The sequence below is a fragment of the Acinetobacter sp. 231_lipA genome, assembly GCF_058243005.1.
The window spans coordinates 519,044-634,386 of sequence record NZ_JBZAYU010000001.1 but is presented as its reverse complement, the minus strand read 5'-3'; the positions used below and the strand labels follow the sequence as shown (position 1 = coordinate 634,386).

Here is a 115,343-nt window from a genome sequence, read left to right as displayed (position 1 = left end):
CACTCACTTGGTGAATACAGTGCGTTGGTTGCAGCTGGAAGCCTAAGCTTAGGCGATGCAGTCAAGCTGGTAAACTTGCGTGGCAAGTTAATGCAAAGTGCTGTACCTCAAGGTAAAGGCGCAATGGCAGCCATCTTAGGTTTAGATGATGCGCAAGTTGTTGCTTTATGCCAACAAGTTTCGAGTCAAGCTGAAGGTTCAGTTGAAGCAGCTAACTACAATGCTCAAGGTCAAGTGGTGATTGCTGGTGAAAAAGCAGCAGTTGAAGCAGTCATGGCTTTAGCCAAAGAAAACAGCGGCAAAGCGATTGCACTCCCAGTTTCTGTTCCATCGCATTGTTCATTGATGAAGCCTGCTGCAGAACAGTTTGCAGAAGCTTTGGAACAAACTGCCATTGAGCTGCCTAGCATACCTGTAATACAAAATGTGGGCGCGGAAATTGCTACAGATGTAGCACAAGTCCGCCAAGCACTTACCGCTCAGTTATATGAGTCTGTACAGTGGACCAAAACAATGCAGTTTATTCAGGATCAAGGGATCCAATATGTTGCAGAGTGTGGTCCAGGCAATGTTTTGGCAAACTTGGCAAAACGTCTACCTAATATTGAAAAAGCATTTCCACTCGATAGTAAATCGCGCTTGGAAGATGCACTAAATGCCATTTTAGTGGCTGAAGGAAAAATTGCATGACACAGGAACGCAAAATTGCACTCGTGACAGGTGCAAGTCGAGGGATTGGTGCTGCCATCGCTCAGCAACTTATTCAAGACGGTTATTTTGTTGTGGGTACTGCGACATCTGAGTCGGGTGCAGAAAAATTGGCTGCAAGCTTCGGTGAGCACGGTGCAGGTAAAGTGCTCGATGTTCGCGATGGCGCTGCCATTGATGCGCTTGTCACTGACATTGAACAAAACTATGGCCCTGTGTTGGTTTTGGTGAACAATGCTGGGATTACCAAAGATAATTTGTTACTACGTATGTCAGAAGATGACTGGGATGACATTTTAAATATCCATTTAAAAGCAGTTTACCGTTTGTCGAAACGCGTTTTAAAAGGTATGACCAAAGCGCGTTTTGGGCGAATTATTAATATTAGTTCTGTGGTTGCACATTTTGCTAACCCAGGTCAGGCCAACTATTCAGCAGCGAAAGCTGGTATTGAAGCATTTAGCCGTAGCCTTGCAAAAGAAATGGGTAGCCGTCAAATCACTGTAAACTCAGTGGCGCCTGGTTTTATTGCAACAGAAATGACTGAGCAATTAAGCGAAGATATCCGTAAAAAAATGAGCGATCAAGTGGCCTTGAACCGTTTAGGTGATCCACAAGATATTGCAAATGCGGTGAGCTTCTTGGCATCAGACAAAGCAAATTACATTACTGGTACGGTAATGCATGTAAATGGTGGTCTATACATGAGCTAATTGGCTGATGGATAAACTTTCAAAATTTTAAAGATTCAATTAAACTAACGGCATTAAAAACGCCACAAGCAATGAGGAGAATTCCTGTGAGCGATATCGAACAACGCATCAAGCAAGCAGTTGCAGAACAACTTGGTCTTAAGGCTGAAGAAATCAAAAACGAAGCATCTTTCATGGATGACTTAGGTGCTGACTCTTTAGACCTTGTTGAGCTTGTTATGTCTTTCGAAAACGACTTTGACATCACAATCCCAGATGAAGATTCTAACGAAATCACAACTGTACAATCTGCGATTGACTACGTTTCTAAGAAACTAGGTTAATACATATTGTTTCAGCTTTGCTGAATGGAAAAGCCACCCACTTGGGTGGCTTTTTTATGCCTTTCAAAAAACGCAAAGCGCCTAACTCACCTTTAAAATCTGCTATTTACTGGGGTAACTTACAAAGCTTTACCTTAAGAGGACTATTCGCTACCAAATCTGTTGTCTTTTTTGGGTATAAAAAAGGGTGTCTCATTTTTGAGCATTCAATATAACAACACTGATATAACAAGATGGAGCATACACATGGGTCTTTTTGATTTTGTTAAAGGCATTGGTAAGAAAAATACAGCAGCAGCCGAGCCTCAAGCTGCACCAAGCACACCAGCAGAGCCATCTGCTCAAGAAATTGCCAACAAGTTATTGGGTCATATCAAAGCATTGGGCTTACCTGTGACGGGACTTTCAGTTAGCTATAACTCCACCACGGATTTGGCGACAGTGAAAGGGCAAGTTCAGACTCAAGCCGATAAAGAAAAGATTGTTTTAGCCGTCGGTAATATTGACCATGTGGCACAAGTCGATGATCAACTCACTGTGGCTAGCCCTGAACCTGAAAGTAAGTTCTACACAGTTAAATCGGGCGATAATCTATCAAAAATTTCCAAAGCATTTTATGGTGATGCCAACCAGTACAATAAAATTTTTGAGGCCAACCGTCCGCTATTGAAAGATGCAGATGATATTTTCCCAGGCCAGGTCCTGCGTATTCCTGCTTAAATTAAAAGGCTAAAAAAGGCGCATGAAGCGCCTTTTTTATTTGAGAGTGGAATGTTGATCGAGTGCTTAGCGACTTGCTTTCACAACAGCATGCTGACTGAGCATACCTAAGGTAATTTTTTTTACCTCATCTCGACTTTGTTGAATGTGAGCGCTGATCTTTTCAACGGCAAGCTCCGTCTGTTGCTGTGCTATATAATTCAAAATGGCTTGATGCTCCGCATAGGTGGCTTCAATCCGATCTGTTTTTGAAAAATCGAGGCGACGAATAATGCGAATTTTTTCACTGACTTCTTGGTGAATTTTGATCATTTCTTGATTGCCAATGGCGCGAACCAATGCGCAGTGAAAATCTTCATCAATTTTCGCCATGGCTTTTAAACTTGACAGATACTGCTCAGGTGCAACCATCCAAATTTTGTGTAGGTGTTTCATTTCCTTCGAGGGCTGAGATGCACTGCTGCATAACTTTCGAATTGCATACTGCTCAATCATGATGCGTAGCTCATACAGCTCATCGTAGTATTGCAAGTTCAACGGACGGACAGTCCAGCCACTACGAAATGCTACCTCTACATAGCCTTCTTGTTGCAGTCGATATAGTGCTTGCCGTGCAGGCGTGCGGCTGACCTGATAGCTCAAGGCGATTTCGGATTCGGTAAAACGTTCACCAGGCATCAATTTGAAATCAAAAATATCGTTTTTTATTTGCTGGTAAACAAGTTCAGACAAATTGTCTGAACTTGAACCTGCACGTGTCATATTCGGCATGCGTTATTCCATATAAACCAAAGGCTCTCCGCTATGAACGGTTTGTCCAGCCCGACAAATAATGGCTTTGACAGTACCATCATCCGCAGCGTACACCGGTAATTCCATTTTCATGGCTTCAATAATAGCAATGGTTTCCCCTTTTTTCACAATCTGACCTTGTTCCACTAATATTTTCCAAATATTACCGGTCATCGAAGCATGTAGCGCTGCATAGGCACTGTAGTCGGTCTCATCAGGTGCTTCTGCAACCAGATGTTCTTGATGATCAACGCTTTCTTTCCATAAGCCCACTTCAGCACTAAAAGCGTGTTGTTGCTGTGCTTTAAACTCGGCAATGCTGTCTTTTTCATCTTCAAGCAGTTGTAAATACGCGGCATAGTCAAATTCAGTGTCTTCAATTTGAATTTGTGCTTGACCATTTTCAAAGTCGGCACGCCATTGCTCTAACTCTGACTCAGATACGGGGAAGTATTTGATTTGATCAAAGAATTTTAGAAACCATTGTTTGTCGCCAAACTGTTTGTTCTTTTTAAACTTATTCCAGATGGGTAGGGTGCGTCCGACCAGTTGGTAGCCACCTGGAGAGTCCATGCCGTAGATACACATATACATGCCGCCAATGCCTACGGTACCTTCAGCGGTAAAAGTACGTGCAGGGTTGTATTTCGAGCTTAATAGGCGATGGCGTGGGTCAATCGGTACTGCACAGGGCGCGGTGAGATAAACATCACCAAGGCCTAAAATGAGGTAATGGGCATTGAAAATAATTTCTTTGACTTGCTCTCGGCTGTTTAAACCATTAATCCGTTGAATAAAATCGATATTGTTCGGTAGCCAAGGCGCTTTGGCACAGACACTTTCTTGATAGCGTTCAACAGCACCTAAAGTTGCACTGTCTTCGAATGCCATTGGGAGATGAATGATCCGTGACGGAATCTTGATTTGGCTTAAATCACCCATTTGCTGTTCAAGCTTGAGTAGAAATTCGATCAATTGATGCTGTGGAAGCTTGAGTCCATCGTATTTGATTTGCAGCGAGCGTACACCGGGAGACAGCTCCAATATGCCTTTAATATTGGCTGCGCGAATGAGTTGCATGAGCTGATGAACGCGTAAGCGTAGCGCCAAGTCTAAAACGTTGTCACCGTACTCCAGTAGAATATAGCTGTCACCCGCTTGGCGGTATACCGTGCGTGGAGACACATCAGTTGCCTCTAAGCTGGCAAGAATTGCGGATGGTGGAATGTCACTGCTTGGTGGCTCAGAATTAAGGGCTGCATGAGCAAAATTTTCGATCCGTTCAATTTGTTGTTGTTCTAAGGTATTGGCTTGTTCAACGGTTAAAGGATAAAAGCTGATTTTATCATCGGCTTTAAGTTGACCCACTTTCCAAAGTTCAGCTTTGGCAATAGTTACAGGGCAAACGAAGCCCCCCAGACTTGGCCCATCTTTGGCTAAAATGACAGGGAAGTCACCTGTGAAGTTAATTGCACCAATGGCATATTCACAGTCATGGACATTGGATGGGTGGAGTCCTGCTTCACCTCCATTTTCACGTGCCCAACTTGGTGTTGGCCCTGACAGTCGGATGCCTAAACGATTGGAGTTGAAGTGTACGGTCCATTCGGAAGCAAAAAACTCTTCAATATATTCGGGTTTAAAGAAGTCAGGTGCACCATGTGGTCCATACAGAACGCCAATTTTCCACTCTTTGCCGTAGCTTGGAATGAGTGCAGGAGATAGAGCTTGTGGTTCTTGCGTGGCTAAAGGGGTGTCGCTATTTGGATGAGCTGTGTTGACGAGTTTGATCATGTCGCCTGCACGAAGCACACGTCCTGCATGACCGCCAAAGTTACCTAAAGCAAAAGTCGAACGACTGCCCAAATATAGGGGGATATCGAGTCCATGACGAACGGCTAAATAGCTACGACAACCAGACTCGACCTGTCCTAAGCTAAGTACTTGACCTGCGCGAATGTGAATCGGCTGCCAAAAGTTCACGGGCTTATCATCCAGTTGCACAGGGCATGGCGCACCTGTCAGTGCAATCACAGAGTCTTGGTGAAACTTGAGACTTGGGCCTTGTAGGGTGAACTCGAAACCTGCTGCGCTAGCATCATTCCCTACAATTTGATTGGCCAATTGAAAAGCATAGTCATCCATAGGACCCGATGGTGGTACACCAATATCCCAATAGCCAACACGTCCCGGAAAGTCCTGAATTGAGCTTTGCGTGCCAGCTTGGAGTACTTCAATCACATTTGGTACGTAGTCAAAGTCATCTAGCAAGCGTGTCCAGATTTGCATTTGTGCAAAGCGTTCATCAGAGATCACGCTATGTGCATAGTCTAAATTGGTGCTGATGCCATTTAAACGAGTTTGAGAGAGCACACTTTTTAGTTGCTCAATGGCTTGTTCACGGGTATCCGCATGTACGATGATTTTGGCAATCATCGGGTCAAAATATTGCGAAATTTCTGTCCCTGTTGAAACCCATGTATCAACACGACAATTGTCTGGAAATGCAACTTCGGTCAGTACACCCGGGCTGGGTTGGAAGTTTTTAACTGGATCTTCTGCATAAATACGCACTTCAATCGCCGCACCTTGCGGTTGGATGTTGCTAAGTGCCGTCCAATCCAGTGCATCGCCCGCAGCAACTTTAAGCATGCATTCAATCAGGTCTAAACCCGTCACCATCTCAGTGACAGGATGTTCCACTTGTAGTCGGGTATTGACCTCAAGGAAGTAAAATTCATCGCGTGCAGCATCATAAATAAATTCGACCGTACCTGCGCTGCGGTAATTGACAGATTTGCCGAGTTCAACTGCTGCTTGGTGTAGTTTTTGACGTGTGGCTTCGGGCAGATGAGCAGCAGGGGTTTCTTCCACAACCTTTTGGTTACGACGTTGCAATGAACAGTCGCGTTCGCCTAATGCAACCACTTGACCTTGACCATCACCAAAAATCTGAACTTCGACATGACGCGCACGGTCAATAAAACGTTCTAAAAATACGCCCGAATCTTTAAAAAATTGTGCACCTAAACGTTTGACGCTTTCATAAGCTTCAACTAAGGCTTGTTCATTATCACAGCGGGTAAGACCAATGCCACCGCCGCCTGCGGTGCTTTTCAGCATGATGGGGTAACCAATCTCTGTAGCCGCAGAAATTGCCTCATCTAAGCTTTCAAGTAAGCCTGTACCCGGTGTCATAGGCACCTGTGCAGCGGCAGCTAGTTCACGTGCACGGTGTTTTAAACCAAACTCTAAAATTTGTGTCGCGGTTGGCCCCATAAAGGCAATATTATTTTTCTCACAAGCCTCTGCAAATTCAGCACTTTCTGATAAAAAGCCATAGCCGGGGAAAATAGCTTCAGCCCCCGTTTTTTGAGCGGCTTGAATCAATTTTTCAATGCTTAAATAAGTGTCGGATGGTTTTAAGCCGTCTAGAGCAATGGCAATGTCCGCGTCTTTGACATGTTGTGCGTAACGATCACTGTCTGAATATACCGCTACACTGGTCATCCCCAGTTTTTTTAAAGTGCGAATTGCACGTACGGCAATTTCGCCACGGTTTGCAATCAATACAGTTTTAAACATTTTATAATTCCTAAATTTGACTAAGCTTGTTCTACTTTTGAATTGTTACGGTGCTGGATATAGGTGCGCCAACCGCCAAAGTGACTGATGTTTTCGGCATCGTTTAAGCCATAAGGTTCACAAATGAAACCTTTCACCCATCGACCGTCTGCCAGTTCGACATTGCCCATGCCCAGTGGTGTCGGAATCTCTGCGACAAATTCGCCAAAGCGAGCGGTCGGTACATCCCACAGTTCAACAATGATCTGCTGACCGTGTTCATCGACTCGGGCTAGACCGGGTTTAGGCGGGATCGCGCCATTCAGGGCAAACAGGGCATAGTGCTCAGCGGTATGCGTGGTTTCCACAAGCACAGCATCACGGGTGAGCAATTGGAAGTTCAGCGGCATTCCAGTCAGGTGTGCCCCAACCACTGCAACACGGATATGATGTGGAGAGACTGAGTTCTGTAGCCTTGGAATGGGTGCATAGCGGTCTAAAGCCCCCAGCTTTAAGTTCAAATGCGTCTGCCAAATTTTTCCAAATTCAATCAGAGCTTGGTCATACCATGCAGGTGCAATTAGGCTGATGCCGAAAGGTAAACCGTCGGTGCGGAAACCCGCGGGCAGGGCGAGGGCACTTAAATCGGCGAGGTTGGTAAAATTGGTATAAGTCCCAAACTCAGAGTTCAGACTAATCGGTGACTGTTCCATTTCCGCAAGGGTATGAATGGTTGGGGAGGTGGGAACAATCAATGCATCAAATTGGGCCCAAGTGTCTTGAATTTTTCGGCTTAAGTCTTGCTTTAAGTACTCCGCGTTATAGGCATCAACTGCACTAAAATCATGACCTTTTTGAATGATTGCACGTACTGTCGGATCGAAAACCTCAGGCTGCTGCGCCAACAACTCAGCAACCGCGGCTGTACGTTCTGCCACCCATGAGCCTTGATAGAGTTGGGCTGCCAACTGTTCAAACGCTGAAAAATCAATTTCAGTAATTTCAGCCCCGAGAACTTTTAACTGTTCTACAGCCAGTTGGAAGGCATACTTAGCTTGGTCATCACCAAAGAATTCCAGTTTTTGGGGAATAGCAAAATGTGGTTTAGCCGAGAGTTTCGCAGGTGTAGTTTTGGGGTGCTGGCGTGAATAGCTATCTAACGCATCGTAATGTTCTACCGTTTGGGCAATGGTGTCGGCGTCTGTTACCGTTAATGCAAAAATTGAAATACAGTCCAAGCTTTTACAAGCTGGTAATAAACCACGATTTGAAAAACGACCTTTAGTCGGTTTTAGCCCAATAATATTGTTAAATGCAGCAGGAACACGGCCAGAGCCTGCGGTATCTGTTCCGAGTGCAAAGGGTACCAAGCCACGAGCCACAACACTGGCTGAACCAGAGCTAGAGCCACCACTGACATAGTCAGCATTAAACGTGTTACTGACTGCACCAAAGGGAGAGCGTGTCCCGACAAGCCCCGTTGCGAATTGGTCTAAATTGGTTTTTCCTACAACAATTGCCCCTGCATTTTTAAGCAGGCGAATGGTTTCTGCATCTTGTGTAGCAACAGTTGTCAGGGCTTTGCATGCGGCCGTGGTGACAAAACCAGCAACGTCGATGTTATCTTTCACTGCAAACGGAATACCGTATAAAGGTAATTCTTTGCTGAGGTCTGTAGCTTGCTCTGCTTTTTGCTTTAAGGCTTCAATTTGTTGGGAAAGTATTTCTGTCGTAGCAATTGAAATCCATGCATGATCAGGTTGGGGTAGTTGCGCTACATAGTCGATTAAATCTTCAAGATGAATATCTTGGTTGAGATAAGCGGTTTGCCATTCTTGAAGTGTCCAGCCAATGCATTTGTTCTGACTCATTTTTTGCATTCCAACTTGTATACATGATGGAATACAAAAATGCAGAATCTATGCCAATCTAATCAATTTTATTTATCTTTAGTTATAATTTTTATAAATCAATTGGTTGAGAGTAAAGCTTTGGATTAATTGAGTGAGTCTAAGTGTTTTTAGAGTTGCACCAAAACAAGCGCATAGGGGAGCTAATGGTGCTTTTTATGATCAAGCTTTGGGTAGTTTGACATTAAACTATTTAAAAATAGGGTTTAAATCATATTCGTTGTTTATGTGAATTGAGGGAATTAAAGCCAAAATAATTGAGGATAAAACATATTATAAAATAGGATGATTCAAAGAAACGGCTTTGTTGCACAAAGATTTGAAATGCAAAGCGCCCCTAATTGAGCCAAATTTAAGGCGTAACTTGGGTAAGTGGTCGACCTAATTCCGTAAATCTGTTAAGGACTGCTACACGTGCATGGATCTCATTCACTTGGCTATCAAAACTCCTTGCACTGAGTTTATCTCCTAATAATTTGATGCAATGCATCTTAGTTTCAACCAAACTTCGCCGATGATAGCCTGACCATTTTTTCCATAGTGTCCTGCCTAAACGTTTAATTGTTCGAAGTAATTCATTTCGCTCTAGCGAGCTACTCTTTGTATCTTTCCATGGTTTCGCATTTTTTCTAGGTGGAATCACCGCATGCGCTTGCCGATCTGCAATGACCTGACGGCATTGCTTGGTGTCATAAGCTCCATCGGTATAAACAGAGTTAATCTGCTCATCTTGTGGAATCTGATTAAGTAAATCACCAAGCACCTGTGAATCACTGACATTATTGGTTGTAAGCTGAACTGCTCGTATTTGTAGGGTTTTAGCATCTATACCAATATGAAGTTTACGCCATTGGCGACGATATTCAGGTCCATGTTTCTTGCGTTTCCATTCGCCCTCACCTAGAAACTTCATGCCTGTAGAGTCCATGAGTAGATGCAGCCCATCGCTACTTTTTTGGTAGCTGATTACAATATCAATATGCTTTTGTCTTCTACAAAGCGTGGTGTAATCTGGAGCTATCCAATTTAATCCGCAAAGTTTAATCAGACTTTGCACAAAGCCAGTGACCATACGTAAAGACAGACGGAATAAGGATTTAATCATTAAGCAGCATTGGATGGCTGCGTCGGAGTAGGTTTGATTTCGCCCTTGTTTGCCTTTTGATGGCGCATACCATTGCGTAGCAGGATCAAACCAAATGGCAATATTTCCGCGACTCATGAGTGCTCGGTTATATGCGGGCCAATTGGTTGTGCGGTAGATTTTGTGTGTAGGCTTCTTCATTTGAAAATTATATCGCTGAAAAACCCTTTACAGATAGGTTTGTGCAACAAAGCCCCTATACGTTGAAACAAGGGATTCAAGATGGTTTCCTTGCACCTTATAAAGTTGTGCGTATCGATCTAGATAAAGACCTACAAGGATGGCGACCAGAGAAAGGCAAAAAGGATCAGCATGGCAATGAAATTACTGATCGCATCTATAATCTTAAAGATATGGATAAAGGGCTTGTTTTAAAGAGTCGTACAGAAATTGTTGCTCAAAAAATTACAGAGTTTTTAGTTAATACAGATCTGAACCGTACCGGGTTTGTCGGAGATTTTTTTATTTAAGTTAGGCCACCTGACCTAACGGGTTAATCTTATCATAGTACATTGCTTCAAACTCAAAAGGCGATACATAACCCAGTGCACTGTGTACACGCTTTTTATTGAACCAATCTACCCAGTTTAGTGTCGCAAGTTGTACATCTGCTAAACCTTGCCAATCTGCTTTTAAATATTCAATCACCTCTGTTTTGTATAAGCCATTCACCGTTTCAGCCAGAGCATTATCGTATGAATCACCAGTCGTACCGACTGATGCTCGTAAATTTGCAGCTTCTAAACGATTGGTATAGCGAATAGAAAGATATTGAACACCTCTATCGGAATGATGAATCACATTCTTTGGCATGCCTCGATCGTGCAATGCTTGCTCAAGTGCATCGAGCACCATATCTGTATTCATCCGTGTAGATACTTTCCATCCAACAATTGCTCGTGAGAACACATCAATAATAAAGGCGGTATAGACCCAGCCTGAATTTGTTTGAATATAGGTAAAGTCAGCAACCCACAAGTGATTAGGCTGATCAGCTCTAAAATTCCGTTTCACCAAGTCAGGTGCTCGTTTTTGGTCATCTCGGCTACGGGTGGTTTGTTTGTTCTTACCTCGCCAAACACCTTGTATACCTAGTTTTTTCATTAATCGAGCAACAGTACAGCGTGCAATAATATAGCCTTCACGTTTTAATTTTTGCCAGACTTTACGTACACCATATCGACCTGAACTTTCCTTCCAAATTCGTTTAATCTCCTCAGCATGATGCAAGTCATGTAAATCTCGCTTTGCTCGATGTTCCCTTGCGAAGCAATGCTTCTCATCGCAGAGATCTAGAGTCCGGTAATAGGTTGAAGGTGCGATCGGTAAAATTCTACAAATCGCATCAACACCATATAAGTCTTTATTGTTATGGATGAAATCCACCATTATTTGTGTGGGCGGTCGAGCTTCGCCTGGGCGAAAAAAGCGGCTGCTTTACGTAGAATTTCATTGGCACGCTTTAATTCTTTAATTTCACGTTCCATTTGCTTCATTTTTTCTTGATCAGATATCTGTTGTACTTTAATAGGATTTTGCTGATCTAAATGCTTTTGATGCCAGGCACGAAGTGTTTCAGGAGTACAACCAATCTTAGGCGCAATTGCTGTGATTGCAGCCCAAGTAGAAGGATAATCTTTTTCAGATTCAATCAATAATTGAACCGCTCTTTCTCTGATTTCAGGGGTATATTTTAATTTTGTCATCGGGGTAGTCTCTCAGAATATTGACTCTCCGACAAATCCGGTACGGTTCATACTAAAACCAGATGATAAGGACCCTAAAAAATGGTTGATTAATCAACCTAACTCTAAGAAGGACTCAACCTTAATACAATTGCAATCTGATAAACAAAAGCTATTTCTTTTAGAAGGGCGAACAGGATTAGATTTATTAGATAGTATTGAAAAAGATATTTATGAGCTTTCGAGTGAACATCGTTTGATGCCTTCACCTGATCAATTAGATCAGTCAACAGCTGCGAAGGTTCTCTCAGCAGCTGGAAGTGTGGGTGAAAATGCTGATACTTTACGAAGAGCTGATGGATTAACGATAAGAAGATTAAGTTGGGCATTGCAATTACGGCATGTTGAGACACTTGCTCGTGATCTACCTTCTAAGGTGTGGAAAAAACAAAGAGATGAGTTTTACCAATTTGCTCATAATCATATTTTAAGACCTGATAGTATATTTGAGCATTTTTCATATTTACCTCGTTTACTTGGATTTGCCATCAGTTTGAATGAATGGCATCAAGCAGAATTAATTGTATTAAGGGCATATCAATCATTAGATCTTCTTAAAGCAGCAATTTTTGATCAAGATAGATCAAAATTTTATGGAGAAGTTAATGGTGCAAAATGTGATCTTCATGAAGATATTTGGCAAGAAATCAAACATTCGTTAACAATACTTTTTATTGATGCTGCAACTAAATACTATGATCCGAATGATCTTTTTGAGGATAAAGAGCCAAAGCAAAAAAGTTTAGAAGATATATTTTTCCGAGGTTTGTTTGAAAGTATTGATTCAATTAGTAATTTATTTAATACTGATTTGAGTATAACCAATTTTAAAGAAAAAGCACTATTAGTCTTAAACTCCGACTTAGGTAAAACACCTTATAAACAAATTTTAGCTTTAGATATAAGTAATAAGCTATTAGATAAAGAAAATAAAAGACGAAACGAAAGGCTTATTAAACGTTTCTTAGAAACAGAGCTAATTTCTACTGATTCCTTGAGATCTTTCTTAAAATCGTCATTCCCAAAAAGATTCATTAAGGAAAACTATTCTAATAAATATAGTTTTGAAATATTTTTACCCTACTTATTTCCTACGAGACCATATTCAACAGCAGAGATCTCTGAATTGGCACCTGAATGTGTGGGGCTACCTCAGAATAATAAAAAGTTTTGTGAAATTACGCCTACTAAGATATGGGCTAGGTATTGCCAAGCAGTACGTGGTGTATGGATAAAACCTACTTTGTTAGCTATTGCTAATGATAATAATACTACGCTCAATTGTTCAAGGTCTTTAAGAGTAGGAACTGATAGCAAGGATAAAATTATAGTTGCCTTAACTAATCTAGAAACTTCTCAAAAAGATTGGGCTCATACGGCAGCGAATAAACCAAATTTAAGTTTGGAAAGATACCAGAGAATTTCTGATTTAGTGAATGATATTTTGAGGCTAAAATCTAGACCTGATTATGTGTTTTTTCCAGAATTATCTATTCCTTTAGCGTGGGTTGATAGTATCTCATCTAGGCTGTGTACTGCGGGAATAAGTATTATTGCTGGAACAGAATATAGGCACACTGCAAGCGATAAGTTAATTAGTGAGGCTTTATTAATATTATCTGATAACCGTTTGGGGCATTATGCATTTGCTAAAATTTGGCAACCTAAATTAGAAACTGCTGTAGGTGAAGATAAAGAGTTGATTAGTGTATACGGAAAAGCATGGGATTTTGCTAGAACGAAGTATAAGACTGAAAATGGTCAATTTAAAGTTCTAAAAAAGCCAATATACATACATAATAATTTTCATTTTGGAGTTATGGTTTGTTCTGAATTGCAAAATAGCAAATCAAGAATAAGTTTCCAAGGAAAGGTTGATGCTCTTTCAGTACTTAGTTGGAATCAAGACTTAGAGACATTCTCTACATTAATAGAGTCAGCAGCTCTTGATGTTCATGCTTATACAATTCTTGTAAATAATAGATCATATGGTGATAGTCGAATTCGTGTGCCAGCTAAACAATCCTTTAATCGAGATTTAGCAAGAGTAAGAGGAGGTGAAAATGATTTTGTTGTTGCCGCTACAGTTGATATTAAAGAACTAAGAGCTTTTCAAAGTAGGTCAACACGCTGGACCCAAGAAAGCGATAAATTTAAACCATTACCTGAAGGCTTTAAGATATCGAAATTCCGAAAGTTATCGCCTCCAATCAAGTAATAAAAAATAGAGCCTAATGGCTCTATTTTTTATGCTTTAGCATAGCTGATTAAATTTGTAACAATCTCGAAATATGTGTCAAAAATCTCGCATTATCTGTCATTCAGCGCGTGACGTTTTACCTTACCAGCTCAACGCACCACCAGTCTGATAATCTGTCACACGTGTTTCGAAGAAGTTCTTCTCTTTACGCAAGTCCATCATTTCAGACATCCACTGGAACGGGTTGTTCACACCAGCAAACTGCTCAGGCAAGCCCAACTGTGCTAAGCGACGGTTACAGATGAATTTCAAGTATTCTTCCATCATCGCAGCATTCATACCCAATACACCACGTGGCATAGTGTCACGTGCATATTCGATTTCAAGCATTGTGCCTTCAAGAATCATTTGAATGATTTCTTCTTGGAATTCAGCAGTCCATAAGCTTGGGTTTTCGATCTTGATTTGGTTAATCATGTCGATACCAAAGTTCAAGTGCATCGACTCATCACGTAAGATGTATTGGAATTGCTCAGCAACACCATTCATTTTATTACGACGGCCCATCGACAAGATTTGGCTGAAACCGCAGTAGAAGAAGATCCCTTCAAGGACACAGTAGAACGCGATCAAGTTGCGAAGCAAAATTTGGTCGTTTTCAGGTGTGCCAGTTTGGAAAGTAGGATCACTTAAAGACTGCGTATATTTCAAGCCCCAAGCGGCCTTACGTGCAACAGATGGAACTTCGCGGTACATGTTGAAGACTTCGCCTTCGTCCATACCTAAAGATTCGATACAGTATTGGTAAGCGTGAGTATGAATAGCTTCTTCAAATGCTTGGCGCAAAATGTACTGACGGCATTCAGGGTTGGTAATGTGACGGTAAATCGCCAATACCAAGTTGTTTGCAACCAATGAGTCTGCTGTAGAGAAGAAACCAAGTGAGCGCATAACAATGGTACGTTCGTCTTCAGTTAAGCCATTTTCAGACTTCCAAAGGGCGATGTCATGGTTCATGTTTACTTCTTGTGGCATCCAGTGGTTTGCACAACCGTCTAGATATTTTTGCCAAGCCCATTCGTATTTGAACGGTACAAGTTGGTTTAAGTCCGCACGACAGTTAATCATGGCTTTGTCGTCAACTTGTACACGTTGTGCACCCATTTCTAGTTCTTCTAGACCTGGAGCAACATCTAAACTTTCTAAGGCGTTAGATGCTCTTGCCAACGGATCGGCTGGATTTGTTGATCGGCTTCGAGCGGTTGAAGCGGGTTGTGCAGTTGCCACATTCTTCTGTGGTTGCTCTGCAGCAGATACCATCTGCGGATTAGCCGCTTTTTGCGGTTCGACGGGCGCAGACTTGTGTTCAGGTGCAGCCGGTTTTTGCGAATCATCTTCGAAATCGTCCCAACTTAGGATAGACATATCAATTCTCTCTACGTTGCTTTATATCTTTTATCGACATCCAGCTACGCTGAGATGTCTTACTATACGCTTAATTTGTGAAAGCAAAATTAAGTTTTGCCAATCATTGTTCTAAAACTGTGCATAGAACGTGATTCTCACGACTTATTTTGCTTTCGCTTTTTGCTTTGGTTTGCTTTTACCCAAAAGTAGGCAATCGGCATATAAAACAAAACCACAAAGGAAATCACCAAGGTCGCAAGACCTAACATATAGTTATGTGTCATATGGAGCATGGTGATTTCCTAGGTTGTCTTTAATTTTTTAATCTCCCTAAATCCTTCTTTTAAAAGAGGGACTTTCACACCTCAATAAGTTTGGTGTAATTCCCCTCCTTTTAGGAGGGGTTAGGGGAGGTTATTACTGACAAGCCTCACAGTCTGGATTGTCAATTGAACACGCCATTGGCACTGGCGCTGCTTGACCGAAGCCTTCATCTTCAGCAACCACTTCTGGTTTAACTTCCTGAGCAACTGCTGCAACAGGCGCTGCCGTTACAGTTGCAGGTTTTACTGCATTCAATGCACCAGTGTTAATGGTTGATTTCTCAGCAGAAGTTGCACCTAAAGCTCGGAGGTAATACGTCGTTTTCAGACCACGTAACCAAGCCATTTTATAGGTCAAGTCCAGTTTCTTACCGTTTGCACCAGAGATGTAAAGGTTTAAAGACTGCGCTTGATCGATCCATTTTTGACGACGTGATGCAGCATCCACAATCCAGCGTGGCTCAACTTCAAATGCCGTCGCGAAGATTGCTTTAAGCTCTTCAGGAATACGAGAAATCTTCTGAACTGAACCTTCGAAGTGTTTCAGATCATTCACCATCACAGAGTCCCATAGACCACGGTCTTTCAACGCACGTACTAAGTACGGGTTGATCACTGTGAACTCGCCTGACAGGTTCGATTTTACATATAAGTTTTGGAATGTAGGCTCAATCGACTGAGACACACCACAAATGTTCGAGATGGTTGCAGTCGGTGCAATGGCCATCACGTTCGAGTTACGCATACCGTCTTTTTGAACTTTGGCACGTAAAGTGTCCCAGTCCAAACGTTGAGTGCGGTCAACTTCAAACATACGCTCAGGACGTGTTTTTGCAACAAGGTCTAGCGAGTCAATTGGCAGGATACCTTGATCCCATAGTGAACCTTTGAATGTCTCATAAGTACCACGTTCAACAGCCAAATCACTTGATGTTGAAATTGCGTAGTAGCTGATCACTTCCATCGATTCATCAGCAAAGTCTACTGCTGCATCAGAGCCATAAGCGAGTTGCATTTCATAAAGCGCATCTTGGAAGCCCATGATGCCCATACCCACTGGGCGGTGTTTCAAGTTCGAGTTTTTCGCTTGTGGCACAGCATAGTAGTTAATGTCGATCACGTTATCGAGCATACGAACCGCTGTTTTTACTGTACGTGCAAGCTTTTCACGGTCTAACACACCACCTTGAACGTGTTGTACAAGGTTGATCGAACCTAAGTTACATACCGCAATTTCATCTTTGCTTGTGTTTAATGTGATTTCTGTACACAAGTTAGAAGAGTGAACTACGCCAACGTGTTGTTGTGGTGAACGTAAGTTACATACGTCTTTGAATGTGATCCACGGGTGACCAGTTTCAAACAACATCGACAGCATTTTGCGCCACAAATCTTTTGCACGAATTTTCTTGTGCAACATGTTTGTTTCTTTCGCAATCGCTTCGTAGTGTGCATAACGCTCAGCGAATTCTGCACCCATTAAGTCGTGTAGGTCTGGTGTTTCAGAAGGCGTGAACAGGGTCCATTCAGCATCTTCAAAAACACGTTGCATAAATAAGTCAGGAACCCAGTTCGCGGTGTTCATGTCATGCGTACGGCGACGGTCATCACCCGTGTTTTTACGTAGCTCTAGGAACTCTTCGATGTCCAAGTGCCAAGTTTCAAGGTATGCACAGACTGCACCTTTACGCTTACCACCTTGGTTTACTGCAACAGCAGTATCGTTCGCCACTTTAAGGAATGGAACAACACCTTGTGACTTACCGTTTGTACCTTTGATATATGAGTTCAAGGCACGAACTGGCGTCCAGTCATTACCTAAACCGCCTGCCCATTTAGATAGCATTGCGTTATCACGCATAGCGCCATAAATGTCATATAGGTCATCATCAATGGTCGTTAAATAACAGCTAGACAACTGCGGACGTAGCGTACCTGAGTTAAACAGGGTAGGTGTAGATGCCATGTAATCGAAGCTTGACAATAAGTTGTAGAACTCGATTGCACGTTCTTCACGGTTTGCTTCGTTGAGTGAAAGACCCATCGAAACACGCATAAAGAATAATTGTGGCAATTCGAAACGCACGCCATCTGAGTGGATGAAGTAACGGTCAAATAATGTTTGTAGACCTAAGTACGTAAATTGGTTTGAGCGTTCTGGTTGAATCGCTGCGGCCAATTTCACAAGGTCAAAGTTAAGAAGTTCTGGTGAAAGTAGGTCTAGCTCAATACCTTTCTTCAGGAAAGTTTCTAAAGCATCGCCTTCAGCTGTGTCTTCAGACAAGCCAAGGAAAGTTAAACCTGTTGCGACCAATTCATCACGAAGTAGGCGAGCCGTCACGTAGGTATAGTTTGGTTCTTGTTCGATACGGGTACGTGTTGCCATCATCATCGTGGTTGCGATGTCAGACGATTTTACACCGTTGTAAAGGTTTTTAATGGTTTCATCGATGATTGCTTGAACATTGATGCCTTCTAAACCTTCAGCCGCTTTTGTTACAGTCGCTTCAAGCTTACGCATGTCAAGCGGTTGAAGCTGACCATTGGCGTCAGTGATTTGTAAGGTTGGGTGATGGTTTTCACCTGCTTGTTTACGTGCATCAGCACGTTGATCGCGGTAGATGACATACGCACGAGCAACTTTCTGTTCACCTGTACGCATCAGCGCAAGTTCAACTTGGTCTTGGATTTCTTCGATGTGAATTGTACCGCCAGAAGGTAGGCGGCGACTGAACGTATTTAATACCATCTCGGTAAGTTGAGAAATACGATCGTGGATGCGGCTTGAGTCAGCACTTTGTTGGCCTTCAACAGCCAAAAATGCCTTACCAATGGCAACAGAGATTTTTTCTGCGTCAAAGCTGGCAACATCTCCAGTGCGTTTAATCACCTGAATTTGACCAGGGGTTGAATTCGATACGCTCATGCTAGCATAGCTCCATTTTGTCATCTATTTTTATGTCTATGGACCGTTTGAACTGGGCAATTTTTATGCCACAGTGTTTGAGGTTTAAACACAAGACCTAGTGGTTTAAAAATTAATTGAACACAAGATACGGGAAAATTCAGGGTAGATCAATATTGACATTTTATTAAATATTTTGATCGATCTGGTCTCGAAAAGATCTCAAAAAGATCCCTTTTTTATGATTCTTGTATTAAGCCTTATTAGACAAGGCGATAGCATAACAAAGCTCGGTTTAAGTGCTTATAGATAACATTGTGGATAAGTTCAAAACAGACGAATGAGTGAGTTATAAACTGTTCAAACAGTGACTTGGTATGAAAAATCGCCATTTTGTAAAGAAACGTTTCTTTTGCTTTGGTTGGATATACAGCAAACGCGAGAAAGAGCTCATTTCGGGGCTGAAAAAATGTATAACAAAATGCTACTTTGATGTATCAGTTTGGTGAACAAGATCTTGTTTACAATGTAAACGTGTGTATATTGCAAAATATATCAGAGCGTATCCCTTGGATTTTAAAGGATACGTTAAGTCGTCAAAATAAAGGGGCACTCCATGAGCCAAGAAGAAAAGTTACCAAAAATTTTAATCGTAGAAGACGATGAGCGCCTAGCTCGCTTAACTCAAGAATACCTAATCCGTAATGGTCTTGAGGTTGGGGTAGAACCCGATGGTAACCGTGCCATTCGCCGTATTATTGCAGAACAACCCGATATGGTGGTGTTGGATGTGATGCTTCCAGGTGCAGATGGTTTAACCATTTGCCGTGAAGTTCGTCCACATTATCACCAACCGATTTTGATGTTGACTGCACGTACCGAAGATATGGATCAAGTGCTTGGTCTAGAAATGGGTGCAGATGACTATGTGGCAAAACCAGTTCAGCCACGTGTTTTACTTGCACGTATTCGTGCCTTATTACGTCGTACTGACAAAGCACCTGAAGATGAAGTTGCACAGCGTATCGAATTTGATGATCTGGTGATCGATAACGGTGGTCGTTCAGTGACTTTAAATGGTGAGTTGGTTGACTTTACCAGCGCTGAATATGATTTATTGTGGTTGTTGGCTTCAAATGCAGGCCGCATTCTTTCTCGCGAAGACATTTTCGAACGCTTACGTGGTATCGAATATGATGGTCAAGACCGTTCAATTGATGTGCGTATTTCGCGTATTCGTCCAAAAATTGGTGATGATCCTGAAAATCCAAAACGTATTAAAACGGTACGTAGTAAAGGCTACTTATTTGTAAAAGAAACCAATGGTCTTTAAGCCGTTTATTTGATTCGTTAAAACGGGACATTTTTAGTGTTCAAACACAGTATATTCTTGCGTATCTATGCTGGGCTGGTAGTGCTGGTCGCTATTGTTGCCCTCATGGGATATTTGCTTGTACAAATTATTAACTATCAGCGAGTGCAAGAATATCGCGAGTCTTTGACGGACGGGATTTCCTTTATTATTAGTGAAGGTGTATCCCGTCAGACCAATGCACAGCAAAAAGCAGACTGGATTTCAGATGCTTCAGATTTGCTTGAACTGCCGATTAATATGATCCCAGCCGATAAGGTGGATTTGAGTCGTGCAGAGTTAAAGCGGATCAGTGAGCGTAAAGCGGCTGTGCGTTATGATGCGCAAACGCAAGTGGCGTACCTGATCATTGGTCTAAAAGATGATCCGAATCATTTACTGTATATTAAAGTAGATAAAATTGGTGAGCTGCAAATGAAAGCACTCCCGATTTTTATCCTAGATTATCTGGTGTATTACCCAGGCCAAGAAGAAGAGTACTTGGAAAAAGTACAGAAACATTTCTCTTATCCTGTACAAATTGAAGAAGTACAAAATCTGGCTTTAGAGTCGGAGCAGATTGGTCGTTTGCGTTTAGATCATAGCGTGATCTTATATCGTGATAGTGCTTCTGTGCGTGGCACCACCATTTCTATTGTGTCTCCACCTTTACCAAGTTCACCGAGCAAGGTTTTGGTATTGGGGCCTGTGCCTATTTTCAACTGGATGCCGTTTCAGCTCGCAGCGGGGATTACCTTGTTGAGCCTGTTTGTACTCAGTTTGGGGGTGTATGGCTTGCTTGTACCGATGCAGCGTAAACTGCGTGAGGTCAATTACGGTTTAAACCGTATGAAAGCAGGTGATATGACCCTACGTTTGCCTGTCGATGGCACCGATGAAATGGCCAGTCTAGCCAATAGCTATAACAGCATGTCAGATCATATTCAGCGACTCATCGAGGCACAGCGTGAGCTGATGCGTGCGGTATCGCACGAGCTTCGTACGCCCGTTGCTCGGATTCGTTTTGGTATGGAAATGTTGGCTGAAGAAGACGATTATGAATATCGTCTTCAACAAGTCGATATGATTGATAAAGACATTGAGGCTTTAAATACCTTAATTGATGAAATCATGACCTATGCCAAGTTAGAGCAGGGCACACCATCACTCGATATTGAAAACATTGTATTGTTTGAAGTCTTAGATCAGGTGGTGGTGGAGACTGAAGCACTAAAAACCCAGAAAGAAATTCATTTAAATGCCCCGCCATTAACCTTAACGGTTGAGGCTGAGCGTCGTTATTTACACCGTGTGGTACAGAACTTGGTTGGTAATGCGGTTCGTTATGGCGACCATCAGGTGCTGGTTAGTGGTGGCATTAATGACAGCGGTATGGCCTATGTTTGTGTTGAAGATGACGGGCCAGGTATTCCAGAAGACGAGCGAGAGCGCGTTTTTGAAGCCTTTGCACGTTTGGATGATAGTCGGACTCGAGCATCGGGTGGCTATGGTTTAGGTTTGTCGATTGTGAGCCGAATTGCTTACTGGTTTGGTGGTAGCGTTAAAGTGGATCAAAGCCCAAGTCTCGGTGGTGCACGTTTTACTATGACATGGCCGGCACACCGCTTTAGTAAGTCTAAAAAGAAATATAGTGTCAAAGATAATACAGACTCAAAAAGCTAAGCATTAAAAAAGCACCGAATTTCGGTGCTTTTTTATTTTCTATGCTGACTTATTCTTGGATGCTGGCATCGGGAGAAATAATCTGTTTGCCTTGTTTTAGGCTTTCAAGCGCATCTGCATTAAAGTCAATCAATAATGAGTTGTTTTGCATATCTATGCCATAACGGCTAATGAGCTTTTGATCACCATTAATCGTTTCAATTTTATATTCATCCACAATATTCATAATGCCATCAAGGTTGGTGGTGGCTGAAGCTTTGTCTTGGCGAAAAAGTTCATAAATGTCGCGTAAATCAAAGATGGCATTGTTGGCATCGGGGTGTTTACGAACATAAGTTTCAACATGGCGAATAAGCAACTGGGCAAATAAAAAATAGTTAGGTTTATGGGTGAATTCCAGACTCATGTGGTGCTCCTTATTCTTTGTTGTTGGTTGTCTATATCAATAGCACAAGAAAAAGCCAAGTGCATTAATTGATTGGGGCGATTTGCAAAAAAATACAAAAAATATGAGTGACTTAATCTACTTTTGTACTTTTTGAATCAGCAAAATGCAGCGGTTGTTGAGCTGAGTTTTTTAAACTGCTGATTGTGTGATTGTTATCGGAATGAGGCTGAAAAATGCTTTATAGGCTTTGTTTGAATATCAAAATTTGGAAAAATAATAGAATAGTAGTGTTTTATTAGATAAAGCGATTGGTTTCGAAATAAAAGGGCTTTCATCGAAAAAATCTCAAAAAACGAAGAGAAATCATCCTAAAGACGAAGGTCTATAAGCTAGCAACTTACGTCAGCAATCGGGTACAATTGGCGGGATTAATTTTGTGTTTGGTGTATTTGAAGGCCAATACATGCATTCTTTGTTAATAAATTAGGCCTGCCAGGAGTTATCCCCGCATGAGTGCCATTACTCCATACGATTGGGCAATTATTGCCTTCGTGATCGGCGTTACATTTCTTTGTGTCTTTATGCTCACAGTTCCTTTACTCCTTGGGGGTAAGTCATGGGGCCGTGCGAAGCAAGAGCAATTTGAGTCAGGTGTGGTAGGTGCTGGTGGAGCACGCATCCGCTTGTCTGCTAAATTCTATTTAGTTGCAATTTTCTTTGTAGTCTTCGACCTAGAAGCACTTTATCTTTACGCATGGGCAACATCGGTTCGTGAAGTCGGTTGGTTTGGTTTTACCACTGTGGTGATTTTTGTTGTCGACTTATTGATTGCTTTGATTTACGCAATTTCTGTCGGTGCTTTAAATTGGGCACCTGTAGATCGTCGCAAATCAGCCGGTATACCATTGAAAATTGGTTCGCCAAATATGAATCTTGCAGACATTACTCGCTTTAATTCAATTGAAGAGTTGGTTATGGACCCTACAGGTCAAATCCCAGCTCAATCATCTGGTCGTGTGAAAGATAAGTCACCGGCTAAATCGTCTGATAAGGAGTAACTCGGGATGAAATATACATTAACCCGTGCGAATCCGGATGCTGATCAATATCCACTTCAAGAGCGTCAAATCGTAACGGATCCGCTTGAAGAAGAAGTGAATAAAAATGTGTTCATGACTCGTTTAGAGGACGTGGCACATACAGCAGTGAACTGGGGTCGTAAGAACTCAGTTTGGCCGTTTAACTTTGGTACATCTTGCTGCTACGTAGAGTATGCAACGACTTTAACTGGCGTGCATGACTTGTCGCGTTTCGGTGCCGAAGTAATCCGTGCTTCACCTCGTCAGGCTGACTTGATGATTGTTGCAGGTACATGTTTCGTCAAAATGGCTCCAGTTATTCAACGTTTATATGAACAAATGTTGGAACCGAAGTGGGTTATTTCAATGGGCGCATGTGCAAACTCTGGCGGTATGTACGATATTTATTCAGTTGTACAAGGTGTGGATAAAATCATCCCGGTCGATGTTTATATTCCAGGTTGCCCACCCCGTCCAGAAGCATTAATCCAAGCATTAATGTTGTTACAAGACCAAATTCAATTAGAGCGCCGTCCACTTTCTGCCGTGATTGGTGATGATCTTAAGCCAGTGTATAAGCCAAAGATGATGCCAGAACGTGACCGTAAGAATGCTGAACGTATTGCAGTGAAAAACTTACGCTCTATGGATGAAATTAAATAATTTAAACGACAGTTGTTTTGATGCACCCGGTCTGGGTGTCGTTGTCGTTTAGGTTGAATGAATTTGTATTAAATAGGAAGCCAAGCCAATGGCTGAAACTGAAAACGCTATGCCAGAGTCAGCGCAAGTTGATTCACGCCCAGCATTTGCAATTGTAGAAGAGCTCAAAACCAAATTTGGCGAGAACTTCTATGTGCAAACGACTTTTGAAGACTTTCCAACAGTCTGGGTTGAGCGCGCGCGCGTACAAGAAGTTTTAATGTTCTTGCGTACAGTGTCACGTCCATACGTGATGTTGTTTGACTTGTCTGCGGTAGATGAACGTTTACGTACACACCGCGACGGTTTGCCTGCGTCTGACTTTACTGTGTTCTATCACTTATTATCGCTTGAACGTAATAGTGATATTCGTATCAAAGTTGCATTGAGTGAAAATGATGTAAATCTTCCAACTGCAACCAATATTTGGCCAAATGCCAACTGGTACGAACGTGAAGCTTACGATATGTTTGGGATCAATTTCGAAGGGCATCCAATGCTCCGTCGTATTTTGTTGCCAACCTATTGGGAAGGTCACCCACTTCGTAAAGAGTACTCTGCACGTGCCACTGAATATACACCGTATATGCAGAACCAAGCGAAGCAGGATTACGAACAGGAACACCTTCGTTTCGTACCTGAAGATTGGGGTATGAAGCGTGGTAATGACGACGAAGACTTCATGTTCTTGAACTTAGGTCCGAACCACCCATCTGCTCACGGTGCTTTCCGTGTCATCTTGCAGCTGGATGGTGAAGAAGTAAAAGACTGTGTGCCTGATATCGGCTATCACCACCGTGGTGTGGAAAAGATGGCTGAACGTCAAACGTGGCATTCATTCATTCCTTATACCGACCGTGTCGACTACTTAGGCGGTTGTGCGCAAAACATGCCTTATGTGATGGGTGTGGAGCAAATGGCAGGTATTACTGTACCTGACCGCGCGCAATGTATCCGTGTCATGATGTCTGAATTGTTCCGTATCAATAACCACTTATTGTATATTGGTACTGCGATTCAAGATGCCGGCGGTATGACCCCTGTATTCTATATGTTCGCTGACCGTCAAAAAATCTATGACGCGATTGAAGCGATCACGGGTTACCGTATGCACCCAGCATGGTTCCGTATCGGTGGTACAGCGCATGACTTGCCAAACAACTGGCAACATCTGATTCGTGAAATCCTAGATTGGATGCCGAAGCGTATGAACGAATACTACACAGCAGCGCTTAAAAACTCTGTATTTGTAGGTCGTACGCGTAATGTTGCGCAATATGACGCGAAATCTGCGTTGGCTTGGGGTGTAACTGGTACAGGTCTACGTGCAACAGGTATTGACTTCGACGTTCGTAAATATCGCCCGTACAGTGGCTATGAAAACTACGACTTCGACATCCCACTTGAGTACGAAGGCGATGCTTATGCACGTGTGATGGTTCACTTCCGTGAAATTGAAGAATCACTCAAAATCGTAAAGCAATGTTTAGACAACATGCCTTCAGGTGCGTACAAAGCAGATCACCCATTGGCTGTTCCACCACCAAAAGACAAGACTTTACAAGACATTGAAACCTTGATTACGCACTTTTTAAGCGTATCTTGGGGTCCAGTCATGCCTGCAGGTGAAGCATCTGTGATGGCGGAAGTGGTCAAAGGTGCGTCGAACTACTACTTGACTTCAGACAAGTCAACCATGAGTTATCGTACCCGTATTCGTACACCGACCTTCACGCATTTACAGCAAATGCCTTCTGTGATTAACGGTAGCTTAATGTCTGACTTGATCATTTATTTAGCGACTATTGATGTCGTTATGGCTGACGTGGATCGCTAAGGGGTAAACGCATTATGATGATTTTGACTGATAAAAAGCCACGCGTGAATGTTGAAGGGATTTTGACTGCGGACGAAATCCACGAAATTGAACATCACATTGGTCACTATCCGTACCCACGTGCAGCATCTTTGGATGCTTTGAAGTGTGTACAACGCCGTAATGGCTGGGTAGATGACGCGCAGCTAAACGCCATTGCTCAGTTATTGACAATCAGTGTTGCTGATTTGGAAGGTGTTGCAACTTTCTATAACCGTATTTACCGTCAACCCGTGGGTCGTAACGTCATTTTACTTTGTGACTCGATCGCATGCTTCTTGATGGGTGCGGAAACTTTAGCAGAAGCTTTTCAGCGCGAGTTAGGCATTCAGTTTGGTCAAACGACTGCTGATGGTCGTTTTACTTTGCTGCCGATTTGCTGCTTAGGTAACTGTGACAAAGGCCCAACCTTAATGGTGAATGAAGACACTCACGGTTTGGTTGAAGTTTCTTCAGTGAAACAGTTATTGGAGAAGTATGTATGAATACCGAACCAAAACCAATTTATGGCGAAGGTAACCCAGAAACGCATCCATTAACTTGGCGTTTGAGTAAGCAAGAGCACGTTCGTAATGCAGATGATTACGAAGCGCTTGAAGGTTACGCGGGTCTGAAAAAAGCAATCACCATGCCGCCGAAAGATGTGCTTGAAGTGATTAAAGCTGCGACCGTAAAAGGTCGTGGTGGTGCAGGCTTCCCAGCAGGGATCAAATGGTCTTTGATGGCGCCAAATGACAATTCAGGGCCACGTTACCTGATTTGTAATGCCGATGAGATGGAACCAGGGACCTTTAAAGACCGTTTGTTGATGGAAAAACTTCCTCACCAATTGATCGAAGGGATGTTGATTGCAGCGTATACGCTAGAAGCAACCCATGGTTATATCTTCATTCGTGGTGAGTACATTGAAGCAGCTGCGTACTTAAATGAAGCGCTTGAGCAAGTTCGTGCCAAAGGTTACTTGGGTGAGAACATCCTTGGAACTGGCTGGAACTTCGAGTTGCATGTGCATACGGGTGCGGGTCGTTATATCTGTGGTGAAGAAACTGCATTGATCAACTCGCTTGAAGGTCGCCGTGCAAACCCACGTACGAAACCACCATTCCCGCAAGTTGCAGGTGCTTGGGGTCGTCCTACCATTGTTAACAACGTAGAGACCTACAATAACTTACCGGCAATCATGTTGCGTGGTCCTGAATGGTATATCGGCTTATCTGCGGGTAAGTCGAAAGATCCAGGCACAAAAATTTATGGTGCATCTGGCAAGGTGAAATTCCCTGGTCTTTGGGAGCTTCCATTTGGTACAACTGCGCGTGAAGTCATTGAAGACTATGCGGGCGGTATGCGTGATGGCTTAAAGCTTAAAGCATGGTTACCGGGTGGTGCGTCTACAGACTTCTTGGCTGCTGAACACATTGATCTACCGATGGATGCTGAGAGCATCATGAAAGCAGGTTCACGTTTAGGTACGTGTTTGCTGATGGTGGTTGATGAAACGCAATGTATGGTTTCAGCGACACGTAACTTAGAAGAATTCTTTGCACGTGAGTCATGTGGTTTCTGTACGCCTTGTCGTGATGGTTTACCGTGGGCGGTGAAAGCACTGAAAGCATTGGAAGATGGTACAGGTAAGAAAGAAGATATCGATCACTTACAAGAACTTACTCGTAAGCTTTGGATTGGTAAGACTTTCTGTGCGCATGCTCCAGGTGCAATGGAACCGTTGATGGGTGCACTCAAATATTTCCGTGGCGAGTTTGAAGCAAAAGTAGTAAATGCTGCTGCGCAAACTAGCAACGTAGAACAAGCTTAAGGAATTCGACTATGGCTACAATTCATGTCGATGGCAAATCGTACGAAGTCAATGGCTCAGAGAACTTGCTGCAAGCATGTTTGTCTTTGGGTATTGATATCCCGTACTTTTGTTGGCATCCATCCTTAGGTTCTGTCGGTTCTTGCCGTCAATGTGCTGTGACTCAATACGCGAATCCTGAAGATACGCGTGGTCGTTTAGTCATGTCATGTATGACGCCTGCATCTGACAATACCTACATCTCGATTGAAGACAAAGAAGCGAAAGACTTCCGTGCGTCAATTGTTGAGTTCTTGATGACCAACCACCCACACGACTGCCCAGTCTGTGAAGAAGGTGGTCACTGTCATTTACAAGATATGACCGTAATGACTCAACACGACCGTCGTCGTTACCGTTTCACTAAGCGTACGCACTATAACCAAGAGCTAGGCTCATTCATTTCACACGAAATGAACCGTTGTATCGCATGTTACCGTTGTGTTCGTTACTACAACGACTATGCCGGTGGTACAGACTTTGGTGTGTATGCAAGTGCGTCACGTGTTTACTTTGGTCGTCCTGAGTCAGGCACTTTAGAGTCTGAATTTTCAGGTAACTTAACTGAAGTCTGTCCAACAGGTGTATTCACCGACAAAACTCACTCAGAACGTTATAACCGTAAGTGGGACATGCAGTATGCGCCAAGCGTATGCCAAGGCTGTTCTTCGGGTTGTAATATTTCTCCGGGTGAGCGTTATGGCGAACTTCGTCGTGTCGAAAACCGTTTTAACGGTGAAGTGAACCAATACTTCCTTTGTGATAAAGGTCGTTTTGGTACAGGTTATGTGAACCGTGCAGATCGTCCACGTCAACCGCAGTTCCGTGATGGTGCTGAAGTCACTACAGTTTCTGTAGATCAGGCATTAGATACGGTGATTGCAAATATCCAAGGCAAAAAAGTTTTGGGTATTGGTTCTCCACGTGCATCACTTGAGTCGAACTTCGCGCTTCGCGAGTTAGTCGGCCAAGAGAACTATTCAACGGGTATGTCTCAAAAAGAGCAAAACTTGGTTGAATTGGCTGCATCGATTATGCAAACAGAGGGTGTATATAACCCAGGTATGCGTGAAATCGAAAGCTATGATGCCGTGCTTATTTTGGGTGAAGACTTAACACAAACTGCGCCACGTATGGCGTTGTCTGTTCGTCAAGCGGCGAAAAACAAAGCCAAAGAAATGGCTGCAGAACGTCGTACTCAAGACTGGTTAGCAGAGCCGCTACAACGTATTGCTCAAGATGCGAAATCACCGATTTTCATCCTCGCTGCAACGCAAACACGCTTAGCTGATGTTGCTGCAGGTGAAGTGGTTGCTTCTCCAAACGATATCGCTCGTTTAGGTTTTGCCGTTGCTTCGGCTGTAAAAGGTGATGCAATTCTTGGTCTAGCGGATGATGCGAAAGCATTTGCTCAGAACATTGCAGATACATTGAAAGCGGCGAAGAAACCACTGATCATTTCAGGTACAAGTTTACAAGACGCATCAATCATGGAAGCTGCTGCACAAGTTGCGCAAAACCTTGGTGGAAATGCTGGCTTAAGCTTAACGGTTCCTGAAGTGAACTCTATGGGCTTAGCAATCTTCGGTGGACAAAGCTTAGAGCAAGCATTTGCACAAGATTATGACACGGTTGTGATCGTTGAAAATGATCTATTCCGTCGTTTGCCAGCGGTACAAGTTGAAGCAGCACTTTCTGGTAAAAACGTGATTGTTCTAGATCACTCTGAAACTGAAACTGTGAAGAAAGCGGATATCGTACTTTCTGCTGCGTCATTTGCTGAAGGTGATGGTACGGTTGTCTCTCAAGAAGGCCGTGCACAACGGTTCTACCAAGTGTATGACCCTAGCTACTACAAACCTGAACTGGCGATCAAAGAATCTTGGCGCTGGTTACATGCCATTGAAACCGGCGTGAAGGGCAAAGCGATTTCTTGGACCTTGCTTGACGATGTCATCGAGTCAGTTGCGAAAAACGTACCTGCACTTGCTGCGATTCAAGATGTGGCTCCAGATGCGGGCTTCCGTGTCCATGGTTTGAAAGTTGCGCGTGAACCGCGTCGTTACTCTGGTCGTACCTCTATGCGTGCACCATTGAACGTGCATGAGCCGAAACAACCGACAGATATCGACTCGGCATTAACCTTCTCTATGGAAGGTTATGTCGGGAACCAGACGCCGTCTCCACTGGTACCATTTGCATGGTCAGCAGGTTGGAACTCACCGCAAGCTTGGAATAAATTCCAAGATAACGTGGGTGGTCACTTAAAAGGTGGTGATTCGGGTGTGCGTTTATTCGATCGTTTAGCGAAGCGCCCAGCACGTACTTTCGTTGCTCCAGCGGTTGTGGTTGCAAACCCTGAAAGCTTCCGTTTAGTGCCGATGCATCACATTTTTGCTTCTGGTGAATTTACTGTGAAAACACCTGCGATGGAATCGCGTATTCCTGAAGCGGTCTTTGCAGTGGGTGAGCAAGATGCAACTCGTTTGAATGTTCAAGATGGTCAAAAAATCACTGTGAAATCAGGTGAGACTTCGATCGTACTTCCAGTTCAAGTGATTGATTATTTACCTACAGGTTATATTGGTTATCCAGTTGGTCTTGCACCTACGGTTTCACTTGCTGAGCCTGTATCAGTCGCGGTAGGAGCGTAATTCATGCAACAAGAATTAATCCGTCAAACGCCGCTTTGGGCTGAGAACTGGCCAATTGCCTACTCAGTCATTCAAGCGATTGTGATTTTACTCGTTGTAGTACTCATCGCTGCGTTGATGTCTTTTATTGAGCGTCGTTTACTGGGCTTATGGCAAGACCGTTATGGTCCGAACCGTGTAGGTCCTGGGGGGATGTTCCAGATCGTTGCCGACATGTTGAAAATCATGTTCAAAGAAGACTGGACACCAAAGTTTGCTGACAAATTGACTTTCCGTTTAGCTCCTGCTGTTGCCATGGCAACAGCGGTGATGTCGTTCATGGTTATTCCTGTATCACCATACTTAGGTGTTGCAGACATGAGCATCGGTCTATTGTTCTTTATGGCAATGGCAGGTATTGCAGTCTATGCGGTATTGTTTGGTGGTTGGTCATCAAACAACAAATATGCATTGCTTGGTGGTCTACGTTCTGCAGCTCAAACCATTTCGTATGAAGTGTTCTTGGGTATTTCATTGATGGGTGTGGTTGCAATTGCAGGCTCATTCAACATGCGTGAAATTGTAGAAGCACAAAAAGATGTATGGTTTGTCATTCCACAGTTCTTAGGTTTCCTAATCTTCGTGGTTGCAGGTGTTGCGGTAACTCACCGTCACCCATTTGACCAACCAGAAGCAGAACAAGAATTGGCGGAAGGTTACCACGTCGAGTACGGCGGTATGAAATGGGGGATGTTCTTCGTTGCAGAATATGTCAACGTAGTTCTGATCTCTGCATTGATCGTAACGCTATTCTTCGGTGGTTGGTTAGCGCCATTTAACATCGATATTCCGTTCATTCCACCAGTATTCTGGTTCATTATCAAAACAGCATTCTTTGTGATGATGTTTGTCTTGGCTCGTGGTTCACTTATGCGTCCGCGTTATGACCAAGTGATGAACTTTGGTTGGAAGATTTGCTTACCATTAGCGTTAGTTAACTTATTAGTTACTGGCGCAGTGATTCTGTGGTAAGGGCAGGGAGAATAAAATGTATAAAATTCTAGCTGGGTTCGGGTCAATCGTACGTTCACTGTGGATGGTTTTCTCACACGTGACACGTAAACGTGACACCATTCTTTACCCAGAAGTGCCAGCCGAACAAATTGTTCCACCACGTTTCCGTGGTCGTATCGTGTTAACACGTGACCCAGATGGTGAAGAACGTTGTGTTGCGTGTAACTTATGTGCAGTTGCATGTCCTGTTGGCTGTATTTCACTACAAAAAGCAGAAAAAGAAGATGGTCGTTGGTATCCGGAGTTTTTCCGTATCAACTTCTCACGCTGTATTTTCTGCGGTATGTGTGAAGAAGCATGTCCGACGACTGCAATTCAAATGACTCCAGATTTCGAGTTGGGTGAATACGTTCGTCAAGACTTGGTATATGAGAAAGAAAACTTACTCATTTCAGGTCCTGGTAAATACCCAGACTACAACTTCTACCGTGTAACAGGTATGGCTGTAACTGGAAAAGACAAAGGTCAAGCGCAGCGTGAAAGCGCACCAGTTGATGTACGGAGCTTATTACCATGATGTGGCCATTTTATTTGATGGCACTTGTGGCCATCGTTTCTACGATTCGTGTTGTGACCAACGCGAATCCTGTACACGCTTTATTAAGCTTGATCGTGTCACTTCTTGCGGTTGCAGGCATGTTTATGATCGTAGGTGCGCCATTTGCTGGCGCGCTTGAGATCATCGTCTATGCAGGCGCGATCATGGTGTTATTCGTATTCGTAGTGATGATGTTAAACCTTGGTCAACACACCGTTGAACAAGAACGTAAATGGTTAACATCGTCTGCTTGGGCATATCCAGCACTCATGAGCTTCTTAATGGGCTTGGTGTTGGTGTGGATGCTCGGCTCTGACTACACAGTGGCTGGCCCTGTTATGGGTACCGAAGTTGTGGGTCCAAAAGCCGTTGGCCAAGCACTCTTTACTCACTATTTATTATTGGTTGAAGTTGCTGCCATGTTATTGCTTGCTGCGTTGGTTGCAGCATTCCATCTTGGCAAACGTGAACCAGGTGCAGAAGAGGACAAACAATAATGGGCAACATCCCTTTAGAACATGGTTTGATTGTTGCAACCATTCTTTTTGCACTGGGTTTTTACGGTGTGATGGTGCGACGCAATCTATTATTTATGTTAATGAGCCTTGAAATCATGATGAACGCAGCTGCGCTTGCGTTTGTTTTGGCTGGTAGTGCATGGGTACAACCAGACGGACAAATCATGTTTATTCTGATCTTAACGCTTGCTGCGGCAGAGGCTTGTATTGGTCTTGCGATCGTCCTTCAGTTCTACCATCGCTTCCATCACTTGGATGTGGATGCTGCTAGTGAGATGCGCGGATGAGTTTTTTATATTTAACAGTATTATTCCCGCTCATTGGTTTTGTCCTTTTAGCGGCAGGTCGCAACAAGCTTCCTGAAAATGTCGCTGCTATTATTGGTGTGGGGGCGGTTGGCCTTTCTGCATTGGTTGCTTTGATCGCTGGTTTAGACTTTGTTAACAATGGCAAAGTGACCTATGTTCAACATCTTTGGACATGGTTCAATGTAGGTAACCTAAGCCCAGGCATTAGCTTACATCTTGACGGTCTATCACTGCTCATGATGGGTATGGTGACGGGTGTGGGTTTCCTGATTCACATCTTTGCATCTTGGTACATGCGTGGTGAAGAAGACTTCGCGCGTTTCTTCTCTTATTTCAACCTGTTCGTTGCCAGCATGTTGCTGCTCGTATTGGGCGATAACTTAGCGTTATTGTTCTTAGGTTGGGAAGGCGTAGGTCTATGCTCTTACTTGCTGATTGGTTACTACTACCAAAACCCTGCAAATGGTTTTGCAGCAATTAAAGCATTTACCGTAACACGTGTCGGTGACGTTTTCTTACTGATCGCTTTGTTCTTAATTTACCAACAGTTCGGTACTTTAAACATTGCTGAAGTGGTTGCAGCTGCACCAACAGTGATGACACAAAGTTCATCTTTAACCATTTGGACAGCACTGATGTTGTTCTTGGGTGCTGCAGGTAAATCTGCACAGATCCCATTACAAACATGGTTGGCCGATGCAATGGCAGGTCCTACTCCTGTATCTGCATTGATCCACGCTGCAACGATGGTAACTGCAGGTGTTTACCTGTGCTGCCGTATGTACACCGTGTTTGAAATGGCCCCTGAAGTGATGATGTTTATCTCAATCACTGGTGCGGTAACGTTGTTGGTGGCTGGTTTTGCTGCATTGGTTCAAACCGACATCAAACGTATTTTGGCTTACTCAACGATGAGTCAGCTGGGTTATATGTTTATGGCTGTGGGTGCTGAAGCTTACCAAGCAGGCCTGTTCCACATGCTGACTCACGCATTCTTCAAGGCATTATTGTTCTTGTCTTCAGGTGCAGTGATTTTGGCTTACCACCACGAACAAAACATCTTCAAGATGGGCGGTTTGTTCTACAAGAACAAATTCCTATTTGCTTGTTTCGCCATTGGTGGCGGTGCATTGGCCGCGATTCCATACTTCACCGTGGGCTTCTTCTCGAAAGACGCGATCTTGGGCGCAGTTTGGGTACAAGGCGAATCAATCGCAGTATATAACTCATTGTATTGGGTGGGTGTAGCTGGTGCTTTCTTAACGTCGATTTACACATTCCGCCTCATTTGGGTTGTGTTCTTTGGTAAAGAAAATACGCCGTATCATGCGATTAAAGGCATTACCTTCTGGGGTCCTTTGGCGATTCTTGCTGTACTTTCAACTTTCGTCGGTGCGGCACTTAAAGCACCTGTGGAAAGCATTTTAAATGCAGCAAAAATTCCAGCATTTGTGATTCCTGAAGCTTTAGAACATGGCATGCATAGCGCTGAATGGACTGCTGTAGGTATTGCATTGGTTGGTTTAGTGATTGGTGTGGTCTTATTCGCGTTTGCTTATAGCGCAGTGAAAGGCTTTGCTAAAACGTCATTGGGTGCAGGTCTTGCAAACATTTGCCGTAATGCACTGGGCTTCGATGCGCTGTATGACATCGTTTTTGTGAAACCATATTTGCTTATTGCGAAGATTTTAGGTCGTGATCCAATTGATCGTTTGTGGTTAGTCTTGCCTGCACTTGTAAAAGGCGGTCACAGCTTCACAAGTTCACGTCAGACGGGTTCATTGCGTGATTACGCATCAAGCATGGCATTAGGTATCTTTGTATTGCTAATGGTCTTGATCGTCACTCAGATCGTGGGGAAATAAGATGGAAATCACAAACAACTGGATTCTACCCGCGCTGATCTTAGTTCCGTTCATTGCTGGTTTTATTTGTTGGTTAGTCGACAAACTCGACGACAAACTGCCGCGTTATATCGCGTTAGTGGGTATGCTCATTACTTTGGGCTTAACTGTTGCCCTATGGCAGACAGGTACATTTAACTACGAACTTGGCGCGAAAGTGCCATCGTGGTCTGCTGAATTCATGTTGCCATGGATTCAGACTTTAGGCATTAACATTCACTTAGCGGTGGATGGTCTATCTCTATTAATGGTGGGCTTAACGGCACTTTTAGGTGTGTTGGCTGTCGGCTGTTCTTGGGGTGAAATTCAAAAGAATGTTGGTTTCTTCCACTTAAACCTTTTATGGTCTTTGGGTGGTGTGATCGGTGTATTCTTAGCGATTGACATGTTCTTGTTCTTCTTCTTCTGGGAGATGATGCTTGTACCTATCTACTTCTTGATCGCGCTTTGGGGTCATAAAGGGGCAGAAGGTAAATCACGTGTTTACGCTGCAACCAAATTCTTTATCTATACGCAAGTCGCTGGTCTTATTATGTTGATCGGTATCCTAGGCCTTGTGGTTTATGGTTACATGATGACGGGTATGATCGGTTTTGATTACAACTACTTATTAGCTGTAGCCAACACTTTAGACAAAGAATTACCTACCGTTGCTTATGCATTCATGCTGTGTTTATTTGTCGGTTTTGCGGTAAAACTTCCAGTTTTCCCATTACACGGCTGGTTACCAGATGCGCATGCACAAGCACCTACAGCAGGTTCGGTTGACCTTGCAGGTATCTTAATTAAGACCGCTGCATATGGTTTACTACGTTTTGTGATTCCATTCTTCCCAGCGGCTTCTGCACAGTTTGCAGACATCGCGATCATTTTCGGTTTAATCGGTATCTTCTACGGTGCTTGGTGTGCTTTCCAGCAAACCGATATGAAACGTTTACTTGCGTACACGTCAATTTCACACATGGGCTTTGTTTTACTTGCGATTTACGCAGGTAACATCTTAACCTTCCAAGGTTTGATGATCATGATGTTGGCACATGGCTTGTCATCTGCTGCATTGTTCATTATGTGTGGTCAAGTGTACGAGCGTGTTCATACACGTGATATGCGTTTGATGGGTGGTATGCGTGGTCAGTTCCCATATCTTGCATTCTTCCTCATGTTCTTCGTGGCGGCGCTTGTGGGTATTCCAGGTCTAGGTAACTTCATTGGTGAGTTCCTGATCCTGATGGGTTCTTATGCAAAATTCCCAGTGTTTACTATTCTTGCAGCAGTAAGCTTAGTATTTGCAGGTCTTTATGGCTTGATTCTGATCCACAAAGCGTTGTTTGGTACGCCAAACGAAGAACAACAGCAGCACTACAACAACCCATTGAAAGATTTAAATGTGCGTGAAGTAGTGATCTTGTTAATCTGTGCTTTCGGTCTGTTATGGCTTGGTTTGTACCCACAAAGCTTCCTTGATATTTCAAATTCAAGCATGGCGTGGTTAGCGAACAGCTACATTCCTGTACAAGAAGTAGTTGACGTTGCGAGTCAAGCAACTGTTCAACTCGAAAATGTGGAGATGCAATAAGTCATGAACTTCACAATGTCATTTTCTGAGCTTATGCCTTTAGCTCCTGTGATGATCGTTGCTTTAACAACGATCGTCGTGATGATTCTTACTGCAATTAAGCGTAACCATAACTTAATTGCAACAGCATCAGTGGTGGGCTTAAACCTTGCAGCAGCATATGTACTCTTCACAATGTTCGGTGGTGCTTTTAAACCAGCGAACGTGATGGGTATGTTTATGGTGGATGCGTTCACCTTGCTGTACCAAGTAATTATTCTAATTGCTGCTTTGGCATGCTGTACTCTGTCGCATGCTTATATTGAAAGCTATAAAGATAATCGTGAAGAACTGTATATCTTAATGTTGTCATCAGTGACTGGTGCAATGTTAATGGTGGCAAGTTCTCACTATGCATCGTTCTTCATTAGCCTTGAGTTGATGTCGATTCCTGTATATGGCTTATTGGCCTATACACACCAGCGCTCTAAGTCTTTAGAAGCGGGTGTGAAGTACTTGGTGCTTTCAGCAACAGCTTCGGCAATGTTGTTGATGGGTATGGCTTATATTTACGCGTACACAGGTTCAATGTCGTTCTATGACAATGTTCAAGCGTTAATGCAAAACATCCAACAGCCAATGGTACTTTTAGGTTTAGGCCTGATTGTTTTTGCTGTGGCATTCAAACTGTCTTTAGCGCCATTCCACAAATGGACACCAGACGTTTATGCAGGTGCACCAACTCCGATCGCAACTTTCCTTGCTACAGCTGCAAAAGTAGCGACGATTGGTTTGTTTGTACGTTACATCCTAACATCAGGTGCGATTCTTGTTGACTCAATCGTGACGATCTTAACCGTGATTGCGGTATTATCGATCTTGGTGGGTAACTTCCTTGCAGTGAAACAAGTGAACTTGAAACGTATCTTGGCATACTCTTCAATTGCACACTTTGGTTACTTGTTGATTGGTTTAATCAGCATGACGTATGCAAGCCTTGGTAACGTATCGGTCTATGTGATCACTTATGTGTTAACCACGATTGGTGCGTTCGGTGCTGTTGCATTGATGTCTAGCCCATACAACAACGTAGACGAAGCAGAAAGTTTAGCGGACTACCGCGGTCTATTCTGGCGTCGTCCAGTGTTGACTGCCGTATTAACCGTGATGATGCTATCGCTTGCGGGTATTCCATTGACAGCGGGCTTCATTGGTAAGTTCCTTGTAGTCATGGCTGCGGTAACGACTCAGCACTGGTTCCTTGCTGCGATGATCATCGTTGGTTCTGGTATTGGTCTGTACTACTACCTCCGTGTGATGGTTGTTATGTACATGACACCACCAGATGCACCTCGTGTAGATGCTGTGGATCATTGGGGCCAAAAAGTGGGTGGTATTATGGTGCTTTTAGCTGCGGCAGCAGTGCTTGTGATTGGTATCTATCCAGATCCAATTATCAAGTTAGCACTTCAGTCAGAGATTCTATCTCCAATCCACTTTATGCTTTCTCAACAGCACTAATTTTTAAAAACGTTTCGTTTTAACAAAAAAGCCTCCATGAATTGGGGGCTTTTTTGTTTTTATCGCACGATAAAAAGCTTTATAATGTAAGGAATTTTATTTTACCTTTTAGGTGCTCTCCCGTGGCTATCCATGAAATTCGTCATCCACTGATTCGTCATAAGCTTGGTCTTCTTCGTCGTGCCGATATCAGCACTAAAAACTTCCGTGAGCTGGCTCAAGAAGTGACCATGCTGTTGACCTATGAAGCGACCAAAGATTTACCTGTTTGCGACCATGAAATTGATGGTTGGAATGGTAAAGTAACAGTAGATCGCATTGTGGGTAAAAAAATCACGGTTGTACCAATTTTACGTGCGGGTATTGGCATGTTAGATGGTTTTTTAAACCTGATTCCCAGTGCTAAAGTCTCTGTATTGGGTTTAGAGCGTGATGAAGAAACGCTTGAAGCACGTACTTATTACAAAAAGTTAGTTCCAGATGTACAAAACCGTTTAGCGATGATCATCGACCCAATGCTTGCAACGGGTTCTTCATTGGTTGCTGCAATTAATGTATTGAAAGCAAGTGGCTGTAAAGACATCCGTGTGATGGTGTTGGTTGCGGCGCCTGAAGGCATTAAACGTGTTTTGGATGCGCACCCAGATATCACTATTTTCACGGCTTCAATTGACCAAGGCTTAAATGCCAATGGTTATATCGTGCCGGGTCTAGGCGATGCGGGCGACAAAATCTTTGGTTCAGTTCAAAAAGATTAAGATTGAGCCCCAGCAAAAAGAGGCTTTTATAGCCTCTTTTTTATATACTACAACAAAGCGTGTACATATTAGGATCTGTTTATGAAGGCCGAGCAATATCAAGGAAAAGTTAAGCAATATAACGCTGACAAAGGTTTTGGCTTTATTTCCTCACCTGAAGGCGACGTATTTTTTCATATCTCGGATTTTCCTGCAGACTCAGGTGAGCCGAAACGCAATGAACGCGTGAAGTTTAATGTGGTTGAAAATGGCGATCGCTATAAAGCGATTAAAATTGAGCGGGTTGAAGATAACTCTACCAAAGCCAAGAAGTCGAAAGTCTCAAGCCATAATAAATCGATCACCACAGATTTATTGTCTAATTTTCGACGCTAAGTTAGCGTTGATTCAGAGTTTAATCGTGCAAAGATTAATCTTTGTATTTTGAAGCAAAGAGGCTTTTTAGCCTCTTTTTTATTGATTACAATACGAAAAATACAGTTGAATAGAGCAGATTATGTTTCTGAAAGGGAAAATCAAAAGCTTTAGTACCTCACGTGGTTTTGGTTTCATTGAGGTGGAAGGGGATATTGATGATGTGTTTTTTCATATCAAAGATTTGCCACAGCACAACATTGAGCCCAAGCTTGGTGAAGCACTTCAGTTTATGATTGTAGAAGGCCAAGGCAAGTTTAAGGCTGGGAATATCCAGCGGCTTGGTCTGACCTCAGAAAGCAAAGCAACGACATCACCCAATAAGAAAAAAGTGCGTACCCAAGCCTCACCACGTTACCATGAGGCAGGTCATAAAAGTACCCTTATCACCGTGATTGGGATCATTATCGTCGCGGTATTGGGCTTTTTGACCTATGGGAAATATCAAAGTTATAGTGCAGAAAAACAGCGTAAAGCTGAACAGTTGATGCTCGAGCAACAACAGATTGTAGAAGAACAGCGTAAAGCTCTAGGAAAGTTACCCGATCAAATCCTTTCTGAGCAAGGGAAGCGTAATTTAGATGCAGGTCTACACCAGACCAATCAACCCCGTTCTGAACGTGTGACTGAAAGTATTGATAAACAAAATGGTCGTTTACCTGTCAGTCCAGGGCAGTTTAAATGCGATGGGCGAACCCATTGCTCTCAAATGCGTTCTTATGAAGAAGCGCTATACTTCTTAAGGAACTGTCCAAATACCCAAATGGATGGGAACAATGATGGTGAACCTTGTGAGCGCCAATTTGGGAAATAAAAAAAGCACCCTCGGGTGCTTTTTGCTTACTTATTTTTCGCAGAATTTCATAAAGGCTTTGAGTCCTGGGCCTTGGTACTTCTGACGATGCACCAACATGAACAGTGGACGCGTTAGAGACCAGAACGGAGTATCAAGTACCACCAACTGGCCTTTTTCGCGCAAAGGTTCCGTTGCCAGTTTTGAAATGCATGACATCCCTAAACCACCTGCCACGATTTTTAAAATCGCTTCATTATGACCCAAGGTCAGACGGATATTGGCATCAGGCAAGTCTTTCAAAATAGCATTATCAAATACTTCACGTGTACCTGAACCTTCTTCGCGCAAGATCCACTCGACCGATTTAAAGTCTTCAGGCGTTAATGTGCGATTTAACTGCGCCAAAGGATGTTCTGGTGCACAGCAGACCGCTAATTCATCGTCCCGCCAGTGAATACATTGCAGTTGTGGCAAGTGACAAGAGCCTTCAATCAAGGCCAAATCCAGTTGGAACTGATTCACCGCCTCAATCATTTGACGGGTGTTACCAACTTGCAGTTGTAAATGGGCTTGAGGCTGAATTTGTAAGAAATCAGCCATTAGGTCAGGCATGAGGTAGTCACTGATGGTCAGGGTTGCACCCAAACGCAAATCAATGCTTTGTAACTCACCTTTAGCGGCTTGCTCGAAAGCATCACAGCGACCCAAAATTTCTAAAGCTTGTGGCAGCAGGAAACGACCCAGATCATTGAGCTGAAGACGCTTACCTAGACGGTCAAACAGAGGAGCTCCCAAACCGTCTTCTAGATCTGCTAAAGCCATACTCGCAGCACTCTGGGTGAGTCGAACCGCATCACTGGCTTTGGTTACTGTGCCTTCTTGAGCAACTGCTACAAAAACCGCCAACTGGCGTAAAGTCATGCGCATGAATATAGCCTTAACATTTAAAAAATATTAACAAATTATGTGGTCATGCTAACATGAGCAACGTCTTTGATGCCACGCTGAAATCATGTCAATTGAAAAATTTAGCCTAGAAAAGGTTTTATCCGTACACCGTTGGACCAATACACTTTTTAGCTTCACTATGACGCGACCTGCACATTTTAAGTTTACCGCAGGACAATTTGCCCGTATTGGCATCAAAGTGGGTGATGAATTGGTGGTTCGAGCGTATTCGGTGGTGTCCTCTCCCTTTGATGAAACTTTAGAGTTTTTCTCGATTGTGGTGCCTGAAGGTGCATTTACTTCGAACTTACAACACTTAAAAGTCGATGACGACATCTACCTCGAAAAGATCCCGTACGGCTTTTTGACTTTGGCGCGTTATCAACTGCCGTTACCAAAAGATTTATGGTTACTGGGCACAGGCACAGGGCTGGCACCTTTTATTTCAATGTTACAAGACTTTGAGACGTGGTCGAAGTACGAGAGCATTACTCTGGTCTATAGTGTACGTATAGCCTCCGAACTGGCGTATGCAACACGTATTCAAGAAATTGCAGAGACTTTTGGTGAAGGGCATACAGGCTTTAAGTTTGTGCCGATTATTACCCGTGATCCGCATGCGCCATTGCATGACCGCTTACCTGTACTGATTGAAAATGGTGAGCTTGAAAAAGCAGTTGGTTTGAGTCTCAACCCAGAAACCAGCCATGTGATGCTGTGTGGTAACCCGCAAATGGTTGAAGACACCAAAGAAGCCCTGAAAGCACGTGGTCTGACCATGAACCGCCGTGGTGAAGGAAATATTGCGGTCGAAAACTATTGGTAAAGCTATTTCACTCAATAAAAGGCTCATCGAATGATGGGCTTTTTTTCACTCAAAATTTGAATCACTCAGATTTTAAACTTGGCTCAAAGAGAGTAGCACTGCTTGTACGCTCAGATCGCGCTATAATTTCTCCTTTGTATTGGATTGGATGGGTTATGTCTTCAGCGTTAAAAACGACGGCTCAGCCAGAGGCGAGGCTTAGCCCGCAGCAGAAAAAATTAAATCGCTTAATTGACCAGATTGAACAACAAAAACAAGAACTGGCAGCATGGAAAAATGCGCAAGCCGATATTCAAAACTATACGCGCAGTAAGCTTTTACCTGTGTATAGCGAGTTACACACGGTTTTATTTGCACAGCTTGATACTCTATGGAATCACTTAGCCAGCGATGGCTTTAGCAAAGTTGATCTGGCGCAGATTGACACCAAAATAGCCGCTTTAGCCAAGATGCTAAGAAAATCACAAATGCTAACTTCAGCGCAGAAAGAGCAAGTAGAGAAAATTGATACTTTCTATATGCAGCATGCAGAGCATATACGCTCGAAGAAAACCAAAGCGAACTCAATACAAAATCATGACCTCGCTGAAATAGTAGAACAAAACGTGGATGTAGACTGGGAAAATTATGAATACGATTCTGCCCAATATGAAGCAGAGCGAGAACGTGCCAAGCAGTTAAAACAACAAGAAAAACGCGAGCAAGCCGCCAAAATGGCAGCGCAGTCACTGAAAACGGTGTATTTAAAAATTACCGCGATGATTCACCCTGACCGTGAACCTGACGAAACGAAGAAGTTAGAGAAGACCGAACTTTTGCAGACGGTCAATGAAGCTTACGCAGAGCAGGATTTATTTTATCTATTGAAACTCCAGTTACAGCTAGAGACCAATAAAGGCCTAAGCTCAAAAGCTTTAAGTTCGGAACAAGTGAAGTTTTATCAGTTGGCTTTGGAAGCGCAGAGTCAGAGTTTACAAGGTCAATTAGATGAGATCTTTGCGTCTTTTCACTTGAGTAGTCATATCAATACCAAACAGCTCAAAATGAGTGATGTGTATAAGGTCATAGATCAGGATGCTACCGAGTTAAAACAGCAGTTGAAGTGGGAAAAGGAACGTTTAAAGCATATGAAAAAGGTGAGTGGGATGAAGATCTTGATGGAGCATGGGGTTCTATGAGATAAGATTTTACTTTTTAAACAAATAGTCGTAGGCATGCTTTCTGTTAAAATATTGAGTCAAATCGCATTTGTATTGAAATAAAGTCATGAGCATTTTAGATTTAAGTTTGTATCAAGAAACTGAAAATTTATCCCCACAACAAAAAAAGTTTAATCGTCAGATTCAAAAAATTGAGAAATTACAACTCTCTTTGGTTGAGTGGCAACAAGCACAACAAAAAGTACAGGAGGATGCAAGTTTTGAAATCTTGCCATTATATGCCCAATGGCACCAAGTTTTATTTAGTCAACTAGAGGTACTTTGGCAATATAAACAATCGCATAAACTTGCTAAAACCCATTTAGAGCGTTTAGATAAAAAAATCTCAATTTTAGTGAGTCAACTTTTAAATAATCCCAATCTGTCTGAAGAGCAACATGCATTGACCATCGTCATTGCTCAATTTTACAAAATTTTAGAAGACCATGATCATTTGCCTACATCACAAGTAGATGATACAGAGGATGATTTTCATTCAGAGCATGATGTTGATGAAATGATGCAAAAACAAGTGATGAAAGAAATTCTTGCAGATCAATTGGGTGTGTCTGAGGACTGGATTGACTTTGATTTTGATCTCGAAAATCTTGAAGAGTTTATGCAAAAAGTAAAAGAAAAATTTGATCGAGAGGAAGCTGATTTCATTCAAAATCAACTTAATGATCATGAACGTGAGGCATATCAAAAGTTTGCAGAAAAAGAAAAAAAGAAAATTTTAAAGAAGCAAATGCAACTTGAAGATGCAAAAAAAATGGCAGGGCAGTCATTAAAAAGCATTTATTTAAAAATTGCCTCTGTGATCCATCCTGACCGCGAAAGAGATGAGCAAAAACGTATAGAGAAAACTGAGCTTTTGCAGCAAGCAAATACTGCACTTGAAGAAAAAGATTTACTTACGCTGTTAAAGTTACGTGCTTATACAGAACAAGGTGATCAAAAACAAGCAGTTAAAATCGCAAATGAACATTTGAAATCTTATAATCTATTGCTAGAAGATCAAATTGAACAATTGCAAATTGAGTTAGATCACATTATTTACTCATTTGATTGGGAAAGCTCTGGTTTTTATAAACAGACTTTTAAACCTGCTGATTTGGCTAAGAAGTACCAATATGATTTGACAGAAATTCGAAGAAAGCTATTGCAAGATGAACAGTGTTTAAATAGTTATAAGGATTTTGATTGTTTAAAAAACTTACTTAAAAATAGAGCATTCGGCTGGTCATTTAATTTTTAAAGTGGGTTGAGCCTGTAAATAATTTTGTGTAATTGATTTTCATCAATTAAAGGTGATTGCTTAGGGGCGGTCAACAAATTCAATAATAACGCGGCTCATGGCTAAACGCCATGAGCTGCACAGCAGCGCAAGATAAGCGTATTTCACTTTTTAGACGCTGCATCACAATTGCTAGATAAATCACGTTACGCACAGCATCTCCGTTGGAAAGACTTTACGCTTTTGATCGATTAGCGTATTTTCCATCTTTAATGACTTGATTGCTTTGGTGGCGTAGATGGCTTTGCATACCTCTGATAAATAAGCAAAAAAAGTAAAAGCTGAGCATGTGTATATGAAAAAGCTGAGTGGGGTGGAGATGTTGTTGGAACATGGGGTACTTTGATTTTCCCTCACCTCCTTGCGGACAGTATGTGATTGCACCGTATATTGTGGATTTTTACTGTCATGAAATTGGCTTGATCATTGAGTTGGATGGCAGTCAGCATGGAACTAATGATCTCATGGCATATGATGTTGAACGAACCAAGTTTTTTTAGAGGCTTTGGGCTTAACTGCCGTGCGGTACTGGAATTCTGATGTGTTGGGGCTTGACGGATAGAGTTTTGGAGGATTTGTGGCAGATATGTTCTAGATTAAAACTATTTAATTTAATAACTAAGGTTTAATAATATAAAATAGATTTATTGATATAATTAATTGATTAGACCTCTTGCGAAAGTATAGTTTTATCTATTTTTTGAATTGGCTAAAACCTCATAAAATATAGCTTTCGGCTACTTAAAATTTGACTAACGCAAGAAGTCTATTGTTAATGTCTTATTAGGGGAAAAAATGTCTTATTATAATTTAGCTACTAATCAAGTTTTACTTAGAAGCTACGAAGAATTAGCATTGCTTCATAAAAGAAAAAATGCACCAACGGAATCAAAAGAAGAGTTAGCAAAAACATTTGGAATGAGCGTGGATACATTCTTTCGTGATTCTAGAAGAATTGATAATTATGTATATAATTTCCCATTGTTATCTTTAAATGCTGCAATAATTGAAGGCATTCTTAGATTTATTTTGTCACAGAATTTAAGAGCTGTGATTAATAAACATGTAGAAGAGAACTCTAAGAAAGGTCAAGATACTAAAAGTCCTTATGAAAATATTTTAGATAACTTTTTAATTCGTGTTGAAAATGATGGCGGGATTGAGAATGTATTTAAGTATTACTTTAGTTACCTAAAATTTCATTTCGATACTGAAATTGATAAAGCACTATTTAAGAAAATAAAAATATTATTCCGCTTAAGAAATATTTTAGCTCACGGTACTACATTGGTAGAGACGAATCCTGATTTCATTGATGAAAATAATTTAGCATTTTTCAAACAACAAGAAATGCTGAAAGATGCAAAAAAACTTTTAGACGAACTATATGGTGAAAATGATTTATTAAAAAATATATCTCATTACGAAGTACCAGAATATTTTATGGGAGTCACCCAAGAATTTTTACAAGAATTTAAAAATAAATTTGGCAGCAAACATAACTTATCTGATGATGATAGTCTTTTTTTGGATAAGATAATTGGATACTCTTGGGGATATAGATTAGTTTGATTCTAAAAATAAAGGGCTGAATAATCAGCCCTTTATACACAAATTAGATCAAACTAACAACACATTAAAGCGCCGAAATTTGCTCCATATTCGCTTTAATCTTCGCTAACTGATCAGCAAACTCAGCAAGTTTGACTTTCTCACCTTCAACAACAGCAGCAGGGGCTTTCGCCACAAAACCTTCGTTAGAAAGTTTAGTTGCAATTTGGTCATGCTGTTTTTGCACCTTGTCTAAGTCTTTTTGTAGACGACCCAATTCCGCTTTCGGGTCAATTAAACCTTTCATTGGGACGAATACAGACACGTGACCAACAACGCTTGATGAAGACAATGGCGGTTGCTCGCCATCAGCCAAGAACGTAATGCTTTCTACTTTTGCTAAAGCTTTAAACAACGCTTCAATACGTGTGATCTGTGCTTTCTCAGCTTCCGTTGTGTTTTGTAGAAGCACTGGTAATAAACGTGCATTACCTAAGCCCATTTCACCACGAATGTTACGTACTGCACCAATCAAACCTTGAAGCCATTGCATATCTGCTTCAGCCTGTTCGTTTACACGCTCAGGGTTAGCAACAGGGTACTGCGCCAGCATAATAGTTTCGCCAGAAATACCAAGTTTCGGTGCAAGTGTTTGCCAAATTTCTTCCGTCAAGTACGGCATGATTGGGTGTGCAAGACGTAAAGACGCTTCCATTACTGCAAGAAGTATACGACGAACTTCAGCTTTACGCTCAACAGATACGTTTTCATCATTCAGAACAGGTTTGGTCAGTTCGACATACCAGTCACAGTATTCATTCCAAATGAACTCGTAAATCGCTTGTGCAGCCAAGTCTAAACGGTAAGTTGCAAAGGCTTGTTGTACCGCAGCTTCTGCTTTTTGCAGACGGCTCACGATCCACTGTTCAGGCAATTCCCAAAGATCTTGACGAACTTCAGTACCAATCACTTGTTCTTCACAGTTCATCATCACGAAACGGGTTGCGTTCCAGATTTTGTTGGCAAAGTTACGGTAACCTTCAACACGTTTCATGTCGAACTTAATGTCACGACCCGTGTTCGCAAGTGCACAGAACGTGAAACGAACCGCATCCGTACCGTAAGCTTGAATACCTTCTGGGAATTCTTTACGGGTTGATTTTTCAATCTTCGCCGCTTGTTTCGGGTTCATCAGACCTGTAGTACGTTTTTGTACCAAAGTCTCAAGGTCAACACCGTCAATCAAATCTAATGGGTCAAGTACGTTGCCCTTAGATTTCGACATTTTTTGACCTTCGCCATCACGGACTAAACCGTGAACGTATACCGTTTTAAACGGAACTTGTGGCGTACCATCTTCATTCTTCATGAAGTGCATCGTAAACATAATCATACGAGCAACCCAGAAGAAGATGATGTCAAAACCAGTCACCAATACATCCGTTGGGTGGAAGGTATTGAGGAAATAGTTTTCCGCATCGATCGAAGCATCGCCAGTCCAACCTAAAGTTGAGAATGTCCACAGCGCAGAAGAGAACCAAGTGTCGAGTACGTCTTCGTCTTGGTTAAGTGCAACATCAGCAGGGATGTTGTTTTTGGCACGGACTTCAGCTTCGTCACGACCCACATAGATGTTGCCTTCAGCATCGTACCAAGCTGGAATACGGTGACCCCACCAAAGTTGACGAGAGATACACCAGTCTTGGATGTTGTTCATCCACGCCATGTACATGTTGCTGTACTGTTCAGGAACAAACTTAATACGACCATCTTGAACCGCTTCAATGGCAGGTTGCGCCAATGGTGCAATTTTTACATACCATTGATCTGTCAATAATGGCTCAACGATTACACCTGAACGGTCACCGCGAGGTGGTTTCAAGGTATACGGTTGGATTTGATCTAACCAGCCTTCAGCCTCTGCTTGTTCAACCAGCTTTTTACGTGCTTCAAAACGCTCTAAACCAATATAGTCCTCAGGGGCAGGGATGGTTTTAGAAATTTGTTCGCCTGCTTTCGCGATGTATTCAAACTCAGCCAATACTTCCGCATTTTTGTTGAAGATGTTGATGATTGGCAATTCGCAGCGTTTACCCACTTCATAGTCATTGAAGTCATGCGCAGGGGTGATTTTCACACAACCTGTACCGAATTCTTTGTCTACATATTCGTCTTTAACGATTGGAACTGCCCGGCCTGTAATCGGTAGGATGATGTTTTTACCTACTAGATCAGTATAACGTTCATCATCAAGCGCAACAGCAACAGCAGTATCACCCAATAATGTTTCAGGACGAGTCGTCGCAACAACGATGTGATCTTTACCATCGTGAGTGCGTAGTGATTTATCTTCAAAGAAATATTTGAAGTGCCAGAGTGAACCTGCTTCTTCTTTATCCGACTCAACTTCGAGGTCAGAAAGGGCAGTTTGCAGTTTTGGATCCCAGTTTACCAAACGTTTACCGCGGTAAATTAAGCCATCTTCATGCAGTTTTACGAAGACTTCTTTGACTGCATTGGATAAACCTTCATCCATGGTGAAGCGTTCACGCGACCAGTCTACTGAAGAACCTAAACGACGAATTTGACGTGTAATCGTACCGCCTGATTGTTCTTTCCATTCCCAGACTTTTTCGATGAATTTTTCACGACCAAGGTCATGACGGCTGACACCTTGAGCACCCAACTGACGTTCAACCACCATTTGCGTTGCAATACCCGCGTGGTCTGTACCTGGTTGCCATAAGGTATTTTTACCAGACATCCGGTTGTAGCGTGTTAAGGCATCCATAATGGCATTGTTAAAACCATGACCCATGTGCAAGCTACCGGTGACGTTTGGTGGCGGAATCATGATACAAAATGACTCACCTTTTTCAGAGGGCTTGAAATAGCCGCGCTCTTCCCAAGTTTGGTACCATTTTTTCTCGATCTCGGTCGGATCGTAAGTTGTAGCAATATTTTGCGCTGAATCAGTCATAGTTCAAACAGTTCAAAAGTAGATAAAAAATTGCATCTATTGTAGCAAAGAAATGGCAAATGGGGGCATGTAAAGCAAATGCGTTGATCTAGCAATTGCGACATGAAGCAGAGCGCTTTATGATGTGTCTAAACCTAGAGTGCGCAGTGTTCGCAGTAAAAATCAAAAAAAGGGGGGATCACTATGACTTATCAAATATCATTAAAATTAAAACCTGAAACTCACCAACGCTTTGCTCACATTCATCAACAGCTTAATGCCGGTGAAAGCCAAAGTCTTGCCAAACCTTTGGGTGATGTTTTAGCGGATATTTCATGTGAAGTGATTGATCAAGTCTTTGGCGATCTTGCACGCTTGTCTACCTCAGTCGATGGGGAGTCTGAGAAAGTTATTCAGCACATTGTGGACACTATGCGTAAGTACATGCCGTGGTCCGTGTCTTTTTTTTCAAATGACCGTCTAATTCCAATGGTGAATTATCTAGAGCAAAGGATGTATGACACCGAGAGCATGCATTTTTTAAGCTACCCAGTCGAAAAAACTTTAGTCACCGAACTTTTGGGTTGTGCGGAACAGATGGAAAAGGGCAATAACAGCTATGTTACTCCAGCTTTGAAAGTGTTTACGCAAATTGTCGATCAAGGGGTGACCAGTCTGGTTCGCGAACCCAAAAAAATGCTTAAATTTAATTTGGTGGTCGATAAAACACTAAATGGGGTGATTAATTTGACGACCCAATTGGGCTATAAACGTTTTGATAAATTAGGGCGTATCTATGATGCGCAGATGATGAGTCAATATTTTGATCATTTCCTGACTTTTTTAAATGATCAATCTGCAAATAAAACTTCGGTATGAGGCAATAAGGACATGGCACAGTTAAACAGTTTAGACGCTAAAGTGGTGTGGATTACGGGGGCATCTTCAGGGTTAGGTGAGGCACTGGCTAAAGAATGTGCTTTACAAGGGGCAGAGGTGGTACTCACGGCAAGACGGTTTGACGAACTCGAAAAAGTTCGTGTCGGGCTGCTGAATCCGGATCAACACATTTCCATTTGTGCCGACATTACCGACGAAGCTCAAGTTCGCCATGCCTATGAGCAAGTGCTACAGAAAAAAGGTCGAATTGATTGGCTGATTAATAATGCGGGGTTAAGCCAGCGTGCCTTGATTGCTGACACCAGCATGCAGACTGAACGTGCGATTATGGAAGTGGATTATTTCTCACAAGTGTTTTTAACCAAAACCGTTCTGCCGACATTTTTAGCGCAAAAATCTGGCCGTATTGCTTTTGTTTCGAGTGTTGCGGGGTTGTTGGGGACGCAGTACCGTGCCAGCTATTCAGCAGCCAAGGCTGCCATTCATATGTGGGCAAATAGCCTGCGTGCCGAAGTGGCCAATGAGGGCGTAGATGTATCGGTGATTTTCCCAGGCTTTGTTAAAACCAATGTCTCGTTTAATGCTTTAAATGGCGCGGGTAAACCACAGGGTCATCAAGACGAAGCGATTGAAAATGGTTTAGAACCCGATATTTTTGCGCAAACGGTGGTGAGTGCTTTGCTCAAAGGTGAAGAATACATCGTAGTCGGTGGACGTAAGGAGAAAATGGGGGTTCTGGTGTCTCGTTTATCGCCTACAACGTTGTATAAAATGATTCGTAAGATGAAAGTGAAGTAAATTGAAAAAGGCAGGAGGAAAGTCACTTCCACCTGCTTTTTTGGGGATGTTGTTCCCATATTCCCTATACTTTGATAGAGGGGATAGAGTTGTACTACTTACTGATTTTATTTAAATAGTTTAAGAACAATTCCGCATTTTTCCCACGCACTTGCCAAGACATACAACGTACACCGCCGCCCATATGACAGACATTTGAAGACTGTACTGGAACAACAGTACGCTTCGTTACGCTACGAATTTGCTGTAACGCGACAGCATCTTCTTTAATCCCAAATTGCGGGAAGTAAATCCGTTCAGGCGTCACCAACATATTGGTGTATAGGCCACATGCAGAACCAAATTTTTCATCGTAGATTTCGCTACCATCATAAGGGGTGATGATTTCACGAATTTTAACATTGGGAATGCCGCGCTTTAAATCTGCTTTGAGTTGCTTGGCATAGTCGGGATCTTCAGGGTAAGAGTTAATCACCAAGGTATTTTGGTCGACAAAGCTTACTACGCCATCGGCATGTTCCAAGCCCCCTTGTTCATCGGCTTCAATAAACGCAATCTGCTTTGCACCTGTTAGAGCCATGAGTTTTTTACGCGCTTCGCTTTCGGTGAGCTTGTTATCCGCTAGAAATTTGGTGCTAAGGACGACATTGCCATAACCATCTTCCACCCAGTTTCCGCCATCATTCAATAGTTTGCTTTGCGTAAACTGTAAGCCAGCCTTTTGGCTGTAGTATTTAAATTCGTCTTGTACTTCATCTGAAATGGCCTGACCTTTTTTAGCGCCACCTTGTCCTGCGGCCGTGTAGCGGAACATGACGGGTTGAGCTGGATTAGCGCTGGTGAAGTCGCGCATCCAAATGTCATGCATCGGTGCGATGGCCACATGCTTTTTGCCCAAGGCTTTGACATAGTCGGGGTAGAGGCCTTTGTCCGTCAGAACAACGACATTGTCTCCATTTTTAATAATTTTTTTTGCATAATCGACGTGAAAATCAAAAATATCATCAATCATTTTTACATATAGCTAAATTCTAAAAACACTAGCACATGGAAACATCTGTAAAACCTCATATCCTATGGTTTTAGGTGTGATAATAAATTAAGTATTCAGCTATAGTACGCATCATTACTTTGAGGCGATGCCAGTACAATTAATTCAGCTTTGGCTACAAGTGGAATCATGCTGAGTACAGCCATACTTATTTTCAGTGCTAAAGATTTCATTATCTGTGACCTATTTACAGTGTAGGTAATGTCCATTTTTATTGTGTTCAGTGTAGAGAGTTATGCTCTAGTGAGCAATCTACCATCCGAATGTACGATAGAAGGTGAGCGAGCATGAGCTATTTTGAACGCTCATGCTGTTTGAGTTTAGTGAATGGATAATTGGTCAATAGTCGCTGTTTAAGGATTTTGAATGGCAGTCCCATAAGCAAAGACTTCGACCATACCGCCTTGCATGCCCATTTCTGTGGTCGCCAGTCGCATACAAGCAATATGCGTTGCGCCGTGTTTTTCCGCTTCAAGTTTGAGTCGGACGATGGCTTCACGACGGGCACGATCGACGACACTTTCATAGCTGGTGAGTCTACCCCCAAAAAAGTTTTGCACGGTCGCCAATACATATTTGAAATAATCATGAGAAATCACAACATTGCTACTGATCATGTGCCCAGACTGTTCGAAGCTTACTTTGCGTAAATTACCCACGGTAATGTAGGCAAGACGCTTCTCATTCTGTTCAAGCTCCGCCAAATGTTTACGTTCATTGTAGCGACCAAAGCCAAAACCGACGCTAAAGAGCACCGCAAAGATCAGCAGTTGGAAAACTAAACTTTCCATTGCTTAGGCCTGTGTTGGAAATGGATCGGGGAGATGGTTGTCTAACGGTGTGACACGGACTGCAGTGCCATAAACAAATAACTCAGATGCACCTTGGGCAATATTTGAGGTTGAAAAACGAATACCTACAATGGCATTGGCCCCTAAGCCTTGTGCTTTTGCAATCATACGATTCATGGCTTCTTGGCGTGATTCTTCTAAAAGCTCGGTATAGGCAGTGAGTTCACCACCGACAATATTTTTTAACCCTGCCAAAAAGTCGCGCCCGACATGTTTACTCCGAACCGTACTGCCGTAGACCACATCCAGTTGTTGAGAAATGCGATGTCCAGGAACAGACTCAAGGTTACTTAAAAGCATAATGTTCAATATTCAAATGATTTGATTATCTTTGAAGATAGGAAAAAGCCCAGCAAAAAGCAATAAAAAAGCCCACCTAAGTGAGCTTTTGATGTTGCAAACCTTAGTTTGCTGTTTTGTTGTATTTCACATCTGAAGATGAAGGTTGTTTCACCACTTGATCAGACGTATTGGCTTTTACTCCGCCACCGAGGGTTTTATACACTTCAACTTGGTTGTTTAAGTTTGCTTGTTCAAGCAATAACAACCCTTGTTCCGCCGAGTACGATGTACGCTGTGCATCAAGTACAGTCAGGTAGTTATCGATACCTGCACGGAAGCGGGCCGTTGAAAGCTTATAGGTGGTGTTGGTTGCATCTACCAGACGACGTTGTGCCGCCAAACGGTCACCAATATTTTCACGTACTGCCAATGCATCATTCACTTCGCGGAAAGCGGTTTGAATGGTTTTTTCATAATCTGACAACGCAATTTTTTGGTCAGTTTCTGAAATCTTCACATTGGCACGACGTGTGCCCCAGTCAAAGATTGGAATATCTAAGCTTGGGCCAAGTGACCATACAAAGGCACCTGATTTAAACAAATCGCTTAAATCTGTCGATGCATAACCGGCTGTACCCGTTAAGCTGATGGTTGGGTACAACTGTGCTTTTGCCGCACCAATGTTGGCACCCGCAGCAGACAATTGGTATTCCGCAGCGCGGACATCAGGACGGTTATTTAACAAGTCGCTTGGCAAGCCCGCTGTCAACGCTGTACTTTGGGTAATGCGTTTCACAGGTTGAGGAGACAATAAGTTTGCAGGAACAGGCTGACCCACCAACAGGTTGAGTAAGTTCTGTGCTTGTGCAAGTTGAGTCTTGTAGTTCGCAACGTCATTACGAGCAGTTTCAACCGAAATTTGCGATTGACGTACAGGGACTTCGCTGTCGATACCGACATCAAAACGTTTTTTGTTTAGATTGTAAGACTCAAGCTGCGCTTTTAAGGTTTGGTCTGCCAGTTTTAAATTGGCATTAGCAAACGAATAGCTCAGCCATGCTTGCGCAACCTGACCAATCAACGAAATTTGTGTTGCATCACGTGCACTTTGAGTTGCCAAATAGCTGTCTAAAGCATTGTCTTTTAAGCTACGAACACGACCCCAAAAGTCTAACTCATACGCAGTTACGCCAAGGCCAACATTATAGGTTGTCATGGGTTTGTTGCTGCTGAGTGTATCTTGGCGAAGCACACTACCACTTGCACCAATGGTTGGCAGTTGGTTGTTTTCGCTAATTTGATACGCTTGCTGAGCACGTTGAATATTTAAAGTCGCCGTACGGAGGTCACGGTTATTGGCTAGTGCTAACTCGATGACTTGGACTAAACGCTGATCAGCAAAAAAGTCTTTATAGCCTTGTTCTGCAACAGATGGACCTGTCGTTGAACCAATATATCCTGTTGGGATATCCGCTTGAGCGACGGGTTCTGGACCACGCATGCTTTGACATGCAGTCAAAGCAAGCGCAAGTGCAGATACCGCAATGCTACGACCTGAAATAGACCATACTTTTTGCATCACGATGTTTGCTCCTGATTATTTTGTTTCTTAGGTTTGTATTTGAAAATACTACGAATCCAAACAAAGAATACTGGAATGAAGAAAATACCCAACAGTGTAGAACTAATTACACCACCAAGGACACCAAAGCCTACCGAGTGTTGGCTCCCTGCACCAGCACCTGTTGAAAGGGCAAGCGGAAGGACACCAAAACCGAATGCAAGGGTGGTCATGATAATTGGGCGTAAACGCATTTTTGCAGCATGAAGGGTTGCATCAAACAAGTCTTCACCTTTTTCTTGCAACTCTTTTGCAAACTCTACGATCAAGATCGCATTTTTCGCAGAAAGACCAATTACGGCAACAATTGCAACTTGGAAGTAGATGTTAAACGATAAGTTTGGATCGCCCTTAATGATCATACCTAACCATGTCAATGCAAATGCACCAAGAATACCGAGTGGTACAACTAGCAATACTGAAACAGGGATAGACCAGCTTTCATACAATGCGGCAAGACATAAGAAGACGATAAGCATCGAAAGAACAAGGAGCGGACCTGTTTGATTGCCCGAATCACGTTCTTCTAAAGATAAACCTGTCCATTCATAGTCGAAACCTTGTAAGCCCATAGACGGTAACTTGCCAATAATTTCTTCCATCGCGAGCATCGCATCACCCGAACTTACGCCCGGTGCTGGAGTACCTTGGATGTTTACAGAAGATACACCGTTATAACGCTCTAGACGTGGTGAACCATAAGTCCATTCGCCAGTTGCAAACGCTGAGAAAGGAACCATCGTGCCAGCGCTATTACGCACATACCACTTGTTCAAGTCTTCAGGCATCATCCGTGTATTAGCTTCACCTTGGACATATACCTTTTTCACACGACCACGGTCAACGAAGTCATTGATATAAGTACCACCCCAAGCCATGCTCATGGTTGTATTGATATCTGCAATACTCACACCCATTGCACCCGCTTGCGCTTGATCAATGTTGATTTGGTACTGAGGTGTATCTTCTTGACCATTAGGACGCACGCCTGCAAGACGTTTGTCTTGTGCAGCCATACCTAAAATAGCATTACGTGCAGCAATCAATTTCTCATGACCTTGACCACTTGCATCTTTCAACTGGATGTCAAAACCAGCCGACACACCTAACTCAGGCATTGCAGGTAACTGTAATGGCATGATGTAAGATGCGTCTTTCACAATCATATTCAATGCCATACCACGTTGGATGATGGCACCAATTTGCGACTCAGGTGTCGTACGCTCACTCCAGTCCTTCAGCTTGATAAAGGCAAGACCTGCGTTTTGACCAACACCTGTGAATGAGAAACCAGAAACAGTAAAGATAGACTCTACATGTTCTTTTTCTTTATTCATGAAATAGTCTGTCATTGTGGTGATGACTTTATCGGTACGTTCAAGGCTTGCACTTGGTGGAAGCTGAACTAAAGTCATGACGACGCCTTGGTCTTCGTCAGGCAAGAATGAGGATGGTAAAGCTTTATATAGGCCAACTAAGCCTGCAATCACCAGTAAATAAACCACACCAGAAAATACTTTATGATGGGTCATACGGTTGACACCACCTTGGTATTTTACGGATAGCTTTTCAAAGCTGCTGTTAAACCAACGGAAGAAACGCGCAAAAATATTATTACTTTCTGGCTTGTTTGCATCATGTTGTTTTAACAAGGTTGCACACAGGGCAGGTGTGAAGGTTAATGCCACGATCAGTGACAAAATCATTGCGGTAACTAGCGTAATCGAGAACTGACGGTAAATAACACCGGTTGTCCCCGCAAAGAATGCCATCGGTACGAATACCGCAGTTAATACACTGGTAATACCGACCAAGGCACCAGAAATCTGTTGCATTGATTTTTCGGTCGCAGCTACAGGGTCGAGGTGTTCTTCTTGCATTACCCGTTCGACGTTTTCCACCACAACAATCGCATCATCGACCAGAAGACCAATCGCTAAGACCATCGCAAACATGGTGAGCGTGTTGATTGAGAAACCGAAGATGTTAATGACAGCAAATGTGCCCAATACAACCACTGGAACAGCCAATGTTGGGATAATCGTGGCACGCCAGTTCTGTAAGAATAAGAACATGACAATGAACACCAACACGACAGCTTCAATCAACGTGTGTACAACACTTTCAATCGACAGCTTAATAAACGGTGTGGTGTCATAAGCCAGTTGATCTTTTAAACCATTTGGGTAGTTTTTACGAAGTTCACTGAGGCGCTTTTCTACAGCCGCTGCTGTATCTAGTGCATTTGCACCAGTTGCCAGTTTAATCGCAACACCGCCAGCAGCCTTACCATTAAATTTAGAGTCGAACTGATAGTTATCTGACCCGAGTTCAACACGCGCAACATCACCCAAGCGAACCTGAGCACCAGAAGATGTATTTTTTAGAAATATATTCTTAAATTGTTCAGGTGTTTGCAACATACTTTGCGCATTGACAGTCGCATTCAGCACTTGACCTTGTACAGAAGGTGCACCGCCTAACTGACCTACAGCCACTTGAGCGTTTTGAGCACGAATTGCAGCAGCAATGTCACTTGGTGTCACTTGCAAACTGTTCATTTTCGCTGGATCTAGCCAAATACGCATCGCATATTGACCACCAAAGACTTGAAGTTCACCAACACCTGCAACACGGCTCAGCGGTTCAGAGATGTTTGAGTTTACATAGTCATTAATGTCCGCCCCAGAAAGACTTCCATCTGGAGAGTAAAATGCAAGTACTTGCATAAAACTTGCGCCAGACTTAGTCACTTTCACACCTTGACGTTGTACATCTTCAGGTAAAAGCGCTGTTGCAGATTGTAATTTGTTCTGAACTTGAACCTGTGCAATGTCTGGATCAACCCCTTGTTCAAAGTTCAAGTTGATTGACGCTTGACCATTACCCGCACTGTTAGATGAAATGTAACGTAAACCATCTAAACCATTCATTTGTTGTTCAATGATTTGCGTTACAGTATTTTCAACAGTTTGTGCAGAAGCACCTGGATAAGTTGCAGCAATTGTCACCACTGGTGGTGCAATTGTTGGATATTGAGCAACAGGCATTGTAGTTAGCGAAAGAACCCCCGCCAACATAACCACCAGTGCAATCACCCAAGCAAAAATAGGGCGATGAATGAAAAATTGAGCCATATTCGTCTACCCCTTATGCGTTTGAAGTAGCTTTTTGTTCAGTTTTTGCACTACCTTCTGTCTTTTTAGCATCTGTTGTTGGAGCTTGAGGTGCTGCTGCTTTAGGTTGATACGGTTTCGCAACAACTTTCTGTTCAGCTTTAACTTTCGCTATTCCGTCAACAATAACTTTTTCACCTGTTTTAAGGCCTTCAGTCACAATCCAGTCTTGGCCTTGAATACCAACTGTGGTGATTTGACGAGGCTCTACTACGCCTTTGTCATTCACAATCATTGCCATCGCTTGACCTGTTGGTGTGCGAGTCACTGCAATTTGCGGCACTAACATCGCATTCGGGATTACGCCTTGAACGATTTGTGCATTGGCAAACATACCTGGAAGCAGCAAGTGATTCGGGTTCGGGAACACCGCACGAATCGTCACAGTCCCTGTATCTGGGTTGACACTGGCATCAGAGAACGCTAAACGGCCTTCGATTGGATAGTCACTGCCATCTTCAAGTTTCAGCTTCACACGCGTGTTGTTACTGCTGTCTAAGCTACCTTTACTCAATTGTTGACGTAAACGAAGAAGTTCAGAGCTTGATTGGTTGATATCAACATAGATCGGGTCTAAACGTTGAATCGTCACCAATGGTTCTGTTTGGTTTGCAGTCACCAAAGCACCGGCAGTAACTGTAGAGCGGTTGGTTTGACCTGAAATTGGTGAGCGGATGGTTGAATAACCTAAGTCTACTTCAGCATTTTTAACTTGAGCACGTGCTGCTGCCACTTGTGCCTCAGCTACATTTACTTGACCCACTAAGTCGTCATAGTCTTGTTTTGCAACAGCGTTGCTTGAAACCAGTTGCTGATAACGATTCAGTTTGGTTCTGAGTGTGCTTAAATTCGCTTCTTGTTGTAATAATGCTGCTTTGGCATTATCAAATGTTGCGCGATTGGTACGAGAATCAAGTTCATAAAGTGCCTGGCCTTCACGTACATAACTGCCTTCCGCAAACAAACGTTTTAGAATGATCCCACTCGTTTGTGGGCGAACTTCAGAGATTTCAAATGCCGTGGTTCTGCCAGATAACTCTACAGATTGTTCTACATTTTGTGGTTGTGCAACAATGACACCGACTTCAGTAGGTGGCATTTGTTGAGAAGCGCCAGCTTGCTGCGCATCCTTTGGATCTTTGCTACAACCAACAAGTGCAATACTCGTTGCTAATGCGCAAGCGGTAAGGGCTGGGGCCCAAAGCTTTGCCGACATCATAGTTCCACCTCGATTAGATTCTTATCTAAAAATAATGTGTATTTAATTGGGTATATCTGCCGCACAAGATGTAAAGCAGTGAAATCCAGATAATACTAATGCTCCAACCTGCGAGAACGTCGGATGGGAAATGTACTCCAAGATAGACTCTTGAAATTCCCATCATCAGCATCCATAAAAGAGCAATGGATACAACATGACGATGTGCAGAAAATGGTCGACTTAAGAAAATGGCAAGACACGCCAAAGTGGCAGCATACATACTGTGCGCACTCGGAAAGGAAGCACCATAGCTCGTCACTAGGTGAAACATTTCTGGTGGGCGTGGTCTTGAAATTAGAAATTTAAGTAGCCAAGCAGAAGCAATACTTCCAACAACGCCTAAACCAATAAAAACAACATCTCTATACTTTTTATACCATGCACGATGGAAACACCATAGAGTGGTTAGAAATAATACAAACGGCATGCCACCGAGTGCTGATAAAAGTATTGCAAGTTTATCTATAGGCTCAGTTCTTAATGTGCTGAAATATTCGACCATCGCCAGATCTAAATCTGTAAGTGGTTGAATGCTTAGAACTAATGCACTGATTATAAATAAAATAATACCGATAAAAAGCAACAAGTAAGGCATGCTGGAACTCGTGTCATTTCAACCGATTTAAGCGCGGTTATTTACTGGGTTAAAGTGTACTCATCAGTACACTTTAATTCAAGTGTTGATTAATCATGTATAAAATTTTGTTTACAGTGTAACAAGAGCTCAAAATCAGTACAAAATCATTTTGGATGGTGTTTTGTACTGTTTGAACTTTCTTCAACTTCAAGTGGGACTTTCGGGGGCCAAAAGAAATCACTAGGGCGAGTCAGAAAATGGGTGAGGACCAATTTTGCTAAAGGTTTCCATTGTTCAAATCGAACTCGACGTGCACGTAAAGCCACAATAATCGTGAGGGTAAAACTGACAAATAAGTTCGTTAGACCAATAGCGAGCACTCCGAGGAAAGATACAATAATCAAGCCAATCTCAGGACTACCATTAATATTCATCAGGCCTTGAATGAAGTTTGCTGAAGCAAAGGCAATATGGCGAATATCTAGGGGTAAACCCAAAATATAGCCAATCGTTCCCATACTTCCTAGCATAATTCCGAACAAAAAATTACCCGCTAACGCACCTAAGTTACGTTCTATATAGCCTGCAAATTTGTCGAGTCGTTCTTGTCCCATGATTGTTTTGAGGCGAGGGTGTGCTTTTAAGCGTGGGCCAACTTTGCGATAAACCGCCATATTGTCAAAATAACCCGCCAGCAGACCTGACAAAAATAAACACACGCCAGCAATAGCAGCATGGGGAATGGCTAAAGAGGTAAATGGATTCAGGTCGTGTAGTGTTTTGCTGGCTTTTGCATGTGTCATCAGCGGTTCGTGTAGCCCCGTTGCCCAAGCCCATGCAATAAAGGCTGCAACGGGTATGGCAATCGAGATATTTCCCAAAATAGCAATGAACTGGGTACGGATAATATTGATAATCAATGCTGCTAATTCAGCAATTTGCGCGGTTTTAGAACCTTTGCGGTGTTGTACTGTTGCTGCAAGGGCTGCAGCAGTCATTGCGGGTTGTTTGGTCGCTACAGTAAAGTGCAAGACATGAATCAGCATAAAACCTAGTGAGTAATTCATACTGTAAATAAAGGCTTGCATGAGTGGTGCCATGACCATACGTGCCGACAAGGTTTTGAGCGTTGCCATAATGGCAATAATAACTCCTGCACCCGCTGCGGACTTATACATGGCTAAAAAGCCTTGTTTGTCTGTACTTACATAGTGTTCCCCGGTTTTACTGGCATTTTCAGTTACCTGTAACGCAATTAGTTCACTATTGGTAGTGAGTAGAGAGCGTACGCTGCGTTCGCTATAAATCGCAGCGGTAATATCGACCAAGAGCATACTCACCGCTTCATAGTGTACTTCGCCTTCTTCTACAATTAAATTGAGCAACAGTTCGACGCGGTCTAAGCATTGCTCAAGTAAGGAAATCAGATAGGTTAAACTGACACTGACTCCAATACGTCTAGTCGCACGACGAATTTTCAATACCACATCACGACACTGCTCAATCATGACCAGCGCTTGAGAAGCGTCGGGTGGGGCAACCACACTCGAGGTTTCTGCGTCTTGATGTGCCTTTTTATACTGTTGAATGAATTCGACAATTTCGCGGTTCTGCACTAAAAAAGGCGATTCATATTCGGTCAGCTCAGGATGCGCATTAATAAACTCCGGATATAAACCAATACCACTAATCCGATAAGACAGCACCGTAATGGCTTTAATCACTTCACTGCGAATTTTGACTTTTTCTTTTTGATTGGCATGCCCGTGATTGAGCAGGTTCAACAGTTGTAGCCAGTCACTGTCTCGGATGTTATCGAGCCAATATTTATCACTTCGGTTGCGGAAAACGCGACGGACTAAATCTTGTAGTTGAGTTTTGTCATTAATCAGCGGGAGAAAATGTGCCCCTAAACGCTGCGACAATTGATTCCAAAATCCGTCTAAAGACAAGATACCGGTATCGGCATAAAGACTGGTTTGTTTATATTGGGAAATAAGCCGCAGCACAAAGCTTTGTAAGGTCGATGCGGCATCGGGAGTGATGAGTAATGCTTGAATGAGCGCTTGAAATTTTTGATGGATTTCATCGGTTTGATACGCATCTATTGGACGAATACGCTCCACCAACTCAATTAAAAGTTGATCATTTAAAACAGCTTGAGGTTGCTCAAGCTGTTGCTGCATTTGAGAAAAAAGATCATTAAATTTTATATGCATAGGCAAGTTAAAAACATTTTAAAGCATCATTTGTTATTGAATTCGATGTAAAGCCAGTTGGGTTAAATTGACCAGTGCTTGACGATATTGGCTGTCAGGTAAAGCCTGTAAGGCTTGAAGTGCGGCTTCGGTTTCTTCATGCGCCCGTTGTCGACAGTAATCTAGTGCGCCAGAACTGTTTACGATAGCAATGACTTGATCAAGATCTGTTGTTCCACCTGTCGCAATACTTCGACGAACAATGTCATGTTCTTCACCCGTTGTATTTTTCAATGCTGAGATTAACGGCAAAGTCGGTTTACCTTCCATTAAATCATCGCCAATATTTTTACCTAATGTTTCAGCATCTGAGGTGTAATCTAAAATATCATCAATGATTTGAAAGGCATTGCCAAAGTGGCCTGCAAATAAACGTAGTGGTTCACGGTACTGCGGTGTCCCAGAAAGAATGGCAGCCCCTTCAGTTGCCAGTTCAAATAAACGTGACGTTTTACCGTGAATAATATCTAAATACGTTTGTTCTGTGGTTTCAGGTTGGTGCTGTGCTTGAAGTTGTAGCACTTCACCTTCGGCAATTTCACAAGTCCCTGTAGAAAAATCTTTGAGTAAGGTCATATCACCGAGATCGACCAATAAATCAAAGGCACGTGAAATTAGAAAGTCACCCACCAGTACAGCGGTCTGATTGTTCCAAGTCGCGTTGGCCGTTGGGCGACCACGTCGTAAGCCAGATTCATCGACCACATCATCATGGACTAAAGTTGCGGTATGCAGCATTTCAATGATTGCAGCAAGTTTACGTTGGCGTTCAAGGTCTTCTGCACCACAGGCTTTGGCGGCCAATAAACACATAATGGGACGCATGCGTTTACCACCTGCTTCAACCACATGTTTACTCACCGCCATGACTAATGCCACTTTAGAGGTAATGCCTTCATTAATAAATGTGTCCATCGTGGCAAAGTCTTGAGCTACAGGGGCGAGAATATCTTGCTTAAAGTCGATGGTCATTTGAAGAGCGGCCTCATCTATATAAAGTGATAAAAATCAGCATTACCAGTATTGTGTAAATATGGATACATGTCTAAATGATTCATTTCAATCATAAATAAGACTCACTAGCGTGCGAGGCTATATTTTACTAAAGACAGTTCCTTATTTCCCCAATGTATAAGCGTACTGCATTTGTAGGCTTATTTACATTTTAAAAAATCAATTCATCCATACTATAGCGGATTGATTTTAAAAATCTATTTCATTGTAAGCAAAGTCAAGCCAGAGTTGAACTGTAATTTGTTGATTGAGTTTTTCTCGATTATTAAATAATCGTTAATTTAGTCTAATAAGTTCGGCAAATCTCTTGTTGTTTGAGTCAATATCACTTAAAATCCTTGCCCTTGATTAACCCCAGTGGCGTTCGTATTAAGATCGATATCTTCCTTTATCGGCACGACGACACGGGCATGTTTGGAGTACATTATGTACGCAGTAATCCAAAGCGGTGGTAAACAGCACCGTGTTGTAGAGGGTGAAACCCTTAAAGTTGAATTGTTGAAAGCTGAAACTGGCGCAACTATTACGTTTGATGACGTATTAATGCTAGTAAATGGTGACAGCATTCAAATCGGTGCTCCAGTTGTTGCTGGCGCTACTGTAACTGCTGAAGTAGTTAGCCATGGTCGTCACGACAAAATCCGTATTGTAAAAATGCGTCGTCGTAAACACTACCGTAAACAACAAGGTCACCGTCAATGGTTCACTGAGTTGAAAATTACAGCTATTTCAGGCTAATCACGAGGAGTAATGAGACATGGCAACTAAAAAAGCCGGTGGTTCGACTAAGAACGGTCGTGATTCGAACCCTAAAATGCTTGGTGTTAAAATTTACGGTGGTCAATCTGTGACTGCTGGTAACATCATCGTTCGTCAACGTGGTACAGAATTCCACGCAGGTCAAAACGTTGGTATGGGCCGTGACCATACTTTGTTTGCAACCGCTGACGGCGTAGTAAAATTCGAAGTGAAAGGTCAGTTTGGCCGTCGCTACGTAACTGTTGAAGCGTAAGTTTTAATAGTAAAAAAACCCACAGTTTTGTGGGTTTTTTTTCGTCTATTCATATGGTTAGCTTATTTTTCTTGTGTTTTTAAATTTTGAAATAAAGCACTAAATACCAGTAAATGGTGATATACGTCACAAAAAAAGGAGCGTAATAATAGTGTAAAAGTAAAAGAAAGGCAGACAGACATGAACAGAATATTCACAAAAGTCTTGGAAAAATCCTGCTGCCATATGGTTGTTGTAAAACAAAACAGTCAAATTGAAAAAAAACCATATAATGAAAGAGACAGCGTTGTGTATTTCTCATAGATCAAACACTGAGAATAGCGGCGTTGTTACGAATCTAAGACTTACTCCGAAATTATTGTTGTTGAGTATTGTATTGGCCATGGGGAATGCTGCATGGGCAACCCAAGGGGATAATCATCAAGGACAGGGACAAGGGCACGAGTCACATGGGAATGGAAATGGGTATGGTCATGGGTCGCATGGCAACGGAGATGGTAACGGGTACGGAAATGGTAATGGGCATGGAAACGGCAACGGGCAGGGAAATGGTAACGATCATGGAAATGGCAACGGGCACGGAAATGGAAACGGTAATGGGCATGGAAACGGTAACGGGCAGGGAAATGGTAACGATCATGGAAATGGCAACGGGCACGGAAATGGAAACGGTAATGGGCATGGAAACGGTAACGGGCATGGAAATGGTAACGGCCATGGAAATGGTTCTGGAACTCAAGGACCACAAGGTCCAATGGGGCCAGAGGGTCCACAAGGTCCGCAGGGCCCACAAGGAGCGGATGGTACCAACGGCATTAGCCCAGAAGTAATGGCAGCAGCAGATACGAATATCTTGAATCAGGCACAAACCTATGTGAACCAAGTTGGGCAACAAACCCTCAATCAAGCAAATGCTTATACGGATAGTCGTGTAAATGCCTTGAACCGAGACATGCGAAAACTCGAAGATCGAACCTATGCAGCAGTAGCATCAAGTATTGCGATAGCATCTTTACCGCAACCGACAGATGCTGGCTACAATATGTTTAGTGCCGGCGTGGGTACATGGGAAGGTGAGCAAGGTTATGCTTTTGGTCTCAGCGGTGTGACTGAAAGTAACAAATATGTATACAAAGTAGCTGTAACAACCAATAGCGAAGGTAATTTCGGTGCAGGTGCAGCAATTGGTTGGCAATGGAAATGACAGTGATAATTCTTAACCTCAGTTAGAAAAGCCTCTGCATATTCAGAGGCTTTTCTATATCTAAAGAGCACATCTTATCTTCATCATGATGGATATTTCACAACATTAAGCACCAATAAATATACAAATTTTCTTATATTCTCAATTATTAGCCATAAAATTTGATTTAAGATAGCTCATCTAACAAATTGCGACTGCGCAAATTATAAAAGGTGAGATTATGAAAATGCTTCGTAAGACTTTATGTGCAATGACAGTAGGTGTAGTAACACTTGGCCCTGTTATGAGCAGTACAGTATTTGCAGCTCCGGTTGCAGCATCGGAGCAACAAGCGACGACGAGTTTAGTGAAACAGTTGAGTGGTATTCAAAGTATCAGTTCTAACTTTGAGCAAACCACCAAAGTCACAAATTCATCTAAAGCACCGAAGAAACAAGGTTTATCTGCTCAGCATATGAATCAGACCTTTAAAGGGGTGATGAAAGTTGAGCGTCCAGGGAAATTCTATTGGGAAACCACAAGCCCTGCAAAACAAACCATTGTGACTTCGGGCAAAACGGTTTGGATTTATGATCCAGACTTACAGCAAGCAGTTCGTCAGACTTTAGATGAACAGGTGGCGAATACCCCTGCACTATTATTGTCAGGGAATACGGAACAGATTCGTAAGGCATACCGTATTACGCAACCCAATCAGAGCAAAACCTACTATACCTTGTACCCAAAAAACAATGATGGTGCATTTCAAAGCTTAACGATCAGTTTTGGTGCGAAAAATGCGCCAACGCTAATGATCTTAGAGGATTCTTTGGGACAAACAACCTATGTGCGTTTTAATAACACCAAGGTAAATACCAATATTCCACCTTCAACCTTTAATTTTACTCCGCCTAAAGGCACAGACATTATTGACCAATAATATGAGTCTGTTGTTCAAAACCACCTTCGGGTGGTTTTTTATTGGATCACGTTCAGTTACATAACGTGGTGGGAAGTTATGGCTGTGCTTTGTATAGTCTGTGCTATTGAATACTTAACTGCGGGTAAATCATGATATTACTTCATAACAATAAAATTGGATCTGTCTTCGCAATGATGTTGTGCGCGGGATTGCTCAGCGCATGCCAGCCACAAAATGACAGTAACGCTGCAAAAAATGAAGAGACAGCTAAACCAGCTCAAGTCGTAAAGACCTTGCCACTGATTGAGGCGAAAGTTCGACCATTACAATTGGCGCGTTCTATTGCTTGTGATGAAGAAGGGTGCACCAAATACCAGTTGTACAGCTTGGACACCAATGTCCCATGGATCAATCAATATTTTGATGAGCGGATGAAAAAAGCCAATCCTGTGGCGTTTGAAAGCTCAAAGCAAGCAAAGCCACAAATCGAAGAAAACATGCTCAGTGAAACTTTGTCTGATGTCCGTTATGTGGCGCAGCGTGGAAAATATGCTGATTTTGTTTTGATGTCTTATCACTACCCAGCGCGTGCCGCACATGGCATGTATCACAACGAATACATCACCTTAGATTTGGCAACGAAAAAACGGGTTGCGCTGAGTGATATCGTGGTGGACAAGACAGAGTCTCAATTATTAGATGCATTGTATAGTGCCAATAGTATGTGGCTGTCCGATCATAATATTTCACGCGAGCAATTGAAGCTGACCGATAATTATTATATGAGTGCCAAAGGTGTGGTGTTTGTCTATCCCTTATACGAATTAGCGTCTTATGCAGAAGGGATGTCTGAATTGGTTTTACCGTATCAACAAGCCAACGGCTTAATTAAGGCGGAATATTTGCCGAGTTTTGTCGATTATGCAGCTGAACGAGAAAAAGCGAGCAAAGAAAAGCCATGAAAATTGCTGTAATAAGCCACAGCTAGTGATCGCGTGACTGTATTTTTCGGCTTGAAGCGCTTACACTATAGCCAGTTTTTTTCTTTGCAAAAGATTGGCTATGATCGACCCGAAATTACTCAGAAATAATATTGAGGCTGTAAATTTAGCCTTAGCAAAACGTGGTGTACAACTGAATGTTGAAGAATGGGCATCACTAGAAGCTCGCCGTAAAGAGATTCAATCCAAAACTGAATCTCTTCAGGCTGAACGTAATTCGGGTGCAAAACAAGTTGGCCAAATTAAAAAAGCTGGTGGTGATGCATCAGAAATTATGACGCGCATGTCAGCGATTGGTGATGAAATCAAAGCCGCGGAAGTCGCTTTGTCTGAATTACAAGCTGAACTTGAAGCAAAATCACTCAGCATTCCAAACTTGCCAGATGAGTCTGTTCCTGAAGGAAAAGACGAAAGCGATAACGTGGAAATCCTCACATGGGGTACGCCGCGTACGTTTGACTTCGAAATTAAAGATCATACTGACTTAGGTGAGTGGATGGGCGGTCTTGAGTTTGAAACTGCGACCAAATTGACAGGTTCTCGTTTCAGTGTGCTCAAAGGGCCACTTGCCCGTCTACAACGTGCGATTACCCAGTTCATGTTGAATACGCATACTTTGGAAAATGGTTATACCGAAGCTTACGTGCCGTATTTAGTTAATGCTGACTCACTCCGTGGTACAGGCCAATTGCCTAAATTTGAAGAAGATTTATTCAAATTACAAGGTGAAAAAGAGTATTACCTCATTCCAACTGCGGAAGTTCCTGTAACCAACTTCGTGCGTGATGAAATTATTGATGCAGACCGTTTACCATTAAAATATGCAGCGCATACGCCATGTTTCCGTAGTGAAGCAGGTTCATATGGTCGTGATACGCGTGGCTTGATTCGTCAACACCAATTCGACAAAGTTGAAATGGTGCAAATTGTTAAACCAGAAGACTCAATGCAAGCGCTTGAAGAGCTTACAGGTCATGCTGAAGGGATCTTGAAAGCACTTGGTTTACCGTACCGTAAGATCATTCTTTGTGGTGGTGATATGGGCTTTGGTGCAACTAAAACTTACGACCTTGAAGTTTGGGTACCAAGTCAAAATACGTACCGCGAAATTTCTTCATGTTCAAACATGGGTGACTTCCAAGCGCGTCGTATGAAAGCACGCTACCGTGCAGACCAAAAGAAAACTGAATTTGTACATACGCTGAATGGTTCAGGTTTGGCTGTGGGCCGTACTTTACTTGCGGTCATGGAAAACTACCAACGTGCTGATGGTTCGATTGAAATCCCAACCGTGCTTCGTCCATATATGGGCGGTGCTGAGTACATTGACTAATAAAGTCGATGTACTGCACAGTTTTGTGCACAATAATTGCTTTAAGACAGTCAGATAAAACTCATTGAGGTCGTGCGTGGATATTTTTCCAATCTCTTTAAAGTTGCAGCAGCAACCTTGTCTGATTGTCGGCGGTGGGCATATTGCTTACCGTAAGGCAGTGTTGTTACATAAAGCAGGGGCAGTGATTCATATCATTGCTCCTGATATTGATGCAAATTTATTGCAACTGGTTGAAGAAAGCCAAGGGCAATATATCCAAGCGCTATATCCTGCGCAGATTCAACTCAATGACTATCGTTTAGTAATTGCTGCAACAGATGATTATGCGGTGAATACTCAAGTCTTTGAGGACTGTGAAGCGCTGAAAATACTGGTCAACAGTGTTGATGATCCACCGCATTGCCGTTTCATGGTTCCTGCTATTGTCGATCGTTCGCCTTTGGTGATTTCAGTGGCCAGCAATGGTACATCCCCCGTCTTATCTCGCCAAATTCGAACCCAGCTTGAAACCAGTATTCCACATGGCATGGGTAAGCTGGCTGAGTTTTCAGGAAAATGGCGTGCAGCGGTGAAAGCGAAGATTTCTAATCCTGATGAGCGCCGTGTTTTTTGGGAAGACTTATATGCAAGTCCCCTGAAAGAACAGGTTTTTCATGACAATCTTGTAGAAGCAGATCGTTTAATCGAGCAAGCGCTGTTGGAGTGGAAAACACCGAAAGGTGAGGTATATTTGGTTGGTGCAGGTCCAGGTGATCCTGAGTTGCTGACCCTCAAAGCATTGCGTTTGATGCAACAAGCCGATGTGGTGATTTATGATCGTTTGGTTTCTCCTGTGATTATGGAACTCTGCCGTCGCGATGCAACAAAAATTTATGTGGGTAAAGCCCGTTCTAACCATGCTGTACCGCAAGAAGGCATCAATGCCTTACTGGTGGAATATGCCTCAAAAGGTCAACGTGTTTGCCGTTTAAAAGGTGGTGATCCTTTCATCTTTGGTCGTGGTGGTGAAGAAATCCAAGAGCTTTTTGCTGCAGGTGTACCATTTCAAGTAGTGCCGGGGATTACTGCCGCATCGGGTTGTTCGGCTTATGCAGGCATTCCTTTGACACATCGCGATTATGCGCAAAGCGTGCGTTTCCTTACGGGGCATTTAAAAGAAGGTTCGCCTGAGTTACCGTGGGATGAGTTGGTCTATCAGAATCAAACGCTTGTGCTGTACATGGGCTTGGTTGGTTTAGAAAAAATTTGTGAAAAGTTAATTGAGCATGGGCAGCGCCCAGACATGCCCGTTGCTTTGATTTCGAAAGGTACCACGCCAGAACAAAAAGTGGTGGTCGGGACCTTAGCGGATATCGCATCAAAAGTTGAAGAAAATCATATTCAAGCGCCTACATTGACCATCATTGGTGATGTAGTAAGTTTGCGTGAACAATTACAGTGGCAAGATTAATTATTGCCATATTGAAAGAGTAGAGAAAAGCTGTGATCCATGTTGTTTTATACGAGCCCGAAATTCCTGCAAACACAGGCAATATCATTCGTTTATGTGCCAATACTGGAGCGCAGCTGCATTTGGTTAAGCCACTCGGCTTTGAACTGGATGATAAAAAACTCAAACGTGCAGGTTTGGACTACCACGAGTGGGCGCGCATGCAAATTTGGGAAACATTCGATGAGTGTTTAGCAAGTTTAGCTGAAAAAGGTGTCGATATAAACGCGATTTATCCTCTAACCACCAAAGGAACGGAAACGCCGCATACTTCGGATTTGAATCGCCCCGTGGCTTTACTCATGGGACCTGAGACGCGTGGTCTGCCTGAGCAGATTCGTATGCTGTTTCCAAAAGAGCATTGGATTCGTTTGCCCATGGCTGAAAACTCGCGCAGTTTGAACTTATCCAATGCGACAGCTGTGATTGTGTATGAAGCATGGCGTCAGCAGGGTTTTAAGCCTTTAGCCTAATCAAATTGCTATGATAGAGCCCGCTTAAGCGGGCTCTATTTTTTCTAGCTTTTGATCGAATCCAGCTCTGGATTTTAAAACTTTAAGCATATTGGCTTCGACCCAATCTTTCATTTGATAGGCATTTTGAGCAAAGTCTTTGCCAATCTCAGTTAACGCGTATTCCACGCGAATCACGTTATCTTCATGAATGGTTCGCGTCAAAAAACCATCGCGTTCTAAGATCTTTAATTTTTGTGACAGTACTTTAGGTGAAATACCTAAAACATTTTTCTTGAGCTCATTAAAGTGCTGTGACTCCTGATCCAGTGTATACACAATCAATAAAATCCACTTGTCTGCAAATTTTTCAAAAAAAAGACGAGCAGGACAATCTGGATGAAAAATATTAAATTTCATTGGCTTATTCATTTCTAACCATGCTCCTTTTAGATTCTATCTTCATTTGAAACAATCAATCAGACTAGTTACCAAGTGGTAACTAATTGATACTAGGTTTCATAAGTGTATCATTAATACAGACTTAATGCAGTGCTGTCATCAGACTACGCTTTCGCAAGATACTGGCAATTGGATGGATCACATGATGAAAGTTTCAGAGGCTGTTGTTTTTATTACGGGTGCGAATCGTGGCTTAGGACTTGCCATCGCTCGGGAGGCACGTCGTCAGGGCGCTAAAAAGATCTATGTGGGTATGCGCCAGATTGGGAGTTTTCACGAAGAAGGGTTAATCCCGATTCAACTCGATGTGAATGATGAAGGGTCTATACAGCAGGCTGCCGAACAATGTGCAGATACCACGATTCTTGTGAATAACGCGGGCATTGCGCTTTTAAATGAGCATCCTGTCGATGCCAATATCATTGCGACTACGCAAAAGATTTTGGAAACCAATTTGTTGGGCTTGATGCGAGTGACGCAAATTTTTGCTCCGATCTTGCAAAAGAGCCAACAGGCTTATGTGGTCAATATTCTCTCGGATGTATCTTGGGAGCCAAGCACTGTTTTGACCAGTTATGCCATTTCCAAGGCAGCAGCATGGTCATATACCAACTCAAGTCGTCAGTGGTTGTCTCAATTTAATATTCAGGTCATGGGGGTGCATGTAGGTTTTATTGATACCGATCTGACTCGTTCATTACCTATTCCAAAGATTGCGTCAGAAACAGTAGCCCAAGAAATCTTTCAAGGCATCGAGCAAAATGCGTATGAAGTTTTGGTCGGTGAAAAGACCCAGCAGTTGAAGCAGGGTCTAAGCGCTGAAGTTGCAAGTTATTTGAAACTTAAGCCCGATCAGGCAAGTGTTTAAGATATTTCATACTGTTTATTTTTAATGGTTTACGTGGCACAGCATCATGATTGACGCAGCGATGCCAATCAACTAATTCAAAAGAGGAAACTAAAATGTCGAATATTTCAGTGGTTTTTTATTCAGGTTATGGTCATACCAAAGTGATTGCACAAACTTTTGCGCAAGGAATTGGTGCAAATCTGGTGGAGATTGACCCAAATGGAGACATTCCAGAGCAAGATTGGCTGACACTGGATCAATCTGATGCAATTGTATTTGGTGCACCAACTTATATGGGCACTGCGCCGTGGCAATTTAAAAAGTTTGCCGATGCATCTTCAAAAAAATGGTTTACTCGTGCATGGCAAGATAAAATTTTCGGTGGCTTTACCAATAGTGCAAGCTTAAATGGTGATAAGCAAGTGACCTTAATTCAACTACAAACACTAGCATCACAGCATGGCGGTATTTGGGTAAGCTTGGGCTTATTGCCTGCTAATAGTAAAGCGGCAACCCGTCAAGATGTAAATAATTTGGGTGGTTCTGTAGGCTTGTTGGTGCAATCACCATCGGATGCAAGTACGGATGAAATCCCAGCCGGGGATCTCGAAACCACAAAAGCCTATGCACAGCGTATTGCTAAAATGACTAAACCATTTAAGGGCTAGTTTTTTAGCTCTAGTTTAAAAAGAAAAAGACGCACTTGGCGTCTTTTTCTTTTTGAATGAAAGATTAGAGCGGATCGTCAAATTCATTATGTTGTGGTGCAGGTTGCTTAAAGCCTTTGGTTTTATAACCTAAGTATAAAATACCAAACATTGCCCACCATAAACCGAATTTCAACGCGGTTTCTTCAATCTCTAGCCACATGGCAAAGATACTGAGGAATCCACACATTGGAATTATCACAAAGCTAAAGATATCTTTAATATTCTTTGTGCGGCCATCACGCAGTGCATATCTTGAAATCACCGATAAGTTTACAAAGGTAAATGCAGTTAATGCACCGAAGCTGATCATCGAAATAACGATGTCTAAGTCCATGAAGCCAGCGGTTAATGCTACAGCACCTACAATGAGAATGTTATAAGACGGTGTGAAGCTTTTCGGGCTAATATGACCAAAAATCTTCTTGTTAATCACGCCATCGCGGCCCATCACATACATTAAGCGTGAAACGCCTGCATGTGCCGAAATACCTGATGCCATAACAGTCACAATTGCAAAGTACAACACCACCGTTTTAAACGCAACGCCACCGACGGCTTGTAAAATGTCAGGCTGTGTTGCAGCAACATCTTCAAAGTAAGTCTTTGGATCGTTCGGGAAGTAAATCTGCATGAAGTAGGTGCTGATAATAAAGATCACACCAGCCAAGAGTGCCGTTAAGAAAATCGCTTTAGGTAGTGTTTTCTCGGTATCTTTTGTTTCTTCTGCCAGCGAGCTGAGCGAGTCAAAACCTGTGAATGAGAAGCACAGCAAAGTTGCACCTGTAATCAGGGCACCCAGTGAAGTAAGCTCATTCCAAAATGGCTCTAAACTCCATAACTGATATTTCGCATTGACCAAAGTACCATCTGCGTTGACGCCACCAGCAAGTAAGCTGTAAACCATCCACGTGAAGTAAGCAATCACACCTAACTGTACAAAAACGATCAAACCATTAAAGTTTGCAACGAAGCGTGCACCACGTAAGTTGACCGCGGTCATAAATGCAGTTAAACCAACCACCCAGACCCAATGGTTTACATCAGGGAATAAGGCTTCAAGGTAAATCACGGCAAGAATGATGTTGACCATTGGAGACAATAAATAGTCTAACCATGATGACCAACCGACCATAAATCCGACATTCGGATGGATGGACTTTTGCGCATAGGTATAGGCTGAACCCGAGGAAGGGTAGCGACGAATCATGTGACCATAACTGATCGACGTGAATAAAATTGCAATTAAAGCAATGATATATGACGTTGGCACATGATAATGACTTTCTTCTGATACTAAACCGAAAGTATCAAATAATGTCATTGGTTGAATATAAGCTAAACCAATAATAATGATGTGCCAGAGACCTAGCGTTTTTTGCAGTTTAGCTGCCGATTGAGTCCCAGAAATATTAGTCAACGGCGTTATCCTCTTAATCGTTGATCAAGGATCAGTCATGTTTAATAAGGATCGTTTGAGACGAACGATCCCCCCTGTGTTTAATTTCAAAAGTGCGCCAATCTACATTAATTTGGCCGCTTTTGTCAGTAACTTTTTCAGATTTTTTAGCAGTTTTTATGCCAATAGGTATAAGGAAAGTATTATTCCTTATGGCAAATAAAAGCCCGATGTTTAAAAAAGCATCAGGCTAAGATTGTCGCTATATTGGCTGATTTTTTATGAATTACCAAGCTTTTTCTAAAATTGCTTTTAAATCTTTTAAGCTGGCTTCTTTCGGATTATAAATGATCGAACCATCGTTGAGGGCCTTTTCTGCGACCTCATCCAGTTGTTCTAAGGTTACTTTTCCTGTTTCACTCAAGGTACGGGGTAACTTGGTTAGGGTAAATAAGCGATCACGCATGGTGAGTAATGTGCTGATGGCTTTGTCTGCACGTAAGTGGGCAGGAGTCTGCGCATAAATGTCTGGCCCTGCAAGCGGTAACAGGAGCTCTGCAATCTTGTCACCATTCACTTCCTTGTTAAATTCAAGCACATAAGGGAGGAACAGGTTCATGCATAGTCCATGCGGCAAGTGTGCAACTGCACCTAAGGCATGTCCAAGTGAGTGTACAAGGCCCACCATCGAGTTTGAAAATGCAATGCCAGCCATGGTCGAAGCTTGAGCCAATTCTAAGCGGCCGTTGGCATCGTTTGGATTATCCAGCACATTAAACAAGTGATTGCTGACTTTCTTAATTGCAGCTGTAGCATAGGCATCTGAAATTGGATTGTGTGCCATGCATGTATAGGCTTCGATGGCATGGGTCATGGCATCCATTGCGGTCATCGCAGTTAAGTGCGGTGGCAGGGTTTGGGTCATGCGTGGATCGAGAATCGCAGCATGCGGCATTAGATAGTACGATGCGAATGGCAGTTTGACATTTTTCTCTGGATCAGACACCACGGCAACCATGGTAACTTCAGACCCTGTACCTGATGTGGTTGGAATCACAAAAAAGGGTTTGAGTGGTTTAGGTAGGTTGTGTGCCCCAGAGTATTTGAGTAAGTCATCACCACCTTCAGATACCAAAATATTGGTGGCTTTCGAGGTGTCAATCACCGATCCGCCACCGACAGCAATAATCGCATCGCACTGATGTTCACGATATAAATTGGCCGCTTTACGTACTGTCTCTAAGCTTGAATCGGGTGGAACATCATCAAAAATTGCACCAATTACCGCATCGGTAGACTCAAATGCTGCTTCAATGGGTGCCAGTAAATTATTGGCACGTACACCTTTGTCGGTAATGATTAAAGGTCGGGTTGCCCCTAATGTTGCCAGTTCAAACGGAATGTGTTCTAAAGCAGCATGACCAGCGATCACTTTTACAGGACAGAAAAATTCGTAATATGGCTTCGCCATGTTATGCACTCCGTTTTAAATATGATTGGGCTACTTTGAGATAAATATTTGCAGCACCAGTGAGTTTTTCTTTTAAGCCCAATTCAGTTGGGTATTCTTTGACGGCAAGTTCAGCGACCATTTTCGGTAAAATCAATGATTCCATTTTATTTAGACAGCGGACGAGGCGAATTGCATAGGAAATATCCCCATCTGCAATCATGCGGTCGTGTGCAAAAGCTTGTGCTGTACTTTCTTGAAATGAAAACACCAAAAAGGCGTGGCTTAGATGTTTAAAGGTGATGGTTAAATCTGCCTTTAAACTTCCTGGAGTGAGTAGTTCGAGTTGATGGTTTTCGGTCACTTTGGCTAAAAAAGCCGGGCCGTTTGGAAAAACATTCATCGATAAGGTGAAATTGGCTGGAAATTTTGCAACTTCTTGCTGAATTTCACTATCGACTTGGCTGGCCATGACCAATCCTCGGCCAATCACATCCATCATAAGTTTGACATAGGTCAATTGCAGAGCGGGTTTCACTGAATTTACGTTAATCACTCGCTGTTGTCCTTTCTAAAAATAATTATTAGTTTAGAGTAAATACTCTAATTTATTTTTCCATGAAAAGCAAAGCCTTTATATATGCTGTACTTGAACTTCTTTAAAGTAACCGCTGTGCTGTAAAGTTTCAATAATGTCGGCACATAAGTTTTCAAAGTGCGGGTAGTCTGGTTTGAGGTCTGAGATACGCACCATTTCTAAGCCCGCATAGCCGCATGGATTAATGGTGTGAAACCCAAATAAGTCACAATCAATATTTAAGGACAAACCGTGATAACTGCGGCCTTTACGAATTTTAAAACCCAATGAGCCAATCTTGCGTCCATCGACATACACGCCGGGTGCATCAGGTTTGGCATAGGCTTCAATCTCATATTTTTTGAGTAACTCAATCATTAGGTTTTCAGCATAAGACACCAAGGTGCGGACGTTCCAACCAAGTCGGTTGAGGTCAAACATAAAATAGGCAACCAACTGACCAGGACCATGCCAAGTGACTTGCCCCCCGCGATCCGTTTGTACCACGGGAATGTTGCTGCTCATGAGGATGTGTTCAGGTTTTCCAGCTTGACCTTGGGTGAGCACGTCATGATGTTGCAAAATCCAAAGTTCATCTGGTGTGTCTGCATCTCGTTGTTCAGTCAGTGCTTTCATTTCTACAAAGCGGTCAGCATATGAAGTTAAATTATCAAACTGGCGAATAATGAGTTGTGGTTTGAGAACGGCATCTGACACGGCACTTGCGTCCTTATAAAACAAAAAGTATGTCTGAAATTATAAAGAAAAGATCTAGAGCGTAGGAGGATTTCTTCTGTGAATAAGCTGAATTTAATAGATCAAAAATTTAGGCAAAAAAAACACGCTCGTAAGCGTGTTTCATTGATACATCATTTGAATTACAGCGCCGTTTTAATTAACGGACAAGCTGCAAGGTCTGCATACAGTTGATGAACTTGTTCTAATTCTTCAAAACGCAATTGGGCAGTTAAAGAATGGTATTTACCTGTGCGTGATGGTTGGACTTGGATCGATTCACCATCAAAATCAGGGAAATGTTTGACTAAAATTTCAACCACTGCAACATGTAACTCAGTGCTGGCAAAGCCTATGAGTTTGATCGGGTAGTCCATAGGGAATACCCAAAGATGTTCTTGTAATTCACGTGATGGTGTACGGTCTAACATAGTCATGAGCGTCAGTCCCCCTTATTTCAAACGCCTGCGAAACTGCAGGCGTTAGGTGTTGCTCTTAAATACTTAATGGAGACTCGAGATTAAATTTCAAGTCTCCAATGTATCGGTATGAATTAGTCGTTTTCTAGAAATGAACGTAAATGTTCAGAACGAGAAGGGTGACGTAATTTACGCAGTGCTTTCGCTTCAATCTGACGAATACGTTCACGCGTCACGTCAAACTGTTTACCTACTTCTTCCAAAGTATGGTCCGTTGGCATGTCGATACCAAAACGCATTTTCAAGACTTTCGCTTCACGTTCAGTCAAGTTTTCAAGCACTTCACGAGTTGCTTCTTTTAAGCCTTCAGACGTTGCAGCATCGACAGGTGAAGTGATGTTGCTGTCTTCAATGAAGTCACCCAAATGCGAATCTTCATCATCGCCAATCGGTGTTTCCATCGAAATTGGTTCTTTGGCGATTTTCAGCACTTTACGCACTTTAACTTCATCCATTTCCAAACGTTCACCGAGTTCTTCAGGTGTTGGTTCACGGCCCATTTCTTGCAGAAGTTGGCGTGATACACGGTTGATCTTGTTAATGGTTTCGATCATGTGTACTGGAATACGAATGGTACGCGCTTGGTCGGCAATCGAACGAGTAATGGCCTGACGAATCCACCACGTTGCATAAGTCGAGAACTTATAACCACGACGGTATTCAAACTTGTCTACCGCTTTCATCAAACCAATGTTACCTTCTTGGATCAAGTCCAAGAATTGTAAGCCACGGTTGGTATATTTTTTCGCAATCGAAATGACCAAACGTAAGTTCGCTTCAACCATTTCTTTTTTCGCGCGGCGTGCTTTCGCTTCGCCTACAGCCATACGTTTTGAAATCTCTTTGATGCCTTTAACATCAAGGTCCAAATCTTTTTCAATGTCTGCAATTTTTTGTTGGAACGCTAAAACGTCAGGGCGTACTTTTTCAAGATAGCCTTTTTGGTCTGGCGAAGCTTTCGCAATTTGTTCATCTAACCAAGCAAAGTTTGACTCTTGACCTGGGAAAGAGGTACGGAATTGAGTACGATCCATACGACCACGACGTACTGCATAGCGCATTACTTCACGTTCAGAGGTACGGATTTGTTCATGTGTACCACGAATCATTTCTGAAATGATGTCAAATAAACGTGGTGTAAATTTGAACATCATAAACACAGTTGCAAGTGACTCTAAAGCATCTTCTGCTTCTTTGCTTGAACGACCATGTTTTTCGATGATGGTTCGGGTGTTTTTCCAAGCCGCAGTCAGTTCGTCAAAACGCGCTTTGGCAATTTCAGGATCTGGGCCAGATTCACCTTCAGAATCATCATCACTTTCAGAATCTTCTTCTTCCTCGTCATCATCCAATTTTACATCTTTGGTTGATTTGGTTGAAGAGTCTTCTTCTTCATCAATTTCAGACTCTTCTTCGAGGACTTCTGGAATAGCTTCATCGGTTTCAGGGTCTAAATAACCTGAAAGGATGTCCGCAAGACGACGTTCGCCCGCTTCATAATCTTTGTATTCTTGTAATACCACTTCAACCGCATTTGGCCAGTAAGCAATCGAGTGAAGAACGTCACGAATCCCTTCTTCAATACGTTTTGCAATACTAATTTCGCCTTCGCGCGTTAACAGTTCAACAGTACCCATTTCACGCATATACATGCGGACAGGGTCAGTGGTACGACCAGGCTCATTTTCTACAGAGGCAAGAACAGCAGCGGCTTCTTCTTCAGCAACTTCATCGGCAGCTTCATTACCACCTTCAAACATTGCATCATCAGATTCAGGTGCACGTTCGTGCACAGGAATACCGACGTCTTGAAGCATTTGAATAATGTCTTCAATCTGTTCGCTTTCAGTGATCGAGTCTGGGAGATGATCGTTAACCTCAGCGTAAGTTAGGTAACCTTGCTCTTTGCCTCGGCTAATCAGAGCCGCTACTTGTGAAGTAGGGGAAGTCATATCGCTCATCTTTGCTTACTCTTCGTTGAATCTGTGGCAGTGGAAAACTGTGCATCTGGGCACAATTCGCTTCATAAACTTATTTGTAAATAACTGCGTATTCCATCAGGGATAGTCAGCCAAAAGCTGCCTGATAAAATATTAAAAATATAAATTCAGTGATTTAGATGGGGGTGAATTTGTTGTTTTCAAGTTCATCCCGAGCGTACTCAAGTTCAAAACCCAAATTTGAAATCTGAACAATTTGGATTTTATGTGACCATTTAAAGTCGTAAACTACAAAGACGCAGGGTGGATTATATCATGCCATAAAAATTGGTTAGAAATAAAGACTAAAAATCAAATTAATTGCTCTAAATGCAAATAAAACTTGACAAGGTTCTGTAACCCATATAAATAGCGGCTAAGACCCTTCACATTTTTTCACTATGAGGTAGTTTTAGTGTCTTCTACAGATTTTGAACTAGATGATAACTACGCTGATGATGATGTTAATTTTGATGAGTCATCAAGTAAAATTAGTGCGAAAGAATCATTAGAAAAACGTCGCCTGATTGATGACCTTCTTGCACAGCGCCGTTTGGAACGTGAGCTTAAAGATTTTGATTACGACATCGACGATGACGACGATTTTGACGACGAAGAAGACTAAAATCAGATGTAGCATCGTGTCTGAAAATGCTATGCTAATGCCCTAATCAGTTTCTGAATTTGGATTTGAAATGAGTGCTTTAGATTTAGACTTATTGAGCGAATATCTAGATGGTGACCAAAATGAGTATGGTCTAGATTTTGCAGCGACTCATGGTTTCTTGTGTGCAATTGCAGTTGGTCCTACTTTTGTAAAATGGTTGGATGAACTTTTTGATAATAATCAAAAGAAAGTGCCTGCCGAGATCATCGCGCAAGTGAAAGCTTGGCTTGAGTCTATTCGTCAAAACCTTGCCAATGAAGAAGGGATTGAATTTCCTTTTGAAATTGAAGAGGCCGATGTTGAGTCAAGTCTAGGGGATTGGAGCGTTGGTTTTGTCGATGCAATGTTCCTCAATGAAGATGCATGGTTCACGCCTGAGTTTGAAGAGCAATTGGTCGATCTTACTTTACCAATTATGGTATTTAGTGGGATTGATGAAGAAGATCCGCAAATGGAAACTTTCCGTCGTAACGGTCAGTTAATGGATGAGCTTGCAGAAGAAATTCCAGAGAACTTAAACGAACTTTATCTCATGTATCATACGCCAGCATAATTGTTCTTGCGTCGTGACATCAGCGACGCAGGCATTAGCAAGCAAATAAAAAAACGTCCCTAGAGGACGTTTTTTTATGCCCAAATTTTAGTGTTTAAACGCAGGTATCACTCATGCTTAGTTTGTGAGAAATAAGCAAAGTCCTAAAGTTGCGAGTACGGTACCGATGACACGGTTAATGCTCACTTGTTTGCGTAAAATTTTATTTCGGATCACTGGGGTAGAGCAGAATAGTGAAATGAGCAAAAACCACAATAGATGACTGGCCGAGATAAAAATGCCATAACCGATTAAATGCATCAGACCATTATTGCCTCGCAACAACTGTGCAAAGATGCTCATCACAAATAGTGTAGTTTTGGGATTTAAACTGTTGCCAAGAAAACCTTGTATAAATGCTTGCCGTGGGCGCAGCAAGGTATGAGTGGCATGGTCACTAATTTGCTGTTGGGTAAATGTTTTGTACCCGGATATACATCAGGTACAGCGCGCCAATATATTGAATGATATGCAATAGGTTCGGAATGTAGTGCTTTAAGAAACTCAGCCCCAGTACGCTATAGCTAATATGTATCCATACAGCACAAGCAATGCCATATGCGGTATAGATTCCTTGTTTACGCCCATATAGATAACTATTTCGGCTGACCAAAGCGAAGTCAGCACCAGGACTGATGACTGCAAGTAGGGTGATGATTGCAATCGCTATAATTTCATTCACTCATTGATCCTTGTTCAGGTTGAATTAAAAGGATTTATATATTTTTCATATATTTGCTATAGTGAAAATCGATTTTAATTCTTTCCTATCGATGAGTTTTTGGAATGATTGAGCGCTTATCACTGAATTCTCTTAAGTTTTTTTATTATGTTGCCCTCTATGACAGTGTAACCATCGCTGCTGAAAAACTCTTTGTCACTCAAGGGGCGGTCAGTAAGCAGTTAAAAAATTTGGAAGAGGCGCTGGGACGTCGTTTATTTATTCGCGACGGCAAAAAGTTACAGCTGACGGGGGATGGTCTAACACTGTTTGATTGTTGTGAGCAGGTCTTTCCTCAGATTGACCAATGTCTCGTACAGATGGCAAAAGAAAAGAAGAATGAGAAGAAGAGCTTAATCTTATCCTGTGAGCCGACCATCGCCATGAAATGGCTGATTCCGCGTTTAGTTCAATTTAAGCTACGTTATCCTGAGATTGACATCAGTTTGTTAACAGCGGGTGGAGAAGCGGATTTTAAAGCGCAAAACATCGACTTGGCCTTAAGGCGTAATGATTTTGAGTGGGGCAAGGCCATTTATAGCGAAAAAATGGCTGATGAGCATATGGTTGGTGTATCGCGTCATAAGCATTTAGCCCCGATGTCACAGCTGTTTATTTCCAGTTCGAGACCTAAACTTTGGACACAATTTAAAGATACATATAAAGCGCAGTTTAAGCATTTTGAAAAGTAGCGTTGGAACATTTCTATTTGTGTATAGAGGCATGTTTAGCTGGTTTAGGTGCAACAGTGGTTTCAGCCTATATGGTTGAAAAAGAGCTCGATTTTCAAATGTTAGACATGCTTACCCCGATTGTGCAAGATGGCTCCGCTTATTATTTACTTTCCGCATCTCCTTTTGAGGATGATCTGCATAAAGTCATTTTTAAGGATTGGTTGATTGAAGAAATGAGAACTAGCCAAACAAAGTTAATGGCACTTTCCGCTCAAAAACACTATTGACGTGCGGCATTTGATCGTTATCTATTAAGCATAAAAAAACACCTCAAACGAGGTGTTTTTTTATGGCAACTTTTTAAAACAATAGTCTGCGTACCAACCATAGGCAATATGAAAAATAGCGCCATGAATCGCGACCATACACAGCATAACGACAGCGGTGAGTTCAATGCCGGCATTATCGACGGATTTCATAATCGCTTCAGCATTGGGATTCATCAGTACTAAAAACAGCACAAAGAAACTACCGACGATAATTGCGACTGCACTTGAACCCCAAACCAGTTGAATTTTTTCATGATTATTTGGAACACGCTGTTCCTTCTTCACAAAGTGTCCGACACTAATCAGTGCACAAGCCACTAAGGTCGGAATTAAGACTAAACCGCTAAGGTTTAAACCAAAGACCAGTACGGTGATTAACAGCACCAAAGCAATGCTATATACCGCCGCAAAATGCAGTAAATAGTGTTTCATGTATTTCCCCAAAATAAATAAATTAGCCGCGTGTTTTACCTAAATTTCTGCGATATAAAAACCAAAGGATAATCACAGCGACAATGGCAATAATGACATAACCGACTTTGCTAAAAATTTGATGCATCAGTGCTTGGTTTTCACCAAAGTAATAGCCGACTGTTGCTAAAAATGTTGTCCAGATAATTGTACCGAGTCCACTATAAAACATGAACTTCCAAAAGGGCATACGGCTCATCCCCGCAGGGATGCTAATCAGTGAACGCACTGCAGGAATCATACGACCAAAAAATACAATACGGTGACCATACTGCTCAAACCAATCTAAGGATTTTTTCACATCGGCGGATTTGATAAATAGATATTTACCATAGCGGTCGACCCATCTGAAAATATGCTCTTGTTTAAATTGATAGCCGATCCAATACAGCACTGCTGCGGCAAAGAGTGAACCAATACATCCTGCAATAATGACCCCAACTAAAACCAACTCGCCTTGTGAGGCGGCATAACCTGCAGAAGGCATGATAATTTCAGAAGGAATAGGCGGAAAAACATTATCAAGAAACATCAGTAAGGCTATTCCCCAATAACCCAGTTGTTCCATGACAGAGATGATCCATGCAGTGAGGTTCATATAGACCATAAAAATAAATGCGATAAGTTATCTTAAGGACTTATCGCATGTGGGTAAAGAATTGAAATGTATTGTTTTCTATTCATCGAAACGGGTATGGGTCAGGGTGTGAATATAGACTTTACGTAAGCTATAGGCCAACGCAATCGGGATTAAACTAAGCAGCGTATAATTTAAGAGATTTGAACTTAAATGGTAACCAATGCCGAGGGCAATACTTGAACCAATCAACATGCCCAAAACTACGATAAATAAATGCGTGCGTTGTTCAAGCTTGGCTTTGATTTGGTTGAAGCTGGTATTGTGATATTGTTCGATACGGCTTGCTGCGGCATTGCGAATCAGTGTGCGATGGCGTGGCATGATTATTTTATGCATGGCAATCATCCTATTTTCGTCGTTTAGGCATGTCATTTTTATTGTTATGTGGAGACCTTCAGGGCACCACTTTAGCTTATTATTTATACAGTATGACTCAGATTGAGTTCAATGTTGTGACAAAATTGTTAAATATTTTTAAAAAATGCGAACTGCATAAAAGAATAAGCCCTCAAATGAGGGCTTATTCTTGACTTAAATCATCTGAATGATTTTAAAGGCGTTTACGTTTAGCCGCAGCAATTTGTGACTGGCGCATACGGAAGCCTTCTTTTTGTTTTTCTGTGGTGTTGTCGATACAGTATTTGCATGACACACCATGTTCATAGCTAGGTTCTTCTGCTTCAGCAGGAAGAAGTGGCCAACCACAAGCATGACACTTAATGTTAAGGCCTTCTTCAACACCATGAGTGACAGCAGTACGACCATCAAAAACGAAACATTCGCCTTCCCACATGCTTTGTTCAGCAGGGGTTTCTTCTAAGTATTTTAAGATGCCGCCTTTTAAGTGATAAACCTCGTTGAAACCTTCTTGAAGAAGAAGGGAGGTCGATTTTTCACAGCGGATACCACCTGTACAGAACATCGCAATTTTTTTATCTTTGTGCTGTTCAAGGTTTTGTTTAACGTATTCTGGAAATTCTCGGAAACTTTCTGTTTTCGGGTCAATAGCACCCTTAAATGTTCCAGCTTTGTATTCATAGTCATTACGTGTATCAATCAAAATGACGTCATCACGAGCAATCAGGTCATTCCATTCTTTCGGATCAAGGTAGTGACCGACTAAATCACGTGGTTTTACTTCAACGCCTAAAGTCACGATTTCTTTTTTAAGTTTAATCTTCATTTTACGAAATGGTTTGTCTGCACTATCAGACTCTTTGTATTCCATTTCGTTAAAACCTTCATTCAGAAGGAATTGATGAATTATATCGATCGCGTCACGGTCGCCTGCAACCGTACCATTAATGCCTTCGCCCGCTACAATCAGAGTACCACATAGGTTGATGGTTTTTACCAAGTCTAAAAGACGTTGTTGAAGATCAGCAGGATCTTGAACTTCTTTGAATTGATAAAGTGCGGCAACAACCCAACCAGTCGTCGCTTGCTGTTCTACAGGTGCAAGCTGTTCTACAGTAGCGTTCATGGAGTACTCCAATGTATTTTGATAGATAATTTTAAGGCCCACATTTTACATGGAATTGAATCAAGATGCGAGATAAGTAAACATTTTAAATGGCTTCTCAAGTAGTAGGTGAGCGTGTATATTCAGTTGCCAAAGACAAAATCCGTTTTGTTTTGGTGCGTTTATTAACAGGAGTATGTTTTGAGTACAGATCGTCGAATTGCCTCTTTGACCCCATGTGCAGGGCGTTGTTCAACGGTATTTGGTGATTCTGTGTGTCGTGGTTGTCGTCGTTTTAATCATGAAGTGATTCAGTGGAACACCTACACTTCGGAGCAGCATCGTTCAGTTTGGCAACGTTTAGATGCGCAACTAGATCAAATTTTAGTGCCAATGTTGCCTTTTGCTGATGTGCAGCAGGTCGAAGCTTTTGTTTTATCTAAACGCGTTCGTTTACGTCCCGATGCATCAAAAGGGCGGAAGCTTTATCATGCGTTAAAAGTATGTGAAAAAAATAAGAACTTTACCGAAGAAAGTGGTTTAGGCATTCAAGCGCAGCAAGTGAAACCGATTTGGCAAGAGTTTGAACGCCGTATTCTTGCACTTGCTACAGCCAGTTATGATTTGGCATTTTTGCGTGCTGACGCAATTCGACAACATCTCATCCATATGGAAGAGGACGAATAAGTCCTCTTGGTTTGATATAGAAAAAGAATACTCCGCATACCTCAGCTATTTGCGAGAGTGACTGGGGGAAAGGGTTTTTCGATGGTGAATGTATTCGAACTGGCGTTGTACTGTACGGCTGTAGTGGTCATGATTGCAACACCTGGCCCAGTGATGTTGTTGGTTGCCAGTGCAGGTCTAAAAGGTGGATATAAACAAGCCTTGAAAACCATTTTTGGGACGAATTTAGCCTCTTTGGTTCTTATTGTACTATCTGTGTTCATCTTAAAAGGCTTTTTAAACATTGCAGAGCATTGGTTAAATGCGATTAAGATTTTAGGCTGCGTATATATTGCTTATCTTGGTTTTCAAATTTTAAAAGAAGCCATTGCACAAGAAACAGAAACATCACCTGTGCAACTAAAGGCGGTGCAGGGAGGCTTTAAGCAAGGTTTCTTGGTGGGTATTGCAAATCCGAAGGATATTATTTTCTTTGCTTCATTTTTCCCACAGTTCATCGGGGTAACCAGTGATGTCGATGTCAGCCTTGTACTGTTGACCATTCTCTGGATTATTCTAGACTTCAGCACGTTGTCTTTGGTTTATTTGGGTTTTAATAAACTATCGCAGTCCGCTTTGTACAATAAGTTATTAGGCGTTTGTGGTGCGATATTGGTCAGCATTGCGCTCTATGGTATTTATACTGTCTTTGTTTGATGCTGATGGTATTGCATCAAAAAGCCTCCAACATGGAGGCTTTTTGATTAGGAGCCTAAAAATCAAACCCCGTGTTTAATGCGATATTGCACCAATTCTTCAATGGTGATCACAGTCAACTGATGCGTTTGCGCATATGCCAACACTTGAATGCCAGAGGCCATAGTCCCATCGGCATTGGTCAGTTCACACAAGACACCTGCTGGTTTTAAGCCTGCTAAACGAGCTAAATCAATCGTTCCTTCGGTATGACCACGACGGGTGAGTACACCGCCTTGGCGTGCACGAAGCGGGAATACATGACCAGGGCGGTTTAAGTCGCTGGCAACAGCCCCATCTTTAATTGCTGCTTTGACTGTGGTGGTGCGATCTTGCGCAGACACACCTGTGGTTACGCCAGTTGAAGCTTCAATGGTCACAGTGAATGCTGTTTTAAACTGACTTGAGTTATCTGACACCATAGGCACAAGGTCTAAGTGATCGGCCAATTCATCGGTCAGACATAAACAGACAATGCCAGAACCATCACGAATCATGCGAGCCATCGTTTCGACGGTGAGAGTTTCGGCAGCCACAATGAGGTCGGCTTCGTTTTCACGGTCAAAGTCATCCATCACCAAAACAGGTTTGCCTTGGCGAATATCTTCTAAAGCTTGCTGGAGACGTTGTTCAGCTGGAGAAAGGGCTGAAAAGAAAATTTCTGGTTGAATCAAACTAGACATTGAAACGCTCGCGTAAAATTGAAGTACGGTTGAACATTTCAGGACTTTGAAAAATTGGCGTAGCAATAAATCCTCATAGTTTTGTACCTGAGATTCTATTGGTCACGTCGTCTTCTTTCATCCGGACTATACCGTCGGCTTTGGAATTTAACCAAATCTGCGAGCCAAATAGATGATTTCTGCTTGGCTGGCTCGTGGGCTGATTCAGTCTGAGTCATTCAACTGAACTTACCACCGGTGGGGAATTACACCCCGCCCTGAAGCGATGTAAATCCATTATAGTGCGAAATATTTAGAAAAACAGGGGGAGTTTTAGAATGATCAGTTTTATACATAGAACAAATTTTGCTATAGGGTTGCTTATGTTATTTTTTTGCTAAAGACCAACACTCTCTGTGTATGATTTCACTTAGTATGAGTTTAATGTTCAAAAATGAATATCTGAGAAAAACCATAAACATGAATAAGAAGTTTTTCTATAGTTTGAATGGTTTGAAATGATCAAGATAAAAATAAGAGTGAGGAGTTAGAATTGATCAAAATTCAACAATATGATTATCCTTGGAATGCTGGATCCTTCATAAAGCATCTTCAAGTTTTTGGTTTTACACTCATCGCGGTCAGTATGTTGTATTTGGTTGCTGCTAATTGGTTTATGTTGCCACAGAATATTCAGCTGGCTATTCCTCAGTTGTTATTATTACTCAGCGCAGTTTTTAGCCTGTGGCTGACAAAACATGATTTTCTCGTGCAATGTTTACAAAGTATCTGTGGTTTGATGATTGGTTTAAGTTTGGCTGTGATTGGTCAAATTTATCAAACGGGTGCTGACAGCTATTTATTATTTTTACTTTGGTCTGTGCTGCTTTTACCGTGGCTATATCGTCCGAATATCAGTGTATTTTTCCTTTTATGTATTATCAGCCAATTGGCATTGTTTCTATTTTTTATCCAAACCTTTTGGGGAGATCAATATCCAGATATTTTCTTAATCAGTATTCATGCATTTGCACTGATTCAATTCTATCTCTGCAATAAATATTATTCGAAACTCCGTTATTTATTCTTACTATGGTTTGCCATTCTCTCGATTTGGCATATGGCAATGTATCTCTATGCGGATAAAAGTATTCTTTATTTCATCGTGTCTTTTATCTTATTGGGCATTTCACTGGCTTACTATTATCAAAATAAAGACCAGTTGTGTAGCGTACTTTCAGCCGTTGGCTTGGGCATTAGCTTTACCTTGGTCATTGTGAAAGCAGTGACGGAGTGGTTTGGTCAGAATGAAATTTTTGAATTATTTTTTATCGCGCTGATTATTTTTGCGTGGTTTGCTTTCATCACTTATCTTTTGATTAAATTTATTCCATATAGTCGCTTCAATGCTATTCCACTTGCGGTAGGAGCTTGGATTGCGGGTATCGTCTTTGCTACGTTGATGCTGACCTTTTGGGGGGATTTCTCTTTAATTATGGGTATTGTCTTTGTAGCTTTGGCGGCTTACTTGTTGAAAGCTAAACAAAGTTTGTTTTTAAGACAATTTGCTTATTGTCTCTGGGTTGCAGGACAAATTGCGGTGATTTTTTACACCGTTGATTTGATGAATCAAATTATACCTATTCTATTTTTACAATTAGTGATGCTTGCACTCGCCTATTTTATGCGTACACATTGGTTCTTTGTTTTTGTTCAAATTTTGGGTTTATATGCAGCAGGTGTGGCGTGTATTTGGGATATCAATGCACATCTCAGTTGGCGTAATATTGTTGAAAACTTTGTTTATCTAGCACTTTGGAATTATGTTTTTTATCTGGGAATTTTGGCCATAAAATTCATACAGCCAACTGAATATCAACGCAGTTTATTACTTTCTGCACTTGGGATTATTCTATTTTCTTTGGGTTTTTATACTTTCTTTGGGAAATACGAATTAGCGAAAATTGAGCACATTCCGATATTGGCTTTTGGCTTACCGATTTTATGGTTTGTACTGTTTGTCTTTTTACATATTCAAAAGCAGTTTCATTTATTTGCACATTTTATTTTGACTGCTTTTGCAGTAGGGCTGATTTTTTATGGCTATTTCGATATTTTTATTTGTTTGGCCATCATTTCATGGGCTTTAAAAACACGAGATAAAGTGATCTATGGATTTGCGCTGGCAACTTTCGCTTTAATTTTAGGGTTTTTATATTATTCCCTTGATGTGACCTTTCTAATTAAAAGTTTAAGCATGTTCTTGTCAGGTCTGATATTGCTCTTGCTGACCTTGAGCTTGATGCTATTTAAGCAAAAAGAGGAGTTCGGCATATGAAGAAAATGATTCCTCTTGTTTTGGCATTACTCAGCATCGCGGTATTTTTAGGCTTAATTTTTAAAAATGAATGGCACTTAAATAATAGTCAAACCATGTATGTGCGTTTGCAACCTGTAGACCCGCGTTCGATTATTCAGGGGGATTATATGGCGCTGAATTATCAACTTTATTTTGCGCCTCAACATTTGAGTCCAGAAAGCACCAGCCAAGCAAACATCAATCAAGAAGATCAGATTTTTTCAGGTCATTATTTTGATGAAGTGATTAAGAACAAATCTTCGGTACTCACTTATGTTGAACTCGATTCACAGAGGCGCGTGATACATAGCTATTTTGAGTTGCCGAAAAATGTTCGTACAGCTCGACTGATTTTACAAAACCCGAATAATCACTATAGCGAGCTTTATCCTGCATCGAGAAGTTTTTTGTTTGCAGAAGGTTTAGCGGATTGTTATCAGCAGGCAGAATATGCTGAGTTTAAAGTCGATAAGCAGGGCAATGCGATACTCACGGCATTGAAAGGTGATCAGCTACAAGATTTAGGCTGTGAGAGCAAACGAGATTGGTTGAGCGGATTTCGTACTGCTCAGAATTGATCCAATTGCATTATTCTGCTCATAAAAAAATCCGCACGCAGCGGATTTTTTTAATCTATTGGGCTTAAGCCACTTGTACTGGAATGCAGTTTGCCATGTGACTTACAGTGTTATCTGGATTTGCATAAACTAAACGTGGTTTATGTGCATTTGCTTCAGCTTCTGTAAAATCACCAAAGGTAGCAATAATCATTAAATCGCCTACATCGGCTTGATGTGCTGCACCGCCATTGACTGAAATTATGCCAGAACCTTCTTCGCCACGAATTGCATAGGTACTGAAACGCTTACCATTAGTCACGTTCCACATGTGAATTTCTTCATATTCGCGGATACCGGCTAAATCCAATAAAAGACCATCGATTGCACATGAACCTTCATAATGGAGTTCAGCTTGAGTAACAACACAACGGTGGATTTTTGCTTTTAATAAACGAGATAGCATGGCTAGCGTCTCCTGAGTGGACCTAAGATCGTTATCTTATGGTTGAATCAATCTGAACTTGCTGGATAAGCAATCAGGCAAGCGCATTTTGCCTTTAAAATGACAGTATGGCAAGCAGCATGGTTCAACATTTTTTTGACTTATCAGTTTGGTTTGTAAGCATTGATTTGATTCATGGCAGGCTGAATCTCACCATTCACCAGCATTTTAGTGCGAGCCAGTGCGTGATGGATTGCGTCATCCATTAAATTTTGTTCATTGCTTGGTGCTTTGCTTAAGACATGTCCTGAAACACGTTCTTTTGAACCGGGGTGACCAATACCAATGCGTAAGCGATGGAAGTTTGGACCGATATGAGGAACTATGTCACGTAAACCATTATGACCACCATGACCACCACCTGTTTTTAGGCGAATGACACCAGGGTTCATATCCAGTTCATCGTGAGCAATCAGTATTGCTTCTGGAGCAATATTGTAGAATTTTGCGAAGGGAACAACACTTTTACCAACAAGGTTCATAAAGGTTGTGGGTAATAACAGACGGACGTCTTGACCTTCGATATTACCACGCCCACTCATTCCATTGAATTTTGGGTCTTTTTTTAGCGTAATGCCATATTGTTCTGCAAGGCGTTCAACAAACCAAAAGCCTGCATTATGGCGGGTTTGGGCATACTCAGAACCTGGGTTGCCCAAACCAACAATCAGTGAAATATTTGACACTAATTACACCAATAACACTTATGCGCGAACGAAGTCAGCGTGCATAGGTGTGTTTTTAGCTGGGTGACGTTGTAACGCTTTGATTTTAACGCTTTCAACTTTGTCGCCAACTTTGATTTCAACAACTTCTTCGAAGAAAGCATTGCTTTCTAAAGCTTTAACAAGCTCACGAAGTTCTAAAGTAACAGCTACAGGTTCAGCAGCACCACCGTAGATGATTGCTGGAACTTGAGCAGCATGACGAAGGCGGCGGCTCGCACCTTTCCCTTGGTTAGCTGCTTCACGCGCTTGAGCGTTTAATACGAAGTTTGCCATGATAGACATCCTTAATTTAAGTTTTAAATAAACTAGATCTGCGACCGACCTAGTGAGACAAAGCCCTGCACAGAGCAGGGCTTTTAAAATTCAGCGCTATATTATAGATAAGAATCAAACATTGCGCTAATAGATTCTTCGTTGTTAATACGACGAATTGTTTCAGCAACCATACTCGCAACTGAAACTTGGCGAATCTTACCAAGAGCTTGAGCTTCTTCAGAAAGAGGAATGGTGTCTGTAACAACCAATTCATCAATCACAGAGTTTTTCAAGTTTTCGATAGCTTTACCTGATAAAACAGGGTGAGTTGCATAAGCAACCACTTTGCGCGCACCAAATGTTTTCAATGCATCAGCAGCTTTACATAACGTACCTGCAGTATCCACCATGTCATCTACGATGACGCAGTCACGGCCTTTAACATCACCAATCAAATGCATGACTTGTGATTCATTTGCCTTTTGACGACGTTTGTCGATGATAGCAAGGTCAATATCGCCCATTTGTTTAGCAACAGCACGTGCACGAACGACACCGCCAACGTCAGGAGAAACCACCATGAGGTTATCATGTGATTGTTGACGAAGGTCAGCTAAAAGCGCTGGTGTACCGTAGATGTTGTCTACAGGGATATCGAAGAAACCTTGGATTTGGTCAGCGTGAAGGTCGATCATTACCACACGGTCAATTCCTACAGTTGTCAGCATATCTGCGACAACTTTTGCAGTAATTGGAACACGTGATGAACGAGGACGACGGTCTTGACGCGCATAACCGAAATAAGGAATCACTGCGGTAATACGACCAGCACTTGCACGACGCAAAGCATCAGCCATAACGAGGATTTCCATTAGGTTATCATTCGTTGGGGCACAAGTAGGTTGTACGATAAATACGTCTTTACCACGAACATTTTCAGTAATTTCGACAGCAATTTCACCGTCAGAAAATTGACCAATAGATGCAGCACCTAAAGGGATGTGCAAGTGGCTTACGACTTTTTGGGCGAATTGTGGATGTGCAGATCCACTAAAAACGACAAGATTGGGCATGAAGCACCCTTGGCGGTTGGCAATTTAGGAATTAGATGGCAGGGGTAGCTGGATTCGAACCAACGGATGCCGATATCAAAAACCGGTGCCTTACCACTTGGCGATACCCCTAATGCGGCAGAACTTTAATATTTTTGCGTCTTTCTGTCAAGGTAAATTAACAGTAGAACAGCAAAGTGTTGTTCTGTCTTTTTTGGAAAATGGCAGGGGTAGCTGGATTCGAACCAACGGATGCCGATATCAAAAACCGGTGCCTTACCACTTGGCGATACCCCTAAATTTGATTACTGTAAAATGGCAGGGGTAGCTGGATTCGAACCAACGGATGCCGATATCAAAAACCGGTGCCTTACCACTTGGCGATACCCCTAGTACAGTCATCTACAGGTGAAATAAAATGGCAGGGGTAGCTGGATTCGAACCAACGGATGCCGATATCAAAAACCGGTGCCTTACCACTTGGCGATACCCCTATCAGGTAACGTGGAAATGTCTTATTGGTGATTCATTCAAGCTGTTGACCAAGTAAGCTTTACATGGTGCATTTGCAAGAACATCATCAATGTTCATATCACTCGTTACTTCAGTAAAAACACAAGCACCTGTACCTGTAAGTTTTGCAACACCGAACTGGTCGAGATATTGCATCGCTTCATCTACTTCTGGATATAAACTTCTCGCCAAAGGCTCAAAATTATTTCCAAAATCAGATGGCTTTAACTGATAGGCGCAAAATTTAGAGCTCTTCGTGTTTCTTGTCAATGTTTTTTGTAAAAAAAGCAATTGAGTGCTGATAAAACAATCAGGTTTTAACACAATGTATTGTTTTTGATCTAAGTCTATGAATGTTAAGTGCTCACCTATGCCTTCAGCCCATGCATTGCGACCATGGACAAAGATGGGAACGTCTGCGCCTAACTGAACACCCAAGTTGGCTAATTGTTCAGTATTTAACCCGCACTGCCATAGTTGATTGACCACGATTAGTGTCGTTGCGGCATCCGATGAACCGCCACCTAAGCCTGCACCCATCGGAATATTTTTTTCAAGACGAATGGATAAACCGGTAGCTGTTTGTGCATAGGGCTTAAGTATCTGCGTTGCTTTATAAATCAAATTTTGACTCAAATCGACACTGTTTAAGCCTTCAATATGAATCTCTTGATCCGTACGAGGCTCAAATTCCAACCAATCACACAGATCGATCAACTGGAAAATACTTTGCAGTTCATGGTAGCCGTTTTCACGACGACCCGTAATGTGTAAAAACAAATTCAGTTTTGATGGGGCAGGGACACGGATCATAAAGAGACAAACTAGCGGTTTTGAATGACCATTGTAATACGGTTTTCTGCACCATTTTCAAGTGCTTGTTTTAAAATCAACCGATTTGGCATATGGGCTTGCTCGTTATAGCTCAGCTCAACGCTCCAACCATCTTCAATGATCTGTACTGCGCGTTTGGCACTGTCACGTTGGATTTGTGCTTGAACTGTTGCGGGTTTGGCTTGAACCCAATTGACTAAATGGGTGATGGGTGCTTGCCACCCTGTTGCTGTTTTTAAAAGTTCTTCAGGAGTTTCAGCTTGGATGAGGCCAGTTTTAGCACTATTCAGGCTAACTTCACCTGGACGACCACTAATTTGCGTTTTACCAACGCCTAAAATTCCACTGAGTTCAATATCAAATTCTTGTTGCTGTTGTACCCATGTAAAAAAAGCACTGCCTGTTTGTTCAGGCGTACGTACCCCAATTTTACCCTGTAAGCTAAAGTGTTGATCAGATTCGGTTTGTATGGTGTTTGGGTCAAGCTGTGGTTTGGTAAATTGTTGACAGCCTGTAAGTGCCAAGCTACTTGCAGCAAGTAAGCTTAAGCTCAGATTTGAGAAAATACGCATAAAACTATGAGCTCTTTTTCAGTTGTTGGGGTAACAATAAAGTATTAAGTTGATCCAATTGAGGATCATTTGGGTGTTTTTGTTTGAGTTGTTGTAACACAGTGGAGAATTTTTGCAGATCACCGAGCATATAAACTGAACGCGCATAACGCACGCCAATATTGACACTACCACTGATGAGGTAGGCTTTTTCTAAGACTTTGGCTGACGTGCTAAAGTCATTTTGTAAGTAACAAATAAAGCCTAAGGTATCTAAGATGGAGGCCTGTTCAGGGGCATATTCTAAAGCATGTTCAACAAATCTACGTGCATCATCTAAGCGTCTGTTTTGCAAGGCTAAAGTGTATGCATAAGCATTGAGATAGGTTGGGCTATTGGGCTCGATACTTAACAGTTGATTCAGCAACTTTTCAAGTTTGTCCTTATCCGTATGTGGATCCAACATTAGCACTTCAGAATAGATCAGTTCAGGATCATCTGGTAAGTTTTTAATCGCCTCATCTAACAGTCGCATGGCTGCGGCTTTGTTATTCATGCGCTTTAAAATATCGGCTTGTGCCTGATACAAAAAACTTGCATGTTGTGGGTAGTTCACGCGTTCTTGGGTTAGGAAGCGTAAAGCATCATTGGGTTTGTTTTGCAGGGTATAGATACTGATGAGGCTACGACGTGATACGGTATACAGACTACCATCGACTAGACGATAGTAGGCTTTGGCTGTTTCAAAATGCTGTTTTCGTTCAGCATTCACCGCAAGATAGTAATAGGCTTCATTTTGATATTCAGCCGAATTACGTAGTTCAACCAGATATTTTTCCGCTTTTTCGTACTTCTTTAAGTCAATACTGGTTAACCCCGCAATAAACAAGGCTTCTTCTTGTTCAGGCCATTTTTTAATCAGGCTCTCAAGCTTGGTTAAAGCTTCATTTGACGCATTAATTTTAATCAGATATTTGGCTTCGGCTAAACGGATATCGACATTGTCGCGGTGTTTACGACTTGATTTTGCATACCAATTACGGGTTTCTTCTTCTTGACCGAGTGCGCTGAGTAAGTTGGCCTTCATCAGGATGTAGCCTGTGACTTTTCCACGCTTTTTTAGGGCTTTATTGATGGTGGTTAGGGCTTGTTCAAGCTGGCCATTTTGCGCCTCTAAACCTGCAATTAATGCCAAAATAGAGGGGTTGTTCCGCTCCTTACTCGAACGTAGCGCTTGAATGAGAATTTCTTGATCTTCAGGTTCCTCAGGGGCAATTCCGGCAAGGATTTGCTCTAAATCGGCATTTGCATCAATATTGAGAATTTTATCGAGCGTTTCAGCCGCAAGTTCATATTCATGTACTTTGAGTGCAATGTGCGACAAATAAAATAAGGCTGGAACATCGGTGGGCTCTTGCACCACCCAATGCGTTGCAATGTCGAGTGCGGCATGCAAATCATTTTGCTCAAGGGCAATATTTAAAGCGCGCTGTTTAATGGTGGTGGAATTACTTTTAATCGCCAGCACAGTATAGTTGTGCAGGGCCGTCGCGCTGTCTTGGTAAGCCAGTGCAAATTCGGCAATCATACTTTGTTGAATTGCATCATAATTAGATAGCGAAAAATCTCCAGCTGCTCTAAGATGAGCACTAGATGCCATGCTACCGACGAGTAAGAATGTGGTAGAATATTGCTTAATTCTCGCGCCGCTCAGTCGGCAATGTGTTTGACGCAATTTTTCTTGATCCAAGTAATGCTTTTTATGACACCGTTATTGCACAATAGCATAAATTTAGCGAAATGATGATCTGATATGTCTTTCTTTGCATTGGGTGTCAACCATCAAACCGCCTCCGTAGAATTGCGTGAGCAAATTGCCTTTAACCCTGAAAAGTTAACGCAACTGCTTGAGCAACAAGGCCAAAACCAAGACTTAAATGAAATGGTGGTGGTGTCTACGTGTAACAGAACAGAAGTGTATGCCATGTCTGAAAACTCAGATATGGTATTGAACTGGCTCGCCCAAGCAAATGGCATAGATGTTAAACAATTGTTGAATCATGTATACCGTTATGAAAATGCGCAGGCTGTCACTCACTTGATGCGTGTTGCAAGCGGTTTAGATTCACTCATGCTCGGTGAACCGCAAATTTTGGGACAGGTTAAATCTGCACTATCTTTGGCGAAGACGGCTCATACTGTTTCTCCTCATTTAAACCGAATTTTTGAATATGCCTTCTATGCGGCGAAACGCGTACGCTCTGAAACGGCTGTGGGTAGTCATGCCGTATCGATGGGCTACGCGGTGGCTCAGTTGGCATTACAAGTGTTTAGTAAGCCTGAAAAGTTGACGGTCATGGTGGTCGCTGCGGGCGAAATGAATAGCTTAGTGGCGAAGCATTTGGCTGAAATGGGAGTCGCAAAAATCCTCATTTGTAACCGTACCCGTGAACGGGCTGAAACTTTGGCTCAAGAAATAGCCCATCGTGTAGATGTTGAAATCATTGAGTTTGATCAGTTGGCCAATAACTTAGCACGTGCAGATGTCATTTCCAGTTGTACGGGAAGTTTACATCAAGTGATTCATTATCCAGATGTCAAAGCGGCCTTAAAAAAGCGTCGTTATCAACAAATGTTGATGGTGGATTTGGCTGTTCCGCGTGATATAGACCCGAAAGTGGAAAGCTTAGATGGCGTCTATTTATATGGCGTGGATGACTTGCAGTCGGTGATTGATGAAAACCTTGCTCAGCGTCGTCAGGCGGCGGTTGAAGCAGAGGTGATGGTTAACCAACTAGCAACGGAGTTAGTGACCCAGCAGAAGGTCAATCTCGCAGGTGAAACCATCCATGCTTACCGTCAGCAAGGTGAACAGTTAAGACAAGAAGAATTAGAACTGGCATTGGCACGAATTGAGAAAGGGGAAAAGGCAGAACGGGTGATGCAAGAGTTTGCGCATCGTTTGACGCAGAAGTTGCTACATCCGACCTCGATTATGCTGCGTGAAGCAGCCAAATCTGAAGATCCGAGTCATTTTGAACAAATGCAAACGTGTTTAAATGAGACTTTTGCTAAACGTCGTAAAACTAAAAAGTAAATCTAAATATAAAAATGTAATAGGTTTAAGTAATCAGTCTTAAGCCTATTTTTTTGGTCAATTCATTCAGTTTTTGACGTAGATTGCGCGATTCGAGCAGGCTTAAAGGCGCTTTTAGTTTTTGGCGCAAATATTTTTCTTCAAGCGAGAGAGCATATTCACTGGCCAGTTTGTCGGCCATTTCAGGTGTTTTGGTCAGAACTTCAATATTGGTGCGCTGCATAATATCGGCAATCGCGTTGGCATAACGGCTACATGCACCCAAAACATAATAGGTTGCCAGTTCTTGGTCATCAGGTAAATCATCAAAGATACCATCTAAGACTTGTAGCACATGCGCTAAAAGTTCATCTTCAGGTAAATAGGCGCGTAGAGTTTCAAAGTGAATATACAAAAACGGATGATGGATCAGAACGGCGAGCGCGAAGTCTTCGTCTTTGGTGCGAATATTAAAAGACAAAGAGGCATCGTTGCTGACTTGAGGTGTCCAGCGACGACCAAAACCGAGTTTTTCTTTGAAGGATTGATTTAGCAAATAACGGAAAGAGCCTGTTTTTGGCAATAAGTCCGTAAGTTGACGTAACTCACTCATGACCTGACTTTTACCTTCAGGGCTGCTGATGTCATGGTTCTGCGTCAGATGTGCAAATACAAAGTCTGACAACAGTGGGGCCTGTTGGAGCAGTTTATTAAAGTTTTCAATACCTTCGCGACGAATCAGTGAGTCAGGGTCATGATCATTTGGCAGCACAAAGAACTTCAGCTCACGACCATCATTGAGTAACGGTAACGCAATCTCTAAAGTACGGCGAGCCGCTTTTTGTCCAGCCACGTCACCATCAAAGGCAATGGTAATACGGTTGTTTTGTTTAAACAGAATATTTAAGTGTTCGGTGTTACTGGCCGTTCCTAGGGTCGCCACAGCACCTGCAATCCCATACTGCTGTAGCGCAATCACATCCATATAACCTTCGACCATCAGCCAGTCTTGGGCTTTTTGTTTACGGCCTTCATATAAACCATAAAGCAATTGGTTTTTATGAAATACCTCAGAGTCTGGCGAGTTGATGTATTTAGGCTTAATTTCGTCATTTAGAGCACGACCACCGAAGCCCACGACACGACCTTTGGCATCACGAATCGGAAATATGACGCGATCCCGTAACAAGTCAAAGTCACGACCATTGTCACTGGTACGAATCAGTCCGAGTAGCTTTAAGCCTTCGATATCTTGCGGAAAGGCTTTTTCTAAGTGTTGCCAGTCCTCAGGTGCATAGCCTAAACGCCAATATGCAATGGTATCTCGGCTGAGTCCACGCTGTTTAAAGTACTGCTGAGCAGCACGACTATGCGGTAGTTGTTGCTCATAATATTGCGCAATATTTTCTAACAGGTCGTATAAGTTACCTTCCTGAATGGGGGCAGTGTTGAAGCCCTCGAAGGTATTAAAATCAGCATAACCCTCTTGGTAGTCCATGGACTGAAATTCAGCAAAAGGATCATGCTCAATCTGAAACTCAGGTTGTGCTGGAGCTGCCTCAGCTTTCTTGTCCCCTGCGGCGACATCGACCTGTGGTTTTTGGACAGGTTTAGCTTCGCGCTTATACACCAGTTTTTTCGAGTCACGGTTATCTTTGGGAAGTTCGATACCTGTTTGACTCGACAAATCCTTCATTACATCAATAAAGCTACGACTGTCGATGTCCATTAAAAAACGAATGGCATTACCATTGGCCTGACAACCAAAACAGTGGAAATACTGTTTGTCACGATACACGTGAAAAGACGGTGATTTTTCTTGATGGAACGGACAACAGCCTGAATAAGTGCGACCTGACTTTTTAAGTTTCACACGTTGACCAATCAGGTCGACAATGTCGGTCCGATCTAAAATTTGGTCAATGGTGTGTTGAGGAATAGCCATGTCGAATCGTCAGTCGCTGATGTTTTGAACCGTGAAAAGAAGCAGAGATGGAGGTTTTAAAATGCAAAAAACCATCGAATCTAGATTGTTTTGTATACCTTTTAGACGTTTTGATCAAGCGGAAATCGCACAAAACAAAAGGGCAAGTATGATAACTTGCCCTTTCTAAAATAGCGAATATTTCAGAAGAATTATTCGGTTTCAGTAGTGATGTTTTGCTGTGTTTCAGGACGATCCAGTAAACCGAAGCTGACACGATTGGTAAAGCTGCGCTCTGTTGTTTGTTTCGGCTGTTCGATTTTTTCTTCAGAACTGTTTTGTTCTTCACGACCAAACACACCTAAAGTCGCACGGTTGACCCAACTTGCTTCTTTACGTGCAGCACGTAAGTTCACTTCACCATTCGATTTCACTAAATTTGGATAATTTAGTTTCAATACATCGGTATATTGTTGCGCAGTTTGCTTGTCGCCCAATTGGTCATACGAATAAGCAACAGTTGCTAAAGCTTCAGGCACTTGAGGGCTTTGTGGATAATGTTCAATCACCCATTGCGCACGCTCTAGTGCTGCGACCCATGCTTTACGTTTGATATTAAAACGTGCCGCATTCATTTCGCTTTCAGCCAACTCATTGCTGATAAACTTCATGCGCTGTGCGGCATCAACCGCATAAGTGCTTGAAGGGTAACGACGAATAAAGTCTACGAAGTTTTGATACGCCACTTTAAGATAGCTGACATCGCGATGTGCTTGCTTGAGCGAAGTATAACGAATCAAACCATCATAGTTTTGTTCCATATTGGCTACGCCACGGACATAGTAGGCATAGTCCACGTTTGGATGCTGAGGGTTCAAACGAATGAAACGATCAGCCAGTGCAATCGCACCTTCATAATCTTTCTGCTGAAACTTCACATAGAGCAGCTCTAGTTGAGCTTGTTGCGCATATTCACCTGTAGGGTAATAGGTATCTAATGCTTCTAAGTGTTTTGCAGCGTCGGTATATTGACCACTTTGCAGTGCTTTTTCTGCTTTTTGAATATAAACCTGTTCACTCGATTGTGGACCGGTATCTACCACTTCTTTCTTGGGATTGCTGCTACAGCCTACCATTGCAGATGCAATGCCAATCGTTAGAGCAAGCATTGTCATTTTATAATGTGGTAGCGACATAAAAATTCCTCTGTTAATACGGGCAATGAGCTACAATTGCGCTATTAAATCACTTTTATTTGAATGATCAAATGGCTCAAGCACAATCTTCCGATCCAAATTTCCCTGAAACCGATTTCAATTTACTTGAAGATTCTGAGGATGCAGATAACCATACTTCAAGCTCTACTGCAACACGTTTATCGTTGCAATTTCAATTGGATGAAACTTATCTCGGACAACGTATAGACCAAGTTGCAGCAACGATTTGGAGCGACTTTTCGCGTGAAAAACTCAAACAGTGGCTAAAAGAAGGCCATTTGTTGGTAAATGGTAACAGTGTCAAACCGAAATATAAATGTGAAGGATTTGAACTGTTAACCCTTGACGTTGAGTTAGAAGCTCAAACCCGTAGTCTGCCTGAAGATATTCCGTTGGATATCGTCTATGTAGATGACGACATTATTGTCGTTAATAAACCTGTTGGTATGGTCGTGCACCCAGGTGCGGGCAATTCATCGGGTACGTTGGTAAATGCATTATTGCATCACTATCCAAAATCGGCAGAACTGACCCGCGCGGGTTTGGTGCATCGTATTGATAAAGATACTTCTGGTTTGTTGGTCATTGCGAAAAACTTAGAAGCACAATTTTCACTGAGCAAGCAATTGGCGAAAAAAACGGTTTACCGTGTTTATGACCTGATTGTGTATGGCAATGTGATTGCTGGTGGCACGGTGGATGAACCGATTAAACGTCACCCTGTAGATCGTGTCAAAATGGCGGTATTACCAGGCGGTAAAGATGCTGTAACACACTACAACGTGAAAGAACGCTTCCAACATTTCACCCGCATCCAAGCTCGTCTTGAAACTGGACGTACGCATCAGATTCGTGTGCATTTTAGTTATATTGGTTTTGGTTTAGTTGGCGATCCTGTGTATATGCCACGTGTACGCGTACCCGCAGGTGCAACAGAACTTTTAGATGAGACTTTACGTGGTTTCAGACGCCAAGCCTTGCATGCAGCAGAGCTCGGTTTGAAACACCCACGTACAGGTGAAGAAATGTTGTTTAAAGCGCCGTGGCCAGCAGACTTGGCGACCTTGGTTGATGTACTCCGTACGGAAAACAAAGCCTATTAAGTTATAGATGAATCATCATAAGGACAGTATATGCAATTTGTTCAAGGACTTCCGGCAGGTGTTTTTGTGGGGCAAACCCGTGTGCATCATGATCGTGCTTTAGAAACCACTCAATCTGAACTACAAGGCTTTAATTTGGCTTTGCATGTACAGGATGATGCTGCACGTGTGCAACAGCATCGCATGATCTTGCTCGAAGAGTTTGCAGGCTATGGTGTCGATAAAATCACGTGGATGACGCAAACCCATAGCACCATTTGCCGTGTAGTGAATGAGCAAATTGCTTTTGATGCTCAAGAAGGGGATGGTTTGGTGACGCAGCGCCCGAAGCATGCCCTGATGATGATGACAGCCGATTGTTTACCTGTGGTTTTAGGTAATGCTGATGGAAGCGAAGTGGCCAATTTGCATGCAGGTTGGCGTGGGCTGGCGCATGGCATTATTGAAAATACCATTGCCAGCATGAACACTCAGCCGACATGGGCTTGGTTGGGCGCAGCTATTAGCCAACCTTGTTTTGAAATTGGGGTGGAAGTAAAAGAAGCCTTTTGTTCAAAGTATGCTGAGCTTGAGTCTGCATTTCAAACAGGTGCACAAGCTGGAAAATATTATGCTGACTTATATGCGATCGCAAAATTCATTCTAAAACAGCACGGTGTTGATGTGGTCTCTGGCGGTGATCAGTGTTCATTTAGTCAGTCTGATGAATATTTTTCGTATCGCCGTCATGCCAAAACTGGGCGTATGGCGACTTTTGTGTTTATGCAATAGTTTTGGTTTCTGATCAAGTGCTTGGCTGTTTTAATCCTTGCACTTACTCCCCACTCAGCGAGTGGAAGTGTTAAACTTAACTCAATTCTTTGCTCTTAAAAATTTCCATGTCTGTACCTGATCTTGTTTCTGTTGCACCTGTTCATGTGTGTGTGGTTTATCATAGCGCCTATGGTCATACGGCGAAAGTCGCTCAGTATATTGCACAAGGTGCAGAGCAGGCGGGTGCTGACGTGCATTTGATTTCTGTTGCTGCAGTACAGTGGGACTTATTAGATCAGGCCGATATTATTGTAATGGGTTGCCCAACCTATATGGGGAGTCTCACAGCGGCACTAAAACAGTTTATGGAAGACTCCTCTAAGCGTTGGTTAGCACGGGCTTGGCAAGGAAAATTAGCTGCAGGCTTTACCAATGGTGGTGGCTTAAGTGGCGATAAACTGGCGGTATTACAACAGATTAATCTATTTGCAATGCAACATGGTATGTTGTGGGCAGGTTTACCGTTTATGCCGACAGGACGTAGCCAACACGATATTAATCGGATGTCGAGCTTTTTAGGTTTGATGACTCAGTCAGACAACGCCAGTGTTGAAATAACCCCACCCGAAGGCGACTTGGAAACTGCTCGAAAGTTCGGAAAATATTTGGTCGAGCTAAAAGCTGATTATTAACAGTTCTAATAATAAAAAACCTCCACATTGGGAGGTTTTTTATTATTTATGCATAATGCGGGCTTTATCACGTTGCCAGTCACGGTCTTTTTCCGTGGCGCGTTTGTCATGTAGCTGTTTACCTTTCACTAAAGCGATTTCTAGTTTCGCACGTGGCCCTTTCCAATAAGCAACAAGCGGAACGCATGAATAACCTTTTTGATTCACTGCGCCGAGTAGCTTATCGAGTTCACGACGGTTCAACAATAACTTACGGGTACGGGTCGCTTCAGGAACAATGTGCGTGGATGCACTGAGTAAAGGCTGAATCTGAGCACCGAACAGGAAAGCCTCACCATTTTTAAAGGTGATATAACTCTCAGACAGCGTCATACGACCTGCACGTAACGATTTTACTTCCCAGCCTTGCAGTGACAGGCCAGCTTCAAATTTTTCTTCAATAAAATAGTCGTGACGTGCACGTTTATTCTGTGCAATCGTCCCGCTGGTATTTTTTTTAACTACAGTTGCTTTCGCCATAATCAATTACTTCCAACAATGTACCTATTGTGCCTTAAAGCAGGGTTAAGGTGAAGTTTTTTCAAATTTATGGAGTTTCTTCACCTATAAAACAAGTTTTTGCTAAAATATGGCTCTACAAAATCAACAGAGTAAAAATGGATGTCTAAAACTCGCGTCATTTACCCGGGGACTTTTGATCCAATTACCAATGGTCATATTGATTTGGTCACACGTGCATCACGTATGTTTGATGAGGTGGTGGTGGCCATTGCCATTGGTCATCATAAAAATCCTGTCTTTAGTTTAGAAGAGCGTGTGAGCTTGGCCAAAGCATCATTAAGTCATCTTGATAATGTTGAGTTTGTAGGTTTTGATGGTTTGTTGGTGAACTTCTTCCGTGAACAAAAGGCAACGGCTGTACTGCGAGGATTGCGTGCAGTGTCTGACTTTGAATACGAGTTCCAGTTAGCCAATATGAACCGTCAACTTGATTCACACTTTGAGGCAGTATTTTTAACGCCGTCAGAGCAGTATTCATTTATTTCATCGACGTTGATTCGTGAAATAGCACGTTTAAAAGGTGATGTGACCAAGTTTGTACCGCAAGCTGTGGTTGCTGCTTTTGAACGTAAACATCAACAAGGTTGGTAATGTGTCTTTATATATAACCGATGAATGCATCAATTGTGATGTCTGTGAACCTGTGTGCCCCAATGAAGCCATTTTCATGGGGGAATTGATTTATGAAATCAATCCAGATTTATGTACAGAGTGTATCGGACATTATGATAAACCCCAGTGTCAATTGTTCTGTCCAGTGGACTGTATTCCGCTTGATCCCAATCATGCTGAAACTGAGGATGAGCTCATGGATAAATATAAAAAGCTGATTGCTCAAAAAAGCGCAAGCAATTAAGTCTAAGATTTGATACTATTCGCCTCGAAGTGAGCCAGACGATCGCTGCTGTGGAGATCTCCGTGATTGAAGCAGGGGAGGAAAGTCCGGGCTTCATAGGGCAAGGTGCCAGGTAACGCCTGGGCGGCGTGAGCCGACGGAAAGTGCAGCAGAGAGTAGACCGCCTTCATTGTGGTTTCGAGCAATCGAAATCGAAGGTAAGGGTGAAAGGGTGCGGTAAGAGCGCACCGCATGGCTGGTAACAGTTCATGGCATGGTAAACCCCACCGGAAGCAAGACCAAATAGGGATCCTTTAGGCATGGCCCATGCTGGATCCGGGTAGGTCGCTTGAGCGTATGAGTGATTGTACGCCTAGAGGAATGATCGTTCTCGACAGAACCCGGCTTATCGGCTCACTTCAACAAATTTTGATCAATTAAGCGCGCAAGGTACTTGACGTACTGGTGAGAAAACCACATAATGCGCGCACAGTTTACGGCTATGTAGCTCAGTTGGTTAGAGCACCGCACTCATAATGCGGGGGTCACAAGTTCAAGTCTCGTCATAGCCACCATTTTTATAGATCATGCTCTCAGCATGATCTTTTTTTTTGTGGGAAAGAAAGGTCTGAAAGTGTTTTTATTTACTTGCCATTTCTGAAATGGCCTTGTGGTTCACTGCGCCGTTGTTTCGATATTTAAACCAAAGCTGTGACTGCGGACATTTATGATCTTTTTAAAATTTCCCCTCACAGTTAAGGTTTTCAGGCGTTAAATTGATCTGCGTCTGTAAGTTTTGAATGTGTTGCCAATTGGCTTGATGTTCGGGTAATGCAAAGATTTGATGATCGACTAAATTGAGTTTTTTTAAAGATATGTGCTGACTTGCACAGTAGCGTCCTTCGGCTCTTTCTAAAGCTAAGTTTTGCTGTGCAGTTGGGCTTAAGCGATCTGCCGTCAGGATCTTTTGTTGTCCTTTGGCATAGTTGACCAGTATCTCTCGGTCTTTTAGGCTAAAGAGTTGATTTGAGTTGATATAGGCCGCTACATCACGCCGTACACCGTTATAGTTGGTGATCATGGGGGAAATCAGCCTGACAATTGCTCAATGCTATAGTGCTCAGGATGATGAAAAGACTAAAGTCTTTTTCATTATCTTTCTCGTAAATATGTTTAAGTTAAATACAGCTTGCAGTATGAAAATAAGTTTAAAAAGAGTGGTTTGCTGAAAAATTGCTAGTTTAAATTGTATTTGTTTATGGAATAACCATTTGTGTGTAAAAAGGGTTGACGGTTGTCTTTGAACTTTGCATAATGCGCGCACAGTTTACGGCTATGTAGCTCAGTTGGTTAGAGCACCGCACTCATAATGCGGGGGTCACAAGTTCAAGTCTCGTCATAGCCACCATTTTAAAAGACCAAGCTCTCAGCTTGGTCTCTTTTTTTGTGCGTAAAAAATAGATTTGAATATGTTGATATAAAAAAGCCCAAACATCTGTTTGGGCTTTTTTATTGGAACAGCAGCTTATAGGCCAGCTTTCCAGCCATTCATGATTGGGTAGCGACGTTCACGGCTAAATGCACGTGAGCTGATACGCGGACCAATTGCACCTTGGCGACGTTTGTATTCATTGAAATCGACCAAACGAATTACTTTTGCAACCACTTCAGCATCAAAGCCTTTGGCAATGATGTCATCTTGGCTCATATCTTCTTCGATATAGGCATATAAAATGGCATCCAGTACATCATATGGCGGTAAAGAGTCTTGGTCCTTTTGATCTGGACGTAGCTCTGCTGAAGGTGGACGAGTGATCACACGCTCAGGAATCACGGGCTTGTCTGAAATGCTGTTACGGTATTTCGCAAGTTCAAACACAATGGTTTTATACACATCTTTCAGTACGGCAAAACCACCGACCATGTCACCATAGAGCGTGCAATAGCCCACAGCCAATTCTGATTTATTGCCTGTAGACAGGACTAAATTGCCAAATTTGTTGGATAAACCCATTAGCAGTGTACCGCGGGCACGCGCTTGTAAGTTTTCTTCAGTTGCATCCGCAGGGCTGTTGCCAAAAAACGGATAAAGCGTTTGCATAAAGCTGTTTACAATCGGGTTGATTTCAGCAATCCCAAAAGTCACCCCCATACTCTTCGCTTGTTCAGCTGCATCTTCTACACTGATTTGAGCGGTATAAGTATATGGCATCATTACGGCTTGGACTTTATCGGCGCCAATCGCATCGGCTGCAATTGCAAGAGTTAGAGCTGAGTCGATCCCGCCTGATAAACCCAAAATCACCCCTGGGAAACCTGAGCGCTGTACATAGTCACGGGTCGCCATTACTAAGCTTTGATAAATCTCTGCCATAGTGTCTAAAGCAGGCGGCAGAGGATTGGCCTTAAAGGCTTGTTGTTCTGCTTCGTATTCAGCGAAATACAGGGATTCTTTAAAGCTTTCAGCTTGAAGTACAACTGAACCATTTTTGGCAATCACGAAGCTTGTACCATCAAAGATCAGGTCGTCTTGACCGCCGACTTGGTTGGCATAAACCAAATTGAGGTTCATTTGTTTTGCCAGTGCAGACATGGTTTCAACGCGGTGCTGTGGCTTACCGACTTCATATGGTGAAGCATTTAAGACTAAAGCTGTTTCTACATTGAGCTGTGCTAGTTGTTGTACCGTTGAAAGTGACCAAACATCTTCACAAATCAACACACCAAACTTATGACCCAAATATTCAAAAACAAGGTGTTGATGTCCTTCAGTGAAGTAACGCTTTTCATCAAACACGCTATAGTTTGGCAAGTTTTGTTTGTTATACACACCCAAAACCTGTCCATCTTTCATGACCGCAGCGGCGTTGTAGCGTTGACCATCTTCGGTTTGATTGACAAAACCAAAGACCATTACAATGTCTTTTACTGTTTTAAGTTGTTCAAAAACTTGTTGCGTGCGTTTGGTTAGGCTTGGACGTAGAAGTAAATCTTCTGCTGGGTAACCAATGCTCGAAAGTTCTGGAAAAATAATTAAATCAGCATTTTGTTTTTTTGCTTCATTGGCCTGTTCCAACATTTTTTGGGCATTTGCTTCAAGGTTGCCAATGTGCGGAGAGAACTGTGCAAGTGCAATTTTAAAACTTTTCATTTCCAACTAAATCCTATACCTATAGGGATATACACGACGATTGAGTTTGTTATAGCTATAAGTTCTACGTGGTGTAAGTGACGATAAACAAATAGAAGTATTAATCAATAATAAGTGCGAATACTATATACGAAATGCGATTTTTTTTAAGGGATATTCTAAAAAAAATCCGTAAATGTCCTTAAAAAGAACAAATTATTCTAATGTCTTTATGGAGTGTGATTGTGTGGTTTCAACCGCTTTTACAAAAAATACAGCAAAAGTTTGAACTTAAAAACAGGCCCTTGACTGAAGGGGAGAAAAAGTTTGCCAGCAGTATTTTTGGGAACAGTCTGAGCATGGATTCGGTTCGAATTATCGCGCATCGGGCAGTGCTGCCTCATTATGCGATTAGCCCCAATGGACATGTCTATTTTAATATCAAAGACTGGTGCGAAAACTTTGCCGACCAGCCGATTCATCAACAAGCTTGGTTGATTCATGAGCTAACGCATGTTTGGCAAATTCAGCAGGGACTCGCTGTAGTGCGTAAGGCACTTTTTAACCGTCAATATCGTTATGCGTTAAAACAAGGAAAGCAGTTTTTAAGCTATGGCATTGAACAGCAGGCGCAAATGGTGCAAGACTATTTTCTCAAAAAACACTATGGCGAAGAGTGCTCAGCCTATGAGCAGTGTATTCCCTTTGTGGCACACAAAGCCTCGTTCTGACCCCGATAGATAAATCTGTGGAGTGATTGTTAGACAACAGATTTTAAAGTCATAAATTGCAAATCATTTGAAGAAAAATGCCAGTGGCATAGGGGAATCGGACTCTTATTTTGAATGCAAAGCACAGGTAAAAAATCGTGAGATTGAGCCTAAAAAATGAGCTAAAAATAAGAAGGAATGTCCTATGCGTATCGCTCTTCCATTGAAAGGCAAAGCCAGCCAAATTTTTGCAGGACCCGTATTCGATGCTGAAAAACAGTCTGCGATTATTCCAATTCGGCATATGAAATTTGACTTTGAAGCTGAGAAAATTGATCCCAAATTTTACTTAAATGCGGAGCTAGCCAGTGCTTACTTTGCATCTCCCTCGATCTTTCTGACCTATGGTGAAGACTTGGTGATTGATACCGCCCGTTATCACCGCGATTTCCTCACAGACCCTGTATTAAAACAACGTGTGACGTCTTTAATTGGACAGGAGGCACTGCATTCAAAGCTACATGAAGAATTGAACGATACCTTTAAACAGGTTGATTTACCCGTTGGCATTTTTCGTTATTTAGCCGAAATCGTTTTTGATTACGGTTTTAACCGCTTACCGCAGCCGATGAAATTGTCTTTGATGGCAGGCATTGAACATTTTACCGCTGTGCTGTCTGAATACATGATGAACCATGAAGAGATTTTCTTCGATTCTCAAGATGAAAAGCAACGGGCGATTTGGATGTGGCACATGCTAGAGGAGTCTGAGCATAAAGACATTGCATATGATGTGTTTCAATCACTTTCCAATAACTATGCCTTACGTATTGCAGGCTTTTTTCCAGCCCTTATCACCATTTTGCTGCTGATTTCAGTGGCGTCAGTTTTTGTCCCATTTTATCGCAAACCGTCTAATTTGGTGAGCCTGAGTTACTGGAAGGATGTACCGCGCAGTTTCAGTCTCTTGTTTGGATTAAAAAGAGGTGTTTATGGCAGTAGTTGGAAGCATATTTTTGACTATTTGCGTCCAAGCTTTCACCCGAATGATTATGACACCTCTGCATTTTTAGATTATTACAAAGAGCGTTTACTACATCCTGAAACAGGAGTGTTAACCCCCTATTTCACCAAAGAATTTACTCCAGTACTTAAACCATAAAAAGGAGGTTATGACATGGGACTGTTGAGTAAAAAAAATAAACCAAGTCAAAATGCCTACGCAGTTGTGACTGGTGCAGGTAGTGGAATTGGCCGTAGCTTTGCACTGGAACTGGCAAAGCGCGGTGGTGATGTCGTCTGTGCAGATATTGACTTAAGCTCAGCACAGGAGACGGTAGATTTGATTCAGTCGATGACATCTTCGTCAGCCTATGCGGTGCATTGTGATGTTGGATTAAAAGAATCTGTACACACTTTGGCGGAGCAAGCGGAACAGCTTTTGGGATATCCTGTTACTTTGCTCATCAATAATGCCGGAGTTGGGCTAGGTGGTAAGTTTGATGAGGTGTCGCTGGAGGATTGGCAGTGGTGTATGCATGTCAACCTGTGGGGGGTAATTCATGGTTGCTACTACTTTGTACCCAAATTTAAACAGCAAGGTTTTGGTGCCATTATCAATGTAGCATCGGCAGCGGGCTATACCGCAGCCCCTGAAATGACAGCGTACAACGTGACCAAGTCTAGTGTTTTGGCTCTATCAGAAACCTTAGCTTCAGAGCTTCAGGCTTATAACATTGCAGTCAATGTGCTGTGTCCGACCTTGGTGCCGACCAATATTATGAAGAATGGACGGTTGCCGAGTCGCTATTCTGGACTGGCTGACAAACTGATGATGAACCATGCGTTTACCACCAGTGATGCTGTAGTCAAAAAAACATTAAATCGCTTAGATGCAGGCAAGCTTTATACTATTCCACAACCCGATGCCAAATTGTTTTGGTGGATGAAACGCGCATCGCCAAGCTTATACGTCAAGCTTTTAGGTTTGGGTTATCCACTGTTTAATCAAATCACAAAATAAGAATAGAGAAAAATGAATATGGAAACGCAATTAGAGATCGAGCAAGTAGATGTGCAAGCGCCGTCTGATCAAATGCGAGATCAAACTACCACGTCAAAAAGTACAGAAGCTCAACCTAAGCAGACCCGTAAAAAGGCTGTGCTTCGTCCTAAAGCTGTACAAACTTACGATACCATTGTTGTAGGGGCTGGGATTTCTGGCATTGCTGCGGCTTATAAAATGAAACAAGTCGGCTATCAGGACTATCTGGTTTTAGAAAAGGCAGAGAGAGTTGGTGGTACGTGGCGTGATAATAATTACCCCGGCTGTGGCTGTGATGTACCTTCGGCATTGTATTCATTTTCCTTTGCACCTAGTCATCAATGGAGCCATTTATTTGCGAAACAACCTGAAATTTTAAGTTACTTAGAACGGGTAGTTGAGCAGTTTGAATTGCAAGACAAAATCTGTTTTCAGCATGAGTTGCTCAGTGCCAAGTTGAATGAAGAGGCGAATATTTGGCAACTTGAAACTTCTCAAGGGACATATCAAGCACGAACCGTGATCTTTAGCACAGGGCCGATTACAGAACCATCTTTACCTAAGATTAAAGGGATAGAGGGGTTTAAAGGAGAAATGTTCCATTCAGCCCGTTGGAAGCATGATTATGACTTAACGGGAAAGCGGGTTGCCGTGATTGGAACTGGCGCATCGGCCATTTAGTTTATTCCACAAATTCAGCCATTGGCGAAAGAGCTGATCGTATTTCAGAGAACTGCGCCGTGGGTCTTACCCAAAGCGGATATGCAATTGAATGCAAGCATGAAATCGCTGGTGGCCAAATTCCCGATGATTCAGCAAGGTTGGAGGAATAGTGTTTCCAGTATTTTAAACGGGATCAACTTTGGGCTACGTCATCCGTCACTGCTTGAGCCAGTCAATTTTTTAAGCCGTCAATTATTGAAATTGCAAATACAGGATGACGCCTTACGTAAAGCTGTAACACCTAACTTTTCGATTGGCTGTAAGCGGCTTTTATTTGCCAATAATTATTATCCAGCACTGCAACAAGACAATGTAACGCTGTTGCCACAAGGTTTGGTTGAGATTGATGGGCAGACTGTCATTGCTGCAAATGGTGAGCGATTTGAGGTCGATGTCATTATCTGGGGAACCGGTTTTGAAGTGGCACACCCACCGATTGGACAACGGGTATGGAATGCCCAAGGTGAGCGATTGGCTGACCTTTGGAAGGATAGTTCGCCAGAAGCGTACTTGGGTACAAGTTTGGAAAATGTGCCGAATGCATTTTTGGTATTGGGCCCAAATATCTTGGTCTATGACTCTTTTATTGGCATTGCTGAAGCTCAGATTCAGTACATTGTAGATGGTCTAGGCTTTGTTGCACAAACGTATCTCTAAAGACTTATTCCACAATATAATTTTCAAATGAATAAGCTCACACCAAAAATCTATCGTACAACCAATTGGTCGACCTACAATAAAGCCTTGATCAATCGAGGAAATATATCAATTTGGTTTGATTCAGCGACCCAATGGTATGCTCCGTCCATCGGTAAACAAGGGCGAAATCAAATCTATTCTGATGCAGCAATCCAATGCTGCTTAATGATTAAATCCTTATTTCGTCTGTCTTTACGCATGGTCACCGGCTTTGTTCAAAGCCTGATTAAACTATGTGGTCTAGATTGGACAGCACCAGATTACACCACACTTTGTAGAAGACAAAAGCATATTGATATTTTGATTAGCTATCAGAAAAGTAGTGATGGGCTACATCTATTAGTGGACTCTACTGGCTTGAAGTTTTTAGGCGAAGGTGAGTGGAAACGTAAGAAACATCAACCTGAATATCGTCGCCAATGGCGTAAACTACATATCGGCATAGATGCTAAAACTCTGCAAATACGGGCTGTTCAGCTCACAACAAATAATGTGAGTGACGCTCAGGTTCTTGGAAACTTGCTTGATCAGATCCCTAAAGATGAGCAGATTGACTTTGTTTATACGGATGGCGCTTATGACACCAAGCAATGCCGTCAGATCATTGCAGATCGGCAAGTGCATGCGGTGATTCCACCAAGAAAAAATGCAAAGCCTTGGAAAGGTAACAAAGTTCATTCGCGAGAGCGAAATGAATTACTTCGAACAGTTAAACGTTTCGGCAGGACATTATGGAAAAAATGGTCAGGCTATCATCGCCGAAGTTTGGTCGAAACTAAGATGCATTGCATCAAATTATTAGGCGATAAACTCAGCGCAAGGAGTTTTGATAGTCAGGTCAATGAAGTTCATGCACGTATAGCCGTGTTAAATAAATTTACAGAATTAGGCAGACCTCATACCCAAGTTGTCACTTAAATTTGAGCAACTTAGGAAAGCTCTATCTTTAAAATCTTTATGCAACAAAGCCGATGGTCTACTAAAAATGAAGCAGCAAGGCTTTAAACGTATGATGGTAAAACGTGATGTTCTGCGTTATCACAATGCTAAGGTGCAAACCCATTTGAAAACCACAGTATTTAACCGAGGTGGTTGCTCAAGCTATTATTTGGATCGAAATGGGCGTAACTTCGCAGCTTGGCCGTGGTCCTTGGCCGAGTTAAAGCAACGTTTATCTGCGCTTGAGCTAAAACACTACGATGTTGTTGAAGCTTAAAGTAGCCACATTAAGTATTAAAAAAAGCCTGAGTCTGTTCAGGCCTTTTAATACTTTAAGGGTGTGATTCATGAATGGTAGGTTTAGAGTTCAACATATAAAAAAACCACCCATGCGGGTGGTTTTTTGTCTATCAACGCAGACCGAATTAACGGTTGATGTCGCGTTGAACTTCGCCAGTGTAAAGCTGACGAGGGCGACCGATCTTGTACGGACCGCTGTGCATTTCTAACCAGTGGCTGATCCAACCAACAGTACGTGCAAGCGCGAAGATCACTGTAAACATTTCTGTCGGGATACCAATCGCTTTAAGGATGATACCTGAGTAGAAGTCTACGTTCGGGTATAGGTTACGTTTGATGAAGTATTCATCAGAAAGCGCGATACGTTCAAGTTCCATAGCAAGAGCAAGCTGTGGATCGTTGATGCCAAGCGCACCAAGAACTTCGTCGCAAGTTTCTTTCATTACTTTCGCACGTGGATCGAAGTTTTTGTACACACGGTGACCGAAGCCCATGAGTTTAACTTCTTTAGTTTTCACTTTTTCCATGAAGTCAGCAACGTTCTCTACAGTGCCGATTTCATCAAGCATCTTAAGAACAGCTTCGTTCGCGCCGCCGTGAGCAGGGCCCCAAAGTGCAGAGATACCCGCAGCGATACATGCATATGGGTTCGCGCCAGTAGAACCAGCTAAACGTACTGTAGACGTAGAAGCATTTTGTTCGTGGTCAGCGTGAAGCGTGAAGATGCGGTCCATTGCTTTAGCAAGGATAGGATCTACTTTGTAATCACGGTCTGCTGGAGTAGCAAACATCATGTACAAGAAGTTTTCAGCGTAGCTTAAGTCGTTACGTGGGTAAACGAATGGTTGACCTACAGTGTACTTGTAGCTCCACGCAGCCAAAGTAGGTACTTTAGCAATTAAGCGGATCGCTGTAATTTCACGGTGATCAACATTTTCGATGTCTAAGTTGTTGTGATAGAACGCAGAAAGCGCACCAACTACACCAACCATGATCGCCATAGGGTGAGCATCGCGACGGAAACCATTGAAGAAGCGGCTAACTTGATCGTGAACCATAGTGTGGTTACGAACTTTAGCATCAAATACTTCTTTTTGTTCAGCTGTTGGAAGCTCGCCATTGAGAAGTAAGTAGCAAGTTTCTAAGTAGTCAGCTTTAGTTGCTAACTGGTCGATTGGGTAGCCACGGTGTAAAAGCACACCTTTGTTACCGTCGATGAAAGTGATTTTAGACTCGCATGCAGCAGTAGCCATAAAACCAGGATCAAAAGTGAAGTGACCTGCGGCCAATACATCTTTAACGTCGATTACATCTGGGCCCAATGTGCCGCTGTAAATTGGTAATTCAATTTCTTTGCCATCAAGCTGTAAAACGGCTTTTTTGCCAGTTGCTTCAGACATTCAATAGATCTCCTGTCCTGGTGAATGATTTATCTGACTCGAAATACTCATCTTTTAATGCACGAATCAGACGGATTAAAAATTTGCTCTAAGAGTAGAGAGTGCTGAAATTTTGTCAATTATACTTATGGATAAAATGATGACTTCCGAAGTTATAGTTAAGATTTAATCCATTAAAATTTGCATAAAATCACAGCACCGACACACTATAATAAGTTAATTCAACGAGCAAGTGCATAAATAAAAAATGTTGCTGGCGCAATTGTAAGCAGTTTTATATTGAAAAAAGCGCTTGAAAAGAAACAGAATTCAAGTCGTCATATATTTACATTTATTATGATTCTCGTAACTTACGCATCATTTTAAAAAGAAAATGCTGCTTTCGTAGTCATTGTTAAAAACAATAAGTGACTCAAAAAAAATGATTTAGTTGTATAAAAAATAGCTTATTTGGTATTTCGAAAACGGTATATCAGTCACTTTTTTTATTTATACGGATGTGAAAAATTGTTTTAATTAAAATTTATTACGAGATATTTCAATCTTGTAGGGGATTAATCTGTTGCACCAACATCATGCATATTTATGCCACTATATTAAAATAAAATAATGAACATTTTATATATAAATAAAAAATGATTAAAATAAAGCAGTGAAATTCCCCAGTTTTTAAAACAAGACTTTTTTGTGCATCATTAGTCTAAAGTCGAATTTTCCCGTTTTTGTATAAATTTTAGCGCTTGAATTTGGTGTTTATTTTATAAAAACCAACCATATAGCTAAGATTTGAAGCTAAAGTATTGTAGCGCAAGGTATTTATCTATGTGTTAATGATTCTTATTTAAAGAATTTTTATGCAAAAAGGCCAAGGGCATTGTTTGTATTTTGATAGTTCACGTCTTATAATTCAGTGTCGTTTTAAGTTCAAACGCTATTTAATTTAGAGTTTTAAAGTAGCTGCTGAACAATGCCAGCTTTCCTTCGAATTAATTCCAACAAACTCCGGATGGAGTTTTTACTTACAGGATGCCCGCTGTGAAAAGCAACAGACCTGTCAATTTGTCCATGGGTCAAGTTTTAGAAGTAAACTTAAAATCCCCTGTGGCTATTGCATCAATCTTACACCGTCTATCAGGTGTCATCGTATTTTTACTCGTACCGGTACTTCTATGGATCTTAGACAAGTCATTGTCTTCGCCTGAAGGATTTGCTCAAGTTCAGGCTATTTTTAATAGCTTCATTGTGCGTTTTGTCGTATGGGTATTTGTAGCCGGCTTAATTTTCCACTTTATTGCGGGTGTTAAGCACTTACTTGCAGATATCGGTATTGCTGAAGAACTGCAAAGTGGTCGTATCGCAGCTACTATTTCATTGATCTTGTCTGCAATCGGTATCGTTGCGGCATTTGTATGGATTGTTATCTAATGAAAAGTGCTACTGGTTTAACGGGTTCAGGTTCTCGCGATTGGTTTATCCAACGTGTAAGTGCTGTCGTATTAGCGGTTTATACAGTTGTTGTTTTAGGTTGGATCCTATGCAATGGCGGTTTTAGCTATGAACAGTGGTACGGCTTTATGATGACAGCTCCAATGAAGATTTTATCTTTATTGGCCGTCTTATCTCTTGTTGCACATGCTTGGATTGGTATGTGGCAGGTATTCACGGATTATGTGACTACTCGTCAAATGGGTCCTTCAGCTTCAGGTTTACGCCTTGTACTGACTTCAGCAGTAATTATTGCTGTATTTGCATATGCGATCTGGGCAATCCAGATTTTTTGGGCGAATTGATAGGAAGAGATCATGGGCGCTATAACCCCTAAAGAAGATTACACAAATATTCCACACGAAACTTTCGATGCTGTCATCGTTGGTGGTGGTGGTTCAGGTATGCGCGCGTCTTACCAACTTGCTCAAGCTGGTTTGAAAGTTGCTGTTTTAACTAAAGTATTCCCAACTCGTTCGCACACAGTTGCAGCGCAGGGTGGTATTGGTGCATCTCTTGGTAATATGCAAGAAGATAACTGGCACTACCACTTCTACGACACTGTTAAAGGTTCTGACTGGTTAGGCGACCAAGACGCGATTGAATTTATGACGCGTGAAGCGCCACAAGTGGTTTATGAGTTAGAACACTTGGGTATGCCATTTGACCGTAACGCAGACGGTACGATTTACCAACGTCCATTTGGTGGTCACTCTGCAAACTACGGTGAAAAAGCGGTTCCACGTGCATGT

101 protein-coding genes, 6 tRNA genes, 1 other RNA gene, 9 pseudogenes, 1 riboswitch and 1 other annotated feature (2 of these 119 running past the window's edge) are annotated in these 115,343 nt (G+C 42.2%); of the genes and pseudogenes, 67 read left to right on the top strand and 50 right to left on the bottom strand.

Going from position 1 to position 115,343, the window contains the following annotated elements; genetic code table 11:
• From fabD to lysM, 4 genes are all read left to right on the top strand, one after another.
• Positions 1 to 690 carry the 3' portion of an ACP S-malonyltransferase gene (fabD, locus tag AC4CUX_RS03210; RefSeq protein WP_062034056.1) on the top strand. 297 nt of this gene lie to the left of the window's left edge, so the window shows 690 of its 987 coding nt (coding positions 298-987); its start codon lies beyond the left edge, outside the window; the stop codon is at positions 688 to 690.
• Complete coding sequence (gene fabG / locus AC4CUX_RS03205) at positions 687 to 1,421, top strand: 3-oxoacyl-ACP reductase FabG (RefSeq protein WP_004695350.1); 735 nt, start codon at positions 687 to 689, stop codon at positions 1,419 to 1,421. Before fabD ends, fabG begins: the two co-directional genes overlap by 4 nt.
• Before the next feature lie 86 nt (positions 1,422 to 1,507).
• Complete coding sequence (acpP, locus tag AC4CUX_RS03200; protein WP_004695351.1) at positions 1,508 to 1,744, top strand: acyl carrier protein; 237 nt, start codon at positions 1,508 to 1,510, stop codon at positions 1,742 to 1,744.
• Positions 1,745 to 1,990: 246 nt separating this feature from the next.
• Positions 1,991 to 2,464, top strand: coding sequence for a peptidoglycan-binding protein LysM (lysM, locus tag AC4CUX_RS03195; RefSeq protein WP_004982938.1), 474 nt, complete (start codon positions 1,991 to 1,993; stop codon positions 2,462 to 2,464).
• Between the two features lie 66 nt (positions 2,465 to 2,530).
• On the opposite strand, the gene AC4CUX_RS03190 is transcribed toward lysM, so the two are convergent.
• The 4 genes from AC4CUX_RS03190 to AC4CUX_RS03175 form a co-directional block, all read right to left on the bottom strand.
• Positions 2,531 to 3,235 (bottom strand): GntR family transcriptional regulator, encoded by a 705-nt coding sequence (locus AC4CUX_RS03190; protein WP_010327365.1) that lies wholly within the window; start codon positions 3,233 to 3,235, stop codon positions 2,531 to 2,533.
• Between the two features lie 3 nt (positions 3,236 to 3,238).
• Entirely contained in the window at positions 3,239 to 6,841 is a 3,603-nt protein-coding gene (gene uca / locus AC4CUX_RS03185) for an urea carboxylase (protein WP_490792177.1), read from the bottom strand.
• A 20-nt stretch (positions 6,842 to 6,861) separates the two neighbouring features.
• On the bottom strand, positions 6,862 to 8,691 hold the full coding sequence (gene atzF, locus AC4CUX_RS03180) for an allophanate hydrolase (RefSeq protein WP_490792176.1): 1,830 nt from the start codon (positions 8,689 to 8,691) through the stop codon (positions 6,862 to 6,864).
• A 391-nt stretch (positions 8,692 to 9,082) separates the two neighbouring features.
• Positions 9,083 to 10,015: an IS5-like element ISAba12 family transposase gene (locus AC4CUX_RS03175; protein WP_063454701.1), complete on the bottom strand. Its 933-nt coding sequence runs from the start codon at positions 10,013 to 10,015 to the stop codon at positions 9,083 to 9,085.
• Between the two features lie 56 nt (positions 10,016 to 10,071).
• Here AC4CUX_RS03175 and AC4CUX_RS03170 point away from each other — a divergent pair.
• Positions 10,072 to 10,305, top strand: a pseudogene (locus tag AC4CUX_RS03170) (hypothetical protein); the annotation flags it as partial.
• A gap of 40 nt (positions 10,306 to 10,345) precedes the next feature.
• Here AC4CUX_RS03170 and AC4CUX_RS03165 read toward each other — a convergent pair.
• Positions 10,346 to 11,580 (bottom strand): IS3 family transposase gene (locus AC4CUX_RS03165; RefSeq protein WP_490792175.1). Its coding sequence is split into 2 segments (ribosomal slippage): positions 10,346 to 11,304 and positions 11,304 to 11,580, totalling 1,236 coding nucleotides; the frame shifts between segments, so codons are not numbered across the junction.
• Positions 11,189 to 11,305: a sequence feature (AL1L pseudoknot), on the bottom strand. Its footprint overlaps the gene before it by 117 nt.
• 52 nt (positions 11,581 to 11,632) lie before the next feature.
• Here AC4CUX_RS03165 and AC4CUX_RS03160 point away from each other — a divergent pair.
• A pseudogene (locus AC4CUX_RS03160) lies at positions 11,633 to 13,837 on the top strand (hypothetical protein); the annotation flags it as partial.
• A gap of 123 nt (positions 13,838 to 13,960) precedes the next feature.
• Here AC4CUX_RS03160 and AC4CUX_RS03155 read toward each other — a convergent pair.
• The 3 genes from AC4CUX_RS03155 to AC4CUX_RS03145 form a co-directional block, all read right to left on the bottom strand.
• On the bottom strand, positions 13,961 to 15,244 hold the full coding sequence (locus tag AC4CUX_RS03155) for a ribonucleotide-diphosphate reductase subunit beta (protein ID WP_126037636.1): 1,284 nt from the start codon (positions 15,242 to 15,244) through the stop codon (positions 13,961 to 13,963).
• 137 nt (positions 15,245 to 15,381) lie between these two features.
• Complete coding sequence (locus AC4CUX_RS03150; protein ID WP_004695369.1) at positions 15,382 to 15,519, bottom strand: hypothetical protein; 138 nt, start codon at positions 15,517 to 15,519, stop codon at positions 15,382 to 15,384.
• A 124-nt stretch (positions 15,520 to 15,643) separates the two neighbouring features.
• The gene (locus AC4CUX_RS03145; RefSeq protein ID WP_490792174.1) at positions 15,644 to 18,475 is read right to left on the bottom strand and encodes a ribonucleoside-diphosphate reductase subunit alpha; all 2,832 of its coding nucleotides are present in this window, start codon (positions 18,473 to 18,475) and stop codon (positions 15,644 to 15,646) included.
• Between the two features lie 595 nt (positions 18,476 to 19,070).
• Between AC4CUX_RS03145 and bfmR the strand changes: the two genes are divergently transcribed.
• Both bfmR and bfmS read left to right on the top strand, forming a co-directional pair.
• Entirely contained in the window at positions 19,071 to 19,787 is a 717-nt protein-coding gene (bfmR, locus tag AC4CUX_RS03140; protein ID WP_004695375.1) for a response regulator transcription factor BfmR, read from the top strand.
• A 36-nt stretch (positions 19,788 to 19,823) separates the two neighbouring features.
• The gene (gene bfmS, locus AC4CUX_RS03135) at positions 19,824 to 21,488 is read left to right on the top strand and encodes a sensor histidine kinase BfmS (RefSeq protein ID WP_094148765.1); all 1,665 of its coding nucleotides are present in this window, start codon (positions 19,824 to 19,826) and stop codon (positions 21,486 to 21,488) included.
• A gap of 49 nt (positions 21,489 to 21,537) precedes the next feature.
• Here bfmS and AC4CUX_RS03130 read toward each other — a convergent pair whose 3' ends face one another.
• The gene (locus AC4CUX_RS03130; protein WP_201702634.1) at positions 21,538 to 21,894 is read right to left on the bottom strand and encodes a hypothetical protein; all 357 of its coding nucleotides are present in this window, start codon (positions 21,892 to 21,894) and stop codon (positions 21,538 to 21,540) included.
• A gap of 491 nt (positions 21,895 to 22,385) precedes the next feature.
• On the opposite strand from AC4CUX_RS03130, the gene ndhC reads away from it, so the two are divergent.
• From ndhC to AC4CUX_RS03050, 16 genes are all read left to right on the top strand, one after another.
• Positions 22,386 to 22,934, top strand: a complete 549-nt coding sequence (gene ndhC, locus AC4CUX_RS03125) for an NADH-quinone oxidoreductase subunit A (RefSeq protein ID WP_419381170.1) — start codon at positions 22,386 to 22,388, stop codon at positions 22,932 to 22,934.
• A gap of 6 nt (positions 22,935 to 22,940) precedes the next feature.
• Positions 22,941 to 23,618, top strand: a complete 678-nt coding sequence (locus AC4CUX_RS03120) for a NuoB/complex I 20 kDa subunit family protein (RefSeq protein ID WP_004695382.1) — start codon at positions 22,941 to 22,943, stop codon at positions 23,616 to 23,618.
• Between the two features lie 88 nt (positions 23,619 to 23,706).
• Positions 23,707 to 25,494 (top strand): NADH-quinone oxidoreductase subunit C/D, encoded by a 1,788-nt coding sequence (gene nuoC / locus AC4CUX_RS03115; protein WP_125274580.1) that lies wholly within the window; start codon positions 23,707 to 23,709, stop codon positions 25,492 to 25,494.
• Between the two features lie 14 nt (positions 25,495 to 25,508).
• Positions 25,509 to 26,018 carry an NADH-quinone oxidoreductase subunit NuoE gene (gene nuoE, locus AC4CUX_RS03110; RefSeq protein WP_004982912.1) on the top strand — a complete coding sequence of 170 codons (510 nt, stop codon included), beginning with the start codon at positions 25,509 to 25,511 and terminating at the stop codon, positions 26,016 to 26,018.
• The gene (gene nuoF, locus AC4CUX_RS03105) at positions 26,015 to 27,346 is read left to right on the top strand and encodes an NADH-quinone oxidoreductase subunit NuoF (RefSeq protein WP_005400342.1); all 1,332 of its coding nucleotides are present in this window, start codon (positions 26,015 to 26,017) and stop codon (positions 27,344 to 27,346) included. Before nuoE ends, nuoF begins: the two co-directional genes overlap by 4 nt.
• An 11-nt stretch (positions 27,347 to 27,357) precedes the next feature.
• The gene (nuoG, locus tag AC4CUX_RS03100; protein ID WP_490792173.1) at positions 27,358 to 30,039 is read left to right on the top strand and encodes an NADH-quinone oxidoreductase subunit NuoG; all 2,682 of its coding nucleotides are present in this window, start codon (positions 27,358 to 27,360) and stop codon (positions 30,037 to 30,039) included.
• Positions 30,040 to 30,042: 3 nt separating this feature from the next.
• Positions 30,043 to 31,050, top strand: coding sequence for an NADH-quinone oxidoreductase subunit NuoH (gene nuoH / locus AC4CUX_RS03095; protein WP_004695391.1), 1,008 nt, complete (start codon positions 30,043 to 30,045; stop codon positions 31,048 to 31,050).
• 16 nt (positions 31,051 to 31,066) lie between these two features.
• Positions 31,067 to 31,609, top strand: a complete 543-nt coding sequence (nuoI, locus tag AC4CUX_RS03090; protein WP_004651038.1) for an NADH-quinone oxidoreductase subunit NuoI — start codon at positions 31,067 to 31,069, stop codon at positions 31,607 to 31,609.
• Positions 31,609 to 32,127 carry an NADH-quinone oxidoreductase subunit J gene (gene nuoJ, locus AC4CUX_RS03085; protein ID WP_171054232.1) on the top strand — a complete coding sequence of 173 codons (519 nt, stop codon included), beginning with the start codon at positions 31,609 to 31,611 and terminating at the stop codon, positions 32,125 to 32,127. The genes nuoI and nuoJ overlap by 1 nt, the downstream gene beginning before the upstream one ends.
• Positions 32,127 to 32,435 (top strand): NADH-quinone oxidoreductase subunit NuoK, encoded by a 309-nt coding sequence (gene nuoK, locus AC4CUX_RS03080; protein WP_004695395.1) that lies wholly within the window; start codon positions 32,127 to 32,129, stop codon positions 32,433 to 32,435. Before nuoJ ends, nuoK begins: the two co-directional genes overlap by 1 nt.
• Positions 32,432 to 34,321, top strand: a complete 1,890-nt coding sequence (gene nuoL, locus AC4CUX_RS03075) for an NADH-quinone oxidoreductase subunit L (protein WP_005400345.1) — start codon at positions 32,432 to 32,434, stop codon at positions 34,319 to 34,321. The genes nuoK and nuoL overlap by 4 nt, the downstream gene beginning before the upstream one ends.
• Positions 34,322 to 34,328: 7 nt before the next feature.
• Complete coding sequence (gene nuoM / locus AC4CUX_RS03070; protein WP_171054233.1) at positions 34,329 to 35,936, top strand: NADH-quinone oxidoreductase subunit M; 1,608 nt, start codon at positions 34,329 to 34,331, stop codon at positions 35,934 to 35,936.
• A 3-nt stretch (positions 35,937 to 35,939) separates the two neighbouring features.
• On the top strand, positions 35,940 to 37,436 hold the full coding sequence (nuoN, locus tag AC4CUX_RS03065) for an NADH-quinone oxidoreductase subunit NuoN (RefSeq protein WP_005400347.1): 1,497 nt from the start codon (positions 35,940 to 35,942) through the stop codon (positions 37,434 to 37,436).
• A 122-nt stretch (positions 37,437 to 37,558) separates the two neighbouring features.
• A complete protein-coding gene (gene upp / locus AC4CUX_RS03060; RefSeq protein ID WP_005400348.1) occupies positions 37,559 to 38,194 on the top strand; it encodes a uracil phosphoribosyltransferase in 636 nt (211 codons plus the stop codon).
• 81 nt (positions 38,195 to 38,275) lie between these two features.
• Positions 38,276 to 38,569 (top strand): cold shock domain-containing protein, encoded by a 294-nt coding sequence (locus tag AC4CUX_RS03055; protein ID WP_058870137.1) that lies wholly within the window; start codon positions 38,276 to 38,278, stop codon positions 38,567 to 38,569.
• Between the two features lie 121 nt (positions 38,570 to 38,690).
• Positions 38,691 to 39,422: a cold shock domain-containing protein gene (locus tag AC4CUX_RS03050; RefSeq protein WP_490792172.1), complete on the top strand. Its 732-nt coding sequence runs from the start codon at positions 38,691 to 38,693 to the stop codon at positions 39,420 to 39,422.
• 30 nt (positions 39,423 to 39,452) lie between these two features.
• Here the strand turns inward: AC4CUX_RS03050 and gigC are convergent, their stop codons facing one another.
• Positions 39,453 to 40,331 (bottom strand): LysR family transcriptional regulator GigC, encoded by an 879-nt coding sequence (gene gigC / locus AC4CUX_RS03045; RefSeq protein WP_004695408.1) that lies wholly within the window; start codon positions 40,329 to 40,331, stop codon positions 39,453 to 39,455.
• Between the two features lie 85 nt (positions 40,332 to 40,416).
• Here gigC and AC4CUX_RS03040 point away from each other — a divergent pair, with 85 nt between their 5' ends.
• The 5 genes and pseudogenes from AC4CUX_RS03040 (at position 40,417) to AC4CUX_RS03020 (ending at position 45,246) form a co-directional block, all read left to right on the top strand.
• Positions 40,417 to 41,178, top strand: a complete 762-nt coding sequence (locus AC4CUX_RS03040; RefSeq protein WP_490792171.1) for a ferredoxin--NADP reductase — start codon at positions 40,417 to 40,419, stop codon at positions 41,176 to 41,178.
• Positions 41,179 to 41,333: 155 nt separating this feature from the next.
• Positions 41,334 to 42,356, top strand: a complete 1,023-nt coding sequence (locus AC4CUX_RS03035) for a molecular chaperone DnaJ (RefSeq protein WP_490792170.1) — start codon at positions 41,334 to 41,336, stop codon at positions 42,354 to 42,356.
• Between the two features lie 88 nt (positions 42,357 to 42,444).
• The gene (locus AC4CUX_RS03030) at positions 42,445 to 43,635 is read left to right on the top strand and encodes a molecular chaperone DnaJ (RefSeq protein WP_490792169.1); all 1,191 of its coding nucleotides are present in this window, start codon (positions 42,445 to 42,447) and stop codon (positions 43,633 to 43,635) included.
• A gap of 407 nt (positions 43,636 to 44,042) precedes the next feature.
• Positions 44,043 to 44,303: pseudogene (locus AC4CUX_RS03025) on the top strand (endonuclease domain-containing protein); the annotation flags it as partial.
• Between the two features lie 166 nt (positions 44,304 to 44,469).
• Positions 44,470 to 45,246: a hypothetical protein gene (locus AC4CUX_RS03020; protein ID WP_126037605.1), complete on the top strand. Its 777-nt coding sequence runs from the start codon at positions 44,470 to 44,472 to the stop codon at positions 45,244 to 45,246.
• A gap of 64 nt (positions 45,247 to 45,310) precedes the next feature.
• Here the strand turns inward: AC4CUX_RS03020 and AC4CUX_RS03015 are convergent, their stop codons facing one another.
• Complete coding sequence (locus AC4CUX_RS03015; RefSeq protein WP_490792168.1) at positions 45,311 to 48,205, bottom strand: valine--tRNA ligase; 2,895 nt, start codon at positions 48,203 to 48,205, stop codon at positions 45,311 to 45,313.
• A 183-nt stretch (positions 48,206 to 48,388) separates the two neighbouring features.
• Here AC4CUX_RS03015 and AC4CUX_RS03010 point away from each other — a divergent pair, with 183 nt between their 5' ends.
• Complete coding sequence (locus AC4CUX_RS03010) at positions 48,389 to 49,063, top strand: hypothetical protein (RefSeq protein ID WP_490792167.1); 675 nt, start codon at positions 48,389 to 48,391, stop codon at positions 49,061 to 49,063.
• Positions 49,064 to 49,075: 12 nt separating this feature from the next.
• Positions 49,076 to 49,882, top strand: a complete 807-nt coding sequence (locus tag AC4CUX_RS03005; RefSeq protein ID WP_148825618.1) for an SDR family NAD(P)-dependent oxidoreductase — start codon at positions 49,076 to 49,078, stop codon at positions 49,880 to 49,882.
• Positions 49,883 to 49,976: 94 nt separating this feature from the next.
• Here AC4CUX_RS03005 and AC4CUX_RS03000 read toward each other — a convergent pair.
• The 9 genes and pseudogenes from AC4CUX_RS03000 to sdsA all read right to left on the bottom strand — a co-directional run bounded on the left by AC4CUX_RS03000 (position 49,977) and on the right by sdsA (position 61,931).
• Positions 49,977 to 51,106 (bottom strand): annotated as a pseudogene (locus AC4CUX_RS03000) (agmatine deiminase family protein).
• A 180-nt stretch (positions 51,107 to 51,286) separates the two neighbouring features.
• Positions 51,287 to 51,724: a YbjQ family protein gene (locus AC4CUX_RS02995; RefSeq protein ID WP_005400359.1), complete on the bottom strand. Its 438-nt coding sequence runs from the start codon at positions 51,722 to 51,724 to the stop codon at positions 51,287 to 51,289.
• 3 nt (positions 51,725 to 51,727) lie between these two features.
• The gene (locus tag AC4CUX_RS02990) at positions 51,728 to 52,084 is read right to left on the bottom strand and encodes a YbjQ family protein (RefSeq protein WP_094148967.1); all 357 of its coding nucleotides are present in this window, start codon (positions 52,082 to 52,084) and stop codon (positions 51,728 to 51,730) included.
• A 103-nt stretch (positions 52,085 to 52,187) separates the two neighbouring features.
• The gene (gene adeK, locus AC4CUX_RS02985) at positions 52,188 to 53,645 is read right to left on the bottom strand and encodes a multidrug efflux RND transporter AdeIJK outer membrane channel subunit AdeK (RefSeq protein WP_178928237.1); all 1,458 of its coding nucleotides are present in this window, start codon (positions 53,643 to 53,645) and stop codon (positions 52,188 to 52,190) included.
• Positions 53,645 to 56,824, bottom strand: a complete 3,180-nt coding sequence (adeJ, locus tag AC4CUX_RS02980) for a multidrug efflux RND transporter permease subunit AdeJ (RefSeq protein WP_490792166.1) — start codon at positions 56,822 to 56,824, stop codon at positions 53,645 to 53,647. Before adeJ ends, adeK begins: the two co-directional genes overlap by 1 nt.
• Positions 56,825 to 56,837: 13 nt before the next feature.
• Positions 56,838 to 58,082, bottom strand: coding sequence for an efflux RND transporter periplasmic adaptor subunit (locus AC4CUX_RS02975; RefSeq protein ID WP_490792165.1), 1,245 nt, complete (start codon positions 58,080 to 58,082; stop codon positions 56,838 to 56,840).
• Between the two features lie 25 nt (positions 58,083 to 58,107).
• Positions 58,108 to 58,719, bottom strand: coding sequence for a phosphatase PAP2 family protein (locus AC4CUX_RS02970; protein ID WP_004695435.1), 612 nt, complete (start codon positions 58,717 to 58,719; stop codon positions 58,108 to 58,110).
• A gap of 146 nt (positions 58,720 to 58,865) precedes the next feature.
• Complete coding sequence (locus AC4CUX_RS02965) at positions 58,866 to 60,920, bottom strand: site-specific recombinase (protein WP_490792164.1); 2,055 nt, start codon at positions 60,918 to 60,920, stop codon at positions 58,866 to 58,868.
• 33 nt (positions 60,921 to 60,953) lie between these two features.
• Positions 60,954 to 61,931 carry an All-trans-nonaprenyl-diphosphate synthase gene (gene sdsA, locus AC4CUX_RS02960; RefSeq protein ID WP_078389125.1) on the bottom strand — a complete coding sequence of 326 codons (978 nt, stop codon included), beginning with the start codon at positions 61,929 to 61,931 and terminating at the stop codon, positions 60,954 to 60,956.
• A gap of 468 nt (positions 61,932 to 62,399) precedes the next feature.
• On the opposite strand from sdsA, the gene rplU reads away from it, so the two are divergent.
• The 9 genes and pseudogenes from rplU to AC4CUX_RS02915 all read left to right on the top strand — a co-directional run bounded on the left by rplU (position 62,400) and on the right by AC4CUX_RS02915 (position 69,389).
• Positions 62,400 to 62,711, top strand: a complete 312-nt coding sequence (rplU, locus tag AC4CUX_RS02955) for a 50S ribosomal protein L21 (RefSeq protein WP_004695441.1) — start codon at positions 62,400 to 62,402, stop codon at positions 62,709 to 62,711.
• 19 nt (positions 62,712 to 62,730) lie between these two features.
• The gene (gene rpmA, locus AC4CUX_RS02950) at positions 62,731 to 62,985 is read left to right on the top strand and encodes a 50S ribosomal protein L27 (protein WP_004695443.1); all 255 of its coding nucleotides are present in this window, start codon (positions 62,731 to 62,733) and stop codon (positions 62,983 to 62,985) included.
• A 271-nt stretch (positions 62,986 to 63,256) separates the two neighbouring features.
• A pseudogene (locus AC4CUX_RS02945) lies at positions 63,257 to 63,730 on the top strand (hypothetical protein); the annotation flags it as partial.
• An 84-nt stretch (positions 63,731 to 63,814) separates the two neighbouring features.
• Positions 63,815 to 64,189 (top strand): YadA C-terminal domain-containing protein, encoded by a 375-nt coding sequence (locus tag AC4CUX_RS02940; RefSeq protein WP_490747467.1) that lies wholly within the window; start codon positions 63,815 to 63,817, stop codon positions 64,187 to 64,189.
• Positions 64,190 to 64,409: 220 nt separating this feature from the next.
• On the top strand, positions 64,410 to 65,108 hold the full coding sequence (gene lolA, locus AC4CUX_RS02935; protein ID WP_151835884.1) for an outer membrane lipoprotein periplasmic chaperone LolA: 699 nt from the start codon (positions 64,410 to 64,412) through the stop codon (positions 65,106 to 65,108).
• Between the two features lie 131 nt (positions 65,109 to 65,239).
• Complete coding sequence (locus tag AC4CUX_RS02930; RefSeq protein WP_490792163.1) at positions 65,240 to 66,052, top strand: RsiV family protein; 813 nt, start codon at positions 65,240 to 65,242, stop codon at positions 66,050 to 66,052.
• A gap of 100 nt (positions 66,053 to 66,152) precedes the next feature.
• On the top strand, positions 66,153 to 67,424 hold the full coding sequence (gene serS, locus AC4CUX_RS02925) for a serine--tRNA ligase (RefSeq protein ID WP_004695457.1): 1,272 nt from the start codon (positions 66,153 to 66,155) through the stop codon (positions 67,422 to 67,424).
• Between the two features lie 76 nt (positions 67,425 to 67,500).
• The gene (cysG, locus tag AC4CUX_RS02920; protein ID WP_490792162.1) at positions 67,501 to 68,877 is read left to right on the top strand and encodes a siroheme synthase CysG; all 1,377 of its coding nucleotides are present in this window, start codon (positions 67,501 to 67,503) and stop codon (positions 68,875 to 68,877) included.
• Between the two features lie 32 nt (positions 68,878 to 68,909).
• Positions 68,910 to 69,389: a tRNA (cytidine(34)-2'-O)-methyltransferase gene (locus AC4CUX_RS02915; protein WP_279043451.1), complete on the top strand. Its 480-nt coding sequence runs from the start codon at positions 68,910 to 68,912 to the stop codon at positions 69,387 to 69,389.
• Between the two features lie 24 nt (positions 69,390 to 69,413).
• Here AC4CUX_RS02915 and AC4CUX_RS02910 read toward each other — a convergent pair whose 3' ends face one another.
• The gene (locus AC4CUX_RS02910) at positions 69,414 to 69,800 is read right to left on the bottom strand and encodes a winged helix-turn-helix transcriptional regulator (RefSeq protein ID WP_151835879.1); all 387 of its coding nucleotides are present in this window, start codon (positions 69,798 to 69,800) and stop codon (positions 69,414 to 69,416) included.
• 115 nt (positions 69,801 to 69,915) lie between these two features.
• Between AC4CUX_RS02910 and AC4CUX_RS02905 the strand changes: the two genes are divergently transcribed.
• Both AC4CUX_RS02905 and AC4CUX_RS02900 read left to right on the top strand, forming a co-directional pair.
• Positions 69,916 to 70,698: an SDR family NAD(P)-dependent oxidoreductase gene (locus AC4CUX_RS02905; RefSeq protein ID WP_279043453.1), complete on the top strand. Its 783-nt coding sequence runs from the start codon at positions 69,916 to 69,918 to the stop codon at positions 70,696 to 70,698.
• Between the two features lie 95 nt (positions 70,699 to 70,793).
• On the top strand, positions 70,794 to 71,348 hold the full coding sequence (locus AC4CUX_RS02900) for a flavodoxin family protein (RefSeq protein WP_279043455.1): 555 nt from the start codon (positions 70,794 to 70,796) through the stop codon (positions 71,346 to 71,348).
• Positions 71,349 to 71,412: 64 nt separating this feature from the next.
• Here the strand turns inward: AC4CUX_RS02900 and AC4CUX_RS02895 are convergent, their stop codons facing one another.
• The 6 genes from AC4CUX_RS02895 to rpoD all read right to left on the bottom strand — a co-directional run bounded on the left by AC4CUX_RS02895 (position 71,413) and on the right by rpoD (position 77,988).
• On the bottom strand, positions 71,413 to 72,807 hold the full coding sequence (locus tag AC4CUX_RS02895; RefSeq protein ID WP_004695470.1) for an APC family permease: 1,395 nt from the start codon (positions 72,805 to 72,807) through the stop codon (positions 71,413 to 71,415).
• Between the two features lie 265 nt (positions 72,808 to 73,072).
• Positions 73,073 to 74,257, bottom strand: coding sequence for an iron-containing alcohol dehydrogenase (locus tag AC4CUX_RS02890; RefSeq protein WP_148825626.1), 1,185 nt, complete (start codon positions 74,255 to 74,257; stop codon positions 73,073 to 73,075).
• A 1-nt stretch (position 74,258) separates the two neighbouring features.
• On the bottom strand, positions 74,259 to 74,738 hold the full coding sequence (locus tag AC4CUX_RS02885; protein WP_216076700.1) for a hypothetical protein: 480 nt from the start codon (positions 74,736 to 74,738) through the stop codon (positions 74,259 to 74,261).
• 132 nt (positions 74,739 to 74,870) lie between these two features.
• Positions 74,871 to 75,530, bottom strand: coding sequence for a lipoyl(octanoyl) transferase LipB (lipB, locus tag AC4CUX_RS02880; protein WP_010327322.1), 660 nt, complete (start codon positions 75,528 to 75,530; stop codon positions 74,871 to 74,873).
• A gap of 161 nt (positions 75,531 to 75,691) precedes the next feature.
• The gene (locus tag AC4CUX_RS02875) at positions 75,692 to 75,979 is read right to left on the bottom strand and encodes a YbeD family protein (protein WP_039890011.1); all 288 of its coding nucleotides are present in this window, start codon (positions 75,977 to 75,979) and stop codon (positions 75,692 to 75,694) included.
• A 122-nt stretch (positions 75,980 to 76,101) separates the two neighbouring features.
• Positions 76,102 to 77,988: an RNA polymerase sigma factor RpoD gene (gene rpoD, locus AC4CUX_RS02870; RefSeq protein ID WP_201952170.1), complete on the bottom strand. Its 1,887-nt coding sequence runs from the start codon at positions 77,986 to 77,988 to the stop codon at positions 76,102 to 76,104.
• Positions 77,989 to 78,421: 433 nt separating this feature from the next.
• On the opposite strand from rpoD, the gene AC4CUX_RS02865 reads away from it, so the two are divergent.
• Both AC4CUX_RS02865 and AC4CUX_RS02860 read left to right on the top strand, forming a co-directional pair.
• Positions 78,422 to 78,631: a PA3496 family putative envelope integrity protein gene (locus tag AC4CUX_RS02865; protein ID WP_004982817.1), complete on the top strand. Its 210-nt coding sequence runs from the start codon at positions 78,422 to 78,424 to the stop codon at positions 78,629 to 78,631.
• Positions 78,632 to 78,701: 70 nt separating this feature from the next.
• Complete coding sequence (locus tag AC4CUX_RS02860; RefSeq protein WP_201952167.1) at positions 78,702 to 79,226, top strand: YecA/YgfB family protein; 525 nt, start codon at positions 78,702 to 78,704, stop codon at positions 79,224 to 79,226.
• Positions 79,227 to 79,343: 117 nt separating this feature from the next.
• On the opposite strand, the pseudogene AC4CUX_RS02855 reads toward AC4CUX_RS02860, so the two are convergent.
• Positions 79,344 to 79,947: pseudogene (locus AC4CUX_RS02855) on the bottom strand (LysE family translocator).
• A 104-nt stretch (positions 79,948 to 80,051) separates the two neighbouring features.
• Between AC4CUX_RS02855 and AC4CUX_RS02850 the strand changes: the two are divergent.
• A pseudogene (locus AC4CUX_RS02850) lies at positions 80,052 to 80,947 on the top strand (LysR family transcriptional regulator).
• A gap of 60 nt (positions 80,948 to 81,007) precedes the next feature.
• Here AC4CUX_RS02850 and AC4CUX_RS02845 read toward each other — a convergent pair.
• The 4 genes from AC4CUX_RS02845 to trhO all read right to left on the bottom strand — a co-directional run bounded on the left by AC4CUX_RS02845 (position 81,008) and on the right by trhO (position 83,583).
• A complete protein-coding gene (locus tag AC4CUX_RS02845; protein ID WP_058870107.1) occupies positions 81,008 to 81,421 on the bottom strand; it encodes an ABZJ_00895 family protein in 414 nt (137 codons plus the stop codon).
• Positions 81,422 to 81,443: 22 nt separating this feature from the next.
• Positions 81,444 to 82,058 (bottom strand): DedA family protein, encoded by a 615-nt coding sequence (locus AC4CUX_RS02840; protein WP_058870192.1) that lies wholly within the window; start codon positions 82,056 to 82,058, stop codon positions 81,444 to 81,446.
• A 78-nt stretch (positions 82,059 to 82,136) separates the two neighbouring features.
• Positions 82,137 to 82,436: a hypothetical protein gene (locus tag AC4CUX_RS02835; protein ID WP_058870106.1), complete on the bottom strand. Its 300-nt coding sequence runs from the start codon at positions 82,434 to 82,436 to the stop codon at positions 82,137 to 82,139.
• A 214-nt stretch (positions 82,437 to 82,650) separates the two neighbouring features.
• Positions 82,651 to 83,583 (bottom strand): oxygen-dependent tRNA uridine(34) hydroxylase TrhO, encoded by a 933-nt coding sequence (gene trhO, locus AC4CUX_RS02830; RefSeq protein ID WP_058870105.1) that lies wholly within the window; start codon positions 83,581 to 83,583, stop codon positions 82,651 to 82,653.
• A gap of 180 nt (positions 83,584 to 83,763) precedes the next feature.
• On the opposite strand from trhO, the gene AC4CUX_RS02825 reads away from it, so the two are divergent.
• Positions 83,764 to 84,249 carry a DUF1289 domain-containing protein gene (locus AC4CUX_RS02825; protein WP_125280019.1) on the top strand — a complete coding sequence of 162 codons (486 nt, stop codon included), beginning with the start codon at positions 83,764 to 83,766 and terminating at the stop codon, positions 84,247 to 84,249.
• Positions 84,250 to 84,330: 81 nt separating this feature from the next.
• Positions 84,331 to 84,945, top strand: coding sequence for a LysE family translocator (locus AC4CUX_RS02820; protein WP_125273205.1), 615 nt, complete (start codon positions 84,331 to 84,333; stop codon positions 84,943 to 84,945).
• A 62-nt stretch (positions 84,946 to 85,007) separates the two neighbouring features.
• On the opposite strand, the gene ribB is transcribed toward AC4CUX_RS02820, so the two are convergent.
• The gene (gene ribB, locus AC4CUX_RS02815) at positions 85,008 to 85,667 is read right to left on the bottom strand and encodes a 3,4-dihydroxy-2-butanone-4-phosphate synthase (protein ID WP_125273206.1); all 660 of its coding nucleotides are present in this window, start codon (positions 85,665 to 85,667) and stop codon (positions 85,008 to 85,010) included.
• A gap of 105 nt (positions 85,668 to 85,772) precedes the next feature.
• Positions 85,773 to 85,935: riboswitch (FMN riboswitch) on the bottom strand.
• Positions 85,936 to 86,199: 264 nt separating this feature from the next.
• On the opposite strand from ribB, the gene AC4CUX_RS02810 reads away from it, so the two are divergent.
• Together AC4CUX_RS02810 and AC4CUX_RS02805 are read left to right on the top strand one after the other, a co-directional pair.
• Entirely contained in the window at positions 86,200 to 87,984 is a 1,785-nt protein-coding gene (locus AC4CUX_RS02810) for a DUF2157 domain-containing protein (protein ID WP_490792161.1), read from the top strand.
• A complete protein-coding gene (locus tag AC4CUX_RS02805; RefSeq protein ID WP_058870100.1) occupies positions 87,981 to 88,583 on the top strand; it encodes a GDYXXLXY domain-containing protein in 603 nt (200 codons plus the stop codon). The genes AC4CUX_RS02810 and AC4CUX_RS02805 overlap by 4 nt, the downstream gene beginning before the upstream one ends.
• A 64-nt stretch (positions 88,584 to 88,647) precedes the next feature.
• Here AC4CUX_RS02805 and panD read toward each other — a convergent pair whose 3' ends face one another.
• The 11 genes from panD to AC4CUX_RS02750 all read right to left on the bottom strand — a co-directional run bounded on the left by panD (position 88,648) and on the right by AC4CUX_RS02750 (position 94,735).
• Positions 88,648 to 89,028, bottom strand: a complete 381-nt coding sequence (gene panD, locus AC4CUX_RS02800) for an aspartate 1-decarboxylase (RefSeq protein ID WP_004695506.1) — start codon at positions 89,026 to 89,028, stop codon at positions 88,648 to 88,650.
• 143 nt (positions 89,029 to 89,171) lie between these two features.
• On the bottom strand, positions 89,172 to 89,753 hold the full coding sequence (gene pth / locus AC4CUX_RS02795; RefSeq protein WP_004695508.1) for an aminoacyl-tRNA hydrolase: 582 nt from the start codon (positions 89,751 to 89,753) through the stop codon (positions 89,172 to 89,174).
• A gap of 18 nt (positions 89,754 to 89,771) precedes the next feature.
• Positions 89,772 to 90,068 (bottom strand): 50S ribosomal protein L25, encoded by a 297-nt coding sequence (rplY, locus tag AC4CUX_RS02790; RefSeq protein ID WP_058870099.1) that lies wholly within the window; start codon positions 90,066 to 90,068, stop codon positions 89,772 to 89,774.
• Positions 90,069 to 90,169: 101 nt separating this feature from the next.
• Positions 90,170 to 91,123: a ribose-phosphate pyrophosphokinase gene (locus AC4CUX_RS02785; RefSeq protein ID WP_004695513.1), complete on the bottom strand. Its 954-nt coding sequence runs from the start codon at positions 91,121 to 91,123 to the stop codon at positions 90,170 to 90,172.
• Between the two features lie 36 nt (positions 91,124 to 91,159).
• Positions 91,160 to 91,234, bottom strand: a tRNA-Gln gene (locus AC4CUX_RS02780).
• Positions 91,235 to 91,324: 90 nt separating this feature from the next.
• A tRNA-Gln gene (locus AC4CUX_RS02775) sits at positions 91,325 to 91,399 on the bottom strand.
• A gap of 19 nt (positions 91,400 to 91,418) precedes the next feature.
• A tRNA-Gln gene (locus AC4CUX_RS02770) sits at positions 91,419 to 91,493 on the bottom strand.
• A 28-nt stretch (positions 91,494 to 91,521) separates the two neighbouring features.
• Positions 91,522 to 91,596, bottom strand: a tRNA-Gln gene (locus AC4CUX_RS02765).
• Position 91,597: 1 nt separating this feature from the next.
• Positions 91,598 to 92,428, bottom strand: a complete 831-nt coding sequence (gene ispE / locus AC4CUX_RS02760) for a 4-(cytidine 5'-diphospho)-2-C-methyl-D-erythritol kinase (RefSeq protein ID WP_178928226.1) — start codon at positions 92,426 to 92,428, stop codon at positions 91,598 to 91,600.
• Positions 92,429 to 92,439: 11 nt separating this feature from the next.
• Positions 92,440 to 93,021 (bottom strand): lipoprotein insertase outer membrane protein LolB, encoded by a 582-nt coding sequence (lolB, locus tag AC4CUX_RS02755; RefSeq protein ID WP_178928225.1) that lies wholly within the window; start codon positions 93,019 to 93,021, stop codon positions 92,440 to 92,442.
• Positions 93,022 to 93,025: 4 nt separating this feature from the next.
• Positions 93,026 to 94,735 (bottom strand): tetratricopeptide repeat protein, encoded by a 1,710-nt coding sequence (locus AC4CUX_RS02750; RefSeq protein ID WP_490792160.1) that lies wholly within the window; start codon positions 94,733 to 94,735, stop codon positions 93,026 to 93,028.
• Between the two features lie 78 nt (positions 94,736 to 94,813).
• On the opposite strand from AC4CUX_RS02750, the gene hemA reads away from it, so the two are divergent.
• Positions 94,814 to 96,097: a glutamyl-tRNA reductase gene (gene hemA / locus AC4CUX_RS02745; RefSeq protein WP_178928223.1), complete on the top strand. Its 1,284-nt coding sequence runs from the start codon at positions 94,814 to 94,816 to the stop codon at positions 96,095 to 96,097.
• Positions 96,098 to 96,122: 25 nt separating this feature from the next.
• Here the strand turns inward: hemA and AC4CUX_RS02740 are convergent, their stop codons facing one another.
• Positions 96,123 to 98,021 (bottom strand): DNA primase, encoded by a 1,899-nt coding sequence (locus AC4CUX_RS02740; RefSeq protein WP_178928222.1) that lies wholly within the window; start codon positions 98,019 to 98,021, stop codon positions 96,123 to 96,125.
• A 191-nt stretch (positions 98,022 to 98,212) separates the two neighbouring features.
• Entirely contained in the window at positions 98,213 to 99,196 is a 984-nt protein-coding gene (locus AC4CUX_RS02735) for an outer membrane protein assembly factor BamD (RefSeq protein WP_168158167.1), read from the bottom strand.
• Positions 99,197 to 99,267: 71 nt separating this feature from the next.
• Between AC4CUX_RS02735 and rluD the strand changes: the two genes are divergently transcribed.
• The 3 genes from rluD (at position 99,268) to AC4CUX_RS02720 (ending at position 101,765) form a co-directional block, all read left to right on the top strand.
• The gene (gene rluD, locus AC4CUX_RS02730) at positions 99,268 to 100,320 is read left to right on the top strand and encodes a 23S rRNA pseudouridine(1911/1915/1917) synthase RluD (RefSeq protein WP_178928221.1); all 1,053 of its coding nucleotides are present in this window, start codon (positions 99,268 to 99,270) and stop codon (positions 100,318 to 100,320) included.
• A gap of 30 nt (positions 100,321 to 100,350) precedes the next feature.
• A complete protein-coding gene (gene pgeF / locus AC4CUX_RS02725) occupies positions 100,351 to 101,091 on the top strand; it encodes a peptidoglycan editing factor PgeF (protein ID WP_178928220.1) in 741 nt (246 codons plus the stop codon).
• A gap of 107 nt (positions 101,092 to 101,198) precedes the next feature.
• Positions 101,199 to 101,765 (top strand): flavodoxin family protein, encoded by a 567-nt coding sequence (locus tag AC4CUX_RS02720; protein ID WP_058870093.1) that lies wholly within the window; start codon positions 101,199 to 101,201, stop codon positions 101,763 to 101,765.
• Between the two features lie 42 nt (positions 101,766 to 101,807).
• Here AC4CUX_RS02720 and smpB read toward each other — a convergent pair whose 3' ends face one another.
• Positions 101,808 to 102,284: an SsrA-binding protein SmpB gene (smpB, locus tag AC4CUX_RS02715; protein ID WP_004695532.1), complete on the bottom strand. Its 477-nt coding sequence runs from the start codon at positions 102,282 to 102,284 to the stop codon at positions 101,808 to 101,810.
• 141 nt (positions 102,285 to 102,425) lie between these two features.
• Between smpB and coaD the strand changes: the two genes are divergently transcribed.
• The 4 genes from coaD to AC4CUX_RS02695 all read left to right on the top strand — a co-directional run bounded on the left by coaD (position 102,426) and on the right by AC4CUX_RS02695 (position 103,736).
• Positions 102,426 to 102,917, top strand: a complete 492-nt coding sequence (coaD, locus tag AC4CUX_RS02710) for a pantetheine-phosphate adenylyltransferase (protein ID WP_058870092.1) — start codon at positions 102,426 to 102,428, stop codon at positions 102,915 to 102,917.
• Between the two features lies 1 nt (position 102,918).
• Positions 102,919 to 103,182: a YfhL family 4Fe-4S dicluster ferredoxin gene (locus AC4CUX_RS02705; RefSeq protein WP_004695536.1), complete on the top strand. Its 264-nt coding sequence runs from the start codon at positions 102,919 to 102,921 to the stop codon at positions 103,180 to 103,182.
• A gap of 26 nt (positions 103,183 to 103,208) precedes the next feature.
• An RNA gene (gene rnpB, locus AC4CUX_RS02700) (RNase P RNA component class A) lies at positions 103,209 to 103,586 on the top strand.
• 73 nt (positions 103,587 to 103,659) lie between these two features.
• Positions 103,660 to 103,736: transfer RNA gene (locus AC4CUX_RS02695), tRNA-Met, on the top strand.
• Between the two features lie 161 nt (positions 103,737 to 103,897).
• Here AC4CUX_RS02695 and AC4CUX_RS02690 read toward each other — a convergent pair.
• Positions 103,898 to 104,242 (bottom strand): hypothetical protein, encoded by a 345-nt coding sequence (locus AC4CUX_RS02690; protein ID WP_058870091.1) that lies wholly within the window; start codon positions 104,240 to 104,242, stop codon positions 103,898 to 103,900.
• 250 nt (positions 104,243 to 104,492) lie between these two features.
• Between AC4CUX_RS02690 and AC4CUX_RS02685 the strand changes: the two genes are divergently transcribed.
• Positions 104,493 to 104,569: transfer RNA gene (locus AC4CUX_RS02685), tRNA-Met, on the top strand.
• A gap of 117 nt (positions 104,570 to 104,686) precedes the next feature.
• Here AC4CUX_RS02685 and AC4CUX_RS02680 read toward each other — a convergent pair.
• A complete protein-coding gene (locus AC4CUX_RS02680) occupies positions 104,687 to 106,312 on the bottom strand; it encodes an NAD+ synthase (RefSeq protein WP_058870090.1) in 1,626 nt (541 codons plus the stop codon).
• A 203-nt stretch (positions 106,313 to 106,515) separates the two neighbouring features.
• On the opposite strand from AC4CUX_RS02680, the gene AC4CUX_RS02675 reads away from it, so the two are divergent.
• From AC4CUX_RS02675 to AC4CUX_RS02650, 6 genes and pseudogenes are all read left to right on the top strand, one after another.
• Positions 106,516 to 107,022: a hypothetical protein gene (locus AC4CUX_RS02675; RefSeq protein WP_058870089.1), complete on the top strand. Its 507-nt coding sequence runs from the start codon at positions 106,516 to 106,518 to the stop codon at positions 107,020 to 107,022.
• Positions 107,023 to 107,206: 184 nt separating this feature from the next.
• Positions 107,207 to 108,163 (top strand): metal-dependent hydrolase, encoded by a 957-nt coding sequence (locus AC4CUX_RS02670; RefSeq protein WP_490792159.1) that lies wholly within the window; start codon positions 107,207 to 107,209, stop codon positions 108,161 to 108,163.
• Positions 108,164 to 108,178: 15 nt separating this feature from the next.
• The gene (locus AC4CUX_RS02665) at positions 108,179 to 109,024 is read left to right on the top strand and encodes an SDR family NAD(P)-dependent oxidoreductase (RefSeq protein WP_490792158.1); all 846 of its coding nucleotides are present in this window, start codon (positions 108,179 to 108,181) and stop codon (positions 109,022 to 109,024) included.
• 72 nt (positions 109,025 to 109,096) lie between these two features.
• A pseudogene (locus AC4CUX_RS02660) lies at positions 109,097 to 110,398 on the top strand (flavin-containing monooxygenase); the annotation flags it as partial.
• 54 nt (positions 110,399 to 110,452) lie between these two features.
• Complete coding sequence (locus AC4CUX_RS02655; protein WP_490792157.1) at positions 110,453 to 111,385, top strand: IS5 family transposase; 933 nt, start codon at positions 110,453 to 110,455, stop codon at positions 111,383 to 111,385.
• A gap of 52 nt (positions 111,386 to 111,437) precedes the next feature.
• A pseudogene (locus AC4CUX_RS02650) lies at positions 111,438 to 111,683 on the top strand (cyclohexanone monooxygenase); the annotation flags it as partial.
• A gap of 148 nt (positions 111,684 to 111,831) precedes the next feature.
• On the opposite strand, the gene gltA reads toward AC4CUX_RS02650, so the two are convergent.
• Positions 111,832 to 113,106: a citrate synthase gene (gltA, locus tag AC4CUX_RS02645; RefSeq protein ID WP_004695551.1), complete on the bottom strand. Its 1,275-nt coding sequence runs from the start codon at positions 113,104 to 113,106 to the stop codon at positions 111,832 to 111,834.
• 1,026 nt (positions 113,107 to 114,132) lie between these two features.
• Here gltA and sdhC point away from each other — a divergent pair.
• The 3 genes in view from sdhC to AC4CUX_RS02630 are tightly spaced (at most 12 nt apart) and all read left to right on the top strand, a layout consistent with a single transcriptional unit that may run on beyond the window.
• Positions 114,133 to 114,531, top strand: a complete 399-nt coding sequence (sdhC, locus tag AC4CUX_RS02640; RefSeq protein ID WP_005400408.1) for a succinate dehydrogenase, cytochrome b556 subunit — start codon at positions 114,133 to 114,135, stop codon at positions 114,529 to 114,531.
• Complete coding sequence (sdhD, locus tag AC4CUX_RS02635) at positions 114,531 to 114,896, top strand: succinate dehydrogenase, hydrophobic membrane anchor protein (protein ID WP_004695554.1); 366 nt, start codon at positions 114,531 to 114,533, stop codon at positions 114,894 to 114,896. The genes sdhC and sdhD overlap by 1 nt, the downstream gene beginning before the upstream one ends.
• A 12-nt stretch (positions 114,897 to 114,908) precedes the next feature.
• Positions 114,909 to 115,343 carry the 5' portion of an FAD-binding protein gene (locus AC4CUX_RS02630; RefSeq protein WP_125273218.1) on the top strand. Its footprint extends 1,464 nt past the window's final position, so the window shows 435 of its 1,899 coding nt (coding positions 1-435); it begins with the start codon at positions 114,909 to 114,911; its stop codon lies off the right edge, out of view.

Bases quoted from the DNA above. Each gene is read 5' to 3' on its own strand.
- fabG (WP_004695350.1), top strand. From the start codon at position 687: ATGACACAGGAACGCAAAATTGCACTCGTGACAGGTGCAAGTCGAGGG.
- lysM (WP_004982938.1), top strand. From the start codon at position 1,991: ATGGGTCTTTTTGATTTTGTTAAAGGCATTGGTAAGAAAAATACAGCA.
- AC4CUX_RS03190 (WP_010327365.1), bottom strand. From the start codon at position 3,235: ATGCCGAATATGACACGTGCAGGTTCAAGTTCAGACAATTTGTCTGAA.
- uca (WP_490792177.1), bottom strand. From the start codon at position 6,841: ATGTTTAAAACTGTATTGATTGCAAACCGTGGCGAAATTGCCGTACGT.
- atzF (WP_490792176.1), bottom strand. From the start codon at position 8,691: ATGAGTCAGAACAAATGCATTGGCTGGACACTTCAAGAATGGCAAACC.
- AC4CUX_RS03175 (WP_063454701.1), bottom strand. From the start codon at position 10,015: ATGAAGAAGCCTACACACAAAATCTACCGCACAACCAATTGGCCCGCA.
- AC4CUX_RS03155 (WP_126037636.1), bottom strand. From the start codon at position 15,244: ATGTCTATCCTAAGTTGGGACGATTTCGAAGATGATTCGCAAAAACCG.
- AC4CUX_RS03150 (WP_004695369.1), bottom strand. From the start codon at position 15,519: ATGCTCCATATGACACATAACTATATGTTAGGTCTTGCGACCTTGGTG.
- AC4CUX_RS03145 (WP_490792174.1), bottom strand. From the start codon at position 18,475: ATGAGCGTATCGAATTCAACCCCTGGTCAAATTCAGGTGATTAAACGC.
- bfmR (WP_004695375.1), top strand. From the start codon at position 19,071: ATGAGCCAAGAAGAAAAGTTACCAAAAATTTTAATCGTAGAAGACGAT.
- AC4CUX_RS03130 (WP_201702634.1), bottom strand. From the start codon at position 21,894: ATGAGTCTGGAATTCACCCATAAACCTAACTATTTTTTATTTGCCCAG.
- ndhC (WP_419381170.1), top strand. From the start codon at position 22,386: ATGAGTGCCATTACTCCATACGATTGGGCAATTATTGCCTTCGTGATC.
- AC4CUX_RS03120 (WP_004695382.1), top strand. From the start codon at position 22,941: ATGAAATATACATTAACCCGTGCGAATCCGGATGCTGATCAATATCCA.
- nuoC (WP_125274580.1), top strand. From the start codon at position 23,707: ATGGCTGAAACTGAAAACGCTATGCCAGAGTCAGCGCAAGTTGATTCA.
- nuoE (WP_004982912.1), top strand. From the start codon at position 25,509: ATGATGATTTTGACTGATAAAAAGCCACGCGTGAATGTTGAAGGGATT.
- nuoF (WP_005400342.1), top strand. From the start codon at position 26,015: ATGAATACCGAACCAAAACCAATTTATGGCGAAGGTAACCCAGAAACG.
- nuoG (WP_490792173.1), top strand. From the start codon at position 27,358: ATGGCTACAATTCATGTCGATGGCAAATCGTACGAAGTCAATGGCTCA.
- nuoH (WP_004695391.1), top strand. From the start codon at position 30,043: ATGCAACAAGAATTAATCCGTCAAACGCCGCTTTGGGCTGAGAACTGG.
- nuoI (WP_004651038.1), top strand. From the start codon at position 31,067: ATGTATAAAATTCTAGCTGGGTTCGGGTCAATCGTACGTTCACTGTGG.
- nuoJ (WP_171054232.1), top strand. From the start codon at position 31,609: ATGTGGCCATTTTATTTGATGGCACTTGTGGCCATCGTTTCTACGATT.
- nuoK (WP_004695395.1), top strand. From the start codon at position 32,127: ATGGGCAACATCCCTTTAGAACATGGTTTGATTGTTGCAACCATTCTT.
- nuoL (WP_005400345.1), top strand. From the start codon at position 32,432: ATGAGTTTTTTATATTTAACAGTATTATTCCCGCTCATTGGTTTTGTC.
- nuoN (WP_005400347.1), top strand. From the start codon at position 35,940: ATGAACTTCACAATGTCATTTTCTGAGCTTATGCCTTTAGCTCCTGTG.
- AC4CUX_RS03055 (WP_058870137.1), top strand. From the start codon at position 38,276: ATGAAGGCCGAGCAATATCAAGGAAAAGTTAAGCAATATAACGCTGAC.
- AC4CUX_RS03050 (WP_490792172.1), top strand. From the start codon at position 38,691: ATGTTTCTGAAAGGGAAAATCAAAAGCTTTAGTACCTCACGTGGTTTT.
- gigC (WP_004695408.1), bottom strand. From the start codon at position 40,331: ATGCGCATGACTTTACGCCAGTTGGCGGTTTTTGTAGCAGTTGCTCAA.
- AC4CUX_RS03040 (WP_490792171.1), top strand. From the start codon at position 40,417: ATGTCAATTGAAAAATTTAGCCTAGAAAAGGTTTTATCCGTACACCGT.
- AC4CUX_RS03035 (WP_490792170.1), top strand. From the start codon at position 41,334: ATGTCTTCAGCGTTAAAAACGACGGCTCAGCCAGAGGCGAGGCTTAGC.
- AC4CUX_RS03030 (WP_490792169.1), top strand. From the start codon at position 42,445: ATGAGCATTTTAGATTTAAGTTTGTATCAAGAAACTGAAAATTTATCC.
- AC4CUX_RS03020 (WP_126037605.1), top strand. From the start codon at position 44,470: ATGTCTTATTATAATTTAGCTACTAATCAAGTTTTACTTAGAAGCTAC.
- AC4CUX_RS03015 (WP_490792168.1), bottom strand. From the start codon at position 48,205: ATGACTGATTCAGCGCAAAATATTGCTACAACTTACGATCCGACCGAG.
- AC4CUX_RS03010 (WP_490792167.1), top strand. From the start codon at position 48,389: ATGACTTATCAAATATCATTAAAATTAAAACCTGAAACTCACCAACGC.
- AC4CUX_RS03005 (WP_148825618.1), top strand. From the start codon at position 49,076: ATGGCACAGTTAAACAGTTTAGACGCTAAAGTGGTGTGGATTACGGGG.
- AC4CUX_RS02995 (WP_005400359.1), bottom strand. From the start codon at position 51,724: ATGGAAAGTTTAGTTTTCCAACTGCTGATCTTTGCGGTGCTCTTTAGC.
- AC4CUX_RS02990 (WP_094148967.1), bottom strand. From the start codon at position 52,084: ATGCTTTTAAGTAACCTTGAGTCTGTTCCTGGACATCGCATTTCTCAA.
- adeK (WP_178928237.1), bottom strand. From the start codon at position 53,645: ATGCAAAAAGTATGGTCTATTTCAGGTCGTAGCATTGCGGTATCTGCA.
- adeJ (WP_490792166.1), bottom strand. From the start codon at position 56,824: ATGGCTCAATTTTTCATTCATCGCCCTATTTTTGCTTGGGTGATTGCA.
- AC4CUX_RS02975 (WP_490792165.1), bottom strand. From the start codon at position 58,082: ATGATGTCGGCAAAGCTTTGGGCCCCAGCCCTTACCGCTTGCGCATTA.
- AC4CUX_RS02970 (WP_004695435.1), bottom strand. From the start codon at position 58,719: ATGCCTTACTTGTTGCTTTTTATCGGTATTATTTTATTTATAATCAGT.
- AC4CUX_RS02965 (WP_490792164.1), bottom strand. From the start codon at position 60,920: ATGCATATAAAATTTAATGATCTTTTTTCTCAAATGCAGCAACAGCTT.
- sdsA (WP_078389125.1), bottom strand. From the start codon at position 61,931: ATGACCATCGACTTTAAGCAAGATATTCTCGCCCCTGTAGCTCAAGAC.
- rplU (WP_004695441.1), top strand. From the start codon at position 62,400: ATGTACGCAGTAATCCAAAGCGGTGGTAAACAGCACCGTGTTGTAGAG.
- rpmA (WP_004695443.1), top strand. From the start codon at position 62,731: ATGGCAACTAAAAAAGCCGGTGGTTCGACTAAGAACGGTCGTGATTCG.
- AC4CUX_RS02940 (WP_490747467.1), top strand. From the start codon at position 63,815: ATGGCAGCAGCAGATACGAATATCTTGAATCAGGCACAAACCTATGTG.
- lolA (WP_151835884.1), top strand. From the start codon at position 64,410: ATGAAAATGCTTCGTAAGACTTTATGTGCAATGACAGTAGGTGTAGTA.
- AC4CUX_RS02930 (WP_490792163.1), top strand. From the start codon at position 65,240: ATGATATTACTTCATAACAATAAAATTGGATCTGTCTTCGCAATGATG.
- serS (WP_004695457.1), top strand. From the start codon at position 66,153: ATGATCGACCCGAAATTACTCAGAAATAATATTGAGGCTGTAAATTTA.
- AC4CUX_RS02910 (WP_151835879.1), bottom strand. From the start codon at position 69,800: ATGAATAAGCCAATGAAATTTAATATTTTTCATCCAGATTGTCCTGCT.
- AC4CUX_RS02905 (WP_279043453.1), top strand. From the start codon at position 69,916: ATGCAGTGCTGTCATCAGACTACGCTTTCGCAAGATACTGGCAATTGG.
- AC4CUX_RS02900 (WP_279043455.1), top strand. From the start codon at position 70,794: ATGTCGAATATTTCAGTGGTTTTTTATTCAGGTTATGGTCATACCAAA.
- AC4CUX_RS02890 (WP_148825626.1), bottom strand. From the start codon at position 74,257: ATGGCGAAGCCATATTACGAATTTTTCTGTCCTGTAAAAGTGATCGCT.
- AC4CUX_RS02885 (WP_216076700.1), bottom strand. From the start codon at position 74,738: ATGATGGATGTGATTGGCCGAGGATTGGTCATGGCCAGCCAAGTCGAT.
- AC4CUX_RS02875 (WP_039890011.1), bottom strand. From the start codon at position 75,979: ATGTTAGACCGTACACCATCACGTGAATTACAAGAACATCTTTGGGTA.
- rpoD (WP_201952170.1), bottom strand. From the start codon at position 77,988: ATGAGCGATATGACTTCCCCTACTTCACAAGTAGCGGCTCTGATTAGC.
- AC4CUX_RS02860 (WP_201952167.1), top strand. From the start codon at position 78,702: ATGAGTGCTTTAGATTTAGACTTATTGAGCGAATATCTAGATGGTGAC.
- AC4CUX_RS02845 (WP_058870107.1), bottom strand. From the start codon at position 81,421: ATGAAACACTATTTACTGCATTTTGCGGCGGTATATAGCATTGCTTTG.
- AC4CUX_RS02840 (WP_058870192.1), bottom strand. From the start codon at position 82,058: ATGAACCTCACTGCATGGATCATCTCTGTCATGGAACAACTGGGTTAT.
- AC4CUX_RS02835 (WP_058870106.1), bottom strand. From the start codon at position 82,436: ATGCATAAAATAATCATGCCACGCCATCGCACACTGATTCGCAATGCC.
- trhO (WP_058870105.1), bottom strand. From the start codon at position 83,583: ATGAACGCTACTGTAGAACAGCTTGCACCTGTAGAACAGCAAGCGACG.
- AC4CUX_RS02820 (WP_125273205.1), top strand. From the start codon at position 84,331: ATGGTGAATGTATTCGAACTGGCGTTGTACTGTACGGCTGTAGTGGTC.
- ribB (WP_125273206.1), bottom strand. From the start codon at position 85,667: ATGTCTAGTTTGATTCAACCAGAAATTTTCTTTTCAGCCCTTTCTCCA.
- AC4CUX_RS02805 (WP_058870100.1), top strand. From the start codon at position 87,981: ATGAAGAAAATGATTCCTCTTGTTTTGGCATTACTCAGCATCGCGGTA.
- panD (WP_004695506.1), bottom strand. From the start codon at position 89,028: ATGCTATCTCGTTTATTAAAAGCAAAAATCCACCGTTGTGTTGTTACT.
- rplY (WP_058870099.1), bottom strand. From the start codon at position 90,068: ATGGCAAACTTCGTATTAAACGCTCAAGCGCGTGAAGCAGCTAACCAA.
- AC4CUX_RS02785 (WP_004695513.1), bottom strand. From the start codon at position 91,123: ATGCCCAATCTTGTCGTTTTTAGTGGATCTGCACATCCACAATTCGCC.
- ispE (WP_178928226.1), bottom strand. From the start codon at position 92,428: ATGATCCGTGTCCCTGCCCCATCAAAACTGAATTTGTTTTTACACATT.
- lolB (WP_178928225.1), bottom strand. From the start codon at position 93,021: ATGCGTATTTTCTCAAATCTGAGCTTAAGCTTACTTGCTGCAAGTAGC.
- hemA (WP_178928223.1), top strand. From the start codon at position 94,814: ATGTCTTTCTTTGCATTGGGTGTCAACCATCAAACCGCCTCCGTAGAA.
- AC4CUX_RS02740 (WP_178928222.1), bottom strand. From the start codon at position 98,021: ATGGCTATTCCTCAACACACCATTGACCAAATTTTAGATCGGACCGAC.
- AC4CUX_RS02735 (WP_168158167.1), bottom strand. From the start codon at position 99,196: ATGTCGCTACCACATTATAAAATGACAATGCTTGCTCTAACGATTGGC.
- rluD (WP_178928221.1), top strand. From the start codon at position 99,268: ATGGCTCAAGCACAATCTTCCGATCCAAATTTCCCTGAAACCGATTTC.
- pgeF (WP_178928220.1), top strand. From the start codon at position 100,351: ATGCAATTTGTTCAAGGACTTCCGGCAGGTGTTTTTGTGGGGCAAACC.
- AC4CUX_RS02720 (WP_058870093.1), top strand. From the start codon at position 101,199: ATGTCTGTACCTGATCTTGTTTCTGTTGCACCTGTTCATGTGTGTGTG.
- smpB (WP_004695532.1), bottom strand. From the start codon at position 102,284: ATGGCGAAAGCAACTGTAGTTAAAAAAAATACCAGCGGGACGATTGCA.
- coaD (WP_058870092.1), top strand. From the start codon at position 102,426: ATGTCTAAAACTCGCGTCATTTACCCGGGGACTTTTGATCCAATTACC.
- AC4CUX_RS02690 (WP_058870091.1), bottom strand. From the start codon at position 104,242: ATGATCACCAACTATAACGGTGTACGGCGTGATGTAGCGGCCTATATC.
- AC4CUX_RS02680 (WP_058870090.1), bottom strand. From the start codon at position 106,312: ATGAAAAGTTTTAAAATTGCACTTGCACAGTTCTCTCCGCACATTGGC.
- AC4CUX_RS02675 (WP_058870089.1), top strand. From the start codon at position 106,516: ATGTCTTTATGGAGTGTGATTGTGTGGTTTCAACCGCTTTTACAAAAA.
- AC4CUX_RS02670 (WP_490792159.1), top strand. From the start codon at position 107,207: ATGCGTATCGCTCTTCCATTGAAAGGCAAAGCCAGCCAAATTTTTGCA.
- AC4CUX_RS02665 (WP_490792158.1), top strand. From the start codon at position 108,179: ATGGGACTGTTGAGTAAAAAAAATAAACCAAGTCAAAATGCCTACGCA.
- AC4CUX_RS02655 (WP_490792157.1), top strand. From the start codon at position 110,453: ATGAATAAGCTCACACCAAAAATCTATCGTACAACCAATTGGTCGACC.
- gltA (WP_004695551.1), bottom strand. From the start codon at position 113,106: ATGTCTGAAGCAACTGGCAAAAAAGCCGTTTTACAGCTTGATGGCAAA.
- sdhC (WP_005400408.1), top strand. From the start codon at position 114,133: ATGCCCGCTGTGAAAAGCAACAGACCTGTCAATTTGTCCATGGGTCAA.
- sdhD (WP_004695554.1), top strand. From the start codon at position 114,531: ATGAAAAGTGCTACTGGTTTAACGGGTTCAGGTTCTCGCGATTGGTTT.